The sequence below is a fragment of the Mesorhizobium sp. WSM4808 genome (genome assembly GCF_055811675.1).
On the sequence record NZ_JBVVQX010000001.1, the window covers coordinates 394,405 to 507,700 of the forward strand.

Genomic DNA, 113,296 nt, shown 5'->3' on the forward strand with positions numbered 1-113,296 from the left:
TTCCTGCCGATCGGTCTGGTCTGGCCATTCCGCCGCTTCAAGACCATTCATCTGCGCCACCACGCCGACGAGCGGCTGACGGACCCGCTGGACGATCCGGAAAGCTATTATCAGGCGCTCTGGCAGCACGACGAACTGCCGCCGACGATGAAATTCCTGCTCAAGATCAACAACACCATGGCCGGCCGCTTCGTGCTTGGCCCGTGGCTGTCCTGCGTCGGCTTCTTCATCGACGATGCCAAGCAGGTGATCGCCGGTGACAAGGCGATCCGCAAGGCCTGGCTGCTGCATGCGATCGGCCTTGCCGTCGTGATGCCGATCGTGCAGTTCGGCTTCGGCATCCCGCTGTGGCTTTACATTCTGGTGCCGGTCTGGCTCGGCCAGTCGCTGATCTCGATCCGTACTTTCGCCGAGCATCAATGGTCGGAACATCCGGAAGGCCGCACGGTCATCGTCGAGCGCTCGCCGCTGTCGTTCCTGTTCCTCAACAACAATCTGCACTTCGTCCATCACAAGACCCCGACCGTGGCCTGGTACAAGCTGCCCAAGCTGTTTCGCGACCGCCGTGAGGAATGGCTGCGGATGAACAATGGCTATGCCTATCCCAACTATTTCGCGCTGATCAAAGCCTATGCGTTCAAGGCGAAGGAGCCGATCGTGCACCCGGTGCTGCGGCGTCAAGCCGAGCCGGGCAGGGCCTTCAAGCCGCGCATCAGGGCGCGCAGCATCAGCGGACTCGGCAGTGCGCCGGTTCCCGCGGAGCCGCCGAAGGAATAATTCCGGTCTACCCGGAATCCGTGTCGGCCAATTCTGATTGGGCGCCGCGTTTTTGCGATCATTTTTCCAGACATGATGATTTGATATCGGCATGAGTGAATTGGTTGCGGCGTTGCCGATGTATGACTGGCCCGAAATGCGCGGCGAGGTCGACGCGCAATGGATGCTGTTGCGCGACGTGTTTCGGCAAAAGGGTATCGACGCACCGCAAACCATCGTGCGGCGCAATGGAGACCTGCCGCCGGTGCCGGGCGGTATTCGTGATGCTGCCGGTGCATTGATCGCACCCGACCCAGTGACATTGCCGCCGGACGAACTCGATTTTCACAGACTGTGGCTGCACCCGGCGCTGCTGTTCGCGCAGACCTGCTGGGGGCCGATGGAACTCGGCCTGTCCAGGCATGTGCAGGTGGTTGCCCAGCCAAGCTACGACGCCTACGAAGGCGGGCAGGGCGAGCTCTATTCCAGCGCCATCGTCATGCTGGCGGATGGCGCGCCGTCGGTTGCCTCGCCCAATGACGGCAGCCCGCTGATCCCACTAGATCGGATCCGCGGCAAGCGCTTCACCTTCAACAGCCTCGATTCGATGTCGGGGTTCCTCGGTTTGACGCGCGACCTGGAGGCGATGGGCGAGAGCCTTGACCTCTTTGCCTCGCGCAGCGAAAGCGGTGGGCACCGTTCCTCGATCGTCGCAATTGCAGAGGGCAAGGCCGATATAGCGGCCATCGACTGCAAGAGCTGGGCACTGGCGCAGCGTTTCGAGCCGGCGGCGAAAAGGGTGGCGGTCGTTGGCTGGACCGGACGGCGCAAAGGCCTGCCCTACATCACCGCCGCAGGGACACCGGAAAAGACGGTTGGGGCGTTGCGCGAGGCCATTGCCGGGCTAGCCGAGCAGTCTCTTATCCAACGGGTAGGTTGAGAGCTGTTCGTTGCCCGTCTCGGTGATCAGTATCTGTTCCTCGATCTTGACGCCTTCGCGCCCGCCAAGCCTGCCGATATAGCTTTCCACGCACAGCACCATGCCCGGTTCCAGCACGCCGTCCGGAGTGTCCGATGTCCAGTCGCTGGCATGCGGCAAGGTCGGGTATTCATCGGCCAGACCGACGCCGTGATAGAGCACGCCGTAGCGCGTCGGGAAGCAGTCGCCGGGCGGCACCGCCGAGCGTTCGACGAGGTCGCGAAACGAGATGCCTGGCTGCATCAGTGCCGTGTTGTGCCCGATCTGGTCGGCAGCGATGCGGAACAGGTCGCGCTGTTGGCTGGTCGGCTTTCCATCGCCGCACAGCCATGTGCGCGACAGGTCGGCGCAGAAGCCGTAGGGGCCGATCAGGTCGGTGTCGAAGGCGACGAGATCGCCAGCCTCGATCTTGCGCGACGAGCATTCCTGGAACCACGGATTGGTGCGCGGGCCTGACGTCAGCAGTCGCGTCTCGATCCATTCGCCGCCGCGCGCGATGTTGCCGCGGTGCAGTTCCGCCCACAATTCGTTTTCGGAAGTCCCCGGCTTCAGCGCTTGTTCCATCTCGCCCATCGCCGCCTCGCAGGCGACGATCGCGCGGCGCATGGCGAGGATCTCGTCGGGTGATTTGATCAGCCGCGCGTTCTCCATCAACGCTTCGCCATTGCCGATGGAAATGCCGAGGCGAGCCAGCTCCTCGACGCCTTCCGGATTGATATGGTCGACGGCGATGCGGCTGTTGCCGCCGCCATGCTCTTTCACCAGATCGGCTATTCCTGCGGCCCAGCGGCGGACCTTTTGCTCGGTCAACTCACCGCCATAGAGATACATCCACGACACTGCCGGTCGCACTTCGTCGACGACGCCGGAATGATCGGACAAATGCTCGCAGGAGAAATAGTCGAACAGCACCACCGGCCCCTCCGCGGCGACAAAGCAATGCCGCGTCGGGTTGTGCGCCACCCACAGCTGCATGTTGGTCGAGTCGGTGGCGTAGCGGATGTTGACGGGATCGTAGAGCACGGCGCCGGCATAGCCGCGGCGCCTCAGCTCGGCGCGGATGCGCTCCAGCCGGTATTGGCGCATCGCCGCCAGATCGGGCGCGGCAATGCCCGCCGCGGCCCATTCAGCCTCGGCCTGCGCACCGTAGCCCAGCACATGCTGGTTGAGCGAAGCCGCCTTCTGGCGGGAGGCGTCGCGCAAGGCTTCGATCGAGTCGGCTTCGAACGGCATGATCTTGCGATGCCGGCCAAAGCTGCCCTTCGGCCCCGCGTTGTCCATGGTCGAAACTCAGGTCCGCATCTTCTCGCCGCTCGGATCGAAGGGCGCTTCGACATTGATGCGGGCCGGGCGCCGGTGACCGAGGATCTCGATCTCGAACAGCCCGGCACTTTCGTCCTCGGCAAGCGCTGCGGGGACGTAGCCCTGCGCCATCGACTTCTGCACATAATGCGCATAGCCGCCTGACGTGACCCAGCCGACCACGCGCCAGTCACCGTCGACGATACCCCGCACGGCGGAAGCGCCTTCGGTAGCCTTGGAGCCACGTATTTCCTTGCCGCCCTCGTCGAAGCGGGGCGCGCCATAACCATGCGGCTTTTCAACCGTGCCATAGTCCTTGCTGACCTTGGCCCAGATCGGCTCATCGCCCATGACATCGGCGTCGGTGGCATCGACGATGAAGGAGACGCGGCGCAGCTTTGGCCCCTCGGCCTGTTCCTTGGCAGCGGCCTCGCGGCCGATGAAGTCGTTCTTCTCGAGCTTGATGAAGCGGTCCATCGCGCCTTCGAACGGTCCATAGATCGGCCGCAACTCGCGGAACCAGGTCGGAAAATTCTTTTCGAGGCGCATGGAGAGCAGCGCGCGCATGCCGAAATCGACAAGGCCGAATTCCTCGCCTGCGTCCTTGATCGCTTTGTAAACCAGGCGCTCGTAGGCCGGTGCCATCCAGATTTCATAGCCGAGGTCGCCGGTGTAGGTGATGCGGTTGACCATGCAAGGCGCCCCGCCAACCGCCATCTCGCGGAAATCCATGAAGCGGAAGGCTTTTGTCGAGACATCGACATCGACCAATTTCTGCAGCAAGTCACGTGACTTCGGCCCTGCGATCGACAGGCCGACCAGCGTCTGGTCGAAGCGGTGGATGCGCACCGTTCCGTCCTTCGGTAGATGCTTCTCGAACCAGCGCATGTGGTATTTCTGCGCCGCCGAGGAACCCCAGATCATGAAGCGGTCTTCTGCCGCCTTGGCGATGGTGAAGTCGCCAATCAGCTTGCCGAATTCGTTGAGCATCGGCGTCAGCACGATGCGGCGGGTCTTCGGCATGCGGTTGGTCATCAGCCGGTTGAGGAAATCCTCGGCTGCGGGTCCCGAGACTTCGTATTTGGCAAAATTGGCGATCTCGGTGACACCGACACGCTCACGCGTGGCGCGCACTTCCTCGCCGATCGGCCCAAAATCGTTGGAGCGGTGGAAGGAGACGATATCCCTGGGTTCCTTGCCTTCAGGTGCGAACCAGAGCGGCGTCTCAAGTCCCCAGCTGTCGCCCATGACGGCATTGTTGGCCAGCATCGTGTCGTAGAGCGGTGTCGTCTGCGCCGGGCGTGCTGCCGGGAGTTCCTCATTGGGGAAGCGGATGGAGAAGCGGCGCGAATAGTTTTCGCGCACCTTGGCGTTGGTGTAGCGCAGGCCGGCCCATTCGCCGAAGCGGGTGACATCCATGCCCCAGACGTCGAAGCCGGGATCGCCATGCACCATCCAGTTCGACAGTGCGAGGCCGACGCCGCCGCCCTGGCTGAAGCCGGCCATGACGGCGCAGGCGCACCAGAAATTGGTCAGGCCCTGCACCGGGCCGACCAGCGGGTTGCCGTCGAGCGCGAAGGTGAAGGGGCCGTTGATGATCTGCTTGATGCCGGCTTTCTCGATGCCGGGGAAATGCTTGAAGCCGATTTCCAGCGACGGCGCGATGCGATCGAGGTCCGGCGGCAGCAATTCATGGCCGAAATCCCACGGCGTGTTGACCGGCGACCACGGCTTGCAGGCTTTTTCATAGGTGCCGAGCAGGATGCCGTTGCGCTCCTGGCGGGTGTAGATCTCGCCCTTGAAGTCGAGCACGCCGATCATCTCGCGGCCCGTCGACTTGTTGAATTCCTCGACCTCCGGCATCGGCTCGGTCAGCAGATACATGTGCTCCATGGCCAGCACCGGCAGTTCGACGCCGACCATGCGGCCGATCTCGCGCGCCCACAGGCCGCCGCAATTGACGACATGCTCGGCCTTCACCGTGCCTTGTTCGGTGACGACGTTCCAGGTGCCGTCGACCTCCTGTGTCAGTTCCACGACGCGGTTGCGCAGCACGATCTCGGCGCCGAGTTTTTTCGCCGCCTTGGAGTAGGCGATGGTGGTGCCGGACGGGTCGAGATGGCCTTCGACCGGGTCCCACATGGCGCCGACGAAATTGGTCTCGTCCATCAGCGGGAACATCGCCTTGGCCTCGGAGGGGGTGATCAGCTCGGTGTCCATGCCGAGATAGCGGCCCTTGGCATGGGCAAGGCGCAGGAAGTCCATGCGCTCGGGCGTGTCGGCCATCATCACGCCGCCGGTCAAATGCAGCGAGCAGGACTGGCCGGATATCTCCTCGATCTCCTTGTAGAGCTGCACCGTATAGGCCTGCAGCTTGGCGACGTTGGGGTCGCCGTTCAGCGTGTGGAAGCCGCCCGCCGCGTGCCAGGACGAGCCGGAGGTGAGCTCCGAGCGCTCGATCAGCATGATGTCGGTCCAGCCGGCCTTGGCCAGGTGGTAGAGAACCGAGCAGCCGACGACGCCGCCGCCGATGACAACCGCTTTTACGTGAGATTTCATCAAGATAGGTCCGTTTTTGCGTAAACTGAATCAGATGGGGTGGTCGGCGGGGAGCCGATCAAAAATCGGTCGGCGCGCCGCCTTCGGACCGGCGCTTGGCGACGAAGGCGTTGAGTTCCTCGCGGATGGCCGGGTCCATGTAAGGCTCCTCATAGGACGCCAGCCGCTCCTTCCAGACCTTGTTGGCCTTTTCGAGCGCCGTCGGCGAGCCGGCTTCCGCCCAGGTCTCGTAATTGCGCCAGTCGGACAGGATCGGCGAGTAGAAGGCGGTCTTGTAGCGGTCCTGCGTGTGCTGGGTGCCGAAGAAATGGCCGCCGGGACCGACCGACTGGATGGCGTCGAAGCCGAGTGCCTCGTCGGAAAGATCGAGTGGGGTCAGGAATTCGGCCACCATCTGCAGCAGGTCGATGTCCAAAATGGTCTTCTCGTAGGAGCAGCGCAGGCCGCCTTCGAGCCAGCCGGCGGCATGCATCATCAGATTGCCGCCGCCCTGGATGGCGCCCCACAGCGAGAACACGCTTTCATAAGCCGCCTGCGCGTCGACCGTGTTGGCGGCGCAGGTGTTGGAGGTGCGGTAGGGAATGTTGTAGCGGCGGGCAAGCTGGCCGCCGACGAGCTGCGCCTTCATGTATTCCGGCGTGCCGAACGCCGGCGAACCGGACTTCATGTCGACATTGGAGGTGAAGCCGCCATAGCCGACGGGTGCGCCCTTGCGCACCATCTGGGCGAAGGCGATGCCGGCAAGCGCCTCGGCGTTCTGCTGCACCAGTGCGCCGGCGATGGTGACAGGCGCCATGGCGCCCGACAGGGTGAACGGCGTCACGACGACGACCTGGCCCTTGCTCGACATCTGGATGATGCCTTCCATCATCGGCACGTCGAGCTTGAGCGGCGAATTCGTGTTGATGATGGTGAAGACGGACGGCTCTTCCAGCATCTGCTCGTGGCTGATGCCGCGCGCGATCCTGGCGATCTCGATGCCGTCGACATTGCGTTCCTTGCCGAGCGAATAGATGTGGAACACCTTGTCGGTGAGCACGCTGAGATCGCGGATGCATTCGAGGTGGCGGACGGACGGATGGATATCGGTCGGCTCGACCGGGTAGCCGCCCGTGCAGTTCAGGATGTTGTGCATCTGCGCGAGCTTTAAGAAATTGCGGTAGTCCTGCTGGTTGCCGGGCCGGCGGCCGCGATCGATGTCGGAGCAATTGGGCGCCGACGCCATCATCGAGATGATCACATTGTTGCCGCCAAAGCGCACATTGTGCGCTGGATTGCGGGCATGGATGGTGAACTCCGACGGGCAGTGCGACACCAGTTCGAGGATCATGTCGCTGTCGAAACGCACCCGCTCGCTGCCGTCGCGCACATCGGCGCCATGCGCCTTCATGATGCTGCGGGCCTCGTCATGCAGCACGTCGACGCCGATTTCCCTGAGCACGCGCAGGGAGGCGAGGTGGATCGATTCCAGCTCGTCGTCGGAGACCAGCCTAGTCGGCGTCAGCGGGTTTTTCAGCTGGCGGAAAGCCGGCTGCTCGAACGCGGCCGAGCCGCCGGCGCGCTTTCCGGCGCGGCCGCCGCGACGGGCGCGGTCGGTGGCCAATGCCGGTTCTGAGGGTTGTAGGGCGGCGGTCATGAATGGTCCTCGTAGGATGCGATAGCGGGCGGCATAATGGACCGGCGGCTGTCCAGCCATTGCGGAGGCGGCGACCACTAGGGCGAGGGAAGCGACATGCCGGAACGGCAGTTGCGCGGCCACGACATCGGCCTGATCCCGCCGCCTCGTTGGCGCAAGCGGATTTCGCCGGGCGGCCCTTCCTTTGCCTGGATCGAACCGATAGCTACTCGGGCTTGCCGGCCGGATGGCCAGCAATTCACATGGATGGCAGCATGGTTGCGACCGGCTCGAACGAAGGCGAAGCAGGAACGCAGTGGGCAGCGCTTGCCGGCGTCACCGCGGCACTTGCGATGTTCGGCGCGGCGCAGGGGTTGAGTTCGCCGCTGTTCACGCTGCTGATGCAGAAACAAGGCATGTCGCCAGCGCTGATCGGCTTGTCGGCGGCGATGATGCCGCTCGGGCTGATCCTTTCGGCTTCTTTCGTGCCCGCGGCTGTGCGGCTTGTCGGTGCACGCAATCTGGCGGTCGGCTGCTCGCTGATCGGCGCGCTCTGCTTCCTGGGTATCGGCTATCTGCAGGACTGGGTGGCCTGGTTCGTCATCCGCTTCATCATCGGCGTCGTCATCAACCCGCTCTACATCCTCGGCGAGGTGTGGGCACTGTCGCTGGCGCCGCCATCGCGGCGCGGCAGGGTGATGGGCGTGTTCAACACGCTGATGGGCGCCGGCTACGCCGCCGGACCATTCGCGCTGACCCTGCTCGGTACGTCGGGCTGGGCGCCCTTCATGGTCGGCGTCGCCGGTTTCGCGCTCTGCGCGGTGATCCTGCACGCGGTCTCGTCTAAGCTGACCGGGTTCGAGGATGACGACCAGCCTGCCAGCGGCCTTGTCGGCTTTGCCAAGGTGGCGCCTGCGCTGCTGCTTGCCGTGCTTGTCTCGGCGGCGGTTCAGCAGAGCACTTATGCGCTGGTCCCGGTCTTCGGCGCCAGCTATGGCCTGGCGGAAGCCGTTCTGGCCTCGCTGGTGATGGCGCTTTCCCTCGGCAACATCCTGCTGCAGATACCACTCGGCCTTCTGGCGGAGCGTTTTGGCGGCCGCGCCATGATCATCGTCTGCGCGCTGGCAACAACCGTTTGCGCGCTTTTGCTGCCTTTGCTGATCACAACGCCGTTGATCTGGGTCGTGCTGCTGGTGATGGGCGCGGTCGGTTACGGCGTCTACACCATGGCATTGGTCGAACTCGGCAGCCGGTTCAAGGGCTCTGTGCTGGTCGCCGGCAACGCTGCCTTTGCACTGATGTGGGGCGTCGGTGGCATCGTCGGCCCACCCGGTGCCGGCGTGCTCATGCAAGGCATCGGCCCGCTCGGGCTGCCGGTCGTGATCGCCGGCCTCGACGCGGTGCTGGTGATGTTCGCGCTGTATCGGTCGTCCGTGCGCCGAGCTTCCTGACGAGCTCAACCTCCTGACCGGCCCAACTTCCTGACAGGCCCAACTTCCTGACAGGCCCAACTTCCTGACAGGCCCAACCTCCTGACAGGCATTGTCTGGAGCAAGCGGTTTTCGCCTGCCAGGGGCTTACCACCGCGTTGCTCAATCGCTAATCCTGCAGCCTCGATAGCGGTGCGCACAATGAATTTGGTTGAATCGAACGAGGACGAGACGATGCAATGGGCGGCGATCACCGGTGTGATCGCGACCGTCTCGGTGTTCGCCATCGCGCAAGGGTTGTCCTATCCGCTGCTGAGCTTCATCCTGCAGCGCCAGGGCGTTTCGCCGGCGATGATCGGCCTGTCGGCGGCCATGACGCCGATTGGTTTCATCCTGTCGTCGCCATTGATCCCGGCGCTGGCCCGCCGGTTCGGGGCAGGGCGCACAGCGCTTACCTGTGCGGCGCTTTCGGCTGTCGTGCTGGCGCTGATCGGCTGGACGCAGAATGTCTATCTGTGGTTTCCCCTGCGCTTCCTGATCGGTGTGGTGACCAACCCGCTCTATGTGCTGAGCGAGATCTGGGTCATCGCGCTGGCGCCGCCGGCGCGGCGAGGGCGCGTCATGGGTGTCTATTCGACGATCATCTCGGCCGGTTTCGCGGCCGGGCCGCTATGCCTGCTTGCAGTCGGCACTGAGGGCTGGCCGCCCTTCCTCGTCGGCATCTCCGCCTTCGTGCTGTGCGGCATCTGCCTGGGCTTGGTGCTGCCGCGCTTGCCCAAGGTCGACGAGGCCGGGCATCAAGTTTCCGTCCTGGGTTTCGTGCCGCTGGCGTGGCTGCTTTTGTTTGCCGTCATAGTCGCCGCCGGCTTCGAACAGGGCGCGCTGGCGTTGCTGCCTGTCTATGGCACCCATCACGGCATCACCGAGACCCGCATGTCGGCGCTGCTGTCGGTGATGATTGCAGGCAATATCGCCATGCAGGTGCCGCTCGGCCTTTTGGCGGAAAGGCTTTCCGCGCGCCTGGTGCGGCTTGCCTGCGTCGCGATCACGGTGCTCGGTTGCGTCCTGCTTCCGCTTCTCATCGAGTCGCCGCTGATCTGGCCAATGATCTTTATCTGGGGTGCGGTTTCCTACGGCATCTACACGATGTCGATCATCGAGCTCGGCGAACGCTTCACCGGCTCCGCACTGGTTGCCGGCAATGCGGCCTTTTCCCTGATGTGGGGCGTCGGCGGCATCGCCGTGCCGCCGCTGGCGGGGGGCGCCATGGATTTTATGGGCGCGAGAGGTCTGCCGATCACGCTTGGCTTGATGTGCCTGGCGCTGGCTATTGCTAGCCTCGCTGGTGGGCGGAAAGCCTCTATCGATACGGCCTATCGGCGTTGGCTTTTTCAAAGCAACGCGTTTATCGGAGACCTGATGACCAAGCCTGCCACCCAGACGCCGAATTCGGCCCCCACGACCAACGATCCCTTCCTCTGGCTGGAGGACAGGACAGCCAAGCAGTCGCTCGACTGGGTACATCGCCAGAACGAGATCACGGTTGGCGAATTGCAGGGCGATCCGTCCTATCAGGCGTCGTTCCAGACCGCGCTCGACCTGATGACGGCCGAGGACAACATCGCGGTCGGCGCGGCAAAAGCCGGCCATGTCTACAATTTCTGGCAGGACAAGACCAATGTGCTCGGCCTCTGGCGCCGCACGACCGTCGCTTCCTACAAGATCGAGAAGCCCGACTGGGAAACGATCATCGACTTCGACCAGCTTGCGGCGAAGGAGGGGATAAAATGGGTTTTTGGCGGCGCAAGCCGACTCTATCCGGACTTCAACCGTTGCCTGGTGAGTATGTCGCCGGATGGCGGCGACGCCAGCGAGATGCGCGAATTCGACATCGCGACCAAGTCTTTTGTCGAGGGTGGGTTTCGTGCACCCGCTTCCAAGTCGGGCTTCAGCTGGCTGGATAAGGACACCGTGATTGTTTCCGCCGCTTTCGACGAGGCCGACAAGACCGAGTCCGGCTATCCGCGAGTCATAAAGCTGTGGAAGCGCGATACCAAGCTGGAAGACGCGACGCCGATCTTCGAGGCGCAGAAAGAGGATCTCGCCGTTGGTGCCGCTGTCGAGTACGACGGTGACAGACGCTATCTGGTCCTGGCTCGAACGCTGAATTTCTTCGCTTCGCACATCTTCCTTCGGCTGCCTTCCGGCGAAAACAAACAGCTGCCGCTACCGGACGACATGACCGATTCGGCAATATTCAGGGATCAGCTCGTGTTCGGCGTGCGCAGTCCATGGACGTCGCCCGACGGCACGGTTTGCAAGCCCGACGGCCTCTATTCGCTGGATCTGGCGCACTGGGTCGAGACCGGCGCGCTCGGATCTGTCGAAACCTTGTTCGAGCCGGCATATCGCGTTTCCATCGCCGGCATGGCCCGCACGCAGGACCGGCTGTTCATCAGCCTGATGGACAATGTGCGCGGCAAGGTCGTCGTCTGCGAGCGCAAGGATGGCAACTGGTCGCTGAAACCGGTGGCGCTGCCCGAAAATGGCAATGTCGGCATCAGCCATGCCGAGCAGTTCGGCTCGAGCGTGTCCTTTTCCTTCACCGATTTCCTGACCCCGAGTTCGATCATCTGGTCTGACGACAATGGCGAGACGCTCGCTACCGTGAAGTCGCAGCCGGCGCGTTTCGATGCCTCGCCGCTCATCTCGGAACAGTTCGAGGCGCGTTCCAAGGACGGCACGATGATCCCTTATTTTGTCGTCAGGCGGCGCGATCAGAAGGGGCCGGTGCCGACGCTGCTTTACGGCTATGGCGGTTTCGAAGTGCCGCTGCTGCCCGGCTATGCCGGCGTGCGCGGGAGGCTATGGCTGGAAAAGGGCAATGCCTATGTGCAGGCTTGCATCCGCGGCGGCGGCGAGTTCGGCCCGGCCTGGCATCAAGCGGCGCTCAAGGGCAATCGCCAAAACGGATTCGACGATTTCGCAGCGGTCGCGCAGGACGTCGTCAAGCGCGGCATCGCGACAGCAAGCTCACTCGGCATCCAGGGTGGTTCGAATGGCGGCTTGCTGACCGGCGTTTCCTTGACGCAGCATCCCGAGCTATTCGGCGCCGTCATCATCGAGGTGCCGCTGCTCGACATGCTGCGTTACGCCGAATTGCCGCCTGGCGCCTCGTGGATGGCCGAATATGGCGATCCGTCGAAACCCGAAGACGCGAAGTGGCTTTCAGCCTACTCGCCCTACCAGCATGTCGACGCCGCTGCCGCCTATCCGCCTGTGCTCCTGACCACATCGACCGCTGACGATCGGGTCCATCCCGGCCATGCGCGCAAGATGGCCGCCCGCCTGCAGGAAGCCGGCCATGCCAGGACGCTGTTCTTCGAGGAGACCGAGGGTGGTCATGGCGGGCGTGGCGACCGCCGGCCGCAGGCGGCGCAGACGGCGATGAAATATGTCTTCCTGCAGAGGGCGCTGACAGCCAAGGCCTAGACTCATTCCGTTATGGTCCAAGCAAAGGGTGGTTCTCCTCGACCAGCCTTTGCTCTAAGGTGCCAGCCATGGCTCTCGTCAGGATGTTGGTTGGCGCATTTGAGGCTCGCGCATTGCGGGTCGCGGTGACGCCGTCACCGCGTACGCTGCGCGCCGAGCTTTTGCGGCTGTGCGCCCGCATCGGCTATTCGCCACCGCTCTGCCTCTGAAGCATTCGCCCCGGCTTGCCGGATAGAATCCAGAGGGAAGATCAGACATGACCTATCAGAATTATTCGCTGAAGCAGCTTCAGCAGATCGACGCCGCGCATCATCTGCATCCGTTCACCGACCACAAGGAAATGCGCGGGACCGGGTCGCGCATCATCACCCATGCCAATGGCCCTTTCATCTACGATTCCGAGGGGGCTGAAATCCTCGATGGCATGGCCGGGCTGTGGTGCGTCAACATCGGCTATGGCCGTGACGAGTTGGCCGAGGCCGCCTATGCCCAGATGAAGGAGCTGCCTTATTACAACTCCTTCTTCAAATGCTCGACGCCGACGCCGGTGCTGCTGTCCAAGAAGCTGGCGGAGATCGCGCCGAAGCACGTCAACCAGGTGTTCTATGGTTCGTCGGGCTCGGAGGCCAATGACACGGCACTGCGTCTCGTGCGCCACTATTGGGTGCTGGAAGGCCAGCCGGAGAAGAACCGCATCATCTCGCGCAAGATGGCCTATCACGGCTCGACCGTTGCCGGCACCTCGCTCGGCGGCATGGATGGTATGCACAAGCAGCTCAACGGTGCGGTGCCCAACATCGTCCATGTGATGATGCCCTACGCCTATGAACTGGCGCTGCCGGGAGAGAGCGACCATGATTTCGGCCTGCGCGCGGCCGGGGCTGTCGAGGAGGCGATCCTCGAAGCCGGCGCCGACAAGGTTGCCGCCTTTATCGGCGAGCCGGTCATGGGGGCCGGTGGCGTGAAGATACCGCCGGCGAGCTACTGGCCGGAAGTGCAGCGCATCTGCCGCAAATACGATGTCCTGCTGATGCTGGACGAGGTCATCACCGGCTATGGCCGCACCGGCGAGTGGTTCGCTGCCCAGACGCTCGGTATCGAGCCCGATACGATCACCACCGCCAAGGCGCTGACCTCGGGCTATCAACCGCTGTCGGCATTGCTGGTCGGCGACCGCATCGCCTCGACGCTGGTCGAGAAGGGCGGCGAGTTCAATCACGGCTACACCTATTCCGGCCACCCGGTGGCCTGCGCCGTGGCGCTGAAGAACCTCGAGATCATCGAACGCGAAGGGCTGGTCGATCGCGTCCGGAACGATACCGGCCCTTACTTCGCCAAGGCGTTGCAGGAGCGCATTGCCGGACATGATCTGGTCGGCGAGGTGCGTTCGATCGGACTGATGGGCGCAATCGAGATCGTCAAGGACAAGGCGACCAAGGAGCGGTTCCTGCCGGCTGGAAGTGCGGCGGTAACCGTGCGCGATCATGCCATCGCGCACGGCATGATGCTGCGCGCTACCGGCGACACGATGATCCTGTCGCCGCCGCTGATCTGGACCCGTGATACGATCGATATGGCCTGCGACCGCATCTCGAAGGCGCTGGATCTGGCGCAAGCCGACCTGCGCAAGCGGTAGAACTCGACCCCTCGGCTGGGCGCTCCTCGGCGGGAGCGCCCAGCCTTGAGGCCATGCTGACGCGGGGAGCGAACGAATTCCACCACAAGCGCGTAGTGTGTGGGGCTGCGGCTGATTCGGCCGCGACAAGGGGTTTTGTTTCCATGAGAAAGACCGGCAAGAGCCGACGGACGCAAGAAGCGGCCAGCATCGGCGGTGACCTGATGCTGGCGCCGCTGGTGGCGATGATGCGGCTGCCGTTGATGACCATGGATGGCGGGAGCAGTCAGCCATGGAGCACGGAGACCGCGCGTGCGGTAAACGAGAAGACCGCCGCTATGGCCGAAGGCGTGTTTGCGGCGCAAATGTCCTTCCTGCAATCGGCATCGCGGTTCTGGCCGGAAATCTTTTCCGGCCGCACGCCGTCGCTGTTCAACGGGGTCGCGACGGAGCGCTCGATCAGCGCCGCGCTGAAGCCGGCAAGCCGTGCCGTGAAAGCGAATTTTCGCCGGCTGTCCAACAAGACCTGACAGGAGTTGCAGAACTTTGATTTTGCGCATTGACGGGCTCATGCGCTAGAATCAGTCGGTACGTCACCGATGGGGGACACGATGGCCGGACAACCGCTCAACCAGCCGGCTGAAATTCCAGCCGAACTCGACCGCTGGAACTGGGGCGCTTTCTTCCTCAACTGGATCTGGGGCATCGGCAACAGCACTTTCGTCGCGTTACTGGCGCTGATCCCTGTCGTCAACATCATCATGATCATCGTGCTGGGCGCACGCGGCAGCCGCTGGGCCTGGCAGAACCGCGCCTGGCGCGACGCGGAACAGTTTCGCAAGACGCAACGCAACTGGGCAATCGCCGGCCTTGCCGTCTGGGTGGTCGGGATTGGCGGCTGCGCGACGGTGGTCGGCAGCATTCCCTACGTCCTGAAAGGCAGCGATGCCTATCACATGACGATGGACAGGCTTCGCGCCGACGACCGCGTCAAGGCGGCGTTGGGTGATGATTTGACCGACAGTTTCTGGGTCGGCGGCCATCTCAACGTCAATGCAAATGGGGCCGGCGATGCCCAGTTCGGCATTCCGGTCCACGGCGCCAACGGCAAGGGCACGGCCTATTCGACCGCTGTCCGGACAGCCGGCACATGGAGCCTGCGCCTGCTGGTGGTCAGGGTCGAGGGAACCGATGCGCCGATCGTGCTGATCAACGAAGATCATGTCCCGATCCCGACTGCTGCAATCGGAATATAGCGAGGCAAAACGCAAAAAAGCAGCCTAAACGCGGGCGCGAAGGCTGACAGTTCGGCCGGCTTTGTGGCCCAACAATCGGGTGACCACTGCTGCGTTCCAGACAAGGAAATATGCTGAAAAGCCGGATGCTGTCTGACAGTATGCGCATGCGTTCATGTGGACCGGTGGCAATTTCATACAAGGGCACGCGCATATGGTGAGTTCCTTTCGTGCGGTCGTGGTTGGTGGCGGCTGTGTGGGTGCCGGCATTCTCTACGGCCTGGCAAAGCGCGGCTGGACCGATGTGGCATTGCTGGAGCGAACGCAGCTTACGGCCGGGTCGACATGGCATGCCGCGGGGCTCATCCCTTCTTACGCGCGCAGCCGCAATGTCGGCCGCATGATCGCCAGGTCGATCGAAATCTATGAGGGGCTGGAGGCGGAGACGGGCCAGAACGTCGGCTGGCACAAATGCGGCCAGCTGCGCATTGCCAACACGCGCGACAGGCTGGACGAGTACAGAAGCTACATGGACGTCGCCGAGGTCCAGGGTGTGCGGGCCCGGATCGTATCGCCCACGGAAGCGCGAGAAATCTGGCCGCTGCTCGACAACAACAGCATGCTGGGTGCCCTTTATCATCCCGATGACGGCCACATCGCACCCGCCGATGTCACCCAGGCCATGGCCAAGGGTGCACGCGACCTTGGCGCGAAGATCCATCTCGATACCGAGGTTGTGGGCTTCGAACGCATGCCGAGCGGCGAGTGGAGGGTCAAGACCTCACGCGGCGAGATCGTCTGTGAACATGTCATCCTTGCAACAGGCAATTACGCCCGTCAGACCGGCGCCATGCTTGGCCTGGACATTCCCGCGATCCCGATCCTGCATCAGTACTGGATCACCGAGGCGGTTCCCGAAATTGTGGAACGCAAGCGGCTTGGTCTTCCGGAAATGCCGATCCTCAGGGACGAGGGTTACGAGGGCTATCTGCGCGAAGAAGGCGACGGGCTGATGTTCGGTCCCTATGAGCGCACCGAGCAGCTCAAGCTGTTCGCTGAAAACGGCGTCCCGGAATGGTTCGGCGCCGATCTGCTCGATGAGGATTTCGATGCCGTGTCCTGGAACTGGGAACGTGCGACCGAACTGGTCCCCGCGCTCGGACGCGCCGGCATCAAGCGGAATGTGCGAGGACCTTTCCAGATGACGGCCGATGAACTGCCGCTGATGGGACAGGCGTGGGGTCTGGAGAATGTCTGGCTCGCCGAAGGGGTGCCGGGAGGCATCCTTTGGGGCGGTGCGATTGGCTATTACCTCTCCGAACGGATCGTGGAGGGCGGCAACAGCATCGACACGACGGAGCTGGATCCCCGTCGGTTCGGCCACTATGCAAACAAAAACTGGACCCGGGCAAAGGTCCGGGAAGCCTGGGGCACCCACGCCGCACAGCACTATCCTGGCCAGGACATGCCGGCGGCGCGACCGCAGAAAACGGCCCCGTCCTATGATCGCCTAAGCCAGCTCGGCGCGGTGTGGGATGTGTTGAACGGCTGGGAGATGCCGAGCTGGTTTGCGCCTGCCGGTGTCGAAGCGCGCAATGTCTACAGCTGGCGCTGGACCCCCAAAGGGAACCACGTCGCCGCGGAGGTTCAGGCTGTCCGCCAGGCCGCTGGGCTGGTCGAGATGACTCCCATGACCAAGTTCGAGGTCGGCGGGCCGGGCGCCAAGGACTGGCTCGACGGAATCCTGGCCAACAGACTGCCGCGTTCCGGTCGTGTCGGTCTTGCCCATCACCTGACGCCAGCCGGCGGCGTGCAGGCCGAGTATGTGGTGGCGCGGCTGCACAGCGACCTGTTCTATCTCATATCGACGCCGCGCGCAGAGCGCTGGAACCTTGACGATCTCAGCCGGCTGTTGCCGAAAGACGGCAGCGTGCATCTGCGCAACGTTACCGAGGATCGCGGCAGCTTCACGGTGGTTGGGCCGAAGGCGCGCGACATATTGCAGCCGCTGACGGAGATCGACCTCTCCAATGAAGCCTTTCCATGGTTCAGCGTGCAGTCCGGCACCGTCGGCATGGCCAGCGACGTACGGCTCCTGCGCGTCAACTATTCGGGCGAACTGGGATGGGAACTCTATCATCCTCTCTGCTATCAGCGGCATTTGCTGGATGCGCTCCTGGCATCGGGAGAGGCACACGGGCTGAGGCTGGCCGGACTTCAAGCGCTGGAATCGCTTCGTCTCGATAAATCCTACCGCGCCATGTATCGCGACATGAACCCCGAATTGTCAGCCTGGGAAAGCGGCCTCGACCGATTCATTAGCCTCGACAAAGGGGACTTCATCGGCCGCGCGGCACTGGTCGCAAAACAGAAGCAGGTGACACGCCGGATCGCCACGTTGTCGATCGATACGGATGGTGCGAGCGCGTTCGCCTTCGAGGGCGTTTACCGCGAAGGCGAGCTCGTCGGCCACATCACCTCGGCGGGCTACTCCTACACTTTCGGTCACGACATCGCACTTGCGCTGTTGCCCCTGGCACTTGTGTCGCCCGGCACCGAGCTCGAGGTGTCCATCCTCGGCGAGCGCCGCGCGGCCAAGGTGATCGCCGACTCGCCCTATGATCCGGAAGGCGCCCGCGGGCGCATGTGAGGCATCCCGGAGTACAGTTCCGGGTTATCGATGTCTCAAAACGTGCTGCAGGGCAAAATGCAAAAACCGCGCTCCATCAGGAACGCGGCTTTGCCAGATACGCATGGCGCTTCGCTACGCAAACACTTTGCGAAACTTATGGCACTTTTCGAAACTTACGGGCTCCGGTACGCGAGACCTGATCCGGAGCGCCGGGCGGATGAGATATGTCCGCCTCGCAGTCCGTTTTATAGGGACATCGTTACCGCGGAGTTATCGAGAGCTTAAGCAAATCTAAATTTGCACTTTTTCCACCCAAGGAAGCCGGAAAAATCCGGCAAATCCGGGGGTTACGCTGGGTTACCCCTGAGAAAATTAATTATGCCGGAGAAATCGACCCCGCCATGTCCCTGGGCGTTGAATAAGGCATAGAGCTGGGCTGCTTCGGCACCAAGCGGCGTTACAGCACCCGCACCATACGCGGCTTCCTGGGACAATTTCAGGTCTTTCAGCATCAGTGCCGCTGCAAATCCTGGGTTGTAGTCCCTGTTTGCGGGCGAAGTCGGCACCGGCCCGGGCACCGGGCAGTAGGTGGTCAAGGACCAGCACTGGCCGGAGGAGGTCGAGGCGACGTCGAACAGCGCCTGGTGTGACAGGCCGAGCTTTTCCGCCAGCACGAAGGCTTCGGCGACACCGATCATCGAAATGCCGAGGATCATGTTGTTGCAGATCTTTGCCGCCTGGCCGGCGCCGTCGCCGCCGCAATGGACGATGCGACCGGCCATCGGCTTCAGGATCGGCTCGGCAGTTGCAAAGGCGTCATCGGAGCCTCCGGCCATGAAGGTCAGCGTGCCGGCCGCGGCACCGCCGGTGCCGCCCGAGACCGGTGCATCGATCGACGACAGCCCGTGCTTCCTGGCGACGGCATGGGCCTTGCGGGCTGACTCGACGTCGATGGTCGAGGAATCGATAAAGAGTGCGCCTTGCTTGGCCTTGAGCGCGATGTCTTCGTAGACGGAGAGCACATGCTTGCCGGCGGGAAGCATCGTAATCACCACATCGGCATCCTTCACCGCGGCAACGGCATTAGCCATCACTGTCACGCCATGCTCTCGGGCGACGGTGAGGTTTTCCGGCACAAGGTCGAAACCATTCACCGCATGCCCTGCCTTGACCAGGTTAGCGGCCATCGGATTGCCCATGTTCCCTAGGCCGATGAAGGCGATCGTCATAGTGGTGCTCCGTGATTTGGGCTAACAGTAGGCAGTAGGCAGTAGGCAGTAGGCAGTAGGCAGTAGGCAGTAGGCAGTAGGCAGTAGGCAGTAGGCAGTAGGGGTCTATTCGGGTGCAAGTTTGAAAATAAGCTGGCGAAGCATTTTGCCGATGCCCTCCGTGGATGTCAGCAACTGACTAGCTTGATCATGCGTGGCAAGGCCAATGCGTTCAGCGATCTGGAGGTGTGTCTCGAATTCCTTCAGCCAGCCTTGGGCAATCCTCAGAAATTGCTGATAGGAACCTCTGTTGTCTCGGCCATAACCTTCGGCGATGTTTGCAGGAATAGAGGTTGCTGAACGGCGGATTTGGCTGGTCAACCCATACAATTCCTCTTTTGGCCATGCCTTGGTCAAAGAATAGGTGGCGACAGCCAGATCCATCCCCTGCTGCCACACGATAAGATCCTTGTAGGAATTGATCTTGCCGGTCATCTCACTGCCTAATGCCTACTGCCTACTGCCTACTGCCTTCCAATTAATGCTCGCGCGATGATGACGCGCATGATCTCGTTGGTGCCTTCGAGGATCTGGTGCACGCGCAGGTCCCGCACCAGCTTCTCGATGCCGTAGTCGTGCAGGTAGCCATAGCCGCCGAGCAGCTGCAGTGCGTCGTTGGCGACATTGAAGCCGGTATCGGTGACGAAGCGCTTGGCCATCGCCGACCATTTGCCGGCGTCCGGCGCCTTGCGGTCGAGCTTCGCGGCGGCGGCATAGAGGAAAATACGCGCCGCCTGCAGTTCGGTCTCCATGTCGGCCAGCCTGAACTGCAGCGCCTGGAACTGGTTGATCTTCGAGCCGAAGGCCTTGCGCTCGGCGGTGTAGGAAAGCGCCTTGTCGAGCGCCGACTGCGCGCCGCCCAGCGAACAAGCGGCGATGTTCAGACGGCCGCCGTCGAGCCCGGCCATGGCGATGCCGAAACCCGCACCTTCGCCGGACAAAAGGTTCTCCGCCGGCACCTTGCAATCCTCGAAGATGACCTGGCGGGTCGACTGCATATGCCAGCCCATCTTGTGCTCGTTGGCGCCGAAGGAGAGGCCTGGCGCATCTCTGGGCACGACGATGGTGGAAATGCCTTTCGGCCCTTCAGTGCCGGTCCGCACCATGACGGCGTAGACATCGCTGTCGCCGGCGCCCGAGATGAACTGCTTGGTGCCGTTGAGCACATAGTCGCCGCCGCTCTTCACCGCGCGCGTTTTCAGGGCTGCGGCATCGGAACCGGAGCCGGGCTCGGTCAGGCAGTAGCTCGCCAGCCATTCCATAGAGGTCAGCTTCGGCAGGAAACGCTGGCGCTGCTCGTCATTGCCGAAACGGTCGATCATCGAGGCCACCATGTTGTGGATCGAGATGAACGATGAAAAAGCCGGATCGGCGTGCGACAGCGCCTCGAAGATCAGCACGGCGTCGAGCCGGCCAAGTGCCGAGCCACCGACATCGTCCCTGATATAGATGCCGCCAAGGCCGAGCGGGCCGGTCTCGCGGATCACATCGGCCGGGAAATGCTTGTTACGGTCCCAGTCGAGCGCATTTGGCGCGACACGGTCTGCGGCGAAGGCCTGCGCCATCTCCTGGATGGCGCGCTGCTCCTCGTTAAGTTCGAACTGGCTGGTGCTCGCATCGACCGCGGCGTCCATGGCGTGCTCCCTAATCTTCGACCTGTTGGCCTGTCGTTTTTGGCTTTGCGCGCGCACCAATCTAGACCAATGATGCCGCCGCGCAACCCGACGCTCTGCGGAGCGGCTGTGCACCAATGCATGCCCGGAGCAAGATGTGACGACAAAATTCGATGAACTGCTGGGCCGGTTCCGCGCATACCTTTCCTCCGTGGATCACGCCTTGGTGCGCGATGCCGTGGCGCGCATTGGCTGGGACATGCCGGCTCGCACGCTGGAGCCGCATCCGCTCAACTGCCTGCGTCATCTTGATCGCGCCGCAGAGTTGGCGCCGTCGGATGCCAAGCCGCTGGTGCAACTGCTTGCTGAACGGCGCAACGATCTCCGCTGGGGGCAGACCTACAGCGAGGCGGATTTCGGAAAAGAGTTCATCGATAAATACGGCTGGCTGGAAGTGTTCGGCACCCGAGGCCACTTCGTCAATGACGCTGTCGCCGCCGGCGTGCTGATCCTTGGGCCTGATATCGTCTATCCCGACCACCATCACATTGCCGAGGAAATCTACATTCCGCTGACCGGCGGTACCGAATGGCGCATGGGCGAGAGCGGCTTTTGCATGCGCACGGCCGGCGAGGTCGTCCACCACGCGTCCAACGTCAATCACGCCATGCGCACCGGCCAAGACCCATTGCTGGCGCTGTACATCTGGCGCGGCGGGCCGCTGGCGCAGAAATCCGATATCACCGGAACCTTGGCGCAGGGCAGGGACTGATGGCCAGAGCGATCATGCTGCAAGGCACGGGTTCCGACGTCGGCAAGACGGTGCTGGTCGCCGGCCTCTGCCGCGCGGCAAAGAAGCGTGGGTTGAAGGTGCGGCCGTTCAAGCCGCAGAACATGTCGAACAACGCCGCCGTTGCCGATATTCCCGGCGACAAAGCTGGCGGCGGCGAGATCGGCCGCGCGCAATGGCTGCAGGCGATCGCTTGCGGCGTGGCACCCTCGGTCCACATGAACCCGGTGCTGCTGAAGCCGCAGACCGATGTCGGCGCACAGGTTATCGTGCAGGGCAAAATGTTCGGAGAAGCGCGGGCGCGTGATTACCAGGCGATGAAGGGCCAGTTGATGGACGCCGTTCTGGACTCCTGGGGCAAGGTCGGCGAGGGCGCCGATCTCGTCATCGTCGAGGGCGCGGGTTCGCCGGCCGAGATCAACCTGCGCAGCCGCGACATCGCCAATATGGGCTTTGCCACGCGCGCCGACGTGCCGGTGGTGCTGGTCGGCGACATCGATCGCGGCGGCATCATCGCTTCGGTCGCCGGCACGCATCTGATCCTGCCGGAGGAGGACCGGCGCATGATCGTCGGCTATCTCATCAACAAGTTCCGCGGCGACATTTCGCTGTTCGACGATGGGCTGAAGTCGATCGAGACATTCACGGGTTGGCGCTGTTTCGGCGTGGTGCCGTGGCTGAAGGCGGCGGCGCGCCTGCCTTCGGAGGATTCGGTGGTGCTGGAGCGGTTGGTGTCCGGCGATGCACGCGCGTTGAAGGTGGCGGTGCCGATGCTTGGCCGCATCGCCAATTTCGACGATCTCGACCCGCTCAAGGCCGAACCGCAGGTCGAGGTGGTGTTCGTGCCGCCGGGAAAGCCGCTGCCGGCCGATGCCGGGCTGGTGGTCATTCCGGGCTCCAAGTCGACGATCGGCGATCTGCTGAAATTCCGCGAGAACGGCTGGGATCGCGACTTGCTGGCCCATCGCAAGCGCGGCGGCCATGTCGTTGGTATCTGCGGCGGCTTCCAGATGCTCGGCCGCACAGTGCGCGACCCTGACGGCATCGAAGGCAGCGTCATCGAAGCCGAAGGGCTCGGCCTGCTCGACGTCGAAACGGTGATGGAACCGGAAAAGACGGTGCGCAACGTCAGCGCCCGTTCGGTGCAATTCGACTTGCCGCTCGAAGGCTACGAAATCCACCTCGGCCGCACCACCGGACCGGATACGCTGCGGCCTTCCGCTGTCATCAATGGTGTCGAGGACGGGGCGGTGTCGGCCGACGGCAAGGTGATCGGCACCTATATGCACGGCCTGTTTGGCGCCGACGGCTTTCGCGGGAAATTCCTCGAAAGCCTCGGCATCAAGGGCGGTAGCATCGACTACCGGGCCGAGGTCGAGCGGGCGCTGGACGAGGTCGCAGCCGAGCTGGAGACCCATCTCGACTGCGACGCGATTTTTGCACTGGCGCGGTGATTCGGGGCACTGGTTGGCTCAGGCCTTCTCGCCAGCCTTCGGCCAGTAGGTGCCAAACGACCAGACGTTGCCTTCCGGGTCGCGGCAGATGAACTCGCGGCTGCCATAGTCGCGGTTGGTCAATTCCTGGATGATCGTGGCGCCGGCCTTCCTGGCCTTGGTATAGGCGGCATCCGCGTCGTCGACGGCAATGTAGATCGACTTGCCGCTGCCTGAGCCGGGTTCGCCGACCATCTTGCCGTAGTCGTCGTCGCGGACCGTGCCAATCATGATCATCGAAGAGCCGAAGACCAGTTCGGCATGGTGTACGACATCGCCTTCGCCATAGCGGGCACGGACGCTGAAGCCGAAAGCCTCGCCCAGCCAATCGATCATTCTTGCCGCGTTCTTGTAGCGCAAGGCGGGGTAGAGGCGGGGCGCTTCAGTGGTGGTGGGCATGGGAACCTCCTTCGTTGGGTTGGTCGTTAACCCACTCTGCTCAAAGGCCGGTTCGGCGTCTTGAAGAAATGTTACCTGACGGAGAGCGCGGTTGGCGTCTCGCCGGCGAGGTCGCGAAACTCCCGCACCAGATGGGCCTGGTCGGCATAGCCGCAATCGGCGGCTATATCCGCCCAATCGGCTGTCGGCTGTCTCGACAGGCCGAGCGCCCGGTTGAAGCGGACGATGCGCGACAGCGTCTTGGGGCCGATGCCGATGGCGTTGGAAAAACTGCCGGCGAGATGCTTGCGGCTCCAGCCCAGCCTTTCGGCGATCGATCCAATGCGGGTCCGGCCGCCGGATGCGATGATGCGGTCATAGGCCCAGGCGATTTCAAGCGGCGTCTCGGCGGCATTCTCGAGACGGGCGGTGACGAAGGCTTCGGCCATGTCGAAACGCGTCGTCCAGGCCGGCGCGTTGCCCAGCCGTTCACGCAGCGCCAAACCTTGCGCGCCAAGCACGTCGTCGAGGACGACCATGCTGTCGACCAGTTCGCTCATCGGCAGGCGGAAGAAACGGCGTGCGCCAAGCGGCGTGAAGTTGACCTGGACGCAGCAGGCGCCGCCGAAGGATTCGATCACCACCGGTCCGGCAAAGAGGCCGGCGGCGAAACTGGCGAAGCGGTCATTGTCGCCGGGTGCCTTGCCGAGGCCGATAGCGAAGGGTTCAGCGAAGTTGATGACCAGCGGCACGGTGAGGGACGCGTATTCGACGTTGCGCATATGGCCGGGCGTCATTTCGCGATAGCCGCAAATGTCCGACACAATGCCCTGAAGTCGAGGCTCCGGCAGGCGCCGGCGCATCTCGAACCGCCCGGCGACGGACCGGTCCTGCTCTTGCTGGGGTTGCATCTCGACTGGCATCGGCCATCCTTGCGCCAAGTCAAATCTAGCAGACCCGGGGCCGGAATCAAAAGCGCCCCGCGTTTTGGCGGGGGCGCCGCGTCCCCCCATCAAGGGGAATGGTCAGGCGCCGCGCATAAAGCAGCCGCCCGCAAGCACGAAGAAAGCAAAAATAACAATACCCACCGATGCGAGTGGAATGAACGCAAGAACGCCAAGCGCGGCGAGTGCGCCGATGATGGCGATAACAACGGAAATGATAAAAACGATCTGCGTAGGTGCGCTAAGATTCATGTGTGGCTCCTCCTACATGATTCGAACAGCGGCATTCTATCAGGGCGCGTGATCACACACCAATCAGGGCGCGCAGCGGGTTCGCCGGGTCGGCCAGCAGCTTCACAGCAAGCGCCAGGCACACGATCACCAGCAGCGGCTTGATCAGTTTCGCGCCGATGCGCATGGCCAGGCTGGCGCCGACGCGGGCGCCGAGGAACTGGGCAACGCCCATCATCAGGCCGATCTTCCAGTAGACGACGCCGAAGGCCGCGAAGACGATGAAGCCGCCGATGTTGGAGGCGAAGTTGAGCAGCTTGGTATGCGCCGTCGCCTTGAGCACGCCGTAGCCGGCAAGTGCCACGAAGGCCAGCATGTAGAAGGAGCCTGCGCCTGGCCCGAACAGGCCGTCGTAGAAGCCGATGGCCGGCACCAGGGTCAGCCCGAACAGGAACGGCGACAGCCGCTCGGCGCGGTCGATGTCGTTCATGTTGGGCTTGAACGCGAAGTAGAGCGCGATGGCGATCAGCACGATAGGCAGGGCAGCCCGCAGAATGTCACCCGGCACGATCGTTGCCAGCAAGGCGCCGATGGCGCTTCCGACAAGGGCCAGAAGCGCCGACGGCAATTGCCGGCGCAGGTCGACATGACCCTTCGATGCGTAGTGGATGGTCGCCGAGCCCGAGCCGAACATGCCTTGCAGTTTGTTGGTGGCGAGCGCCTGGACCGGCGTGAAGCCGGCAAGCAGCAGCGCCGGCACGGTGATGAGCCCGCCGCCGCCGGCGATCGAATCGACAAAGCCCGCGGCAAAGGCGGCGAAGGCGAGCATGGCGACGGTCTGGATGCTAAGGTCGATCATCTGATGTATGGCGGTGTCCGGCCGGCTGAAATATCGGGCGTTCGACCACGGCCGCCCTGTTTGCGCAAGGTCGATTCCGCGCTACCTCTATCCAAGCGCATCGCGCTTGGATTTGTATTTGTGTGGTTAACCCGGAAAGAGGCTCCTGATGGCATTCGCATTGCTGGACCAGATACGTCAGATATTCGACGGCGACCCGGGTGTGCGCAAGGTGGCGGACGATCCGGTCCTGTCGGCGGAACTGCTGATGTTGTTTCGCATGATCCTGGCCGACGGGTCTGTCAGCGAGAGCGAGATGGTTGTCTTCCGGCGCATCTGCAAGGACGCCTTCGGCATTGCGGAAAGCAGTATCGACAGCGTCATCGAATATCTCAACGAGTTCGGCTACGAGACCAACGGCTCGCAGGCGATTGCACTGTTCCGCGACCTCGATGTCGAGCGGCGCCGGCAATTGGCCAAACATATGGCGGAGATCGCCAAGGCGGATTCGCAACTTGCCGAGAGCGAGATGCGCCTTCTGCGCCGCACGCTCGACCTGCTCGACATCAGCCCGGTCGATGTGGTGAAGCCGCAGGAGTGATTGGACGCCTTCTCTCCTGATCAGCCTTGCTCTCGCAGCCGCGTCGCGATCGCCCGGTGCAAATCAGGGGCGGCGGTGACAAGCGCCTTGGCCGCCTCGGATTGCGGGTGGTCGAGCACCGCGTTCGTCTTGCCGCGCTCGACGATCTTGCCGTCATGCATGACCAGCACCTCGTCCGTAATGGCGCGGGCGACGGTCAGGTCATGGGTGATGAAGAGATAGGCGATGCCGAGCTTCTGGTTGAGCTCGGCGAACAAATCAAGGATTTGGGCGCGGATCGAGACGTCGAGCGCCGAGACCGGCTCGTCGGCGACGACCAGCTTGGGGCGGGTGATGATGGCGCGGGCGATCGACAGGCGCTGGCGCTGGCCGCCGGAAAATTCATGCGGGTATTTGTCCATGTCGCTGATGCCGAGGCCGACTTCGTGCAGCGCATGCGCCACCATTTCGCGGCGCTCGGTGCGCGTCGGCTTCTTCTCTAGCACATGCAGGGGTTCGGCGACCAGTTTTTCGACCTTCTGGCGCGGGTCGAAGGAGCCGTAGGGATCCTGGAAGACGACCTGCATGTCACGGCGGGCCGGCTTCAGCTCGGCTTCGCTCTTGCCTGTGACGGTCTCGCCTCGGAACCGGATCGTGCCCGAGCTTGGTCGGTCCAGCGCCAGGATCATGCGGGCGAGGGTTGACTTGCCGCAGCCGGATCTGCCGACCAGCGCCACCGATTGGCCCGGCGCCATCGACAGCGAGACATCGTCGACGGCGCGGATACCAGGCGCGCGTTTGAATAATGAGGTGCGTCGGCCGGGATAGTCGCGGGTCACGCTTTGGACCTGAAGCAAAGGTTGGCCCGTCTCGATGTCATGCAGCCTGGCGCGCGCCGGCACATGCATCGAGGCCTGCGCCAGCTGGCGGGTGTAGGGGTGGGTCTGTTCGGACAGCGTGCGCGCAGTGTCGCCGGCTTCCATAACCTCGCCGCGGCGCAGAATAGTGATGCGGTCCGCCATCTCGGTCACCACGGCGAGGTCGTGCGAGATCAAGAGCAGGCCCATGCGGCTCTCGGCGACGAGGTCGCGCAACAGGTCGAGGATCTGGGCTTGCAAGACAACGTCGAGCGCCGTCGTCGGCTCGTCGGCGATCAGCAGCTTCGGCTTCAGCGCGCAGGCGATGGCGATGACGACGCGTTGGCGCTGGCCACCGGACAGTTCATGCGGATAGCGCGACATTGGAAATTTCGCTTCGGGGAGGCCGACGCGGTCGAGCATTTTTCGCGCCCGGTCTTCGGCCTCGGCGCGGCTGGCCTTGGTGTGCCAGCGTATGCCTTCGGCAACCTGTTCGCCGATAGTCTTGACCGGATTGAGCGCCGTCATCGGCTCCTGGAACACCATGCCGATGTCGTCGCCGCGCAGCGCGCACATTTGATCCTCGCTCGCCGTGAGGATGTCGATGCCGTCGAATGTGACGCGTCCGGTGGCGCGCGCGGCATGGGGCAGAAGCTGCATCACCGTCAGCGCGGTCATCGACTTGCCCGAACCGGATTCGCCGACCAGGCCCATCACCTCGCCGGGCGCGACGGAAAGCTCCATACTTTTAAGGATCTGCGTGTCACCGATGGTCAGCGACAGGTTCTCGATGTCGAGCAGGCTCATCGCTGCCGCCGCGATTTCGGATCGAGGATGTCGGCGATGCCGTCGCCCAGGAGGTTCAGCCCCAGCACGGCGACAACGATGGCCATGCCCGGAAAGATCGCCATCCATGGCGCCACCACCATGCGGGTCTGCGCGTCGAACAGCATGCGGCCCCAGCTCGGCATTGGCGGTTGCGTGCCCAGGCCCAGATAGGAAAGCCCGGCCTCGGCCAGGATGCCCAGCGCGAACTGGATGGTGCCTTGCACCAGGAGCAGCGTGGCGATGTTGGGCAGCACATGTTCGATTGTGATTTGCGCGCTGCTCTTGCCGGCGGCGCGTGCGGCGAGAATGAACTCGCGCGGCCAGATCGCCAGCGCGCCGGCCCGGGCGACACGGGCAAAGACCGGGATGTTGAAGATGCCGATGGCGATGATGGCGTTGATCGCGCCCGGCCCGAAGATGGCGGTGATCATGATCGCCGACAGCAAAGCCGGGAAGGCGAAGACGAGGTCGTTCAGCCGCATCAGTGCCTCGTCGACGAGGCCGCCGCGTGCCGCCGCAAAGGCGCCGAGCGGCACGCCGACCCCCATGCCGATGCCGACCGCGACCAGCGCCACGGCAATCGAATTGCGGGCGCCGACCATGACCATCGACAGAATGTCGCGGCCGAAATGGTCGGTGCCGAACCAGTGCGCCAGCGAGGGTGCCTGCGTCTTGTCCGATATCACCAGTTTGGTGACGTCGTAGGGCGTCCAGGCATATGAGACTACAGCCATTGCCAGGATCATGAGGGTAATGACGAAACCGGCCACGAAGGCGGTATTCCTGAATGCCTTGCCCAGGATGCTGCCGAACGTCTCCTCTGGGATGTCGATGTGCAGTGTCATTGCCGGCTTCTCAGGCGCGGATCGACCACCGCATAGGAAAGGTCGACGAGGAGGTTGACGGCGATGACGGCCGCGACCAGCAGCATGACGACGCTTTCGACCACGATCAGATCGCGCTGCGTGATGGCCTGGAACACCAGCCGGCCGAGGCCGGGCAGATAAAACACATTCTCGATGATGATGGTGCCGGCAAGCAGGAAGGCGAATTGCAGGCCCAGAATGGTCAACACCGGGATCATGGCGTTGCGCAGTGCATGCCGCCACAAGACTGCGCGATAGGGCAGGCCCTTGGCGCGGGCGGTGCGGATATAGTCCTCGTTGAGGACCTCGATCAGCGCCGAGCGGGTAACGCGCGCCAGGATCGCGGCTTGCGGCAAGGCAAGTGCGACCGCCGGCAGCAGCAGCGATTTCAAGGCTGGCCAGATGCCGGCACTCCAGCCGGGAAAGCCACCGGCCGGGACCAGCCGCAGCCAGACGGCGAAGACATAGATCAGCATCAGTGCGAACCAGAAATTGGGCACGGCGACGCCAAGCTGTGCGGCGCCCATCGAAATCGTGTCACCGGCGCGTCCACGCCGGCTGGCGGAAAACAGGCCAACGGGAATCGCGATGATGGTGGAGAGCGCAAGCGCAATCAGCGCCAGCGGCAGCGAGACGGCAAGCCGCTCGCGCACCAGGTCGATGACCGGCACCGAATAGGTGTAGGAGCGGCCGAAATCGAGGCTGAGCAGGCCGCCGGCCCATTGCAGGTAGCGCAAGGCCAGCGGGGCGTTGAGGCCCATCTGGTTGCGCAGCAGCTCGACCTGATCGGCACTGGCGTTCAGGCCCAGCATTAGCCGCGCCGGATCGCCGGGCAGGATCTCCAGGACGGCGAACACCACCATGGAAGCCAGCACCAGCGTGGCGAGCGCGACGGCGAAGCGTTTTAGGAGGTAGGCGGTCATGGAAGGTGGGGGATCACTCGCTCCACTTCACCTTGGTCAAATCATTGGCCTGGATCGGGGCGTTTTCCCACAGGCCTTGCAGCTTGGCGTCCCAGACGCCGACCTTGGGCAGTTCGTAGAGGAAGCCGACCACGGCATCGTCCGCCAGGATCTTCTGTGCCTGCCCCAGCAATTCCTTGCGCTTGGCTTCGTCGGAGGTGACGCCGAGATCGGCAATCACCTTGTCGAAGGCCGGGTTGTCGTAGTTGAAGTAATAGTCCTTGCGCGAATAGATATCGATGTCGTTGGGCTCGGTGTGGGAGACGATGGTCAGGTCGTAATCCTTCTTGGTGAACACCTGATCCAGCCACTGCGCCCATTCGACCGGGATGATCTCCAGATCGATGCCGACGTCGCGAAGTTGTGAGGCTATGATTTCGCCACCGAGGCGGGCATAGGCGGGCGGCGGCAGTTTCAGCGTCGCCTTGAAGCCGTTTTCGAGGCCTGCCTCTTTCAGCAATTCCTTGGCCTTGGCGACATCATGCTGGTAGCGGCCGGTGAGGTCGACATAATCCTTGCTGGCCGGCGACATGTGCGAGCCGATCGGCTGGCCGAGGCCGGCCGAGGCGCCGTCGATGATCGCCTTGCGATCGAGCGCGTAGGAGATCGCCTGCCTCACCTGCAACTTGTCGAAAGGAGGCTTCTTGTTGTTGATCGACAGGATGGTCTCACCCTCGGTCGAGCCGATCACAACCTTGAAGCGCGGGTCGTCCTTGACCTGAGCGACGCTGTCGGCATCGAAGAACGGGAAAGCCTGGATGTCGCCGGAAAGCAGCGCCGGCACATAGGCCGCGGCATCGGGCACGATGCGGAATTCGGCCTTGTCGAGGGACGCCGGTGTGCCCCAGTAATTGTCCGATTTGACCAGCGTGATCGACGATCCCTTGGCCCAGCTCTGGAACTTGAACGGGCCGGTTCCGATCGGTTTCTCCTTGTTGGTGTCGGCAGATTCCGGCGCCACGATCACCGCGTCACCCCAGCCCATATTGTAGAGGAAGGATCCCTGCGGGTTCTTCAGCGTCACTTTGACGGTCGCCGGATCGACGACGTCTATCGTATCGATGGCCGCGAATAGGCCCTTTTGCGCGTTGACCGAATTTTCGGCGCGGGCTCGATCGAGCGAGAATTTCACGTCGCCGGCATCGAAGTCGGTCCCGTCATGGAATTTCACGCCGGTGTGCAGCTTGAAGGTGTAGACCTTTCCATCATCGGAAATGGTCCAGCTTTCGGCCAGATCCGGCAGCACCTCGCCATTGGGCCCGATGCGTGTCAGGCCCTCGAACACATTGGCATATAGAACCTCGTCGATTGCCGCAGCGGCACCTGCGGTCGGATCGAGATGCGGGGGTTCGAGCGGAATGCCGATGACCAGGTCGGTCCGCGCGGCAAACGCGGAAGCGCCGGCGGCCAGCGACAGCACCGCGGCCGCCAGGATGGTTTTCCACAGTTTCATCGTGCGACTCCCCATGCGTTTCAGACACGTGCTCGAACCCGGGCGATAGAAGCGTGATTTCGCCACGGAGTAAATTGCGTTTCGTTCTGCCCGTTGGCGTGGCCGGGAATGTTTTTGTCCTGGCCACCGCATCGGCAGGTCGAAGCTTGTCGCGGTGCGCCTTACCCCGCGGCTGTGCCGCGCAGCAGCACATTGAGCCCTATCGCCATCACCTTGGCCGATTCTACCATGTCCGATATCCCGACCCATTCGTCCGGCCGGTGGGCGAGGTCGAGAATGCCCGGCCCATAGGCGATGCAATCATAGATATGGCCGATGCGCGCAATGTGCTTCTGGTCGTAGGTGCCGGGCGAGATGACGTAGTCGGGTTCGCGGTCGAAGATCGCCATGATGCCTTGCGCAACCGCCTTGACCACCGGGGCGTCGCGCTCGGTCATCAGCGGCAGCACTTCCATCAGGTCGCGGATTTCGTAGTCGAATTTTGTCCGCTCGCGCTTTAGCCGGTCGAGAATACCGGTCACTTCGCCTTTGACGGTGTCGAGATCTTCCTCCAGCAGGAAACGACGGTCGATGGTCAGCCGGCAGGAGTCGGGCACGTTGGGCGACGGCAGGCCGGGCCGGAAGTCCTCGGTCTGGCCGCCATGGATCGAATTGATGTTCATGGTCGAGCGTTTTGCCCCTTCGGGCACGACCGGCATGCGCGTCATCTTACGGTCAAGCGCAGGGAACAGCTCGTCCTCGAAAGCCCTCAGCACGGCGCCCATGTGGCGCACCGCATTGTCGCCGAGAAACGGCATCGAGCCGTGCGCGATCTCGCCCTTGGTCTCGATCTCCGCCCACCAGACGCCGCGATGCCCGAGGCAGATGCGGTCCTTGTTGAGCGGCTCGGGAATGATGACGTGGTCGACCCTGGGTTTTGAGAAATAGCCTAGTCTGGCCAGATGGGCGACGCCGCCGAAGCCGCCGGACTCCTCGTCGACGGTGCCGGATATTTCGATGGCGCCGGGAAAGTCGGGGAAGACTTCCAGGAAGGCTTCGGCTGCGATGATCGAGGCGGCCAGTCCGCCCTTCATGTCGCAGGCGCCGCGACCATAGACCTTGCCGTCTTTGACGATGCCGGCAAAAGGATCGACGGTCCAGCCGTCGCCGGCTTCGACCACGTCGATGTGCGAGTTGAAGTGGACGCAGGCGCCTGACGATCTTCCGTCGAAACGGGCAACGACATTGACGCGCGGGTAGCGGTCGGTGTCGCCGGGCGTGCCTTCGGCGCGGATGAATTCGGTCTCGAAACCACTCTTCTTCAGCCGCGCGCCGAGATATTCGGCGCATGGCCGATAGGCCTCGCCGGGTGGATTGATGGTCGGAAAACGGATCAGCTCAGTGGTCAGCGCGACGACATCGTCGCGCCTGTCATCGATTGCCCGGAGGAGTCGCTCGTTCATGCCCAGAGTTGAGCAGCGATCTCGGCGGTTTTGCAAGCCCGTTGGTGATCGAGCCTGTGCGGCGTGTCGTTGCGGCAACTATTGCGGGAAATCGTTCAAATTCGCTGCTTTGGATTGGCGAATTGGTCAAGGTGTGTGTGTTAGCCCGTTCATCTGCCATTAAAAAGATGAGAGACAATTTGAGGGCAGGCAGGTTAGGGGCAATCAAAGGGGTTTGATCGCATGAAAAAGACAGTTCTCATGGCAGCCGTGTTTGTTGCGATGCTGTTCGGTGCTTCGGGGCAGGGCTGGGCAGCCAGCCTCGTTGCAAATATTGACGTGTCTTCGCAGACGATGACCGTCAGATATGGCGCGTCGGTTTACCGGTGGAGCGTCTCCACCGCGCGCAAAGGTTACATTACGCCGCGCGGCAGCTATCGGCCGCAACGGACGGCGCGGATGTGGTATTCGCGCAAATACGACATGTCGCCAATGCCTCATTCGGTGTTCTTCCGCGGCGGCTATGCCATTCACGGCACCGGCGCTGTGAGGCAGCTCGGGCGCCCGGCATCGCATGGCTGTGTGCGCTTGCACCCGACCAATGCCGCCGCCTTCTATGCGATGGTTCGGCAAGCCGGTTTCGGCAATACGCGCATTGTCGTCACCAACTGAAGAGATTCAGGTTCGCTGTTGTCGGCTGGCGCAGGGCTAACACCCTCGCCAGCAGTTCCGTTTAAGCGTTCGGGACCGCTTTTGCCTGCGAGGGCCGCTTTCGACGCCCGCCGCTGATCTCCCACCTTTTGTGGAACCACATCCACTGGCCGGGATCTTCTCGCACCCAGCGTTCGACGACATCGTTGAGACGCTGGGTGGTGGCGTGGACATCGACGCTGCCGTCAGCGGTGCGCGGCAATGTCAGCTTGTCCTCGATTTCGAGCCGGAAGCGGTTGCCTGGCAGCCTGATGCAGCGAGCCGGATAGACGTCGCAGTCATAGTGACGGGCAAGGGTGGCCAGCACCCGATTGCTCTGGCACGGACGGCCGAAGAATGTCGTCTCCAGTCCGTTGGAGAATTTCTGGTCGACAAGGATGCCGATGTTGCCGCCGTTCTCCAGGACCCCGGCCAAGGCGAATGAGGCACCGGCCATCGATGGCAGCAACGAGCCCATGGTCGAGCGGCGCGTCGAGAGGATGTAGTCGGCAAGATAAGGATTGTTGGGTGGGCGAAACAGCGCCGTGATGTTCATGCCGAAGGTCGCCGCCGCCACCGGCAGCAATTCGAAATTGCCGAGATGGCCGGTAAAGACGATGTGCGGCTTCACTTCGCTGGCGATTTCGAGGAAGTGGTCCGCTCCTTTGACCTCGATGCGGCCGGGCTTGATCGCTGTAGGGTCATAGTCGAAGAGGGCGTCGAGAAAGATGTATTCCGCGGCGAGACGGGCCATGTTGCCCCACATGTCGGAGGCGATCGCCTGGATCTCGGCTTCGCCCTTTTCCGGATAGGCCTTGCGCAGATTGTCGACGGCGACCTGATGGCGTCCCACCCGGGGGCCGACCATGCGTGCGGCGCGGTCGGCGAAATTCAACGCACTGTCGGCCGGCAGCAGGCGCAGGACCGAGATGATCATCATTGCGGCGCGCGCCACCAGCCAGTAATTGAGCTGGCGCAGTTGCCTGCCGTAGCGAAATTTTAGATCCCGGCGGAACTTCTTGAACACAGAGGTCAAGGCTCTAGCCGACGCGCAGGATGATCTTGCCGAAAACGTCGCGGCCTTCCATGCGCTTCAGCGCGGCGTCGATACCGTCGAAGCCGACTTCGGTGTCGATGACGGGTGCGACCTGTCCCGCCGCCATTTTCTGCATGGCGTTGGCCATGTTTTCCATGCGGCAGCCAAACGAGCCAAGCAGTTTCAATTGCTGCTGGAACAGCTGCATCAGATTGATCTGCGTCGACACGCCGGAAGTCGAACCGCAGGTCACCAGGCGGCCGCCGCGCTTCAGGCACAGCATCGAGGCGGCAAAAGTGTCGGCGCCGACATGTTCGAAGACGACATCGACGCCCTTCTTCTTGGTCAGCTTGCGCACGACGCCCTCGAAACGGTCGTCGCGGTAGTTGATGACATGGTCGGCGCCGAGCGCCTTGGCCTTGTCGATCTTGTCGTTGGAGCCGACCGTGGTGATGATGGTGCAGCCCATCCGCTTGGCCAGCTGGATGGCCGCAGAGCCGATGCCGGATCCGCCGGCATGGATAAGGATCGTCTCGCCGGGCTGTAGCCTGGCGTTGTCGAACAGCATGTGCTCGACCGTGCCGAAGGTGACGGGCGCGACCGCCGCGCCGATGTCGGTCACGCCGGGCGGGGCGGGGATCAGCAGGCGAGCCGGCAGGTTGATCTTCTCTTGCGCGAAACCGTCGAGATGGAAACCGTGCACACCCGAAACATGTTCACAGAGGTTGTCGCGGCCTTCGCGGCAGGCTCGGCAGAGGCCGCAGGTGCGCGCGCCGTAGATCGATACCAATTGTCCGGGCAGCAGGCTGGAAACGCCGGAGCCTACCGCCTCGACCTCGCCCGAGGCTTCGGCGCCGACGACCAGCGGCAGCTTGCGCTTGGCGAAGGCCATGCCGCGCCAGCCCCAGACGTCGATATGGTTCAGCGCCACCGCCTTGATGCGCAGCGTGACTTCGCCAAGTGCCGGCGGTGGGGGAGGCGGCAGGTCCACCGTTTCAAGACGGCGGTCCTCGATAAGTTGCAATGCGCGCATTGGGCCTGTCGGTTTCGGTCTGGCTGAAAAAGGTCGCTTAGACCGGTTCCCGCGCCATGACAAGGCAAGTGTTCTGGCCGCCGAAGCCGAAGGAGTTCGACAGCACGGTGCGGACCTCGGCATTGCGCTTCTTGTTCGGCACCACGTCGAGCACGATCGCGGGGTCGGGATTGTCATAGTTGATGGTCGGCGGGATGACGCTTTCGCGCATCGTCATCAGCGAGAACGCCGCCTCGACGGCGCCCGCCGCCGACAGCGTGTGGCCGATCATCGATTTGTTCGACGAGACCGGCATCGAGCCGATCCGCTCGCCGAACACCGTCGACAGCGACAGATGCTCCATCTTGTCGTTTTCCGGCGTCGACGTGCCGTGGGCGTTAACGTAGTCGATCTCGTCCTGGCTCAAGCCGGCATCGGCTAGCACAGCACGAACCGCCGCGATCGCCGGCGAAGCGTCCGGCTTCGAGCGGGTGCGGTGGAAATCGTCCGCCTTTTCGCCGCAGCCGCGCAGGATGCCAAGAATCGTGGCGCCGCGCGCGAGTGCGGTTTCCAGTGATTCCAGCACCAGCGCGCCCGAACCCTCGGCGAGGACAAAGCCGTCGCGGTCCTTGGAGAAAGGTTTTGACGCCTTTTCGGGAATGTCGTTGTGGGTCGACAGCGCCGACAGCAGCGAAAAGCGGATCAGCGCCTCGGCGGTCGCCGAACCGTCGGCGCCGATCGACAGCGCGCGGTCGCATTCGCCGCGGCGGATCGCCTCGACGCCGAGCTGGATGGCGGTGGCGCCGGAAGCGCAGGCGGTCGACAGCGTGATCGGCAGCCCGCGGGTGCCGAAACGGTCGGCAAGCCGGCCGGCGATCGAGCCGAACTGCGTGGTCTCGAAAAAGTCGAGTTCTTTCAATCCGCGCGCCACCCGCAGCAGCCGTTCGCCGCCGGAGTCCAAATCATTGGAATTGTAGAGCGCGAAGCGGTCGTGCCAGTCGAGTTCGACCGGCGGTGAAGCGAGGAAGAGAGGACCACCAAAATCACCGGAATCGAGGCCGGACTCGGCCACGGCTTCACGCGCGGCGGTTTCCGCCAGTTCATAGGTGAGGTGGCTGGAGCCCTTCGAGCTCGACGGCAGGAAGTCGACCATGCCGGAGATGCGGGTGTTGAGATGATCGACCGGAAAACGGGTAATCGGATGGATGCCCGACTTGCCCGAGGTCAGCGCCGCCCAATTATCGGCCTTGCCGACGCCAAGCGAGGTCACCACGCCGATGCCGGTGACGGCAACGATCGGCCTGCCCATATGATCGTTCAGATTGGCCATGCGGTAGCCCTCGATCGTCTATCGTTGCGGCATGGATCGTGGACCACCGCCTCAGGCGGCGTTGACGAGCGCCATGCCCTCGAATTGGTGATAGCCGATCGCCGTTGCAAGGACGGTTGCGGGAACCCCTTCGAACGGCTTCTCGGCTGCGGCATCAAAAACAGGGTAGGCGGCCTTGCGATCGACGGCCAGCGCCGCCAGTGCCACAGCGAAGGGAAACTGTGCTTCCTTCATGTGTCCGGTCAGCGTCGAGAAACCGCGCGCGGCAATCGCCGGATTGGCATCGAGCGCGGCTTTCTCGGCGATGGTTGCCGTATGGGCGCCCGACGCGCCCGACAGGGCCAGCAATTTGCCGTTCGGCATTGCAGCCTGCTTGAGCAGTGCGGCGATCTCGGCGTCGAGTTCTCCCCGTGGGCGCCTGGCGCGGCCGGAGACGACCGGCCCAAGCTCGGCATAGATCTTGCGGCCGCGGCTCATCGCGTGTTCGCGCTGCTCCAGCACCAGGAAGGCACCGCCGGATCCAGTCACGACGCCGCCGCCCTCAGCCCCCTGTCTTTGCCAGACCGGCTTCCATGGGCCGCGATGCAGATAGCCGGCGAGTTCATAGCCGAGCAGCATGTCGGAATGTTCGGTCTGGAAGGCGCCGCCGACCAGGATGTGCGTCGACTGGCCGGAGCGGATGCGCGCGGCTGCTGTCTCGACGGCGGCGACACCGGCACCTTCCTCGCCCATGAAGGTTCTGGATGAGCCGGTCACCTTGTGGACGATGGAGATGTTGCCGGCGAGCAGATTGGAAAGCTGCGCCAGGAACAGTGTCGGCCGCAATTCGGTGGTCAATTTCTCGTTGATCAGCACATCGCGGTCGTTGCGGCTTTCCGACGCGGCGAGAATGGCGGCATCGACCGCCTCGTCGCGTTCGCCCCCGCCCGCGGCCACGACCATGTCCATGGTCGTGCAGAGTTCGTCATTGCCCTTGATGCCGGCGTCGTCCAGCGCCAGGCCTGCGGCATAGGTGCCGAGCCTCTGCCAGGTTTCCATCTGGCGCTGATCGCCACGCTTGGCGATCTGCAGGTTCCAGTCGATCTCCGGCAATGGATGAACGGTATAGGGTGCAAAGCGCGCCGCTTCGAGCACCGGTTCCAGCCCCGGCTGCACGAGCTTTTCCCAATGGGCGTCCGGACCTTCCCCCAGCGAGGAGACAAGGCCGATACCTGATATGACGACGTCGCGGGGGCTGCTCATGTGCGGCTTTGTGGGTCAGGCGGCAGAGCGCGTCAAGATCGAACGCTCAACCGATGTCAGGCGGTCTTGGCGGCAACCAGCGCGTCGATCTTGGCGCACAGGTTCTTCATGACGAAGTAATCGTCCGTCGAAGCCTTGCCGTCATTGACCTCCTGGGTCCACTTTTCCAGTGGCACCTTGATGCCGAATTCCTTGTCGATGGCAAAGACGATGTCGAGGAAATCGAGGCTGTCGATGCCGAGATCGTCGATCGTGTGGCTCTCGGGCGTAATCGTGTCGATATCGATCTCGCTGGTGTCGGCAATGATCTTGGCGACTTTGTCGAACGTGGTGGACAAGGGCTTTTCCTTCGGTTGCGGGCGGAATCTGTCCGCATCTTGTTTGGGCGCTGTCTAATCGGTTTTTCCCGGCAGGAAAAGGCCTGATGCGCCGGGCGCAGATGGGTAGGGCATCCAGGAAACGCAAGAAGGGCTGCCGGTTTACCCGGCGGCCCTTCTGTTGACGTCACGTCAGCCTTTGTTTCGATGCAGGTCGTTTTTCCAAAACCGGAACCACTTTGGGCGACATGCATCAGCTGTCGCGGAGCTTGACCAGATCGTTCAGCAGCCCGCCGGTTCCGTTGTGGACGGTCAGCCGCTCGATCTTGCCGGCGATGGTTTCCAGAGCCTCGAGCTCCTTCAACCGCAGCATCACCGGGTTTTCCGCCATCACCTTGGCCGTGTTGAGGAGGGAACGCGTCGCGTTCGTCTCCTCGCGGCGACGGATGATGTTGGCCTCGGCCTGCTTTTCGGCCGACACCACCTGGTTGAGGATCTCGCGCATCTCGCCCGGCAGGATGACATCCTTGAGCGCGATATCGCTGACCTCCACCCCGATCTCGGCCATATCGGCGCGGACCTTGCCAGCGGCCTCCTCGTCGATCGTCACCTTCTTTTCAAGGATCTGATCGAGTGTCAGCGCGCCAAGGGTCTTGCGGAAGGCGTACTGCAGGGCGCGGTAAAGGGCTTCGGAGAAGTCCTTCACCATGCTCACCGCCTTGACAGGATCGACGACCCGGTATTCGGCCGCGATGTTGACGCGGATCGTCACGCGATCCTTGGTCAGCACTTCCTGCCCGGCAACGTCGAGCGACTGGCGCTTGAGGTCGACGACCTTGATCTGCACCATGCGTCCGACGTTCCAGAAGCCATGCACGCCCGCCGTCAGCGTCCTGACCAGGACACCGTCGATGAACAGCAGTCCGGCCTGACCGTCGACGACCGGATGGACGGACATCAATTCCGCCTTCCGGGCTTGGCCGAGCCGGCGCATGACCGCCGCATCGATGGCGAGATCGACTGATGTGTCGATCAGCGTCACCTTCCACGGGCCGGCATCCGTCCACAGCACCAGCTTGCGGTCCGGCGCCAGCACGGCGTGCAGATTGCCGTCACGCTCGATGATGGCGACATCCGTGCGCCCGGTGCGAACGACGGTGAAATGACGCGCGGCTACATCCGGGAGCTTGTCGAACAACGCCTTCTCGTATGCCGAAACGAATCCCGGGTTCTTCAGATCGTGCCGGGACACTTCGAGGCTGCCGCGCCGGTTGGCGAGCCAGTGCTCGCCCGGCAGCAGGACAGTCTTGATTTCCCCCTTGTGGAGGGTGAGGGCACGTTCGTTTTCCTTTACGAGGACGCGCTCGCGCCCAAGAACCTTGTCGAGAATTGTCATTGTCTTACTCCTGTCGGGCATGGCCCCATGCGAGGCGTCAAGTCATGCGTCGATCGTTCCTTTCGTTTCTCGTTTCACGTCGTCTCTTGCGTCATAGCCCGGGCACGAATGATCCGGGGACTGGTGGCATCAATCCGTGGCGGGCCTTCGGGAGCGGATCGCGGGGCAGTGAAGCGGGCGCCGGAGGCCTTGGCCTCCCTTGCCGGCGACGCTGCGCCTTGATCGTCACCGCGGGCCTGGCCGCGAGCCGATGGCGAAAGACGCTTGGGATGATCCGCGCCCGAGGGCTTGGGCCATCCGTCCAGTCTTTCGCATTCCAGTCCCCGGACCGTTTTTCGGATGGCTTTTCAGGCCAATGGAGAAGGAATCGAACCTTCGACAGTCAGATTAACAATCTGATGCTCTAACCAAACTGAGCTATCCGTGGTGCAGATGAAGGGAATTGAACCCCCGACCTCCGGACCCAAATCCGGCGCTCTCCCGCTGAGCTACATCCGCGATCCCAATCCCCAAAGCAGCGCCGTATACAGGGCGGCAAAGCCGCCTGCACGGGCGGAGGCGAAAGCTCCAACCGTTGTGCTCACTTCGGTTCTCGTGACCGGGAGCGCGCCTATAGCCCCTGCGACGGGTTGTCGCAAGCGGCATTGTCGTGGCGGATTTGCGGCTTCTTGCGGCGGTGGCATTTAGGCAACACCGCTTTCGACGTCAGCGATCGCGCGCAGGGCGCTCAGAAGGTGACGCGGCCGAGCACGCGCAGGCCACCGCCCTGCGGCTCCACGACCACGGCCTCGCCTTCGCGCGGTGAGATGCCGGTCAGCGCCACGATGTCTTCCAGATGGGTAACCATGACCAGATTGTCGGAGCCGGAATAGGCGCGGATTTCTTTCAGGATCGCGGCGATCTGCGCGGCTTTCTGCGCCTCGTCGCCCTTCAGGAGATCGAGCGGAGCAAACAGCTCCGGCTCGGCCTCGAAGGCGATGCGGGCAGTGTCGAGGCAGCGGCAATAGCGGCTGGACAACACGCGCTCGATCGGTGCCGCACGGGCGGCAAACAGAGCGCCGATCTTGCTCGCCTGTTGCTTGCCACGCGCCGACAGGTTCATCTGGGTGGCACAACTGTCGATGTCGAAATTGGCCGGGTCGGTGGTGCCGGTGACCATGGCATGACGCAGCAGCACGACGTGTCCGCCATCGCGCAGCAGTGCCCAGCCTGCATCCGTGGCGTGGGCTACGCCGGGAATAAGAAACAGGAACAACGCCAAGGCAAATCGAATCATCCGCTATCCTTCTCCGGTTCCCGGCAATGGGTTCCGGTGACGGGACATATAGGGACGGTAAAGCCAGCCGAAAGACAAGGCGCGGTCGGCGGGATGCGTAGACCTACTTCTTCGCCATCTGCTTCTTCACCAGATCGATCTTCTGGTCGGTGAGCGGGATTGGGATCGTGTAGCCGGCTTCGGTAAAGCCCTGCTTGGCGTTCTCGAAGAATTCGATCGCCTTTTGATATTCGGCCTTGCCCCCGTCATAGCTGGCTCGGTTCCAGCTGACGTCACCGAGATTGTTCTGCGCGAAGGCCCATTGCATGGGCAGGCCTTCCCTCGAGAATACCTTCAGCGTCGCCGTGAAGGCGGCCTCGGCGTCACCGAGATATTTGCCGGTGCGTTCGAGATTGCCGAGGTTGAGCAGGCTCATGCCGATGCCGTTCTGGGCGTTGGCCCAGTCGACCGGTGCCGCGTCGACGGTGAGTACTTCGAGGGCTGCCCGGCGGGCCGCTATGGACTCAAGCAGGGTCCTGGAGTCGGCATTGCTCATGCTCAGCCAGTGCAGCGTCGAGCCGAGGCCGGCCTGGGCCAGCGCCCATTGGCGGGGATTCGTCTCGCGCTTGTACTCGCGCAACGCATCGCGGTAGGCGGCAATGGCTTCACCATAATGTTCCGGCTTGTCGGTCACGCCGCCCAGAAGCTGCAGCGTGTTGCCGAGATTGTAGTGGCTCATTGCCCAATCGCGAGGGAATTTCCGTCTGACATAGACCTGCCGGGTCGCCCTGAAGGCGCTCGCCGACTGCTCCAGCTTGGCCGCGTCGCGGGCGCGCTGGCCAAGCGTCTGGTAGATCGAACCGAGATTGTTCTGCGCCGACGCCCAGTCCATCGGGAAACGCTGCCGGGTAAAGACCGTCAGTGCGTCATCATAGGCGGCCGCGGCCTCTTCAAGCGCGCCGGTGCCCATATCGAAGCGGGCGACACCGCTCAGCGCGTTGCCGAGGTTGAGCCTACTGGTCGCCCATGAGACGGGGAAGGTTTCACGGGTTCGCACTTCAAGCGCGGCACGGAACGCGTTGGCCGCCTCGTTTATCTTCGCCTTGTCGTTGAGCTGAATGCCGAGCGACACCAGGGTGTTGCCGAGATTGTTCTCGACCATCGCCCATTCCACCGGCGCCTTTTCGCGTGTGTATTCCTCAAGCGCCAGCCGGTAGGCCGCCTCGGCTTGCGTCAGATGTTCGCCGGCGGCCTCGCGCTCGGAAAGCGCATAGAGCGCCAGGCCGAGATTGTTCTGCGAAGCGGCCCACTCGAGCGGCACTTTTTCGCGCGGGCGTTTCTGGAGCGTCGCGCGCATCGCCACCACCGCCTCGTTCAGGCGCTTCGGGTCGCTCTCGCGCTCGCCGATCTTCAACAGCACATTGGCCAGATTGTTCTGCGCGGCGGCCCAGTTGAGGTCGTCCTTCTCGCGCTCGAACACGACAAGGGAGGCGCGAAAGATCTGTGCGGCCACTTCAAGGCGCGCGGTCTCCGTCTCGCGCTCGCCGATGGTCTGCAGCACCACCGCCATGTTGTTGCGGGTGATGGCCCAGTCGCGATTCTGTTCGCCATTGGGGATGAAGTTCAGGATGGTGCGATAGGCATCGATGGAGTGCTGCAGCGCATCGAGGTCGCCGGTGGCGTAGCCGTAGGCGTTGAGCGCCTCGGCTTCCTGGTTCTTATAGTTCCAGCGCAGCTTGTCGTCCCATTTTTCGGCCAGCGAAAACGCCTTGGCGTAGTCGCCGGCGGCGGATTTGTAGTCGAACACCAGCCCCGAGGCATCGGCACGCCTGGCATAGATCGCGGCATCGGCAAGACGCTTCTGCTTGACGAGATCCTCGGCTTGATCGACCGCATGGTTGGTCTGCTCGACCCGGCCGACCGCATCGTCGAGGAATTTGCGCGCCGTCACGATGGCGCCCTGGCCGATCGCCTTGTCGGCGGAAGCGACAAGCCGTTTGATTTCCGGATCGTCGGTGCGCAGTGCTGCACGCTCGGACATCATCTTCCTCAGGCGCTCGGCCTGGGCGTCGAGCACCTTTTGCAGGTCGGTCGGGTCTTCGGGGATCTTTTCCGTGCCGAGCGCCTTCAGCACGCCATAAAGCGCGTCGAGCGGCACGCCTTCCTGCAGCGAGGCCAGTTCCACCTGCGCCCGTTTCGGATCGGGCAGGTCGGAAATCGTCAGCAACAGCTGGCGCCGCTCGCCGGTGATCAGCCCATCGTCGCCGGTCGGCTCCGTTGGTGCGACGCCGAAATAGAGCAGCCGGCGCAGGCTTTCATTGACCCAGGGGCGCTGTTTTGCCTTTGTGTCGAGATAGACCTCCTCGGTCACCATGCGCATGACCGAGCCGAACTCGGTGCCCTTCATCGCCGCGAGGTGGCGCAGCAGGGCGGACGCGTAAGGGCTGTTTTCGCCGGCGGCGCCATCAAGCGCCGGACGACCCGGTTCTGCGGCAAAGCCGACCACCGTACCCAGGCTCGCGTCGGCCGCCGGTGCATTGCCGAGCGCCTTGGCGCCGCGCACCGGCTCCAACCCGCCGGCGCCTATGGGTGAGGCGGAAGCGGTCGGTGAGCGCCGGACCATGGCATCCGCGGGGAATGGATTGGTGCGGCAGGCGTCGAGCAGCATGATCGTCACCGGCACTGTCTTTTTCAATGCCTCCATGACGGCAGATATCGGCACAAGGCTGGTGCGGGCGTCCTTCAGAGACGAGACGTCGGCATCGACCGGAACCAGATAGTTTTCGCCGCCGGCCTCGATGCCATGACCAGAATAGTAGATGAAGGCGACATCGGCGCCGTCGGCATCTTCGGTGAACCGCTCCAGGTCGCGCTTCAGCTTGGTGGCGTCACGGTCGGTGACGCTGCGCGCGTCGAAGCCAAGGTCGGTCAGCATCTTGGCCATGTCGCGGGCGTCGTTGGCGGGGTTGGGCAGGGCGGCGATGTGCAGGTAATTCGACTGGCCGATGATCAGCGCCACGCCCTTGAGGCTTTTCGTCTCGGCAACTGCAAGCGCGGTCGCGGCAAGGCAAAGCAGTGCGGCGACGATAGCCGTCAGCCATGCCCGCCGCAAACGACTAAGTTTCGAGAGTCCGACAAAAGCCATTTGTCGTTCGTGTCCGCCCTGATGATCCAAACCCTCTATAACGCTGCCAGCCGACGATGATCAAATTCAGGCGCGATTGCGTCGCGGTCGTGGCTCGCCTATCACGGGAAATTCGCCCGTCACGGTAAAAATGTCTCCGCTCACCGAAACCGTCCTTTTCGTCTTCAGCCTTGTCGCGCTCGGCTATCTCGCCGGGTTTACCGGCTATTTGAAGCCAGCGAGCGGCGAGGGGATATCGGAATTTGCCATCAACGTGGCGATGCCGCTGCTTCTGTTCCAGACAATGGTGAAGTCCGATTTCCACGGCGTGGCGCCATGGTCGCTGTGGGGCGCCTATTTCGCCGCGGTCGCCATCACTTGGGCCGCCGGCCATCTGGTCACCACCCGTATCTTCGGCAGGGATGCCCGCGCCGGCGTCGTCGGCGGGGTTTCGTCCGCCTTTTCCAATATCGTGCTGCTCGGCGTTCCCTTCATTCTTGGCATCTTCGGCCCGAGCGGCTTCGAAGTGCTGTCGCTGCTGGTCTCCGTGCATCTGCCGATCATGCTGATGGCCTCGATCGTGTTGTTCGAAGTCTTCGGCCGCGGCAGCGGCGAACCCGTGCATCCCTTGCGCGTTATCCGGAGCTTCCTCAGGCGGCTTTTCATGAATCCGTTGATCATCGGCATTCTGGCAGGCCTTGCATGGCGCATCACGGGTGCGCCGCTGCCTGATGTCGCCATGCGCCTGGTCGATGCGCTGGCCGATACGGCCGGTCCGGTGGCGCTGTTTGCCATGGGGCTCAGCCTGCGCCGCTTCGGCGTTTCGGGCAATGTCAGGCCGGCGTTGGTGCTTTCGGTGCTGAAGCTGTTCCTGATGCCGGCGCTGGTCCTGGTCTTCGTCTGGCTGCTCGGCCTGCCGCCCTTGACGGCCAAGGTGGCAGTGATGGTGGCCGCGATGCCATCCGGCGTCAATTCCTATCTCATCGCCGTTCAGTTCAACACCGGCCAGGCGCTGGCGTCGAACCAGATGACCATCGCCACGGCCTGTGCAGCCATCACCACCGCTTTCTGGCTGACTGTTGTCTTGCACGTTTTCGGGTAAGGCATCGGGGTAAGCACGTCGCCTGCTCTCGTCTCGCTGTGGCCCAAGCCCTATATGCCATCTTGCGATTGCTTGCGTGCCTTGCCCTCGGTAAAGAGCAGTGGCTCCGGCGTGCCGGCCTCAGTCCATGGCGCACGCTCACCGAAGATTTCACAGACCCGCCCGTCAGGGCGCCGAACGGAGGATAGACCATGCTTCAGAAAACCAGCCATTTCATGCGGCAGGCCAATCTCATCAATGGCGAATGGGTGCAGGCCGACAGCGGCCAGACGGTCGACGTCAACAACCCGGCCACCGGTCTCAAGATCGGCACCGTGCCGAAGTCGGGCAAGGCCGAGACCCGCCGCGCCATCGAAGCCGCCGCCGCCGCTTTCAAGACATGGCGCAAGACCACCGCCCTCGAGCGCTCGAAGCTGCTGCGCAAGCTGCATGACGCGATGATGGACAATCAGGACGTGCTGGCCGAACTGCTGACCATCGAGCAGGGCAAGTCGCTGTTCGAATCGAAGGGCGAGATCGGCTCCGCCGCGGCCTACATATTGTGGTTCGCCGAGGAAGGCCGCCGCACCTATGGCGACGTCGTGCCCTCGCCGTGGGCGGATCGCCGTATCCTGGTGACCAAGGAGCCGGTCGGCGTCATTGCCGCCATCACGCCATGGAATTTCCCGTCCTCGATGCTGGCTCGCAAACTCGGCCCGGCGCTCGCCGCCGGCTGCACCGCGGTGGTCAAGCCGGCGTCGCAGACGCCATATTCGGGCCTCGCCTGGGGTGCGCTCGCCGAGGAAGTCGGCTTCCCCAAGGGCGTCGTCAACATCCTGACCGGTTCGGCCAGCGAGATCGGCGACGAGATTTGCGCCAATCCGCTGGTGTCGAAGATCACATTCACCGGATCGACCGAAGTCGGCAAGCTTCTCATCCAGAAGTCGTCGGTCACCGTCAAGAAGGTATCGATGGAGCTCGGCGGCAACGCGCCGTTCATCGTTTTCGACGACGCCGACCTCGAGCGTGCGGTCGCCGGTGCGATCACCGCCAAGTACCGCAATTCCGGCCAGACCTGCGTTTGCACCAACCGCTTCCTTGTCCAGGCCGGTGTCTATGACAAGTTCGTCGAGAAGCTCGCTGCCGCCAGCAACGGGCTGAAGGTCGGCTCCGGCCTCGAGGACGGCGTGCAGCAGGGGCCGCTGATCGACGAGAAGGCGGTGGAAAAGGTCGAGGAACTGATCGCCGACGCCACATCCAAGGGCGGCAAGATCGTCGCCGGCGGCAAGCGCCATGCACTCGGCGGTTCGTTCTTCCAGCCGACGGTCATTGCCAACGCGACACCCAAGATGCGTTTCATGAAGGAAGAGATCTTCGGCCCGGTCGCACCGGTGTTCAAGTTCGAGACCGAAGAGGAAGCCGTCGCCCTCGCCAACGACACCGAATTCGGCCTCGCCTGCTACTTCTACACCGGCGATCTCGGCCGGGCGTTCCGCGTCATGGAAGGGCTGAAATACGGCATGGTCGGTGTCAATGAAGGCCTCATCACCACGCCGGAGGCGCCATTCGGCGGCGTCAAGGAATCGGGTCTCGGCAAGGAAGGCGGACATCAGGGCATCGAGGACTACCTCGACACCAAATATGTCTGCATCGGCGGCCTCGGCCTCTGATAGGCTATCCCTGAGATGAGCAGGCCGATAGCCTGCCCATCTCTCGTGGGAAAACCAGCCGAAGTCTTCTGGATCAACTGGCATTTACGGGCATGGCGATGAAGGACGGCGAGGTTTTCGGCACGACGCAGGCTGGCGAGCAGGTGCGTCGCTTCACGATCAGGGGCGGCGGCATCACAGCCAACATCATCGGTCTGGGCGCGATCATCCAGGATCTGCGCCTGACCGGGCACGATGCTCCGCTGGTGCTCGGCTATGACAGTCTGGAAGGCTACGAGACGGATACGGCGTTCTTCGGTGCTGTCGTTGGCCGCTACGCCAACCGCATCCGCGACGGCCGCTTCACCATTGGCGGCAGCCGCTACCAGACCGAGCAAAACTTCCTCGACAAGCATACGCTGCATGGCGGCTCGCAAGGTTACTCCCACCGGCCGTGGACGGTTTCCTTGCATGGCAGGGATTTCGTCACGCTGACCCTGCACGATCCCGACGGCGCGATGGGTTTTCCCGGCGCGCTTGATGTCACCTGCACCTACCGGTTGAAGATCCCCGGCACGCTTAGCGTCGAGCTGACAGCCACCTGTGAGGAGCCGACGCTGTGCAATCTCACCCAGCATTCCTACTTCAACCTGGACGATGGCGGCGCCGGAGACATTCTCGACCACAGGATGATGTTGAATGCCGGCGCCTATCTGCCGGTCGATGGCGACATGATCCCGACCGGGGTGGTCAAGCCGGTTGACGGCACGCCGTTCGATTTCCGCCAGGCGCGGCCGTTGCGCATGGAGACCGAGGGCGAACAGCTGCCCTACGACCAGAATTTCTGCCTCGCTTCGACACGCGGGCCGCTCAAACAGGCGGCGTGGACGCAAGGCGCCAGTTCCGGTGTCGAGATGGAGGTCTGGACCACTGAGCCCGGCGTCCAGCTCTATACCGGTCAGTATGTGACGCCGCGCACCGGGCTGGAAGGGCGGAACTACAAGGCCTTTTGCGGTTTCTGCCTCGAGCCGCAGATTTGGCCGGATGCGCCGAACCGGCCCTATTTCCCGCAGGCGACGCTGTGGCCGGGCGCGATCTACCACCACGTCACGGAATACAGATTCCGGCTACCTTAGCCTTCGAACGCCGCCCGCAGCGTCTCGAACGGCGCCAGGGCGCCACGTACCTGCACCACGGCGGCGGCGACACGATGGGCACGGCGTGCGGCTTCCAGCGGGTCGTGACCGGCAAGTCGAGCCGCAAGATAGCCGCCGTTGAAGGAATCGCCGGCGCCCGTCGTATCAGCGGGAGCCGCGACATGGATCGCCGGCACGTCGCGCAGCGTTCCTCCTTTGGCGATCAGCGCCGGCGCTTCGCCATTCTTGACGACGACCTCGCCAACCAATTTCCCGATCCGTTTAGCGGTCGCTTGCGGCGTTGCATCCTCAAACAGCATCTGCTCGTCGGGAAAGGTTGGTAATGCGATATCAGTGACAGCAAGGGCTTCGACGATCGCTGCCTGCGCCTCCTCGCGCTCACGCCAGAGCCGCGGCCGGTAGTTGGGGTCGAAGGCGATAAGGGAACCAGCCGAACGCGCCTTGGCGACGGCGGCCAGCAACGCAGCGCGCGCGGCTTTGTCCAGAATTGCCAAAGTGATTCCGGAAAAATAGACAAGTTCCTGATTTTCCAGGTTTTTCGATAATGCGGCCGGGTCCGAGGCAAGCTGCCGCGCGGCGGCGTCGCCACGCCAATAGGTGAAGGAGCGTTCGGCTCCCGTCAGCGTGATGGCATAGAGGCCGGGCCGCGCGCCCGCTATGAGCGGGCTGGAGCCGATGCCAATGCCGTTTTCAGCGAAGAAATCGATCTGCCCTTGCGAGAACGGATCGTCGCCGAAGGCCGAGACATAGGTTGCCGGCCGCTCGGTGCTCAGCGCGTGCAGCGCCCACAGCGTGTTGAACGTGTCGCCGGCAAAGCCCATGCGCCAGTTCGGTCCCGTCTGGCCCGACAGTTCGAGCATGCATTCGCCGATCGAGGCGACGCCGTTTCCCGCCATCTACAATCCTCCAGTGATCCCGGTGCTGTAGCTTTTTGCCACCGGCAGCGCCATGCTTGGCAAGCAGGGTTTTTTCCGTCACAGCGTTTTCCCACAGGCTGGCGGGATGCGATCCGTCCGGCAGAGCGTTGTCTGCGGAAGAGGAACCGGTTTGGCATCGATATGGCGTTATCTTCTGGCGGGTCTTGGTCTGGCTGCCTTGCTGGTCGGCATTCTCGCGGTCGTCTTCCTGACGGCGCCGCGGTCGTCGCTGCCTGCCGGCCCGGATGTCTCGCGGACGAAGAACACCGCCACCGCGCTGTTCGTGGCCAGCTTCGCGCCGGAGCGGGGTGTCGTACGGCAGGGCGAACTGCAATCCTGGCTGCTGACCTTGAAGACAAAGGCAGGTGTTCCGGTGGAAGGTGCCGCGATCGCGATTTCCGGCGGCATGCCACTGCACAGTCACGGCCTGCCGACCAGCCCGCAGGCAACCGACTATCTCGGCGACGGGCGTTATCGAATCGAAGGAGTGAAATTCACCATGAGCGGCTGGTGGCAGTTGCATTTCGCCATCTCGGCCACCGCCGGCTCCGACACGGTGCTCTTCAACGTGGTGCTGTGAGCAGGACATGAGGCGGCTTTCGCGTTTTCTGGCGCTGATGATGGCCGTTGTCCTTGCCGGTTGCACGAAGCCGGATTTTTCCGACGCCGAAAAGACGACCATCGCCTCGCTGGCGCTGTCGTCGCTGCCGGCGCTCAAGCCCGACACCACCAATCGTTTTGCCGACGTGCCGGCGGCTGCCGCACTCGGCTCGACGCTGTTCTTCGACCAGGGCATGAGCGGTGACGGGTCAATATCCTGTTCGACATGCCACAAGATCGACCGCCAGTTCCAGGACGACCTGCCGCAGGCGGTCGGGGTCGGCCGTACCAGCCGGCGCACCATGCCACTGGCCGGCGTGGCGCGCGATCCCTGGTTCTTCTGGGATGGCCGCCGCGACAGCCTGTGGGCGCAAGCGCTGACGCCGCTCGAAAACCCGCTGGAGCAGGCGGGAAACCGCACCGCCTACGCGCATTACATCAAGGCGCGCTTCGGCGAACGCTATGAGCGCATCTTCGGGCCGCTGCCTGATTTTTCCGGCATGCCGTTGGATGCCAGCCCGCTTGGAAACGATGTCGAGAGGGCGGCCTGGAATGCGATGAGCGGCCCGCAGCGTGACGCTATCAACGGCGTCTTTGCCAATCTAGGCAAGGCAATTGCCGCCTTCGAACGCTCGATCGCGCCGGCGCCAACGCGCTTCGACCGCTTTGCGCTGGACCTCGCCACCGGTGCCGAGCCGAAGGGCGATGCTGTCTTTTCCAAACAAGAAATCCTTGGGCTTAAACTGTTCATCGGCAAGGCCAATTGCGTGACCTGTCACAACGGCTCGCGCTTCACCGACAACAGCTTCCACAACACCGGCGTGCCATCCGTTGCGGGCCTGCCGCCGGATCGCGGCCGTATCGATGCCGTGCACCAAGTCGAGGCGGACCCGTTCAACTGCTTCGGCGCCTATCGCGATGGCCACGCCAGCGCCTGCGGCGAGTTGCGCTTCATGGTCAAGGATGCGCCCGAACTCGTTCGCGCCTACAAGACGCCATCGCTGCGCGGAGCGGCAACGCGGCCGCCCTATATGCATGCCGGGCAGTTTTCGTCGCTCGACGAGGTGGTGGCGCACTATGCGAAGGCCGCGCCCAGCGTTGAGGGGGTGTCAGAAGTTCACCCGCTGGAGCTTTCAGATCGAGAGCGTGCGGCGCTGGTGGCGTTTTTGACGACGCTGGCGGAGTGAGGTTGCCGGCGATAGGAATAGTTGAGCGAAGCGAGGCGAGTTGGTGCTGAAGCGAGCAAAGGAGGTTCTATGAGCCGGAGTATGATTCCCGTCGAGGAAGCCGCCAAGGAATGGTTCAAAGATTCAAAATTCGCTGCCCAATATGAGCATTGGAAGAGGAATTCGCAATCGCAGAGGCTTCGATCAAGGCTCGGTGCGAGAAACAGGAAGCCAAAGTCGTGGGGCGACCGCTGAGCGCCTAATTCCTTAAGCACGGACCGCATGCTTCGGCGATTGGCGCAAACATCCATCGCTTCGTCATCCTGGGGCGTAGCAAGGAGCGAAGCGACGCGGCGCAGACCCCAGGATCCATGCCGGGACTCGGAAGCGCTGCTGCGGTGCGGAATTCTGCTCCGCTGCATTCTTCGGCCGAGGTCGCGGCATGGATCCCAGGGTCTCCGAGACGGAGCTTCGCTCCTGCTTCGCCCTAGGATGACGAAGTTGGGGAGGCTTCAGCCATCCCTACGCTCTACCGATCCTTGACCGTCTCCATGGCCACGAAGGTCGAAGTCTGGGCGACATGGGGCAGGGCCGAGATGCGCTCGCCCAGGACGCGGCGATAGGCGGCGATATCCCGGGTGCGCACCTTCAGCAAATAGTCGAAGCTCGACGCCATCATGTGGCACTGCTCGATCTCCGGCACGGCCTGTACGGATCGGTTGAAGGCATCGAGCGCGGCGGATCGGGTGTCGGACAATTTCACCTGGACGAAAGCGACATGGCCTTCACCCATGCGCTCGCGGTCGATGATCGCCTGATAACCCCTGATGTAGCCGTCCTTCTCAAGCCGCTTCACGCGCGCCTGCACTGGAGTCTTTGACAGGCCGACCTTTGCCGCCAGTTCTGACATGGAAAGCCGGCCATCGCTTGCCAGCGCCGACAGGATGTTCCTGTCAATGCGGTCCAATTGGTCTTCTATCATCGAAACTGCAGTCCATATGTCAAGTCTGAGCTGCCAGGATAAATCGAATGACCTGTAATGTCGATTTCTTCGGACCGACTGAAAATTCACACCTGTGCTAGCTTGCGCCATTCGGTCCGGTGACCGCCGCCGGCCCGATCCCCTTTGCTCGATCCACGGGACCGCCATGCCAGCGCTTGATGCCATCCGCCAGCAGATCCGCGCCAACTACCTGCCCGACGAAGACGAGGCCGTGAAGCGACTGGCCGAGACGACGGGCCTTTCAGTGAAAGACCGCAAGGCGATCTCGGCACGGGCCGCCGATCTGGTGCGGGCGGTGCGCGGTTCGTCGGATCCTCGGCTGATGGAAGTCTTCCTCTCTGCCTATGGTCTCTCCACCAAGGAAGGCGTGGCGCTGATGTGCCTGGCCGAGGCACTGTTGCGCGTGCCCGACACCGAAACGATGGACGACCTCATCGCCGACAAGATCGCGCCGCACGACTGGTCGGCGCATTCGGGCGGTTCAAGCTCCATCTTCGTCAATGCCTCGACCTGGGCGCTGATGCTGACCGGCCGCGTCCTCGATGAGGGCGAGGGCGGCATCGAGGGCACGCTGCGTTCTATGGTGCGGCGGCTGGGCGAGCCGGTCATCCGCAAGGCGGTGGCCGCCGCCATGCGTGAAATGGGCGAGCAGTTCGTGCTCGGCCGCACCATCACGGAAGCCGTCAAGCGCGGCCGGCCGATGACGCAGAAGGGCTACCTCTACTCCTTCGACATGCTGGGCGAGGCAGCCCGCACCGAGGCCGACGCCTTGCGCTATCACAAGGCCTATGCCGACGCGATTTCGTCGCTCGATTCCGGCTCCAACGGTCCTGACATCAGGCAGAACCACGGCATCTCGGTCAAGCTTTCGGCGCTGCATCCGCGCTACGAGGTGGCGCAGAAGGACGAGATGCTGCCTGTCATGGCAGACCGGCTCTTGTCGCTGGCGCTGGCCGCGCGCCATTCGCGCATGGGCCTCAACATCGATGCCGAGGAGGCCGACCGCCTCGATCTGTCGCTCGACGTCATCGAGCGGGTGCTGGCCGAGCCGGAGCTCGCCGGTTGGAACGGCTTTGGCGTGGTGGTGCAAGCGTATGGGCCACGCGCGGCCTTCGCCATCGATTGGCTCTATGCGCTGGCCAGGAAATACGACCGCAACATCATGGTGCGGCTGGTCAAGGGTGCCTATTGGGACACCGAGATCAAGCGCGCGCAGACGCTCGGACTGTCAGGCTATCCCGTCTTCACCCGCAAGACCAACACCGACGTTTCCTACATGGCTTGCGCGAAAAAGCTGCTATCGATGACCGACCGCATCTATCCGCAATTCGCCACCCACAATGCCCACACCGTCGCCGCCATCTTGGCGATGGCGGACAATCGCGATTCCTTCGAGTTCCAGCGCCTGCACGGCATGGGCGAGGCGCTGCACGAGACGGTGCGCCGGTCCGAAGGCACGCGCTGCCGCATCTATGCACCGGTCGGTGCGCATTCCGATCTGCTGGCCTATCTGGTCCGCCGGTTGCTGGAGAACGGCGCCAACTCCTCCTTCGTACACCAACTGACCGACGAGGACGTCGAGCCGGAGGACATTGCGCGCGATCCGCTCGAAACGGTCGAGAGCCAGGGTCCGGCCGCCAATCCGGCGATAGCCCGGCCTTCCCAGATCTTTGGAGCCGGGCGTCGCAATTCGAAAGGATTCGACATCGCCGACACGGTGACGCTGGCGGCGATCGACAAGGCCAGGGCGGCCTTCGCCGGGCCGGATCGCTGGCATGCCAAGCCGATCACCCGTGCCGCCGGCTACGGCAAGCTGCGTCCGATCGTCAACCCGGCAAAGCCTTCCGAAGTGGTCGGCACGGTCAGCGAAGCCGCCGCAAAGCAAGTCGCGACCGCCGTGCGCTTTGCGGTGGAAGCGCAGCCGGCCTGGGCAAAACGTCCCGTTGCCGAGCGCGCTGCCATCCTCAATCGTGCCGCCGATCTCTATGAGGCGAATGCGGTCGAGTTCTTTGCACTCGCCACCCGCGAGGCCGGCAAATCGCTGGCCGACGGCGTCGCCGAAGTGCGCGAGGCCGTCGACTTCCTGCGCTACTACGCCACCGAGGCGGCCAATGCGGAGGCGGGCACGCAAGCGCGCGGCGCCATCGTCTGCATTTCACCGTGGAATTTTCCGCTCGCCATCTTCACCGGCCAGATCGCGGCCGCGCTCGTCACCGGCAATTCGGCCATCGCCAAGCCGGCCGAGCAGACGCCGCTGATCGCCTTCCGCGCCGTCGAATTGCTGCGCGAGGCCGGCGTGCCGGAAGATGTCATCCAGCTCCTGCCCGGCGACGGCCCGTCGGTCGGCGGGCCGCTTACATCGGATCCGCGCATCGCCGGCGTTTGCTTCACCGGCTCGACCGAGGTTGCCAAGCTGATCGAGAAGCAGCTGGCCGAGACGGCCGAGCCCGACGCCATGCTGATCGCCGAGACCGGCGGCCTTAACGCGATGATCGTCGATTCCACCGCGCTGCCCGAACAGGCGGTGCGCGATATCCTGGCCTCGGCCTTCCAGAGTGCCGGCCAGCGCTGCTCGGCGCTGCGCGTGCTCTACGTGCAGAAGGACGTCGAGAAGAAGATGCTGGAGATGCTGAAGGGCGCCATGGAGGCGCTCAATGTCGGCGATCCCTGGCGGATTTCGACCGATGTCGGCCCGGTCATCGACGACGAGGCACAGAGCTCGATCCGCGAGTACTGCACGAAGATGGGCCTGCAGGGCCGGCTGATCGCCAAGCTCGAAGCGCCGAAGGAAGGTCGCTTCGTCGCGCCCCACGTCTTCCGCGTCAAGGGTATCGAGGATATGGAGCGCGAGGTGTTCGGGCCGGTGCTGCATGTCGCCAGTTTCGACGCCGACGAGATCGACGCGGTCATCGCCGCCATCAACCGCAAGGGCTACGGCCTGACCTTCGGGCTGCACACCCGGATCGAGGGCCGCGTCCAGCATTTCGTCGACGGCATCCATGCCGGCAACATCTATGTCAACCGCAACCAGATCGGCGCCGTCGTCGGTTCGCAGCCGTTTGGCGGCGAGGGGCTTTCAGGCACCGGCCCGAAGGCCGGCGGCCCGCACTATCTCCGCCGCTTCCGCAAGGGGCTGGAGGCTGGTACCGATTTGCAGGATGGCCATAAGGTGACGGCGACCGAACTTGCCGACAATCTGCCCGATCCCACACTTGGCGGCTGGTCGACCCGTCCGGACCGGATCGCCATTCTGAGGAAGCATCTGCGCGGCAAGGGTGCTGCGGCCATAGGTGCGGCCGCCGGCATCGATTTCGGCCAGATCGACCTGCCCGGGCCGACCGGCGAGGCCAACACGCTCTCGCTGTCGCCACGCGGACGGGTGCTGTGCCTCGGTCCTGACGGCGATACGCTGCTGGCGCAGACGATCCAGGCGCTCGCCGCCGGCAATGCCGTGCTGGCCGTTGCGCCAGGTGCACCGGCAGCCCTTTCTGCGTTGACCGGCAAGGGCCTGCCGCTGGCCGCCATCGACGGCCGGCCGGATCCGGTCGAGGCGCGCGCGCTACGCGTCGACGTCGTCGCTTTTTCAGGCACGTCCGAGGCCGCGCGCATCGTGCGCAAGGTCATCGCCGACCGCTCCGGCCCGATCGTGCCGCTGGTCACGGAGGTGCTCAACCCGGCGGCTTATGCGCATGAACGGGCGGTCTGCGTCGACACCACCGCCGCGGGCGGCAATGCGAGCTTGCTGGCCGGGGCCTGACCCCCGGTCAACTTTTGTTTTTATGCATGTCGTTGTCCCAAAAATCGGGACCACTTTTGGCCGACATGCATTACGCGCCTTCGACGACCGAAAAACCCTCGAACTGGGGGTGGCCGAGATAGTGGACCTTTGGCGTGCCGACATTCCTGTGGGCGGCGCGGAAATTCTCGGACTTGGTCCAGGCGATAAAATCGTCGTGGCTGGCCCACACCGTGTGCGACGCGAAAAGCGTGTAGCCTTCGGTCTCGTTGACCGGGCCACGCAGCAGATGGAATTCCCTAAACCCCTTCATCTCAGCAAGGCTGGAATCGCGGTTCTTCCAGACGGCTTCGAAGTCGTTCTCCGAGCCGGTCTGCACCTTGAAGCGGTTCATTGCGATGTACATTGCGGTTCCTTTCGTGCGGATGTTGATGATTGGCGGCTGCAGCGTTTGTTCTGCGCACATTCAAAATGGGCCGATTTCGGTCTCGAACTCCAAATTTGCGCTTGCTGCCTGTGGTGGAATCGGAGGGAAGGGGGGCTGCCTTGCGGACAATGCCAAGCGCTGCCTGATCGAAAGCCGCCGATCCTGAGGTTTCCAGAATGCGCAACTCGTTTATGTTGCCCTTCTTGCCTATGACGAATGTGACAACCGCATTGTTGCGTGCCGCCAGCTGTAGGGAAGGCGGGAGGGTGCGATTGACGCTGCCGAGCTTTCTAAAAACATCGCCGCGGTAGTTGTCTTCCGCGGCCGTGCCTGCCTCCTTTTGCCTTTTGCCCTTGCTGGCTGCTTGCGCCGACCGGTCCTCGCCATCCGCCGCGCCGCGCTTCTCATCCGCCGTCTTTGAAGGGACAGCTGCCGGAGTTGGCCTGGCTCTAGGGATCGGAGGCCGCTCCGGAACGGCGACAGGCGCTTCCGTGCTCTCGGCCTGAACGGTTGGCTCCGCTGGTGTTTCGGCCTTCCTATCCACGGTCTGATCATCGGAGCGCGGGGCGCCGGCCACCAATTGTCGGCGTCAGCGTCTGCTGTTTGACAGCTTCCGGCAAAGGCTTGAGCGGCTTTGCTGCGTCCTTCACGGGTTGCGAAGGCTCCGTTGGCGGCGACGGCTTGGGCGGCGTTGCCGGCTGTGGTTTGGCCGGTTGCGGGCTGGGCACCAGTGCAACGTTTATTGCCGCCGGGTCCTTGTCCAGCGCGCTGCCGGCCACGTTGCTGCCCGACTGTTCACTACCTTCCGGCTGCTCGGCGTCCTGGAAACTGGAAATCCCCGTAGGGGAGATCAGAAAGGCCGCCGCCACCGCGACATGGAGCAGGCAGGAGACGACGATCGCCGCCGTCCATTTGCGGCTCCAGGCCGATGGCCGCGGCAGCGCGAGCGGCTCGGTTGGCTCTATGGTCAGCTCGGCGCCGGCCTCGGGGAGGGGATTGATGTCCTGCATGTCTCGCCGCGAGACCTGCAGCGACAAGAGCAGAGTTGTCAAATCAAGATCGTTCGCCGGCAGTCTGCTATCGCCGGCCAGAGGCTGCACTACGGTGTTTCGCGGCAATGCATGATGCAGCCCCACCTCAGACTCCGAAAGCGATCCCGGTCTTGGTGTCCGTCTTCAGCTTTCGCATGCAGGCGTTCGGTTCGACGCCGGTACCGGTGCATTCGGTCGCGCTGTTGATCAGCACGCGGCTGACTTTCGAGCACTCGGTGCCGGCCAGATCGAAACGCGTCACCTTGGTCTTGCCTGCCGGCAATTCCTTGAAGTCGAGCACGGTCAGCCGGTCGACGACGCCGGCCTCGTTGAACAGGGCGATCTCGAACGCCGCCTTGGACAGGTCGGCGCCGAGATTGTTGTTGACCACGAACGTCAGGCGGCAACCCTTGTCGGAAGGTTGCGCACCGTTGAGTTCAAGGGTCAGCGCAGGGACCGGCGCGGACTCTTGTGCCCACGCCGGAACCATCGCAAGCGACATCGCCAGCATCGAGGTCAGCAGACGAAGGGATGTCATCAAGCTCGTCATGGTCATCAGCCTCCAAATCGCATCGTCGCCGCCAGCTTCAGGGTGACGCCCGGCTCGTAGGCCGCGAAAACCGGCTGCGGCGGCTGGCCGGCCGTGGTCAGGTTGAGCGGGTTGGCGTATTTTACATCGAACAGATTGTCGGCGCGGAAATCAATCTTCAAATTGTCCGTCGCCTGGTAGCTGGCGAAAGCATTGACCAGCGTGTAGTCCTCGGCGATCGGATTGCCCTTGGGCTTGCCATTGTATTGCACTTCGCCGCCCACGGTCAGCTTGTCCTCGAGGAAGCGCAAGCCGAGCTGCGCGGTGACCTGGGATGAGGGGATGGTCAGCAGGTCGGCCCGAACGTCCTTGTAGGAAATGGTATGACCATTGGTGATTGAGGCCGAGAGCCCGGCATAGCCCCATCCGGCATCATAGACGCCCTCAAGTTCGAAGCCGTCGATCTTGGCCTTGGCAAAATTCTGGTACTGGAAGCATATCGGGATACCGGGTCCGCTCGGGCAGCCGGCTGTCGGGTCAAACCGCGACAGGGTAACGCCATCGATGTAGTCTTCGACATCGTTGTTGAAATAGGCTGCCTTGATGCGCAGCGCATCGCCGACTTCGAGGATGTCATCCTGCTTGTAGTTGACGCCGAATTCGACGGTCTTTCCGGTTTCCGGCCGCAGATTGGGATTGGGCAGGAACGGGAAGGTGACACCTGCCGGATGGCGACCGCTGATCAGTGTTTCCGACAGGGAGGGTGACCGGTATCCTTCCGCATAGGTGCCGTAGAATTGCAGGCCGGCAAGGCTGGCGCTGTCAAAAGGCGAGACGCCGACGGTGATGCGTGGCGACAACCGGTCCCCCGACGTTTCGTGTGTGTCATCCTTGAGGCTGTAATTGTCGTAACGCAGCCCGGCGATGACTTCGAGCCACTCCCAGGTGAGCTTGTCCTGGACATAGGCGCCGGAGACGTTCCGCTTGCCGGAAGGCGTATAGAAGCTGTCGCCACCGGCCGTGCCGCCGGTCTCGACTTTATCGCCGGCCCAGTCGCCGCCATAGGTCAGTTCGTGCGCGATTCCCGCAGTCTCGAATCTGGACGTGTTCCAAATGTCGATGCTGGTCGTGCCGATGTCGAATGTCGATGTCGAGCCAGCCGGCAAAACAACTGGAAGGCCGGTGCTCGGGTCAAACCGGTTGAGAGGCACGAGGCTGGTCAGATCGAGATTGGTCTTGTTGTAGGAGGTGTTGATATGGAGATCGAGCCAGCTCTTGTCCTCATCCGTAATGTTGTAGCGGGCGGTGAAGGTGTTCGACTTCAGGTCGACGTCATTGACCGGCACGCCGCCGCTGATCTCGTTCCAGCCGTCGCTTGAGCCGACCCAGCCGAGCTTCAGCTCACTGTTGTCGGTCGGCCGGATGGTTGTCTTGAGCAGGCCGCTAAGCACATCGAAGCCGGTGCCCTTGACGGTGTCGCCACCGCCATCCTTGTAGTCGTCATAGTTGCGGTAGACGATGTTGCCGAGCACATCCCAGTTCTCGTTGAGGCGGTAGGCACCGGATGCGCTTGTTGTCCAGCCCTTGCCGTTGCTCTCATAGCGTCCCGTGACGGAGCCGGCCCATGTTTCTTCCGGCTTAAGGAAATCCCCGGCGTCCTTGGTGTCGAAGAAGACGACGCCGCCGATGGCGCCTGAGCCATAGGTGTTGGCGACAGGACCACGGATAACATCCACGGATTTGACGAGTTCGGGGTCGATGTAGAAGGTCGACTGCGTGCCGTGGTCGGAACGCTGGAAGTTCTGACGGGCGCCGTCGACGATGACCGCGACGCGACCAAAATCCTGCAAGCCTCGGATGTTGATACTGGTGCTGACGCGTCTGGCGTCGGCCTGCGCCGCGACGCCGGGCACGCCAAGCAGCATCTCATTCGGCGTCGTCGCCATGCGGCGGTCGAGCTGTTCCTGGCCGACATGGCTGGTCGATGCCAGCGATTCGATCGCCGTCTCGCCGGTGCGGCTGATGACGAGGATCTTGTCGAGCAGCGTTGCTCCCGCTGGTGCGGCGTTTTCTTCTTCAGCCTTCTTCGTTTGCTCTGTCGGCTGCGCCGCTTGCTGGGCGTTAGCCAATTGCGCCGACAAGGCGATAGCCGCCACGCTTGCCAACAATGCCGCCGCGCCGTTCGCCGCCGACCGGCCACGCCATTCCCAAGTCACCAACCCCATGCCCCAACTCCAAAGTCCAGGTTTCATGCTGGCTGGCCCGGGGCTGGCTGGCATTTTTGATCGTCTCCGGCGTCTTAAATGTTGACTCATTTAATCCGGTATTGCACTGACTAGTAAACATGACTATTCAAGTCAAGAAATGAATCGGATTACGCAACGCCTAGCCAGACGCCCGGCACAGGAAAGGGATCGACAGAGATGAACACCCACAATCCCAACGATTTTCGCTATCGCGTCCGCCGTTCCGACGATGCCTCGGCCCCCACCCGTTTCGACCGGGTTCCGCTGGCGGTGCGAACCCTGTCCAGCAACACCCTGTTCCAGGGCGAGCACGAGATCGGCATTGAGCATCACGGTGCGCTCTACCGGCTGAAGATCACCCGTCAGGGCAAGCTCATCCTCAACAAGTAGGGCTAGAGCGGTTCACCGTTTCACGGAAACGCCGAACCGCTCTAGCTCTTTGTTTTAACGCAATTCCGGACGGAAAACCGTTTCACACTTTTCCCGGAATTGCTCTAGGCAGCAGGGACGAAACATGGATCAGCGCGTAAAACCCGCCCCGCATGAAATCCGGCGGGCACGGACAGACAATCCGAAGACGCGCGAGCGTGATCTGGCTGCCCAGCTCGGCATTTCGGAAGCCGAACTGGTCGCCGCGCATTGCGGCGACGGCGTCGTGCGCATCGAGCCGCGCGTCAACGATCTTCTGACCGGCCTCGAGGCCGTCGGCGAGGTCATGGCGCTGACCCGCAATGAGAGCGCGGTGCACGAAAAGATCGGCGTCTATGACAAGGTCGTCACCGGCAACCACAATGCCATGGTGCTTGGCGAAAACATCGACCTGCGCATCTTCCCGAAGGTCTGGGCACACGGCTTTGCCGTCGAGAAGCGAGACGGCGACGAAATCCGCCGCAGCCTGCAGTTTTTCGATGCGGCGGGCGAGGCCGTGCACAAGGTGCATTTGCGTCCGGCCTCCAGCCTCTATGCCTATCAGAAGCTGGTTGCCGCGCTCGAATCGTCCAATCAGGAGCCGACCGTCGACATTTCGGGACCACTCCCCGATGACGAGAGCCATGGCGACGAAGCGGCCGCCAATCTCGACGATCTGCGCGACCGCTGGAGCCGGCTGACCGATGTGCACCAGTTCTTCGGCATGCTGAAGACGCTGAAGCTCAGCCGCCGGCAGGCGGTGCGCCTGGTCGGGCAAGACTATGCCTGGCAGCTCGACAATGATGCCGTCCGTGCCATGTTTCATCACGCTGCGGAGGGCGAGATGCCGATCATGTGCTTTGTGGGAAACCGCGGCTGCATCCAGATCCATTCCGGTCCGATCAAGTCGATCAAGCCGATGGGGCCATGGATCAACGTGCTGGACGAAACCTTCCACCTGCATTTGCGGACCGACCACATCCAGGAGGTCTGGGCGGTGCGCAAGCCGACCAAGGACGGTCATGTCACCTCGCTTGAGGTCTATGATTCCGACGGCAAGATGTTCATCCAGTTCTTCGGCAAGCGTCATGAAGGCGAAAGCGAGCGGGACGACTGGCGCTTCCTGGCGGAAAACCTGCCGCGCATCCCAAGCGCGACCGCAGCCTGAGGAAAATGCGATGCGTTTTTTCCCAAGATTGTCGACCGTGCGCGGATCTATTTTCCGGCCGGTGATCGGTATCTCCATGGCTGTTATCGCACTGCAATCCGCCAGCGCCATGGAAGGCACGGCCGTGTTTGCCGATCCTTCGAAAATCGTGGCCGTTGGCGGCTCGATCACCGAGATCGTCTATGCGCTCGGCGAGGAAAAGCATCTGGTGGCTCGCGATTCCACCAGCCGGTACCCAAAGGCGGCGCTTGAGCTGCCCGATGTCGGCTATATGCGTGCGCTGTCACCGGAAGGCGTGCTCTCGGTCAACCCGACCGGCATCCTGGCGTTGCATGGCAGCGGTCCCAAGGAAGCCGTCGACGTCTTGAAGAAGACGAGCGTGCCGTTCATCGAAGTGCCCGAGCACTATAGCCACGAAGGCATCCTCGAAAAGGTCCGTATCGTCGGCAAGGCGCTCGGCGTCGACGCCAAGGCCGAGGTGCTCGCCGGGGAGCTCGATGCCAAGCTCACGGCAGCCGAGAAGCCGACGACGTCGATCAAGGAACGCAAGCGCATCCTGTTCGTGCTGTCGATACAGGGCGGCAAGATCCTGGCGGCCGGCAGCGAGACCGCGGCCGACGGTATGGTCAAGCTGGCTGGCGGCGTCAACGCGGTCGAGGGCTTTTCCGGCTACAAGCAAATGTCCGACGAGGCGATCATAACCGCCAGACCGGACGTGATCCTGATGATGAGCAATGCCGGGCCTCCGGTCTCGGACGACGAACTGTTCGGCAATCCGTCGATCGCCTCGACGCCGGCCGGAAAGGCGCGCAAGCTGATCCGCATCGACGGTGCCTATCTGCTCGGCTTCGGGCCACGCACGGCCGATGCCATCCACGACCTCGCTGTCTCGCTTTATGGCGGGCAGGTCACGGACTGAACGGGCGGATCATGGTCGATCAATCGATCGCCGGCCCGGTGATGGCAAGCGTATCCGAAGGCGACAGGTCGGGCCGCGCCCGCATCGTCATCCTTCTGCTGTGCCTGGGGTTGGCGGCTGCCGTTTTTCTGTCGCTGACATCGGGGGCTTCGGACGCTTCGGCCGTCAACGTCATCGGGGGCTGGCTGTTCGGCACAGTGCCTGATGACGCCGCGGTGAGCGCCCGCGACAGCCTGATCGTCTATGACATCCGCCTGCCGCGCATCATCCTCGGCATGCTGGTCGGCGCGGCGCTCGCGGTCTCCGGCGCGGTCATGCAGGGACTGTTCCGCAATCCGCTGGCCGACCCCGGCCTGATCGGCGTCTCGGCCGGCTCCAGCCTCGGCGCGGTTGCCGTCATCGTGCTCGGCGCCACGATGTTGGCTCCGGTGACCGCCTTGCTTGGCACGCTTGCACTGCCGCTGGCGGCCTTCTGTGGTGGGCTCGCCACCACGCTGGTGCTTTACCAGGTCGCGACGCGGCGGGGGCAAACCTCGGTTGCCACAATGCTGCTTGCCGGCATCGCGCTGGCGGCGCTCGCCATGGCGCTGACCGGCATCCTCATCTTCATGGCCGACGATCGCCAGTTGCGCGACCTGACCTTCTGGCAACTCGGATCGCTCGGCGGCGCGACTTGGGCGAAGATCGCGTCGGTAGGGCCGATCATCGTGCTGGCGCTGGCGGCGATGCCGTTCCTGGCACGCGGCCTCAACGCGCTGGCGCTTGGCGAGGCGACCGCCGGTCATCTCGGCATTCCGGTGCAGCGGCTGAAATACACGGCCATCGTCGGCGTCTCTGCCGCGGTCGGCGCATCCGTCGCCGTCAGCGGCGGCATCGGCTTCGTCGGCATCGTGGTACCGCATCTGCTGCGCCTGCTGATTGGTCCGGACAATCGCTATCTGCTGCCGGCGTCGGCGCTGCTCGGTGCCTCGCTGCTGCTTCTGGCCGACGCGGTCGCACGCACCCTCGTTGCGCCGGCCGAACTGCCGATAGGCATCGTCACCGCGATAGCGGGCGCGCCGTTTTTCCTTTGGATCCTGCTGCGCAAGCGCGGCGTGGTTGATTTGTGAGGCTTGATGATCGAGGCCAAGGATGTTTCGGTTGATATCGCCGGCAAGCCTATCGTCAGCGGTATCGATTTCCACGCGCGGCCCGGCGAGATCGCCGCCATCGTCGGCCCCAATGGTTCGGGCAAGACGACCTTCCTCAAAGCGCTTTCCGGCGAACTCGCCTACACCGGGCGCGTTGCCCTCAACGGCCGAGATCTCTCGACGATGAAGCCGGTCGAGGTGGCCGTCCATCGTGCGGTACTGCCGCAGGCGACGACGCTGTCGTTCCCGTTCACCGTGCGGGAAGTGGTCAAGCTCGGCCTTGTCGGCGGCCGCTCAGGCGTCTTGCCGGGCGAGGATGCGCGGCTGCCGGAACGGGCGCTGGCGCGTGTCGATCTCGACGGCTTTGCCGGCCGTTTCTACCAGGAGCTTTCGGGCGGCGAGCAACAGCGCGTTCAGCTCGCACGCGTGCTGAGCCAGGTCTGGGCACCGGTGCTCGACGGCAAGCCGCGCTTTCTGTTCCTCGATGAGCCGGTTTCCAGCCTCGACATCAAGCACCAGCTGATCATCATGAACATTGCCCGCGACTTCGCCAGAAGGGGCGGCGGCGTGGTCGCCATCCTGCACGACCTCAATCTGACGGCCATGTATGCCGACCGGATCTTCGTCATGCATCGCGGCAGGCTAGCCGCCACCGGGTCGCCGCGGGATGTGCTGAGCGATGACCTGATCGAAAAAGTGTTCGACTGCCGGCTCAGGGTCGGCGTGCTGCCGGCCGGCAATATGCCGTTCGTGCTGCCTCAGTCAGCGGCCTGATTGCAGATCTAGCCCGCGCCCCTGCTGGGTCAGGCAGCTGGTGCGCGGCGCTCCAGCATGTCGATTCCGAGCAGGTTGCGCACATTTGGACGTGCCGCCACGAGGTCGGCGATCGTATAGCGCTCCAGCACGGCGAAGAACGCGTTCAGCGCCTCGCGCAGCGCCGAGTTCAGCGCGCAGCTATCGACGAGCGGGCATTCGGCGGCATCGTTCTCGAAGCATTCGGCCATAGCGAAGCTCTCTTCTGTCACGCGCACGACATCGAACAGGCTGATGGCTTCGGCCGCCCGGCCAAGCTTGACGCCGCCATTCCTACCGCGCACGGTCTGGACGAGGCCGTGCTCGACCAGGGGCTGCAGGATCTTGAACAGGAAAAGCTCCGACACCGAATAGGCGGCCGCGATCTCGGGGATGCGGCTCAATCGGTCATCATTGGCCGCGCAATACATCAAGATGCGCATGGCATAGTTGGTCTGGCGCGTAAGCCGCATTTTGTCCTCACAAGGCACTGGTGCGGTACGACCACGCCAGATCTGGAAATTTTGCTGATATGGCTTTGACCCGAATTTCCGGATTCGCCACATTGGCTCGGGCGGAATATGGCCTATACCTTGGAATAATTCCAGACTAGCTTCGTGCGATAGATGAATTTTCTCCTCAACTTTGTGTGCGCGGCCGGGGAAAGTTCCGGACGAAACCCGCTGTCGCGGGTATTTCGGCCATCGGAACACTAAATAGGCTGAGATCGACGAGGAGCGGCTCACCCATGTCACAATCGGCTTCGCCCCTGGCGCCGGTCCGTTTCGATGCCGAGGCGGATGCCAAGCTTTCCGCGTTGCGGCGGACAAAATTCCTTGCGGCGGCCGCACTGGCGCTTTGCGTGCTGGTGTTTGCGCTCGCCAAATCCTTCGAGCGCACCTATCCATGGCTCGGCTTCGTCGCCGCCTTTGCCGAGGCCGCGACCATCGGCGGTCTGGCCGACTGGTACGCGGTGGTGGCGCTGTTCAGGCGGCCGCTGGGGCTGCCGATCCCGCACACGGCCATCATCCCGGAGAACCAGAACCGCATCGCCGACAATCTCGGTCGCTTCATCGAGGTCAACTTCCTGGCGCCTGAACCGGTGCGCGAAAAGCTCGCCGAGGTGGATTTCTCGGCACTCGTCGCCGACTGGCTGGCCGATACGGAGCGCGCCGCCGGCCTGTCGCGCTTCGTCGTGCGGCTGGTGCCGCAGACGCTGGCCGCTGTCGAGCAATCCGGCCTGCGCGGCTTCGTCACCAGCCGCATGCTCGAACAGATCGAAAAGGTGCCGCTGGCGCCGCTGGCCGCCGAGCTGTTGTCAGCGCTTACCGACGACCGCCGCCACCAGAAACTGTTCGACGAGTTCACCAAGGTGATCGGCAGGTTCCTCAATGACGAACAGGCGCTGGCGACGATGCGCGAAAAGATCCGCGAGGAACTGCCGTCGCTGTTCAACCTGTTCCGCGCCGACGCCTATCTCCTGAAGAAGATCGTCGCCTCGGCCGGCTCGCTTCTCGACGAGGTGAGGGCCGATCCCGACCACCCGATGCGCGCCGAATTCGACCGCTTCGCCCAAGGCTTCGTCGAGAAGCTGAGAACATCGAAGCAATACGCCAAACGGGCCGAGAAGCTGAAGCGCGACTTCCTGGCCCGGCCGGAGGTCAAGGGGTTGGCCGGCGAGATGTGGGCAAGCCTCAGCCAGTTCATCGAGCAGGACGCCAAGGCGCCGAATTCGGTTGTCCGCGCGCATCTTGCCAACATGTTCGTCGAGGTCGGTCGCCATCTTGCCGGGGATGCGCAGATCCGGGCCGACATGAACCAAGGGTTCGTGGTGGCTCTGGCGTCGTTCGTGGAGAGCCAGAAGGCCGGCGTGTCGACATTCATCGCCGACCAGGTCAAGCGCTGGGATCTTGCGCAGCTGACGCGGCTGATCGAGATGAACATCGGTCGGGACCTGCAGTATATCCGCTTCAACGGCATGATCATCGGCGGGCTCGCCGGTGTCGTGCTCTATGTGGCCGAGCGGCTGTTCCTCGTGAATTGATGCGCGACCAGACTGGCGCTCACTCCTCCGTGTCCGCATGCGAGTGCTATTCTCCCGCCGAGGGTGCCCGCATCATGCGGCAAAGGGGAGCAAACGAGCATGGCGAAACAACCGGAATCCGATTCCTTCATGGACATGTTCGGCAGGTTCGGCCGCGACCTGAAGGTGCCCAATGTCGATGTCGAGGCGATCCTCGCCCATCACCGCAAGAACCTCGAAGCGCTAGAGAAATCGACACGAGCCAGTGCCGCCGGCGCGACCTCGCTGTTGTCCAGGCAGCGCGAGATGCTGGAGGACACGCTGCGCGAGGTCACGGACATGGCGCAAAGCTACAGGGCGCCGGGCAATCCGCAGGAACTGATGACCAAACAGACGGAGTTTGCCAGAAAGTCTTTCGAAGTCGCATTGAAGAATGCGGGCGAAGTGGCTGAACTGGTCAAGAAATCCGGCGCCGAATCGGTCGACATCCTGCGCACGCGCATCAAGGAGGCGATGGAGGAAATCCGCGCCGGCTACGAGAAGAAGTAGCGGAAATGGCCGAGGCTGGCTCGTTGCTGCCAGCGGCCCCTGAAGCCTGGAAATCCCGATTTAGCCTGCGACTGCGCTCGCGGCGTGGCACGATTGCGGCCGAAACCGGCGGAACGGATTCGCGCCGAGCGAATTGACAGAGGCCGTCAGTTCGTGGTCCGGAGGCTCTGGAAGCGATCGGGAAACCAGGAATGAACGAAATACGGCCTAAAGCGCCGCCGACCTACGAGCAGTTGAGGATGATGGCCGGGCAGGAGCTTGGCGTATCGGAGTGGACGACGGTCGACCAGAACCGCATCGACCAGTTCGCCGAATGCACCGGCGACCACCAATGGATCCATGTCGACCCTGAAAGGGCGCGGCGGCAAAGCCCGTTCCGCACGACGATTGCGCATGGCTATCTGACGCTGTCGATCATCGGCGCACTGGCGCTCGGCATGGGCATCGTGCCCGAGAACACCCAGGCTGCCTTCAATTATGGCTTCGACAAGGTGCGCTTCCTGGCGCCGGTCAAGGTCGGCGCGCGCATCAGGCTGCGCATCACGCTGCTGTCCATGGAGGACAGGGGGCCCGGCCAGTATCTCATGAAGGCAGCCAATACGGTCGAGATCGAAGGCGAGGAAAAGCCTGCCTTGACGGCTGAAACGCTGGTCATGCTCTATGAACGCCGCAAGCGGGCAGGCGCCTGAGCCTGTTTGGAAATTCTACTCTCTGAGCGGTATGGCGCGTCACGAACCCCTGGATTCCGTGCGGCCTGCGGCGCGGGCAGAGAGCAGCGCGAGGACCAGCGCGATCAGCGCCAGCACCGTCGCCGTCTGAAATGTGACCTGCATTCCCCGGGCGGCGGCCTCGGAACCCAAAAGACCAATGCCTTCGTGCCCCTTGGCCGATGCGACGGCGAATATGGCGCCCATCAACGATGCGCCGGTGATGAGGCCGAGATTGCGCGCAAGGTTGAGCAGGCCGGAGACGACGCCGCGCTGGCCGGCACTGATGCCGGCCATGACGGCTGCATTGTTGGATGTCTGGAACAGCGCGTAGCCGATGCAGGTGACGGTGATCGGAACGACATAGCCGGCAATGCCGAGCGTCACCATGGCGAGCGACAGCAGGAACGTGCCCGTGGCGAGGCTGAGCAGGCCGGCGACCATCATCCTGTGGGCGCCGAAATGATCGGTCAGGCGTCCGGCGACCAGCGCCGACAGGGCCGAGACAAGCGGGCCGGTCGACAGCACGAGGCCGACCATTGCGGCATCGAGCCCAAGTCCGCGTGACAGGTAGAATGGAGCCACCACGAGGGTCGCCATCATGACGGTGGCGACAACGAGGCTCATGGCGAGGCTGGCGCTCAGTTGGAAGTCGCGGAAGCTGGCAAGCTGGATCAAGGGGTTTTTCACACTCGCCTGCGCGGCGGCGAAAAGAAAAACACCGATGCCGGCAGCGACCAGCAGGCCGACGTTGAGCGGTCCGAAATTGCCTCTACCAAGCGTCATGGCCAGCGCATAGGCGGCCAATGTCAGGGCCAGCAGGGCAGTGCCCATGACATCGAACGTGCCTCGGTCGGCCTGCGCTGTCTTGCTGCGCGCCGGCAAGGCACGCCAGGCGAGAGCGAAGGTGAGCACACCCAGCGGGACATTGACGAGGAAGATCGCGCGCCAGCCAAAGCCGGCGATCAAAAGGCCGCCGAGCGAGGGGCCAAGTGTCGTACCGATCGCGGACATTGCGCCGAGCAGGCCCATGGCGCTGCCAATTCTGTCTTTGGTCACGGTTTCGGCGACAAAGGCCAGCGTCAGCGCCATCATCAGCGCCGCGCCAAGTCCCTGCACGGCGCGTGCGGCGATCAGCAGCCACAGCGTCGGCGCCAGGCCGCAGAGCACCGATGCCGATGTGAACAGCGCGATGCCGCCAAGCAGCAACGGCCGGCGTCCAAACATGTCGGCCAGCCGGCCGGCGCTGACGATCAGTGTGGTGATGGCGAGCAGATAGGCCAGAACAACCCATTGCACGGACTGGAACGTCGCGCCGAAATTCTGCATCAGCGACGGCAGCCCGACGCTGGCAATGCTGGTTCCCAGCGAGGATAGCAGCGTGGCGAGCGACAGGCTTGCCAACGCCCAGCCGGCGGATTGCATCTGTGGCGGTGCCGATGTCAGCCCGTCCCGATTTTGCTCAGCGATTGCCACGGCGATCTCCTTCCATCAGTCCCACAACCGGAACTGCTGGAGATCTAGTTCCGTGGCCAATGTGGCGGAAGGCGCAGCATTTGCATCTTATTCATGCGTTTGGCGCCATATCATGCCATGATCTGCCGATGACATCACCCGATCTCAACCTATTGTTCGCTCTCGACATCCTGCTGACCGAAGGCAGCGTGGCGCGTGCCGCCAGCCGCCTGCGCCTCAGCCCCTCGGCGATGAGCCGGACGCTGGCGCGGTTGCGCGAGGCTACGGGCGATCCGCTGCTGGTTCGCGCCGGTCGCGGCCTGGTGGCGACGCCGCGTGCGGAAGAACTGCGACAACAGGTGGGCCGTGTCGTCCAGGATGCGGAGGCGCTGCTGCGCCCTGCCACCTTGCTCGATCTCCCGAGCCTGGACGGGGTCTTCACGCTGCGCACCAATGAGAGCTTCGTCGAAGAATTCGCGCCGCGTCTCGTCGCCCGTATCCAGGCCGATGCGCCCGGCGTGCGGCTGCGCTTTGCGCCGAAGTCCGATAGAGACGTCATGTCGCTGCGCGACGCGGCGATCGACCTGGACATAGGCGTCGCTGGCGAGACCGGACCGGAGGTGCGCATCCAGGCATTGCTTCGCGACCGCTTCATCGGCGCCGTGCGAATGGGCCATCCGTTGAGCGAGGGCACGGTGACGCCAGAGCGCTATGCGGCAGGCCGGCACATCAGCGTTTCACGGCGTGGCCGCGAGAAAGGGCCGATCGACGAGGCCCTGAACCGGCTCGGGCTGCAGCGGACAGTCGTGTGCATGGTTTCCGGTTTCTCGGCAGCCCTTGCCATGGCGCGCACGTCCGACCTGATCGCAAGCGTTCCGGAGCGGCACACCGAGGGCGCACGCGCAGGCATGCACAGTTTTCCCCTGCCGGTTGCCACCGCGGAGGTCACCATCTCGATGCTGTGGCATCCGCGCCTCGATGCCGATCCGGCGCAACGCTGGTTGCGCGACCGCGTGCGGGAAGTCTGCGCGGCGTCTCGCTGACAACGATGAGAAGCCTGCGCCAACGGCCGAGGCTTCTCATCTGTCCCGTCTATTCGGTTTGGCGTTTCTGCAAATGCCTCAGTGCGCCTAGTGTGAGCGTCGCCATGACCGAACAGTAGCCCACCAGCGGCCACGCCGTGTCTCCATCAAGCAGGATGACGAACAGCGTGCCGAGGATGCCGACGACAAGGCTCTGGATGCAGAAGTAGAGCGCGACGGCGGTTCCCGCGACATCGCCGAACGCCTCGAGTGCACCGTTCGCGGTGACTGAGACAGTGAAGACGATACCCGCGGCAACGACCCACATCGGTAAGACGAATGTCGCGAAGGACGGCGCCGCGAACAGCTGCCCGGCCGCCAGCAGAGCCGCGCCGAGCAGCAACATCGCCATGCCTCTGATAGCACTGCCCGCAATGCCCCGACGTGCAATGAACTTTTTGGCGAAGCGGGTGGTCACGATCATCACCAGCGCCGCGGTGGCGAAGGCCAGGCTGAAACCGAGCTGTGAAAAGCCGGCGCGGTCCATGAGCACCCGCGGCGCCGTCGAAAAGAACACGAAGAAGGCGCCCATGGCGGCACTGAAGCCGAGCGTGTACGCCCAGAAGGCGAAGCTGGAGAGAATGGGACGAAACGCCATTCGCCTGTCGTTGCCATTGGTGGGCCGTGTTTCATGCCATCTCGGCCATGCGTTAAGGGTGGCGGCTATTCCCAGACCGCCGAGCGTCAGGAAGATCGCGCGCCAGCCAAGATTTTCGGCTATCAATGCACCGGCAATCGGCCCCAACGCCGGCACGAAGGCCAGCATCGAACTGAACAGGCCGTAGATGACGGCACTTTCAGGCCTCTGCGCATAGACGTCGCGAACCGTTGCAAATGTCGCAACGAGAACGGCGGATGCCCCGATGGCCTGCACGACCCGCAAGGCGACGAACACCATGGCCAGCGAGGTGCAGGCGAGCAGGACGGAAGCGCCTGCAAACAAAAGCGCGCCGCCGATCAGCACCGGACGCCTGCCGATCCTGTCGGAAATTGGGCCGAAGACGATTTGGCCGAGCCCAAGGCAGATCATGTAGAGGCTCAGTGTCAGCTGGATGACATCGGGCGATGTCTTGAGGATCTCCGGCATCGCCGGGACAATCGGGAGGTAGATGTCCATGGCCAGCGAGGCCAGGATGTCGAAGGGCGCCATCAGCACCATGGCTGCTGGCAGGGAAGTCCATGTCGGGTTTTTTGGACAAGGCATGATTGAACATCCGCTCAAATGGCTACATTTGGCGGCGATCTGCCGTTCTCACTGAAGATGGGAAATGACGGGCCGCCGCAACAACGAAGTGCTATTGCGGCCTACTTGTCTGCTGACTTGCTGGTTCCCATAGTCGCTATCCCGGATCGCGCGGATATTCTCTCGACGCGCAGATCCGTCCCTTAGCAGCCGGAGGTTGTCCAGGCAACAGGATCAGCTTGGTCGCGTCATCGCAGCCTCGATCACCCTGAAAATCCGCTCGTCCGCGCATTGGGCAGCGTTGAAGCGCAGGAAGCGGCCAGCCATCCCGGACAGGCTGAATGCGTTGCCCGGTGCCAGCACGATGTTGTCGGCCAGCGCGCGGCGGGCGACTTCGGCCGCATCGACGCCATCCGGCAGACTGCACCACAGGAACAGGCCGGCCGGCTGGTCGATCCAGGGTGAGATGCCGATCGCCTTCAGACGAACGCTGGTCTCGCCCATGGCGCGCGCAAGCCGTGCGCGCAGCAAATCCATGTGCTTGCGGTAGCTGCCGTCCTTCAGCAGGGTCAGCACCAGTTCGGCCGCAAGCCGGCCGCCGCCAAAGGTGGTGGCGATCTTCAGGTCGGTCAGGGGCTCGATCCAGTCGCGGGGGGCTGCGATGAAGCCGCAGCGAACCGACGCGGACAGCGTCTTGGAGAAGCTGCCGATGTGGACAACGCGGTTGAGACCATCGAACGCCGCCAGCCTGGGGGCGGGCGCATGTTCGAAATCGGCGAAGATGTCGTCTTCGACGATGGTCAGATCCGATTGGTCGGCGAGCTTGAGCAGCCGATGCGCGGTGACTGGCGACAGCACCGCGCCGGTCGGGTTGTGGATGGCGGAATTGGTGATGTAGAGGCGCGGCCGATGCTCGGCCAACGCCTGCGCGAACAGATCGATATCCGGCCCCGACGGCGTGTAGGGAACGCTGACGACCTTGGCCCGGTGGGCGCGCAACAAAGCATGGAAGTTGAAGTAGCAGGGGTCGTCGACCAGCACGGTGTCGCCGGGCTCGATCAAAAACCGGCACAACAGGTCGATAGCCTGCGTGCCTGATTCCGTCAGCATGATCTGCTCGGGAGAGGCCTCGATGCCGTGCCCGGCCATACGCCGCGCCAGCAATTGCCGTAGCGGTGGCAGCCCGAGCGGCGTGCCGTAATCGGCCAGTGCGACATCGTCGGCACGCGCCACCGTGCGCAGCGCCCGGCGCAAACCGGCCTGCGGCATCCATGAAGCCGGCAGCCAGCCGCAGCCGGGTTTCAGCATCTCGTCGCTGGCCTCCAGGGACTGGCGTGAGATCCAGAGTGGATCGACCGCGCGGTCGAGGCGGGGACCAATCTCGGCCAGCGACAGCGGCGCCAGCGAGCCGGCGGCATAGAAACCCGAGCCCGGCCGCGAGCGGATCACGCCTTCGGCGGCGAGCCGCTCATAGGCTTCGACCACGGTGGATTTGGACACTCGCATGGATTTGGCAAAGGCGCGGATCGACGGCAATTGCGCTCCCGGCGTCAGGCTGCGCGCCGCGATCCGCTGGCGGATCGTCGCCATGACACCTTCGACCAGCGTTCCGCTGCTCTCGCTTCCTGTGGTCTGTTTGTCCATCCGTACTGCTCTGCTAAGCATGACAGTTTTGCATAATTGTACCGCATTGTCTCTGGCGATACTACCGGCCCCGCGCGATACGGAGCCGACAAACGGAGCATACCATGGACAAGACCGCGAGCGGCTGGATGAATGGATTCATCGGCGTGTTGATCTTCAGCGGCTCGCTGCCGGCAACGCGCGTGGCGGTGAAGGATTTCGATCCGACATTCCTGACGTCGGCCCGGGCGGCGATTGCCGGACTGCTTGGCCTGGCGCTGCTGCTTCTGTTCCGGCAGAAACGCCCGGAGCGCGGCGATCTGCTGTCGCTGGTGATCGTCGCACTTGGCGTGGTTGTCGGCTTTCCCTTGCTGACCGCGTTGGCGCTCAAGCACGTCACCACGGCCCATTCCATCATCTTCGTCGGCCTGCTGCCGTTGGCGACCGCGATCTTCGGCGTGCTGCGCGGCGGCGACCGTCCGCGCCCGGCGTTCTGGCTGTTTTCATGCATCGGCAGCGCGCTGGTCGCGGGTTTTGCCCTGACGCAGGGCGTGACGGCCTCGCCGGTCGGCGATGGTCTGATGCTGGCTGCCATCATCGCCTGCGGCCTGGGCTATGCCGAGGGTGCCGCGCTGTCACGCAAGCTCGGCGGCTGGCAGGTGATCTGCTGGGCGCTGGTGCTGTCGCTGCCGATCATGCTGGTGCTGACGCTGATGACCATGCCGCCGTCGTTCGACGGCGTCGGCGTCAGTGCGTGGATAGGGCTTGCCTATGTCTCGCTGTTCAGCATGCTGATCGGCTTCGTGTTCTGGTATCGCGGGCTGGCGCAAGGCGGCATCGCCGCGGTCGGGCAGTTACAGCTGCTGCAGCCATTTTTCGGACTGGCACTGGCTGCGACGCTGCTGCACGAGCAGGTCAGCCCGCTGATGGTGGTCGTCACGCTTGGCGTCGTGCTTTGCGTCGTAGGCGCCAAGCGATTCGCGAGGCAGGAATTGCCACGACGCGCGATCGCCTGACGACGGTGCCGTCCTCGCCTAAAACTTCGTCACCACCCCAATACCAATGCCCTCGAAGCCGCCCATCGCCATCAGGGCCGCGGGCGCCTCGTCGAGACTGATTCTCTTGCCGACCAGCAGTTCGGGCTTCAGCTTGCCGTTGCGGATCATGTCCATCATCGCCTGGTAGCGATAGGCCTGCATGCCGTGGCTGCCGAGGATTTCGAGTTCGAAGGCGATCACCTTGTCCATCGGCACCTGCGGCCGGGCATGCTCGCCCAGCATCAGGCCGACCTGCACATGGCGGCCGCGCCGGCGCAGATTGGCGATTGAGTTGAACGAGGTGGTGGGGTGGCCGAGCGCGTCCATCGACATGTGCGCGCCGCCATTGGTGATCTGCTTGACCGCCTTGACCACGTTCGGCGTCGTGGATGCATTGATGGTGGCGACGGCGCCGATCTTTTTGGCGAAATCCAGTTTCTCGTCCGTGAGATCGATGGCGATGACATTGGCGCCCATGGAACTGGCGATCATGATCGCCGACAGGCCGACGCCGCCGCAGCCATGCACCGCGACCCATTCGCCCGGCTTCACCCGGCCCTGGTCGACAATGGCTCGAAACGAGGTGACAAAACGGCAGCCGAGGCTGGCGGCGGTGGCGAATTCCATCTCGTCGGGCAAGCGCACGAGATTGGTGTCGGCGTGCTCGATGGCGACATATTCGGCAAACGAGCCCCAGCCGGTGAAGCCAGGCTGCGTCTGGTGCTCACAGACCTGGTGATTGCCCGAATTGCATTCGAAGCAGCGGCCGCAGCCAACGGCGAACGGCACCGTGACGCGCTCGCCGGCCTTCCAGCGGGTGACCTGCTTGCCGGCGGCGACGACGATGCCGGCCAGTTCGTGGCCCGGCACATGCGGCAGCGTGATGCCGTCGTCATGACCCATCCAGCCATGCCAGTCGCTGCGGCACAGACCGGTCGCCTCGACCTTGATGACGACGCCATCGGCTGCCGGCTTCGGATCGGGAACGGTCTGGATCGTCGGCGCTTCGCCGAATTTCTCGAAGACGACGGCTTTCATTGGTCACTCCACCCTCTGTGCTGCAGGAAACGATAGCCGATTCCCTGTCTGGTCGAGCGGAAATCGATTCCGCCACGCCTGTTGGCAGGCAGCAGCTCTTAACCGGTTTCGCGGTTGCGAAAGTCGGCAAGCCGGGTTTCGCCGGGGGCAAGCTGCCGCCCGTCCTCGGCATGGACTTCCAGGCGCTTGATCGGCCGGCCGGTGAGATTGTCGACCATGAAGGTATAGGGTTCGCCCGGTCCGGCGAAGTAGGTCTCGCCCCATTGCCGCAGGGCAACCAGGACATAGAACAGGCCGCGTCCCTTTTGCGTCAGCACATATTCATGGTGCGCGCTGCCGTCGGGTGCCGGGACCGTTTCGAGGATGCCATGCGCGACGAGATTGCGCAGCCGCGACGACAGGATGTTCTTGGCGACGCCGAGGCTCTTCTGGAATTCGCCGAAGCGCCGCAAGCCGTCGAACGCGTCACGCACGATGAGCAGCGACCACCAGTCGCCAATCGCGTCCAGTGGTCGCGCTATGAGGCAATCCGCTTCGTGGTGGCTCGTTCGTTTCACCATGGCAGTCGTTGGTCCAGCATTCGATTTTCGGTTGCAACATAAAACTGTTCTGCCTATCCAGCAAGAGGTTTCAAGTTGAAACCTTTTATGGAGAGAGCAGACATGAACATGCAGGTGGTGAACAGCGGCGCAACAAGCCTCGAGCAATCCAATGGGCCGCCTCGGGTGGCGCCGCCGCCTGCGGGATTGTCACGATTGACCGCGCTGATCTTCGCCATCGCCTGCGGCCTGAGCGTTGCCAATGTCTATTTCGCCCATCCGCTGCTCGACGCCATGGCGCATGATTTTGCTATCGCGCCGGCTTCGGTTGGCATGGTGGTGACGGTCACGCAGATCGGCTATGGGCTCGGCCTGTTCTTCATCGTGCCGCTGGGCGACCTGTTCGCTCGCCGCAAGCTGATTGCCGGGCAGGCGATTCTGTCTGCCGTGGCGCTGGTGGCGGTCGGGGTCGCGCCCAACGCAGCGATGCTGCTGGCGAGCCTGGCGGTGGTCGGGCTGCTTGCGGTGGTGGTGCAGGTGCTGGTCGCCTTCGCTGCCGACCTCGCCGTAGCGTCGCAGCGGGGGCGGGCGGTCGGCACCGTCACCAGCGGTGTCATCCTGGGCATCCTGCTTGCCCGCTTCGCTTCAGGGGTCGTCGCCGATTTCGCCGGTTGGCGCTGGGTTTATCTTGTCTCGGCCGGGTTGACGCTTGTCATGGCGATGGTTCTCTACCTGATCCTGCCGCGCCACGAGGCGGAGCGGCCGCGCACATCCTATCCGCGCCTGCTCGCTTCGGTGCTGCTGCTGTTCGCGCAGGAGCCGCTGCTGCGCGTGCGGGCGGTGCTGGCCATGCTGATCTTCGCCAGCTTCAACGTGCTGTGGGCGCCGCTGGTGCTGCCGCTGAGCGCTGCGCCATTTTCACTTTCGCATACCGAGATCGGGCTTTTCGGCCTTGCGGGCGTCGCCGGCGCGCTCGGTGCGCGCTGGACCGGTGGCCTCGTCGATCGCGGCCGCGGCCAGTTGGTCACCGGCCTCAGCCTGCTGCTGATGATGGCGGCCTGGCTGCCGATCGCCTTCATGGGCATGTCTCTGTGGCTGCTCGTCGCCGGCATCGTCATGCTCGATCTGGCGATCCAGGCCATCCACGTCACCAACCAGAGCCTGATCTTCGCCCGGCGCCCGGATGCGCGCAGCCGACTGGTTGGCGGCTATATGATCTTCTATTCGGTCGGCAGTGCCCTGGGCTCCATCGCCTCGACCATGGCTTACGGTGCAATGGGTTGGAATGGCGTCTGTGTGCTTGGCGCCGGCATCGGCCTGTTGGCGCTGCTGTTCTGGGCGTTGACGCTGCGCGTCGGCAGATAGGCCTATGGCGACGGCGCGGTGTCGAGAAGCGGCTGCCAGGCTCGGAACCAGTCGCTCGCCTGGGCCTGCCACGGCCAGATGCCGTCCACAGTGGGATAGATCAGCTGGAGAACACCGAAATCCAGGCCGTCGTAGAACCAGAGGTCCCAGCCGAAATGCTCGCGGTAGTGGTCGATATGAACGGCGCCGAATTGACAGTCGAAACCTTCGATAAAACCGGACGATCGCTGCCCTGGTTGGAAAACCTCGCCGGAGCGGACGCGGCTGCAATACTCGCTGATGATGAACTGGGAGATTTCCGGCTTCAGGCCGATGACGATGAGTTCCGGCGCCTTGAAGTTGTGCTCTATTCCAACCGAATAGGTGAAAGGCGGATCGTCGCCTTCCTCCAGCACATGCAAGATGTGGCAGCCATAAGCCTCTATATCGGCCAGCGCCTTGGCTTCACCTGGGTCGGTGGCTTTTCTACTCGGCATCGATCTGATTCTGCGGCGCGGCTTTCTGGAAGGCCGGCAGCGCCATGCAGGCGGCGTTGATGCGCGCGATCGTCGGGTAGGGGGTCAAGTCGACGCCGAAGCGGGCGTTGTTGGCAATCTGCGCGGCGAGGCAGATGTCGGCCAGGCCCGGCGCATCGCCATGGCAGAATGTACCCGTCTCCGCCGCCGACGCCATGATCTTTTCAAGCGGCTGAAAGCCCTCGTTCACCCAGTGACGGAACCAGTTGGTGATGTCCTCGTCGCCGGCGCCGAACAGGGTGCGCAGTGAGGTCAGCACGCGCAGATTGTTCACCGGGTGGATGTCGCAGGCGATCATCTGCGCCAGCATTCTCACGCGGGCCCGTCCGGCCGGGTCCTTCGGCAGCAGCGGTGGTTCCGGTTTGGTCTCGTCGAGGAATTCGATGATCGCCAGCGATTGCGTCAGCAGCGTGCCGTCGCCGAGGATCAGCGCCGGCACCAGCCCTTGCGGATTGACCGCGAGATAGGCTGGTTCCAGATGCTCGCCATGGCGCAAATGATGCGGGACGTAGTCGTAGCTCAGCCCCTTCATCTCCAGCGCGATCCGCACCCGATAGGAGGTGGAGGAGCGATAGTAATTGTGCAGGACGAGTTCGCTCATGGCCTCACTTCGGCTGGCCGATGGTCACTTCGATGGTCCCGATGCCGTCGACGCCGCCGGTCATCGTGTCGCCGGGGCCAACCGCGCCGACGCCTGCCGGCGTACCGGTGAAGATCAGGTCGCCGGGCGCGAGCTCCACCGCCTCGCTGCAGATCGACACGATATCCGATATCGGCCAGATCAGTTCGGCGAGGTTGGCATCCTGCCTGACCTTGCCGTTGACGGCGAGCCAGATGCGGCCTTTCTGCGGGTGGCCGGATTCCTGCGCTTGCACCAGCGGGCCGCAAGGCGCGGAGCGGTCGAAGGCCTTCGACCAGTCCCAGGGCCGGGCGGCCTTTTTGGCTTCGTCCTGCAGGTCGCGGCGGGTGAGGTCGATGCCGACACCATAGCCCCAGACATGGTCCAGCGCCTTGTCGCGGGGAATGCGGAAGCCGGCTTTGCCGATCGCGGCGACCAGTTCGATCTCGTGGTGCAGATTGGCCGTCAGCGGCGGGTAGGGGATAGCGGTGCCGGAATCGACCACCGCGTCGGCCGGCTTGGTGAAGAAGAAGGGCGGATCACGCTCGTCATTGCCGAATTCGCGGGCATGCGCCGCGTAGTTGCGGCCGACGCAGTAGATACGGCGCACCGCGAAACGATCGGACGAACCCGCAACGGCCACCGATGCGGTTGCGGGCAGGGGAAGGACGAACTCTGTCATCAAGGGTCTCTGCTTGGTTGCCGGAACATCCGACCGATTTGGGGCCTGGACAAGGCGATTTGGTCGAGAAAGTGCCGGCGGCACTTTCCGCCGGAGATGGCGATATACTATTTGGCAATAATCTGGCCATGGTGGAGAGGTTATTCTAATCGCTCACGAACTGAAATGAACCCCATGACCGCAACCCACGATCGCGCCCGGTTCCTGATCATCGACGACCATCCGCTGTTTCGCGAGGCGCTGCACAGCGCCGTGCAGATGGCCTATCCGGAAGTCGACACGGTGGAGGCGCGCTCGATCACCGAGGCGCTCGATCTTCTGGCCGATGCCAAGCCGTTCGACCTCGCGCTTCTCGACCTCTCGATGCCCGACGTGCACGGTTTTGACGGGCTGCTGCAACTCCGGACCCGCTATCCGCGCCTGCCCGTGGTCATCGTCTCAGGCTATGAGGAGCCGAAGATCATTTCCGAGGCGCTGTCCTACGGCGCGGCCGGCTTCATCCCGAAATCGGCGCGCAAGAGCGACCTCGCCGCCGCCATACGCTCGGTGATGGAAGGCGCGATCTATGTGCCGGAAACCTATGAGGGCCGCACGCCGGACGCCGAAAGCGTCGACCGCGCCGACATGGTGCAGCGCCTGTCGACGCTGACGCCGCAGCAACTGCGCGTGCTGCAAATGCTGCGCCAGGGCCTGCTCAACAAGCAGATCGCTTACGAGTTGCAGGTGGGCGAGACGACCGTGAAGGCGCATGTCTCGGAGATACTGCGCAAGCTCAATGTGTATAGCCGCACGCAAGCGGTGATCGAGGTGTCGAAGCTGGACAATGCGGAGCTTTTCAGGGATCAGGCGGGGTTTTGAACTTAACCCTCCCATCAATGGGAGGGTATGAAGCTAAGCCAGCAAATGCGCCAGCAGGGCCCTTAGCTGCGCCGGTTTCAGCGGCTTGCGCATCAGTTCGATGCCGCCGGAGCGGGCGGCTTTGGCGACTGCTTCCGAACTGTCGGCGGTGACGATCAGCGCCGGCACGGCGCGGCCGAGATAGTCGCGGACTTCGGCGATGGTCGTGGTGCCGAGATCGCCGCCGTCGAGATGCTGGTCGGCAATGACGATGTCGGGCACCCAGTCGGTGTCGCCAAGCATGTCGAGCGCATCGTCGGTCGAGGTCGCGGCCCGCACCAGGCATTGCCAGCGTTCGAGCAGGAAGGTCATGGCCTGCAGCACTTCGATATCGTTCTCGACCAGCAGCACCTTGGTGCCGAACAGGCCATAGCCGCGCGGCCGTTCCATGTCGGCAACCCTGGCGATGGCATCGGTTGGCGCACCGATGCCGACGGGAACATCGATGTGGAAGATCGTGCCGCGTTCGACCTTCGACGAGAATGTCACGGGATGGCCGAGCGCGCTGGCCATGCGGCGCACGATGGCAAGCCCGAGCCCGAGACCGCCACCGTCCAGTTCGGCATTGGCCGGCGAGGTGCCGCGGTGGAACTCCTCGAACACCGCCTCGCGCTGGTCGTCGGGAATGCCGCAGCCAGTATCGGCGACGTCGATGCGGATGGTGTCGCCGCGATGCCTGGTGCCGACAAGCACGCCGCCCGAGCGTGTATAGCCCAGCGCGTTGGAAAGAATGTTCTGCAGGATGCGGCGCAGCAGCGTGCGGTCGGAGCGGACCACCGCATGGACCGGCCGGAATTTCAGCGACAGGCCTTTCATCTCCGCCACCGGCAGGAAATCCGAGCGGAGCGACGAGAACAGCGCCTCCAAGCTGACATCGCTCATGTCGGGCTGCACCACGCCGGCATCGAGCTTTGATATGTCGAGCAGGGTTCGCAGCAGGTCCTCCATCGTCTCCAGCGAGCGCTCGACCTGCCGCACCAGTTTCTTGCCCTCGTCACTGGTCTGAACTTCGGCGAGCGCCGAAACCGAGAGATGGGCCGCGTTCAGCGGCTGCAGCACGTCGTGGCTGGCAGCGGCGAGGAAACGGGTTTTCGACAGGTTCGCCAATTCGGCGTTTTCCTTGGCGGCGCTGAGGTCGATGTTCGACTGCTCCAGCCGCCGCAAGGTCGAGTGCAGTTCCTCGGTGCGGGTGCGCACCCGGTTTTCCAGCGAGATCGCGGTCTGAAACAGCGAAAAGGCGTTGCCTTGCTGGTCCATCGAGCGCTCGACGCGGCTGACCAGTGCCGCGTTGATCTTCTTCAGCTTTTCAAGATCGTTTATGTCCCTCAGCGGCATCTTGTTGCGCCGTCCTATTCCGCCGCCTGGCGCTCGCCAAAGGCGATGCCGGTAAAAGTCTGATTCAGATGCATCGACCGGTACTGTTCGCCATAGGTGCCGAAGCCGATGACATTGTTGACCCGGTAGAGTTCCGAGATCTCGCGAAACACCTGCCGATTGCGCGCGTCCAGCCGGCGCAGCACGCAGTCGAAGCCGAGGATCATGTCGATACCGCCAAGCCTCTCCTCGACATCGCGCAGGGCGGCGCGCGTCGATTCGACCATGTCCTTGGGTTGAGCGATCGACAGCACGACGCCATCATCTATGGCGCAGAAGAACGACAGCGAGCCGTCGGCATGCATCTTCTGGATCGACCGGCAATAATATTGGCCGCCCACCTTCACCACCACGGGATGCGAGGCGAAGCTCAGTGGCGTCAGCATCTGCGCGACGATGCCGACGGACGCGGAATATTCCTGCGCCGCATTGGTGGCATTGAACTCGCGCACGATGCGGTGATCGGGATCGGAAGCCGTCACCACCAGTTTTTCATCGGTGGGAACGAAATTGTCGGTCTTGAAGACATGGAAGGGAATTTCGGTCGATATCAGCACGATGATGGCGCTGTCGGAGGTGACCTTGCCGTTCGAGATCAGGCGCGTCGTCTCGAATTTCAGATCGTCGCCGGCGGAGCCGCCAAGCAGCGGAATGTCATCGAGGCCCCAGTGGATGGCTGAACTCACCGCTTCTTCGGCATAAGAGAGCCCGTCGATGAAGCAGAGCGCGAAAGTGCCTTTGGTCCGATCGCAACCAAGGCGCGCGCGCAGCGATCGCCGCAGGGTCTCCACCTCGCCGGTGATCCTGTCCATACCCGACGAGGACAGATTTTCGACCATCACGCTGACGGCGGTGAACGCGGTGGACGGAAGCAGCATGGCCAGCACATGGCCATCCTCGAGACCTTGCGGCGTGATCTCGCCGGCAGTCGAACAGCCGGCGTGGTGGAGCGCCGGTGCGTGGGTCATGAGCGCCTGGGAAAGGGCGCTGGCTTCGACCAGGCTCTGCGAAAAGAACAGCAGGGCAAAGCCTGCGTCGATGGCGGCTGCTTCCAGTGCGATCGCCTTGGCGAACGCCTCCATGTCGGGCTCGTCCGTGGTGAGCGCCGACAGGCCGCATGCATAGCGCGTCTGTGAATTGGCCAGCGATGTTCTCCGCATTTCCTCCGACGCTTTTTTGTGCGCGGCTGTTTTTAAATGCTTCTGGCGCGCGGGCGTCGACCGACATTGTTGCCTTCAATCGGCGGTTTGGCAATGGGGCCACCGGCACCGCATGTTTGGGCGCGGCCATGACCGAAAGTACAATGTTCCGCGTTTGCGACGTGCTGTTTTTTGTCCGATGTGCGGTGTACGAATAATGCACCACCGAAGCGCGAATACCGCGTCGGCAGCGTGGATACCAAGGTTGATACCCAGGGAGGGACCATGTCGGACGTTTCGTTGATGGTGAACGGAAAGCGGGTCAGCGGTGCTGCCGAGGACCGAACACTTCTGGTTCACTTCCTGCGGGAAAATCTCGGCCTTACCGGCACGCATGTCGGTTGCGACACCTCGCAATGCGGTGCCTGCGTCGTCCACGTCGATGGCAAGGCGGTCAAATCCTGTACGATGCTCGCGGTGCAGGCCTCCGGCTCCACCGTGCTGACGATCGAGGGCCTGGCCAATGGCGCCGACCTGCATCCGGTGCAGGCCGCCTTCAAGGAACATCACGGGCTGCAATGCGGCTTCTGCACGCCGGGCATGATCATGACGGCGACCGACATGATCAGCCGCCACCCCGAAGGGCTCGACGAGGCGACGGTGCGTGCCGAGCTCGACGGCAACATCTGCCGCTGCACCGGCTACCACAACATCGTCAAGGCGATCCTCGCCGCATCGACGACGATGAAGGGGTCCAAGGGTAAGGCGAGACAAGCTGCTTAGGCAAGGGAATAAGGGAGTAGGGCAGTAGGGGAGTAGGGCAAAAGGCCAACGCAACGAGGCCCTTTTTCCCTAGTCCCTTACTCCCTACTGCCCTACTCCCATAAATTCCGGAGGAATTTCTGATGGGCATTGAAGGTGTTGGCGCTCGGGTCGCGCGCAAGGAAGACAAACGGTTCATCACGGGCGCCGGCCGCTATGTCGACGACATGGTGGTTCCCGGCATGAAGCACGCCGCCTTTGTGCGCAGTCCGCACGCGCATGCGCAGATCAAGAAGATCGATGTGAAGAAGGCTCAAGGCATGCCCGGCGTCATCGGCGTGCTGACCGGCAAGGAACTCAAGGCCGACGGCATCGGCAATCTCATCTGCGGCTGGATGATCCACTCCAAGGACGGCTCGCCGATGAAAATGGGAGCGTGGTCGCCACTCGCCTTCGACCGGGTCCGTTATGTCGGCGACGCCGTCGTCATCGTCGTCGCCGAGACCAAGGGGCAGGCGCGTGATGCCGCCGAGGCGGTCGAGATCACCTACAAGGAGCTGAAGGCCGTCGTCGATGCCTCCAAGGCGATGGACAAGGGTGCGCCGCAGATCCACCCCGAAGCGGACAACAATCTGATCTTCGACTGGGACATCGGCAACGCCGACGACACCGCGGCGGCCTTCGGGAAGGCGGCCCATGTCGTCAAGATGGACATCATCAACAACCGGCTGGTGCCTAATGCCATGGAGCCGCGCGCCGCACTTGGCCATTACGACAAGGCCGAGGATCACTATACTTGCTGGACGACCTCGCAGAATCCGCATGTGGCGCGGCTGGTGATGAGCGCCTTCTACAATGTGGCGCCGGAAAACAAGCTGCGCGTGATCGCGCCCGATGTCGGCGGCGGCTTCGGCTCGAAGATCTACATCTATCCCGAAGAGATCGTCTGCCTGTGGGCGTCGAAGAAGACCGGCGTGCCGGTCAAATGGGTGGCCGACCGGACTGAGAGTTTTCTGACCGACGCGCATGGCCGCGACCATCACACCCATGCTGAAATGGCCTTCGACAAGGACCACAGGATCCTCGGCCTGAAGGTGGAAACCCAGGCCAATCTCGGCGCCTATATGTCGCTGTTTTCATCGGCGACGCCGACCTATCTCTATGCGACGCTGCTGTCGGGCCAGTACAACATCCCGGCCATCCACGCCAATGTGAAGGCGATCTACACCAACACCGCGCCCGTCGATGCCTATCGCGGGGCAGGGCGGCCGGAAGCGACCTTCGTCATGGAGCGCATGATGGAGACGGCGGCCCGCCAGTTCGGCGTTTCGCCGGCCGAGCTGCGGCGCAAGAACTTCGTCACAGCGTTTCCGCATCAGACGCCGGTCATCATGTGCTATGACGCCGGCGACTATGCCGCTTCGCTCGATGCGGCAATGCAGGCGTCGGACTATGCCGGCTTCGCCAAGCGCAAGGCCGCCGCCGCCAACAAGGGGTTGCTGCGCGGCATCGGCATGAGCTGCTACATCGAGGCCTGCGGCATCGCGCCGTCTGCGGCTGTCGGCTCGCTCGGCGCCGGTGTCGGCCTTTGGGAATCGGCGGAAGTGCGCGTCAACGCGGTCGGCACGATCGAGGTGCTGACCGGCTCCCACAGCCACGGCCAGGGCCATGAGACGACCTTCGCGCAACTGGTCAATGAGCGCTTCGGCGTGCCGCTCGATTCGGTCTCGATCGTCCATGGCGATACCGACAAGGTGCAGATGGGCATGGGCACCTATGGCTCGCGTTCGGGTGCGGTCGGCATGTCAGCCATCGTTAAGGCGCTCGACAAGGTCGAGGCCAAGGCCAAGAAGATCGCGGCGCACCTGCTTGAGGCCGACGAAGGCGACATCATCATCGAGAACGGCGCGCTGAAGGTGGCCGGCACCGACAAGAACGTGCCGTGGTTCCAGATGGCGCTGGCCGCCTACACCGCCCACAATCTGCCTGATGGCATGGAGCCCGGGCTGAAGGAGACGGCGTTCTACGATCCGTCCAATTTCACCTTCCCCGCGGGCTGCTACATCTGCGAGGTCGAGGTCGACCCGGAAACCGGCGTGACCGAGATCGTCCAGTTCGTCGCCGCCGATGATTTCGGCAACATCATCAATCCGATGATCGTCGAGGGCCAGGTGCATGGCGGGCTGGCGCAAGGCATTGGCCAGGCACTGCTCGAAGGCGCCCATTACGACAACAGCGGACAATTGCTGACCGCGAGCTACATGGACTACACCATGCCGCGCGCCGGCGATCTGCCGTCGTTCAAGGTATCGACCTCGAACACCCCTTGCCCGGGCAATCCGTTGGGGATCAAGGGTTGCGGCGAGGCCGGCGCCATCGGCTCGCCGCCGGCGGTGATCAACGCTATCACCGACGCCATCGGCAGCAACGATCTTGCCATGCCGGCTTCGCCGTCCACCGTGTGGGCCGCGATCCGCGCGACGAAACATTGAACGCGAATGGCGAATAGGGGTAGCGAATAGGGAAGAGAATGTTCGCTACTTCCTGCTCGCTCTTTCACCCAGGGGAGAAAGACAAATGTACGCAGTCAACTATCATCGCGCCGCCTCGGTCGCCGATGCCGCCAAGCTGATCAAGACCGGCGACGCCAAGCTGCTTTCGGGCGGTATGACGCTGATCCCGGCGATGAAGACGCGGCTTGCCGCGCCGTCCGACCTTGTCGACCTGTCGCGGATCACGGAGCTGCAGGGCGTCACGGTGTCGGGCAAGACCGTCACCATCGGCGCTGCCACCACGCATAATGCTGTTGCCAATGACGAGAAGCTGAAGAAGGCCTGTCCGGCGCTTTCCCATCTGGCATCGCTGATCGGCGATCCGGCGGTGCGCCACAAGGGAACGATCGGCGGCTCGATCGCCAACAACGATCCGGCGGCCGATTATCCGGCGGCGCTGCTGGCGCTGGGCGCGACCATCGTCACCAACAAGCGCGAGATCGCTGCCGACAAGTTCTTCAAGGGCCTGTTCGAGACCTCGTTGAAGGATGGCGAGATCGTCACCGCCGTCACCTTCACCGCGCCGGGCAAGGCGGCCTATGAAAAATTCCGCAATCCGGCATCGCGCTACGCCATCGTCGGCGTGTTCGTGGCCAAGGGCAAGGATGGCGTCAGCGTCGCAGTCACCGGTGCCGGCGATGACGGCGTCTTCCGCTCGAAGGAGATTGAGGGAGCATTAGCCGGGAACTTCGCGGCCTCGGCATTGGAAGGGGTGAAAGTGCCGGCGAAGAATTTGATGACCGACATTCATGCCTCGGCCGATTATCGCGCCAATCTGATCGCGGTGATGGCCAAGCGCGCGGTGGCTGCCGCCAACGCCTGATACGATCAGTTGCGGACAGGGAGAAGGGGTCATGCGCCCCTTTTCCGTTTGTGGCGACCTGTAGTTGTCCAAACTTTGATGGAATCGCCCCCGCACCAATCGTTTGCCTGAGCAATTTTGTCTCGCCGAGACTTCACCTGGAACTGCACCGGCGGCAATCTCGCACTTGCACAAATCCATATTGCACTGCAATATGGTTTTGGGCGGGAATGCGAGCCGGGTTCGAAATATCGTGCCCTTTCGCATGCCTATTTGCGAGAGGATCGGCATGACCGACATTTCCGCGACGCATGTCGTTCCGTCCCGATCCGCCGCCGACAAATCAACCAGAACAAGACTGGCCTATCTCGACGGCTGGCGCGGGCTTTCGATCGCACTGGTGCTGATCGGCCATTTCTTTCCGGTTCCGGGAATCAATCTGGGTGTGCTGGGCGTCGAATTCTTCTTCGTGCTCAGCGGCCGGCTGATGGGCGAGATCCTGTTCATCGAATGCTACCCGCTGAAAAAATTCTTCAAACGCCGCTTCTCCCGCATCTATCCGGCTCTTTTGGTCTTCGTAGTCGTCGCGATGATTGCGCTGTCCGGCACATTCATCGCCTTCAAATGGAAGGCGGCGCTGACGGCGCTGACATTCACCTACAACTATGCCGGCATTCTCGTGACGCGGGCAGGGGCGCTCGACCATATCTGGTCGCTCTGCATCGAGGAGCACGCCTACATCATCCTGGCGCTGATCAGCGTCATCGTCTCAAGTCGCTCTCGCGTGGTCGTGCTGCTCCTGGCGCTGGCCTTGCTGGCCATGGCCAATGGCGCGGTTTCGTACTGGGTCTTCGGGATGGACTACGAAACCACCTATTGGCGCACCGACGTGCACATCGCGTCGATCCTGCTGTCGGCTTCGATCTGCCTGCTGAAGGCCGACGGCATGCTGCCGGCGTTTTTGAGAGGCAAGCATGTGGCCCTGGTGGCGACGTTCTGTGCCGTTGTCCTGTTCCTGGATCAGGTGCCGACGCCGATCCACTATCTCTTCGCGGTGCCGCTGCTGGCTCTGGCCGTCAACGCACTCGATTTCAGCCCACGGTATATTTCCGGATTGCTGTCCTCCTGGCCGATGGCGACGCTGGGTCTGTGGTCGTACTCGCTCTATCTGTGGCAGCAGCCGTTCTACAAATTCGTCTATGAGCAAGGCGTCATGCCGATGCCGATGCTGGCCGCAGTCTTCGCTTGTGCGGCCTGCAGCTACTACCTCATCGAGCGCCCGGCGCGCGAATGGCTCAACCGCAACTGGTGAGCAACAGGGCGTTCAGGCCGTCTTGCGGCGCGCCCGCCCTCTCTATGCCTGCAGCGATCTGACGTAATAGCGCACTGCTTTCTTACCGCCATGGATCACTGCGTCGCCGGCCTCAGTGAAGCCAAGGGCGGCGTGAAAGGCATCCGAGGCAGGGTTCGGCGGGTCGGTGTTGACTTCGCAGGTGACCAGATTGTAGCCGGCGCGCTCAACATGGCCGAACAGATCCTGATAGAGCCGGCGGGCATGGCCGCGGCCGCGCGCGTGCGCCGCCACGACAACGCGGTCGACATAGACGAAGCGCTCGTAGCGTTCGCGAAACCAGAGGAAATTCGGGCTGTCGTAGCGGGCGTCCTGGTCGAAGGTCATGATGAAGGCTTCGAGATCGCCGATGCGCCTGGTGTAAAACGCTTCGCCAAGCAGGAAGGACAGCCGCTCAGCCTCCAGCCACGACAGTTCTGCGGCATGCTCGTTGTTGAGCGCCAGGATCGCCGCTTCGTCTGCGGCCGATACACGGGCTATCGGGGCAGGGGTCGAGGTCATGCCTTGGCTGCCGCGATCGTTGCCGCCACCAGCGGTGTGTCGGTGAGCGTGTTGCGGTATTCGCGATCGAGATCGGAACCACCCATGCCGACATGGGGATTGCGGTAGTCCATGGCACTCGGCACATCCTTGAGGGCGGCAAAATGCATTTCGGACAGGCCGGTTTTGCTGCGCACTTCGGCAATGTTGTGCAAATCCAGTCCGCCGCAGCCGAGGATGACGATGCGCTCGCCGGCCTGCCGCACCAGATCCGCCAACAGCGGCAAGCCTTCGATAGCAGTGTCACGCTGGCCGCTGGTCAGCACGCGGCCGACCTTGCTGCGGATCAGCGATTCGAGCGCCTCGGCCGGGTCGCGCGTCATGTCGAAGGCGCGATGACAGGTGACGTTCAAGGGGCCGGCCGCCTGCGTCAGTTCGCTCATGCGCGCCTCGTCCATGGTGCCATCGGCGTTCAGGCAGCCAAACACCACGCCGGGCACGCCGAGTTCGCGCAATGCCGAGACATCGGCCAGCATCGAGGCGTATTCGGTCTCACTGTAGAGAAAATCGCCGCCGCGCGGCCGCACCATGACGTGAAACGGCACACTTGCCTGCTCGAGGGCGGCGCGGACCGTGCCGAGGCTCGGCGTGATACCGCCTTCGATGAGGCTGGCGCATAGTTCGATCCGGTCGGCGCCGGCGGCTTGCGCCGCGAGAAGGCCGTCAATGCCTTCGACACAGATTTCGATCAGCGGCAGGCGGAGAGCTTTGGTCAAGGGCAGATCCAGTCCATGATTTTCGCCAGCCCTAGCACCGGGCCGGTCGCAGCGAAAGCGGGAACAGCCTTCCGCCTTCGCCCACAGACTTGGCGGCTATTGGCGCAATTCCGTATTCTTGGCGCCTTGCTCGACCTGATCGATCACCAGAAGCTTCACCTCGACATCCCCGATATTGGTGGCCTGATGCCACTGGCCGATCATTTCGATGATGAAATCGCCAGCCTTGTAGGTGTTGCTGATGCCGGTCTCGACATTGGTGACCTTCAGCGTGCCGGCTTGGACATACGCATAGCGCGGGAAGGGGTGCCTGTGGACCGGCAAGGTCGCGCCCGACGCGATGTCGTAGGTCGAGACCAGCACCTGCACGTTCTTCTGCGGCAACGTGATCGGTTGGCCGGACGCGGTCGTCGTGCGCGACGCAAGAGGGGTCACGACCACAGGCGTGCCGCTGCTGTCCAGCGCGTGGGCCGGGTTCGCGGAAAAGGCCACCGCGAGCAGTAGTCCGGACATCAAAATCTTTCGCATGATTCGCTCCACCCCTGGCGTCAACATCGCGCAGCGGCCAGCAGCACGCAAGGCAGCGCCTTGGGCACCTGCCTGCCGGCCAGAAAATTTTTTACGCCCCTCTTGACGGAAAAAACCACGATTACCAGATCGTTTTCCGTCGAGGCTTCGGCTCGACATACTGGCGTCGCAGCGGCGCTGCGACAGCCTCGTAACCCATGTTGCTTCACGGAGGATATGGCTATGAGAAGCTTTGATTATACCCCTCTTTACCGCACAACGGTCGGCTTCGACCGTCTCTTCGATATGCTCGAAAAAAGCGTGCGCTCTGACTGGCCTCCCTACAATATCGAGAAGATTGGCGAGCACGACTATCGCATTACGATGGCTATCGCCGGCTTCGCTCTCGATGAGGTCGAACTCATGCAGAACGGCCCCGAATTGTCTGTCATCGGCCAAAGGAAACCCGACCAGGAAAATCGGGAGGTCCTTCATCGCGGCTTGGCGACGGGCAACTTCAAGCAGGTGTTCAAGCTTGCCGACCACGTAAAGGTCAAGGCGGCCAACCTCGAGAATGGCTTGCTGTCGGTGGACCTGATCCGCGAAGTGCCCGAGGAACTCAAGCCTCGGCGCATTGAGATAGGGTCCGAAGCCAAAGCGGTTTCGCTCAAGCGACCCGACAGGACGCAGGCGATCGATTCGGATGCGGAGCCCCAACGCGAGGTCGCCTGATTCCCTGGAACCTAGATCTACGGTCCGCCTCCCGGTTCGGCCGGGAGGCACAGATCGCGGAGAATGGAGATGAGAACCGAAACCTACAGTTTTCACCAACCCGAACCGAAAAATTCTGCCGCGGAACCCGCTGGGTTGCGGACGCCGGATGATGTTCTGAACGAGGAGACGATGACGATCGGTGCAAAGCGGGCTTTGCTCGCTTTCTGGGCTTCCGACATTCATGCGGTTCCTGACAATCCCGCGTTGCGGCAATTGGACAACGGCGCCATCGTGGAAGTCAGCGACATACTTCGCGCGCTCCACCTCCTGGACGAATCCGGGCGGGAAACGCGTGTTTCAAAGGTGTCGGCAAGCGTCAGCCTGTCTTTCGACCGGCGCCGCAGGAAGAGCCGTCTCGGTTGGATGCGGCACCCCTGGCGAGATGACGACGATGATCCGCCGCCAATCCCGGCCTTTGCAACGGTGCCGCCCGGGCGTGGAGGTGGCGGCATGTTGGCCGAGCCGGAGCATGCAATCGCATGATTTCCCGAACCAGCAACAACCCACCGTGCCGAATGGAGGATTACATGAGTGACAGGACGTTCGACCAACCGGTCCTGGTCAAGAATGGTGGGTTCATTCAAGAAATAGGCTGCCTCGACGACGCGTTCGACTTCTTTGACGAGTGGCCAAGGGAACGGCGGGGTCCGATTTTCGAAACGGCCTTTCGAGCCTGCCAGCGTGCTCACGACGGCCAGGTTCCGCTGACGGTGGCGCGCGATGCCGTCGCCGGCTTCGCAAGATCCGTCAAGATCCTGCAGGAACCGCTTGCTCAATTTCCTTGGATGGACGGCACAAGGTCAGGTCGCGGTGGGGTCACCGCTTAGCCTTGATAGGGGCGGCGCTGCCAGGATGGCCCGCTGCATGGTCGTCGTTCACATCCGCTACAAGGTGAACTGCCGTACCAGCTCACCTTGTAGTGGGGCGGCTCGATCGTTTGTTCGAACTCCCTGGTGCGGTTTTTGGCGACTGGCTAGGTCAGCCTCGCAACAGTCAACGCTAATATAATGTTCGAAGCGTCGCCACAGGAGGTTCAATGGTTTCCGCTATCGCAAGTCAACATCCGCATGTCCCGGAAAAACAAACGGCAGTGGGGAAGCCGCAAGCCGGCGAAGGATTTTCGCCGGGCCGCAGCGCGGACGCCGTAGGACATCTGGCCAAAATCATGGTTGCCGCAGGCGGCGATATGGATGCTGGCGCGCAAGGCCGCGCGGCATCCAAGATCGCCAGGATGGACATCACGGTTCTGACCGCACCACCCGTAGAAACACCAACAGAGTAAGATATGCTCGTTCGGGCGCCTCCGCGCCGTCATCAGCGGCGTGGGCCGCTCTCGCAGATTACGCCACGGCTCTCAGCGGAGGCTCCGCCATCGTCCCAAGGCCGTCGCATTCCGCGCAGGCGCCCGTCTTTCCGGGGCAGCCGCCCCGATGGGTTCCATGCGGGCAGCAGTGCCCGTTTGACGCATACCACTTGGAGCAGTCGAAAACCCTGCCGCTGCCATGACAGCGCGGGCATTCCATATTCGATGAAATCATACCAATTCTTGCCCAACCCAAACGCACTCGCCCTGCGCCGCAAGTAACAGGAATCATTGCGCTTTCAAGCACATCGCCCTGACTTAAATTGGGGGGATCGACGGATGGCCGGCATCGATGGCGAGCTATTGTTGCGCCGTAATCAGGTTCCCCGTGAAGACCTTGCTCGCCACAAGCCGCGTTGGGCATTGGCCGGCAACAATAGGCTGCGCCGGCTTGTCCCGTTCGTTCTCGGCGGTCACAGCAACTGCGTCATCGGGCTGCGCGTTGGCGGCCTGTGTGGCCGTGGACGCGAAGAGCACCGTCTGGGTGATGAGAGCGGAAACTGCGGCAACCTGGACCAGCACGGCGGCGAGGGCGATCTTCTTCAGCATGCGAGAAAACGCTCTTCGATGTTCCCGGTTCCCCACGCATTCAGGTTTTCTGCTCGCTACGGAACAAGAGACCGGCAGGGCGGTTAACTCGATTATGCCAAGCAAGATCAAAGAGCCACCATCGAAGCCCGCACCGGAGAAGGTACCTGTCCAACGCCGGGACAAAGAAGGCCCGCCAGAGCTTGAGCATGTCGCCCCGCCACCGCGAGATGTGCGAGAGGCACCCAACCCGAACGGCGACAAGAGATGAGATCGCCGAGATCGCAGCAAGGCCTTATGCCTGCTCGCGCGAACCTTCCCGATGCCGCGGCGTCATCGAGAGCGCTGGACAGCGGCGCCAGGTCAAGTTGAGAATCAACCTGCTGATCGCGATTTTGCAGACATGCCATAGATCAGCCCCTATGGGCGACGTGACCGTCTCAAGGCCTTGAAAAATTTGGCTCCCCGGGCCGGATTCGAACCAGCGACCAACCGGTTAACAGCCGGTTGCTCTACCACTGAGCTACCGGGGAACGGATGCTCTTATGTGAGTGGCGCAGCCTATAGCTGCCCTTTTCGGCTTTGCAAAGAAGCTTTTCACATTTTTCCGAGGCTTTTTCGCGCAGGCCTTTCTCGCAATCGTCGACGGTTGCCCTCATATTAGCCGTCTTGGCAGTGATATGGAACCGAAAGCGCGGCGGCGGCTTTGGTTCCAGCATGCTTGCGAACAATCAAACGGGTCAATTTTTCGAGACGATGACAGCACAAGACAACCAGATGCCGGCGCGGAAAATCTCCGTTTTCGGGCGCGAGTTCAAAATGCCGCGCTCGCGCGGGCTCAGAATCACGATCGGCATCCTGCTGACCATCGGCGGCATCCTCGGTTTCCTGCCGATCCTCGGCTTCTGGATGGTTCCGCTCGGATTGCTGGTGCTGTCTTATGAGTTCGCCATGGTTCGCCGTCACCGGCGTCGCTTTGTCGTCTGGTGGGAACGGCGTCGCCGGCCCGATTGACCGCCGATGGCGCAGGGTGGGTGTTCAACGGGCGGCGTGTTCTTCCAGTGCCTCATGGATCTGCTTGAGAATCGCCGCGGCCGAGGCAAGCCTTGCCCTGTCGTGCGGCGACAGGCTGTCCGCACCTTCGATGGACAGACGGTCGATTGCGTAATGCAGAAGCTCTCCGCATTGTAGCAGGGACAGGCCGGACGAGGCACTCGTATTTGCTGCCATTATCCGGCGCATGGCTCTTCCTCCTGCCATGTCCAACGCACGGGCCGCCGATGAGTTTCTCCTCCGGGCAGGGCTATGCTTAACTGTCCGCTAATGGAGCGGTCAGGCCCGGTCCGACGATTTGCCGGATGCCGTCCGGACTGACGCTAGGAAACCGTTCGGAATGCACGGTGGCCGCTTGACGGCATTTTCGCCGCAACCTATTGGAACCGGGTGGAACGCCGGGAGCAATGAGGCCTCGTGGCGGAGTGGTTACGCAGAGGACTGCAAATCCTTGCACCCCGGTTCGATTCCGGGCGAGGCCTCCAATGCCCGGGCCCCCGCGCGGCAGCGCAGGGGCCTGAAGTTCCTGACACAATGGACCGCGGTTCTGGCGCGGCAAGCGGATTGGTTGGGACATGAGCGCTGATTTCTCCGAACTACGCGTCAAGATGGTCGACGGCCAGGTCCGCACCACCGATGTGACCAGCGCGCCGCTGCTTGATGCAATGCTTGTCGTCCCAAGAGAGGTGTTTGTCGGCGCCGCCCAGCGCGATCTGGCCTATATCGACGAGGACATCCGCATTGCCGCCGGCGCGGACGGTGCGCGCTACCTGATGGAAGCATCCCCGTTGGCCAAGCTTATCCAACTGGCCGAGATCAACCCGACCGATTCGGCGCTCGATGTCGGTTGCGGAACCGGCTACGCCTCGGCCATCCTGTCGCGGCTGGCCAGGTCCGTGGTGGCGCTTGAAAGCGATTCGGCGCTGGCGGAAACCGCCAGATCGACGCTTTCGTCGCTGGGCTGCGGCAATGTGACCGTCGTCCATGGCGCGCTGCCGCAAGGGCATGCCGCCCAGGCCCCTTATGACGTCATCCTTGTCGGCGGCAGCGTCGCGGAAGTCCCTGTGACGCTGCTGGACCAGCTCGCCGAAGGCGGCCGCCTTGTCGCCGTCGAAGGGCAGGGCAATTCCGGCGTGGCTCGTCTCTTTTTCAAGGCCGGGGGGGTTGTAACCGGAAGACGGGCATTTAATGCGGCAATTAAGCCACTACCGGGGTTTGAACGCATTCGTGCTTTCGAATTCTGAATGATTTGGCCTTGCAGCAGAGGCTTTGTCATGGTCGCTTGCATTTGAACGATCGCTGCTGATGCCAAACTGGGGGCACTTTGGGGTGAGCAGCAGGGAACATCGAACACGCGGCGCCGGCTGATCTATGAGAGAAGCAGGCGCGGCGCGGTTCCCATGGAAAACGAATGAGGGTTTAACCGTGCCGTCTTTACGCAAGTCACTTTTCACCGCCGTCCTCGTTTCGGCGACCATGCTGTCCCCACTGGCCGCTTCAGCCGAAACCATCTCCGGCGCGCTTGCAAAGGCCTACCAGTACAATTCTTCGCTGAATGCATCCCGCGCCGGCGTTCGCGTCACCGACGAGGGCGTCGCCATCGCCAAGTCGGGCTACCGTCCGGTTGTCACCGGCTCGGCGAATATCGATTATTCGAGCAGCCATCTCAACGGCACCAATTCAAGCGTGCGGCTGACCACCGGCAATTTTGGCGTCCAGATCGACCAGACGCTGTTCGACGGCTTTCAGACCAGGAACAATGTCGCTGCCGCCGAAGCGCAGGTCCGGGCTTCGGTCGAAAGCCTGCGCAACACCGAAGAGGGTATCCTGTTCAGCGCGGCCCAGGCCTATATGAACGTGATTCGCGACCGGCAGGTCGCCGTGCTGACCGAGCAGAACCTGCAGTTCCTGACCGAAACGGCGCGCGCGGCGCGTTCGCGTTTCGAGGTTGGTGAAGGCACGCGCACCGATGTCGCGCAGGCCGACGCTTCACGCGCCGCCGCGGTGGCATCGCTGAGTGCTGCCCGGGCGCAGGCGCTGGCAAGTGCGGCGCTCTATCGCCAGATCGTCGGCGACGAGCCGGGCAAGCTCAAGGGCGCTTCGCCGGTGGCAAAGCTGTTGCCGTCGAGCCTCGCCGCCGCCGTCGGGGTGGCCTCGAACGAGCATCCGGCCATCCTTGCCACGCAGCATCTGGTCGACGCCGCCGCGTTTTCGGTGAAGTCGGCCGAAGGCGCGCTGTTGCCGCAGCTCTCGGCTTCCGCCGGCGTTTCGAGCGCCTATCGCAATACCTCGCCTTTGCCAGGCGTCGGTTCGCAGGATGGCACGACCAATTCGGCCAGTGTCGGGGCAACGCTGACGATCCCGATCTATTCGGGTGGCCGCACCTCGGCGATCGTGCGCCAGAACAAGGAATCACTCAGCCAGGCCCGCATCCAGGTCGACGTCAGCCGCGACCAGGTGCGCCAGGCCGTCACCGCCGCCTGGACCGAGTATACCGCCGCGCAGCAGCAGCTGACGGCCAACAGGCAAGTGATCGAGGCCGCGAAGCTGGCACTGAACGGTGTCATCGAAGAACGCAATGTCGGCCAGCGCACCACGCTCGACGTCCTCAACGCACAGGCGACGGTCATCACCGCCCAGATCAACCAGGCCGGTTACGAACATGATGTGGTGGTGGCGAGCTACGCCATCCTGCAGGCGACCGGCCGTCTGTCCGTCGACCGCCTTGGCTTGCAGGTAGCGAAGTACAAGCCTGAAGAGCATTACAACGCGGTCAAGGACAAGTGGTACGGCCTGCGCACGCCGGACGGCCGCTGAGGCGTTCGGCCAGGACTGGCGGTGTTCCCCGTTTGAGCAGGATCTTTCGCACTCGGGTTCAGATTGCGCTAATCTGTTGAAATCCCACAAGTCCCCAGATTGGGGATTCTCGTGCGGCGATCCGTCGGTTACGCTGTCGCCATGATTCGATCCGGCTCTGCCGGAGCGGAAACCCACAGGGGTCACAAAGGCGGCGGATGTGACGATGGCAACGGCAAGCAGCGCACAGCGCGAACCTTCCATGGAAGAGATACTGGCTTCCATCAGGCGGATCATCGAGGACAGCGACGGCGGCCGCAAGCAGCCGGGCGACGCCGATGAGCTGAGCCAGGATCTGGAGCACGCGTCGAGCGCCTATGCGGCCCCTGACGTGGAAGCATTCCGTGCCGACCTGCATGCCGTCCCCGAAGGCAGGAAGCCGGTGACGCTGGCGGAAGTCCAGGCACAGTTGCCGGCGGCCGAGCCGGTGGTCGCGCGCATGGAAACGCCTGCGCGCCCCGATCCCAGCCCGGCAAAGCCATCGATGACACTTGCCGAAGTTAGCGCCCGCGTCGCCGCCGAGCCAATCACGGTTGAATCGCCGGGATCGCGTCCTGTCGCCGACGCTTCCATCGCCGATTGGCGTCGCGAGATCGCCGCGGTCGGTGAGCAGGCGAGGGCGGTGTCGGACCGGAGCGAGGCACGCAAGACGGCTGCCCAGCCGTCCGTGGAGACTCCAAGGGACGAACCGACCGCGAAAGTAGCCGTCGGGCCCGAGCCGTCTCGTCCGGATGCAAGCGTGGTGCGGCCGGTGGCGGCCAGCGACGCGCCGCGTCCGGCAATCGTTTCCGAGCATACCGGCCGCCAGGTCGCGGCTGCCTTTGGCGAGCTTTCCGATGCGTTTGCCAGCCGCAGCAAGAAGACATTCGACGAGATGGCCGAAGAGATGCTGCGGCCGATGCTGCAGGATTGGCTGGACAACAATCTGCCGACACTGGTGGAAAGGCTGGTGCGCGAGGAGATCGAGCGCGTGGCGCGCGGGGCGCAGTAGTTCCCCATGTCGATTGCCAATGGAAACGGCGCCTTCGCGGCGCCCATTGGTGGGGTCAGCTTGTTGGCAGGACGACGGATCGCGTTCCGTTGAAATGACCAGGGCCGCGCCTATCTGGTTGTGAGGGTCCGAGACAGCCCTTGCGGTTGACTTGGCCAAAACCTTCCGATTTACACCGGACCAGCAAAACTCCCGACAGCGCGGACCATTTTCCCATGCTTGAAAAGACCTACGACGCCAAAACCGTCGAGCCGAAGATCGCCAAAGTCTGGGAAGAGGCCGACGCGTTTCGTGCCGGCGCCGGGGCCGAGGAGGGGGCGGAAGCCTTCACCATTGTCATTCCGCCGCCGAACGTCACCGGTTCGTTGCATATGGGGCACGCGCTCAACAACACGCTGCAGGATATATTGGTGCGCTTCGAGCGCATGCGCGGCAAGAACGTCCTGTGGCAGCCGGGCATGGACCATGCCGGTATCGCCACGCAGATGGTGGTCGAGCGCCAGCTGATGGAAAAGCAGATCCATCGCCGCGACCTGACCCGCGAGCAGTTTATCGAGAAAGTGTGGGAGTGGAAGGCCGAATCCGGCGGCGCCATCTTCAACCAGCTGAAGCGGCTCGGCGCCTCGGCCGACTGGTCACGCGAACGCTTCACCATGGACGAAGGCCTGTCCAAAGCCGTGCTCGAAGTGTTCGTCACGCTCTACAAGGAAGGGCTGATCTACAAGGACAAGCGCCTTGTGAACTGGGACCCCAAGCTGCTCACCGCGATCTCCGATCTCGAGGTCGAGCAGCAGGAGGTCAACGGCAATCTCTGGCACTTCCGCTATCCCATAGAGGGCCAGGTCTTCGACCCGGAAAACCCAACAACCTTCATCACCGTGGCGACGACGCGCCCGGAGACGATGCTGGGCGATACGGCCGTCGCCGTGCACCCTGACGACGAGCGCTTCCGGCATCTGGTCGGCAAGAACATCGTCCTGCCGATCGTCGGTCGCAGGATTCCCGTGGTGGCGGACGAGTATTCCGATCCGGAAAAGGGTTCGGGCGCGGTCAAGATCACGCCGGCGCATGACTTCAACGACTTCGAGGTCGGCAAGCGCCACAAGCTGCCGGCGATCAATATCCTGACCACGGAGGCGGCGGTAAGCCTCAGGGACAATGAGGATTTCCTTGCCGGTCTCGAGGTGACGCCGGAGCGCCAGCTTGTCTGGGACGAACTCGACGGCCTCGATCGCTTCGTCGCGCGCAAGAAGATCGTCGATCTGATGGAAGAGGGCGGCTTCCTCGAAAAGGTCGAGCCGCATCGCCACGCGGTGCCGCATGGCGATCGCGGAGGCGTGCCGATCGAGCCATTCCTGACCGAGCAATGGTATGCCAATGCGGCGGAACTGGCCAAGCCGGCGATCGCTTCCGTGCGCGAAGGTCGCACGAACTTCGTGCCGAAGAACTGGGAGAAGACCTATTTCGACTGGATGGAGAACATCCAGCCCTGGTGCATCTCGCGCCAGCTGTGGTGGGGTCATCAGATCCCGGCCTGGTACGGGCCGGACGGGCGCGTCTTCGTCGAGAAGACCGAGGAAGAGGCGCTGAGCGCCGCGATCGAATTCTATCTGGCGCTGGAAGGACCGTGGAAGGCCTGGGTCGAGGACAAGCTGGAGAACTTCAAGCCGGGCGAGATCCTGACCCGCGACGAGGATGTGCTGGACACCTGGTTCTCATCGGCGCTGTGGCCGTTTTCGACGCTGGGTTGGCCCGACGAGACGCCCGAGCTGAAGACCTACTACCAGACCGACGTGCTGGTGACAGGCTTCGACATTATCTTCTTCTGGGTCGCCCGCATGATGATGATGGGTCTGCACTTCATGGACGAGGAGCCATTCCACACCGTCTATGTCCATGCGTTGGTGCGCGACAAGAACGGGCAGAAGATGTCGAAGTCGAAAGGCAACGTCATCGATCCGCTCGACCTTATCGACGAATACGGCGCGGACGCGCTGCGCTTCACCCTGACGGTGATGGCGGCACAAGGCCGTGACGTGAAGCTCGATCCGGCGCGCATCGCCGGCTATCGCAATTTCGGCACCAAGCTGTGGAACGCTACGCGTTTTGCCGAGATGAACGAGGTCGCGCGCAATGACGATTTCTGGCTGAACGATGCCAGGCTGGCGGTCAACCGCTGGATCCTGACCGAACTGACGCGGGCGGCGCGCGAGATCACCGACGGCATCACCTCATACCGCTTCAACGAGGCGGCGGGCGCTGCCTACCGCTTCGTCTGGAACCTGTTCTGCGACTGGTACCTGGAACTGCTGAAGCCGGTGTTCATGGGCACCGACGAGGCGGCCAAAGCAGAAAGCCGTGCCTGCGTCGCCTTCTTGCTCGACGAGATCTACAAGCTGCTGCATCCGATGATGCCGTTCATGACCGAGGAACTGTGGGCGCAGACCGCTGGCGAAGGCAAGCAACGCTCGTCGCTGCTGTGCCATGCCGCGTGGCCCTCGCCGGACTTCGAAGACGCCGAGGCTGCAGCCGACATCAATTGGCTGGTCGACCTCGTCTCCGGCATCCGCTCGGTGCGCTCGGAGATGAACGTGCCGCCGGCAGCCATTGCACCGCTCGTCGTGGTCGGCGCCAACGCTGTGACACGCGAACGGCTTGTCCGCGAAGAATCTGCGATCAAGCGGCTGGCGCGGGTCGGCGACATCTCGCTTGCCGATGTCGCGCCCAAGGGTTCGGCGCAGATCGTGCTCAACGAGGCGACGATCTGCCTGCCGCTTGGCAGCCTGATCGACCTCGCCGCCGAGGCCGCTCGGCTGCAGAAGGAACTGGCCAAGGTGACCGAGGAGATCGCGCGCCTGCACAAGAAGCTGTCGAACGAAAGGTTCGTCGCCAGCGCGCCGGCCGAGATCGTCGATGCCGAGCGTGAAAAGCTCGCTGAATACCGCGATGCGCAGGACAAGCTGTCGGTCGCGTTGGCCAGGGTTCGCGACGCCGGTTGAGGAGATTCGCGAGACTTCAGCCTTCTGTAAAGTGCTTGTTTTTCGCCTCGAAAATCAGCATGCCCTTGCGTTAATATTGACGTAAACGGAAGTTTTAGCCCCATTGTTGCCATAATGTAACAATGGGGCTCCTGGAGCCTAAAAAAGGCCTGTTTTCGAGCCTTTTTGGATAGTTCTCTCTGTTTTTTGAGACCCGCTCAGCCCTACAGGCCATTTTTCGGCCTTGCCGCACCCGGTTGCATTTCCTCGAAAATGCGCCTGGCCAATGTGTACATGTACGCCCGCGAATTCGTTGTTGCACCGTTAACCTGAATTGGTTCTAGCTTGATGCACTCGAATTCGGGGAGGACGTTTCATGACTATTCTGCGACTGAAGGCGCTGCTGGGGGCGGGCTGCTTTTCGCTGGCTTTGATCGGGACGGCGATGAATCCGGCACATGCCGGCGGCCTGGAGCGCGGCGGTTACGATATCGATTTGCTGTTCGATCCGGCTCCGTTCGCGACCGAAGCCGAATCGACCTATGTGATGCCGCAACGCAAGCTCAAGAATGCGGTGGACACCAACCCGCTCGACGGCGATTTGACGCCTCTGGGCAGCACGGCGAAGGACAGCGAGAGCTATTGGGTGCCGCGGATCGGCGTCAAGGCGCAGATCGTCCAGGGTGTCGACTGTATGTTCGACTATTCCCAGCCTTGGGGTGCGCACACAAATCCGGGTCTTTGGGCCGGTGCCCAGTCCAACATGGAAACCGACATCAAAAGCAACAACTACGCCACAACCTGCTCCTACAAGATGGACGCCGGCAAAGGCCAGGTTCGCTTCATCGGCGGCGTCTACTACCAGGAAGTCTATGGCTTCAAGCAGGACCTGATATCGCCGCTGGTGCCGGATTTCCAGGGTACCGGGCGTGTCGATCTCAAGGGGACCGGCTGGGGCTGGCGCGCCGGCCTGGCCTATGAAATCCCCGAGATCGCACTGCGCGCCAGCCTCGTCTACAATTCGCGGGTCAAGCTCGACAATATCTCGGGCACGCTGGATTTGACGCATGTTGGCAGCGTGGTGCTTCCGATCTACGGCTCAACGCAATACATGCCGGACACAGTCGAATTGAAATTGCAGTCAGGCATTGCGCCAGGCTGGCTCGCCTTCGGTTCGCTCAAGTGGGTCAATTGGAGCCTGCTGCAGAGCGTTCCAATTTGCGTCGTAGGTACCCCCGCAGGGGCATGCGTCACTGGTGATGCTCTCCATTCGGGCCAGATCACCTCGCTGGACCTGATGTATCGTGACGGCTGGACAGTTACCGGCGGCATTGGCCACAAGTTCAACGATCAGTGGAGTGCTGCCGGCCAGCTTTCCTGGGATCGCGGCACGTCGCATGGCTATGGCTCGCAGACCGATACCTGGACACTGGGCGGCGGCGTCGCCTTTACGCCCAAGCCGAACATCGAAGTGCGTCTGGCCGGCGCGGTTGGGGTGCTGACCAGCGGCCATTCTGGAGCGTTGGCTGGTGAGAGCGGATACGTCGCCGGCACGGATGTCAGCTACGACTTCGGCAACGATCTGGTCACGGCGATTTCAGGTGGCCTTAAGATCAAGTTCTAAGTCTCTGACAATTATAACAAAAGGCCGGGGATTACCCGGCCTTTTTTGTTTGGGATCGCATCGCCCCGATTTGTCTCATCCAAGCTGCGTTGCATATTATCCGTACCGCTTTCGCCCCCTGCTATTGTGATGTTTTGGCAACAGTTTCTGAGCAACCCCTGCGCTGGAAGCCGGGCTGAGGAAATTGCCTATTTCCCGCCATAAACCCGGCGCACCTCGATCTTGTCTCGGGACACGCGCCAAAAGGCTCGGCGAGGGGGCAGCCGCTCCGCCCCATTTGCAGGGAAGATGGGGCAAGGAAGAATATGGACGCCAAAGTCATCTCCAAGGCTAAGCTCCCTAGCCGCTATGTGACCGTCGGTCCGGCGCGTGCGCCGCATCGTTCCTATCTCTATGCCATGGGTTTGTCGGCGGCCGAGATTGCGCAGCCGCTGGTCGGGGTCGCCTCCTGCTGGAACGAGGCGGCGCCCTGCAACATCTCGCTGATGCGTCAGGCGCAGGTGGTCAAGAAGGGCGTCGCGTCCGCCAGCGGCACGCCGCGCGAATTCTGCACCATCACCGTCACCGACGGCATCGCCATGGGTCACCAGGGCATGAAGTCGTCGCTGGTGTCGCGCGAGGTCATCGCCGATTCGGTCGAACTCACCATGCGCGGCCATTGCTACGATGCGCTGGTCGGGCTGGCCGGCTGCGACAAGTCGCTGCCCGGCATGATGATGGCCATGGTGCGGCTCAACGTGCCGTCGATCTTCATCTATGGCGGTTCGATCCTGCCCGGCAGCTATCGCGGCCGCCAGATCACCGTGCAGGATGTGTTCGAGGCGGTCGGTCAGCACTCGGTAGGCACCATCGACGATGCCGAACTTCTCGAAATCGAGCAGGCGGCCTGCCCGTCGGCCGGCTCCTGCGGCGCCCAGTTCACCGCCAACACCATGGCCACCGTTGCCGAGGCGATCGGCTTGGCGCTGCCCTATTCCTGCGGCGCGCCGGCACCCTATGAAATGCGCGACCGGTTCAATTTCGCCTCCGGCGAAAAGATCATGGAACTGATCGCGAAAAACATCCGGCCGCGCGACATCGTCACGCTGAAGGCGCTGGAGAATGCGGCGACCGTGGTCTCGGCCACCGGCGGTTCGACCAACGCGGCACTGCATCTGCCGGCGATCGCCCACGAGGCCGGCATCAAGTTCGACCTGTTCGACGTGGCCAAGATCTTCGAGAAGACGCCTTACATCGCCGACCTCAAGCCGGGCGGCAAATATGTTGCCAAGGACATGTTCGAGGCCGGCGGCATTCCGCTGCTGATGAAGACGCTGCTCGACCACGGCTATCTGCATGGTGATTGCATGACCGTGACTGGCCGCACTTTGGCCGAAAACATGCAGCACGTTGTCTGGAATGAGCATCAGGATGTGGTCCGCCCGGCCAACACACCCATTACCCAAACCGGCGGTGTCGTGGGCTTGAAGGGAAACCTTGCCCCCGAAGGCGCGATCGTGAAGGTTGCGGGCATGGCGGAGTTGAAGTTCTCCGGCCCGGCACGCTGCTTCGATTCGGAAGAGGAATGTTTCGAGGCGGTGACGCATCGCAACTACAGGGAAGGCGAGGTTCTCGTCATTCGCTACGAAGGACCGCGCGGCGGCCCCGGCATGCGCGAGATGCTGTCGACGACGGCAGCGCTGTACGGCCAGGGCATGGGCGGCAAGGTGGCGCTGATCACCGACGGGCGCTTCTCGGGCGCGACGCGCGGTTTCTGCATCGGCCATGTCGGCCCCGAGGCAGCCGTGGGCGGCCCGATCGGGCTGCTCAGGGATGGTGACGTGATCTCGATCGACGCGGTGAACGGCACGATCGACGTGGCGTTGTCCGATAGCGAACTGGCGGCGAGGGCAAAGACATGGAAGGCGCGCACGACCGACTATCAGTCGGGCGCGATATGGAAATATGCACAGACGGTAGGGCCGGCGCGCGATGGCGCGGTGACCCATCCGGGCGGTGCGAAAGAAACACACTGTTATGCGGACATCTGAGTTGTTGAGGTCGTCTGTCTTTTCGGCACTGGTCGTGGCAGCCACATTTGGCGCGACCTTTGGCGCCGTGGGCCAGGCCATGGCCTTCGACGACAAGGTATTCGACGACAAGACCGGGGTGAAGCCGCAATCCAGCCCTTGGGCGGTCTTCCAGTTCGGCTTCTCCGCCTACAAGAACGGCCACAAGGAACAGGCTGCCGAGGCCTACAAATACGCTGCCGAAAATGGCCAGATCGGTGCCACCTGGAAGCTTGCCCGCATGTATGCCGAGGGCGACGGCGTGGCGCGCGACGACTATGAGGCGTTCAAGTTCTTCTCCGAGATCGTCGACCAGGACGTCGAGCCCGGCTCGCCTGAGGAAAGCTATGTCTCCGACGCGCTGGTGGCGCTTGGCGACTATTTGCGCACGGGCATTCCCGGCAGCCCGGTCGCCGAGAACGAGGTGGCGGCCCAGGAATATTACATGCGCGCCGCCGCCAACTACCGCAATCCGAACGCGCAGTTCGAGATGGGGCAGATGTTCTTGAAGGGCGAGGGCGGCGTGAAGGCCAGTGTCAAGCAGGCCGGGCGCTGGTTCCAACTCGCCGCCGAGAAAGGCCATGCCGGCGCCCAGGCGACACTGGGCCATTTGTTGTTCCAGAGCGGCAAGATCGTTCGCGGCCTGGCGATGATGACGGCAGCGCTCGAACGCGCTTCGCCGGCTGACCAGCCCTGGATCCGCGGCATGCAGGAAGAGGCATTCGCCACCGCCGGCGAGGCCGACCGCCGCACCGCGATCTCGCTGGCCGATGATATCCTCACCAAGGGCAACAACGCGGACCAGTAGTCTCGCGGCTGCGTCAGCTTCACCAGCAGCACTCGATTGTCGATCGCGATCAGTTCTCGATCGGCTCCGTCGGCACCATGCTGGGCGCCGGCATCGAGATCGGCGTGACATGGTGGTGTGGCGCCAGCGTGTTTTCCGGGCAGCTATCCCCGATGTTCGTCCACGATGTGTTGTTGAGCACCATGTCGCAGCGGGCCAGATGGCTCCGGTCGGCAACCGTCAGGCAGGCGACCTGGCCAAGCTGGTAGGATTTTCCATTGGCCAGGCATTCCTGGTCGGCAAATGCCGCACCGGGAGCGGCCATGGCAAATGCCAGGCCGACAAAGATGAAATCGTGTGCTCATGCAACCCCAGCCGCCAGGACCGCAATGAACGGCGCAAAATGTGGCGATATGAGGTCCAGCGCCTGCGTGCCCGGCGAGGGTTCTCTCAGGCCGGCTGAAGCGCGAGATCGATCGCCACCGGGACGTGATCGGACGGTTTTTCCCAGGCGCGCACGTGCTTTTCGATCGACGCGGAAGAAAACCGGTTGGCGGCTTCCGGCGACAAAAGCAGGTGGTCGATGCGGATGCCGTTGTTCTTCTGCCAGGCGCCGGCCTGATAGTCCCAGAACGTGTAGGTGTCGTGCGCGTCGGTGACCGCGCGCACCGCCTCGGTGAAACCAAGGTTGAGCAGCCGGCGGAAGGCTTGTCGCGTCTGCGGCTGGAACAGCGCGTCGCCCAGCCAGTTCTCCGGAAACCGCGCGTCGATCCGCTCGGGAATCACGTTGTAGTCGCCGGCGAGCACCAGGGCCTCCTCAAGTCTCAGCCGTTCTTCGGCCCAGCGCTCCAGCCGCGCCATCCAGGACAGCTTGTAAGGAAACTTCTTCTCATCATCGATTGGATTGCCGTTCGGCAGATAGAGCGAGGCGACGCGCAAGGCACCCTTGTCGGTTGAGAAAACGCCTTCGATGAAACGCGCCTGTTCATCGGCATCGTCGCCGGGCAGGCCCCGGATGACTTCGTCGAAGCGCAGCTTCGACAATAGGGCGACGCCGTTGAAACCCTTTTGGCCATGGGTTTCGACATTGTAGCCAAGCGCCTCGATCTCGGCGCGCGGGAATTGCTCGTCGACGGTCTTGATCTCCTGCAGGCAGACGATGTCGGGTGCGCTCTCGGTCAGCCAATGGGTGAGATTGCCAATGCGGGCGCGGACACCGTTGATGTTCCAGGTGACGATTTTCATGGCGGTCTCGATGCTGTTCAGTTGGATTCTTGCGGCGGATGGCGTTCGACGAGGCCAATCGTATTGCCAGCCGGGTCCTTTAGGAAGGCCATCCATTCGCTTTCCCCCGCTGGACCGAACTGGCCCTCCGTGTCGCGATGGACAAGTGTTGGCGGCGCGGTGAAGGGTACGCCTGCCGCGACCGCAGAGGCATGGAAGTCATCGAGGCCGGATATGTCGAGATAGACGGTTCCGGCCGGTATGCCGTCAGTGAACAGCAGCCTAATATCGCCGGCCATGATGAAGGCGATGCCCGGCGGATCGAAGCGCGCATGAACCGCCATGCCGAGCACGTCGCGCCAGAAAGCCAGCGTGGTGTCGAGATCACGGCCAGCCGACAGCGCGATCTGACGGACCGCACCGATAGCAGGCATTCTATATGGAGAAACTCGTGCCGCAGCCGCAGGAGGCGACGGCGTTCGGGTTGCGGATCTGGAACGACTGGCCCATCAGATCGTCGACGAAATCGATCACAGAGCCGCCCATATAGACCAGCGACAGATCGTCGATCAGCACTGTGGCGCCGTCCTTCTCGATGGCGACGTCGTCGTCATTGCGCGTATCGACCAGATCGAACTTGTAGGAGAAGCCTGAGCAGCCGCCGCCTTCGACCGACACGCGCAGCGCCGTCTTGCCGGCCTCGTTCGAGACAATCCTGGCGATCCGCTTGGCGGCGGCCTCGGTCATATCGACTTTCATGGCAGTCTTGGCATCAGCGCCCATGGGCGTCACCTTGCTTTCGGTTTCACATGATAGGTATGAAGCGCGAGGGGCCAAGTCAACCTGGCTAAGTCAACTGCGGCAGCATCAGCCATGACCAACGAGTTGGGCGACATCGGATTCGGCTATCGGCCGCGCGCCGCCTATGCCTGCGATCCGGCAAAGTCGCGCGGACGGCTGTTCGACGAGGTGGAAAGCCCGACCCGCACGCCATTCCAGCGTGACCGTGACCGCATCATCCATTCGACGGCGTTCCGGCGGCTCAAGCACAAGACGCAGGTCTTCATCGCGCATGAAGGCGACCACTATCGCACCCGGCTGACCCATTCGATCGAAGTGGCGCAGATCGCGCGCGCCCTGGCACGGGCGCTGCGCGGCGACGAGGATCTCGCCGAGGCGGTGGCGCTGGTGCATGATTTCGGCCACACGCCCTTCGGCCACACCGGCGAGGACGCGCTGAACGAGAAGATGGTTACCTGGGGCGGCTTCGACCACAACGCGCAATCGCTTCGCATCGTGACGAGGCTGGAGGCGCGCTACGCCGAATTCGACGGGCTCAACCTGACCTGGGAAACGCTGGAAGGCCTGGTCAAGCACAACGGGCCGCTGACGGACGCCAACGGCAAGGGTCTGAAAGGGCCGGTGCCGCAGGCGATCCGTGATTACTCTGAACTGCACGATCTCGAACTCGACCGGTTCGCCGGCATCGAGGCGCAATGCGCGGCGATCGCCGACGATATAGCCTACAACACGCATGACATCGATGACGGTTTGAGGGCAGGGCTCTTGACGCTGGACATGCTGGAGACGGTTTTGCTGCCGGGAACGATCCTGAAAGGCGTTCGGGCACGCTATCCCTCCCTCGATGATGTGCGCACCGGCCACGAGCTGATGCGGCGGCAGATCACCGCCATGGTCGAGGACGTGATCAAGTCGACGACCGCCAATCTCGATCGCATCAGGCCGCGGAGCGCAGATGCGGTGAGGGCAGCTGGCGAGACGATGGTGGTTTTCTCGGCCGAAATGGCTGCCTTGGAGAAAGAACTGAAGGCCTTCCTGTACAAGCACCTCTACCGGCACGCGGAGGTTATGCGGGTGCGCGCGGACGCCGAGCAGATCGCCAAAAATCTGTTCGACGCCTATTTCGCCGATCCGCGCGCCATGCCGGACGGCTGGCGCGAGGGGCTGGATCGGGCCGACGACCGCATCAAGGCGCGCAGCGTCGCCGACTTCCTGGCGGGTATGACCGACACCTACGCGCTCAAGGAACACCGGCGTTTGTTTGACCATACGCCTGAATTGGGCTAGGGCGGGCTCGATTTTGCCGGCCAACGAGCCGGATTCGCTGCAAAGCCGCCAGAGCCAGACCCCAGAGTCACACAAATGAACATCTTCGCCGATTTCACCGCGCGAATCATAAAAGCCGTCGAAGCGCTTGATCTGAAAGACAAAGACGGCGTTTCGCCTGACCTGTCGCGCATTGCCGTCGAGCCGCCGCGCGACGCCAGCCACGGCGACCTGGCTACCAATGCGGCGATGGTGCTGGCCAAGCCGACCGGCCAGAACCCGCGCGCGCTGGCCGAAAGACTGGCGCAGGCGCTGCGTGACGACAAGGATGTCGCGGCGACGGAAGTGGCCGGGCCCGGTTTCGTCAATCTCAGGCTGAAGGACGGCTTCTGGCAGGCACATCTGACCGCACTGCTCGGCGAGGGCCGCAACTATGGCCGCTCGACGGTTGGCGGCGGCAGGATGACCAATGTCGAATATGTCTCGGCCAATCCGACCGGGCCGATGCATGTCGGCCATTGCCGGGGTGCTGTCGTCGGCGACGCGCTTGCCAATCTGATGGCCTTCGCCGGCTACGACGTGACCAAGGAATATGTCATCAACGACGCCGGCTCGCAGGTCGACGTGCTCGGCCGTTCCGCATTTCTGCGTTACCGCGAAGCGCTGGGCGACGACATCGGCGAAATACCTGCCGGTCTCTATCCCGGCGATTACCTGGTGCCTGTCGGCCAGGCGCTGGTCACGGAATTCGGCCGCTCGCTTCTGCAGATGCCCGATGACGAGGCGCTCGCCATCGTCAAGGATCGCACCATCGATGCGATGATGGCGATGATCCGCGAGGACCTTGCGATGCTCAACGTGCATCACGACGTGTTCTTCTCCGAGCGCACGCTGCACGCCGACAAAGCCAGGAAGATCCGCTCTGCGATCAACGATCTGACGCTGAAGGGCCATATCTACAAGGGCAAGCTGCCGCCGCCCAAGGGCGAGAAACCCGACGATTGGGAGGACCGCGAGCAGACGCTGTTCCGCTCGACCGCGGTCGGCGACGACATGGACCGGGCGCTGGTCAAGTCCGATGGCTCGTTCACCTATTTCGCCGCCGACGTCGCTTACCTCAAGGACAAGGTCGATCGCGGTTTCGTCGACCTGATCTATGTGCTCGGCGCCGACCATGGCGGCTACGTCAAGCGGCTGGAGGCCTTGGCGCGGGCGATTGCCGGCGACGAGGTGAAGCTCACTGTCCTGCTGTGCAATCTGGTCAAGCTGTTTCGCGAGGGCGAACCGGTGCGCATGTCGAAGCGGTCGGGCGATTTCGTGACGCTGCGCGAAGTGGTGGAGGAGGTCGGCCGCGACGCGATCCGCTTCATGATGCTCTACCGCAAGAACGATGCGCCCCTGGATTTCGATTTCGCCAAGGTGACCGAGCAGTCCAAGGACAATCCGGTGTTCTATGTCCAGTACGCCTCGGCGCGCTGTCATTCGGTGTTCCGGCAGGCGAGCGAGCAACTGGGCGAAGCCAATTTCGACCGCAACAGCCTGGCGTCGGCCGCGGCATTGCTGACCGATGAGGGCGAGATCGGCCTGATCCGCAAGCTTGCCGAATACCCGCGGCTGATCGAGTCCGCCGCCCTTGCGCTCGAGCCGCATCGGCTGGCATTTTACCTCTATGATCTGGCCTCCAGCTTCCACGGACACTGGAACCGTGGCACGGATAATCCGGACTTACGTTTTGTTAAGGTTAACGACCGACAATTGACGCATGCCAGACTAGGGCTGGTGCAGGCTGTTTCGGACGTTTTGACGTCCGGCCTGACGTTGATCGGAGCCGCCGCGCCCACCGAAATGCGTTAGGTTTGACTAAATAACCTGTCACCTTTTGCCCACATTGCGCTGGTAAGGGCCAACCCTACGCGACGTCCATGGCGTCCGAATGAGTGCGAGTTCGGGAACAATAATGGCAGACAGAACCCAGCTGAGAGTAGCCGACAACAACGACATCGCTGACGATGATCCGTTCGCGGAACTGACCAGGATCATGGGATTCGACCCGCGCCAGCCGGTCAGGCCGCAATCGCCCGCCCAGCCGCAGGCCCCAGCCGCCGATCACGGGCTCGAAGAGGGCGATTTCGATATCGATCTCGAGAAAGAAATGATGGGCGAGTTCGGCGCTGACGACAGCGACGCCGCTCCGGTTGTTCAGGCTCATGAGCCGACCTTCGTGCATGAGCCGGCATTCGAAGCGGCTGACGCCAGCGCGATGGACGATGAGCTTTCGGTGTCGCTCGACAACGATTTCCAACTGGACATTGCTGAGATAGACGATCACGTCGCCGGCGCTAGCCATGCGGTCGCAGCTGAAGCGGCGCCGTCCGTCGAGCCGGCTTTCGCGTCTGATTTTGACGATGCCGTCGCCGGTTCGCTTGAGGACGTCTCTCCCTTCGAGGACGATCATTCGATGGCGGACGAGCTGGCCATTTCGCTCGACCAGGATCTCCGGATCGATGAGGAAGCCGAAGAGGCCCAGTACGCTGAAGAGGCCCAGTACGCCGTTGCCGACACGCCCGCTTCTATCGAGCCAGTTGCCTCCGATGACGAATTCGACGATGCGGTGGCAGCCTCGCTTGAAGACGAGCTGGTGCTCGACGACCATTCGGCGGCCGAACAGTCATTCATGGCCGCCGAGCCCGTCAAGTATCCCATGCCGGAGCAGGCGGCGCGTGACGGCCATGCAATCTCCGATGAGAGCTTTGCCGGCCATTTCGACGACGCGATGGCTGATGTCGACATGGATTTCGACGTTCGCGCGGATGAGCCGAATGCCTTCGACGAGCCGCACGCGCATGATGCGCTTGTCGATATCACTGACGCCAACGGCGATATTCCCATCCCTGAAGGCATGTCGGACGATGCTTTCGACCTAAGTTTGGACGACGCGTTTGCCGAAACGGCCGAAGAGCCGGTCGCCGAGGTTGCTGCCGCAACGGTCCAGCCGGCGGCGCCAGAGGCTCATGTTGCGCCGGCGGCGCATGCCCCGGCCGCGGACGAACGGAGCCTGGAAGACGAGTTGAATGCGCTGCTGGGTGCCATGACGGCGCGCACGGCGCCGGTGGCCAGTGAGCCCGTCACGGCTCAGCCGGCTGTCGCCGCCCTGCCGCCTGTTGCCGAGCCCGCCGAGGTACCGGCCGATCTTGTCGGCGACCTCGACTGGGATCTTGACGAACCCGCGCCTGAGCAGGACCGGCATGTTGGCACGGCCCAAGCGGCCGATGCGGATATTTACGACCTTATGCTTGATGAACTCCAGGATACGACTTGGCACACGGCTGGCGATGTCGATTTCGACGATGATGCGTTCGACGCGGCTTTGCCCAAGGATCTTGATCCGCGTGACGAAGCCGCTGACCGGGACAATTCGGCGGATTCTCTCGATTGGCTTGCGGAGCGTTCCCAACCGGCAGAGCCGACGCGTTCGTGGAGCCGCGTGACGCCCGTTCCGCAGCAGCCGTCATTCAGTGCTCAGCCTGCGTTTGCTCAGCCGGCCGCTTCGGTGGCATCCGTGGCCGCCGCGCCGGCAGTCGCCGACATGACGTCCTACCGTTCGTCCGAGCCGGTCGAGGCCGTGGCTCCCGCTGCCCCGGTGTCGGCGCCCCAATCGCGCCAGCCTGCGCATTACGAAGACATGCCCGACGTCGAAACGGTCGATGTACCCGAGCGTGTCGTCGCGCTAGCCGACGATCTCGATATTCCCGAACTGCACTTCGAGGAAGACCAGCCGGCGTCGCCTGGCTACGACGATCTCGATGCGGAGTTCTCCAGCCTTCTCTCCGAGATGAACGCGGTGGAGGTCGCTCCTGTTCCCACGAGCAATGTGGCCAGCGCGTCTTACGATGATGACTCCTATGCCGCGGGCTTCAAGCCGGGCTATGACAGCCTCAAGCCGGCATATGACGGGGTCAAGCCGGGCTATGACGGGGTCAAGCCGGGCTATGAGCCGGAAGCGCGGACCTATGCCGCGCGGCCGATGGACATGTCCGCCCGCGCGGCGGCGCCCACGGGTTATGCCGACGCCTCCGGCTTCGACCTCGACGGCCTGCCAGGGAGCCAGCCGGTTTCGCAAGCCGATGATTTTACTGTCGATGAACTCGACTACGATCCCGAACTCGACGAGGCTATGGCTGTTCCGGGTCTCGGCGAGCGTGAGGCCGGGAGGCCGACGCGCGGACGCGGACTGTTCATCGCCGCGATTGTCGGCGCGGTCGCGGTCGCAGGCGGTCTCGGGGCCTTTGCGCTGTCCTTTGGCGGCAAGGGCGGCAGCGAAGCGCCTGTCATTGTCAAGGCCGACAACGCGCCGATCAAGGTCAAGCCGGAGAATCCTGGCGGCGCCGTGGTGCCCAACCAAGACAACAAGGTCTACGACGCGGTCAGGGGCGCAAAGCCGGCCGAGCCGGTCCAGGAAAAGCTGGTCACCAACGTCGAAGAGCCGGTGGACGTGCAGGCGAAGGACCCGGCCCGCGCCATCGATCTTTCGCCGGACCAGAATGCAGCCGCCGCTGGAACCGATGTCGGCAATGCCGCGCCGATGGCCGGCGCCGCTTCGGCCGACAACGCTTCTGCCGACAATACGGCGCCCGCGCCCAAGTCCGAGGACCGCATTGCGCAGGTGCTGCAGGATGCCGACAAGGGCACCAATGCCGATGTCGTCGCCGTTGCGCCGCGCAAGGTGAGGACCATGGTGGTCAAGTCGGACGGTTCGCTGGTGCCGCGTGAAGATCCGGCGGCGCCCGCCGCTCCGCTAGTGGCCGCCACCGAGCCGGTCGATCCGGCGCCGCAGCATGTTGCTCCGGCGGCTCAAGCCGACGCGGACCAGACCGGCACCGTGGCGCCTGCCGCCGCCCAGGCGGACGACGAGCCGGCCCTCAAGCCGGTCGCCAAGCAGAAAGCCGAGGCCCAATCGGCGAACACGCCGGCAAAGGTTCCGCTCGCGCCGCAGCGTCCGTCCGACCAGCCGGTCGATGTTGTCGGCGAGGTCAAGCCCGATCAGGTTGCGTCCATAGATCCGGCATCGACCGCGGCCGGCGGTGGCTCGTGGTCGATGCAGATCGCCTCGCAGCCGACCGTCGAAAGCGCCCAGTCCAGCTATCAGGATCTGCAGCGCCGCTATGGCAGTGTGCTTGCCGGGCGTACCGCCAACATCGTCAAGGCCGAGATCGCCGGCAAAGGCACGTTCTACCGCGTGCGCGTTCCGGCCCAGTCACGCAATGACGCGATCAATTTGTGCACCAGCTACAAGGCCGCCGGCGGCAACTGCTTCGTCTCGCGCTAAAGCGGAGCCGACCATCAAAAGCCGGCGCGGTCCATCGCGCCGGCTTTTTTCATGGGGAAAGCAGATCCGGCGTTGTCCCGGATGAATCCCTGGCGATTCCCTTTGATCGCACAAAGCCCTAAACTGCCGACATGACCGAATCAAAATCCATGATCCTCGGCTGTGCCGGGAAATCGCTTACCCGCGAAGAAATCAATTTCTATCGCAATGAATGCCCGTGGGCCTTCATCCTGTTTGCGCGCAACATTGGCGAGACCGAACAGATCCGCGATCTGGTCGCCGAGATGCGGGACTGCATAGGGCGTCCGGACGCGCTGGTGTTCATCGATCAGGAAGGCGGCCGTGTGCAGCGCTTGCGACCGCCGCTGGCACCGAACTATCCCGCCGGTGGCGCGCTCGGCGCGCTGTGGCGCGACGATCATGATGCCGGCGCCCGCGCGGCCTGGCTGATGGCGCGGCTGCATGCCTTCGACCTGCTGCGCTACGGCATCACAGCCGATTGCCTGCCGGTGCTCGACGTGCCGATCGAAGGCGCCAGCGATGTCATCGGCGCGCGGGCCTATGGCAAGGATCCGCGACCGGTGATCGAGCTCGGCCGCGCAGCCGCGGAAGGGCTGATGTCGGGCGGCGTGCTGCCGGTCATGAAGCATATTCCGGGCCATGGACGTGCCTTTGCCGACACGCATTTCGAACTGCCGGTGGTCAATGCCTCGCTCAGCGATCTGCAGCGGCATGATTTCGCCCCGTTCAAGGAGCTTAGCCATCTGCCGATGGCGATGACAGCCCATGTCGTCTACAGCGCGATCGACCCCACCAATCCGGCGACTACCTCCGGCAAGGTCATCGACGAGATCATCCGGCGCGAAATCGGCTTCGACGGACTGCTGATGAGCGACGACACCTCGATGAAGGCACTTTCTGGGGATTTCCCGACAAAGGCGGCATCGATCCTTGCGGCGGGCTGCGATCTGGTCCTTCACTGCAACGGCGTTTTCGAGGAGATGGCCGGCATCGCATCGCGTACCACGGGGCTTGAGGGCACGTCGTTGGAGCGCGCCAAGCGGGCGCTGACCTATATAAAGAACCGTGACACGGTCAAAGAAACCGAAATACGTGCCGAAT

Annotated in this window: 101 protein-coding genes, 4 tRNA genes and 1 pseudogene (2 of these 106 running past the window's edge); 53 read left to right on the forward strand and 53 right to left on the reverse strand. The window is 63.1% G+C overall.

All coding sequences use genetic code 11. The annotated features are described in order from the left end of the window. Both AC0L2U_RS01875 and AC0L2U_RS01880 read left to right on the forward strand, forming a co-directional pair. A protein-coding gene (locus AC0L2U_RS01875; protein WP_164762703.1) for a fatty acid desaturase crosses the window boundary here: on the forward strand, positions 1–777 show its 3' portion. It extends 234 nt beyond the left edge of the window; the window shows 777 of its 1,011 coding nt (coding positions 235–1,011); its start codon lies off the left edge, out of view; its stop codon occupies positions 775–777. A 91-nt stretch (positions 778–868) separates the two neighbouring features. After that, positions 869–1,696 carry a phosphate/phosphite/phosphonate ABC transporter substrate-binding protein gene (locus AC0L2U_RS01880; RefSeq protein ID WP_128364326.1) on the forward strand — a complete coding sequence of 276 codons (828 nt, stop codon included), beginning with the start codon at positions 869–871 and terminating at the stop codon, positions 1,694–1,696. Here AC0L2U_RS01880 and AC0L2U_RS01885 read toward each other — a convergent pair. The 3 genes from AC0L2U_RS01885 to AC0L2U_RS01895 are packed head-to-tail and all read right to left on the reverse strand — an operon-like array spanning position 1,661 to position 7,232. After that, complete coding sequence (locus AC0L2U_RS01885; protein ID WP_127810208.1) at positions 1,661–3,016, reverse strand: M24 family metallopeptidase; 1,356 nt, start codon at positions 3,014–3,016, stop codon at positions 1,661–1,663. The genes AC0L2U_RS01880 and AC0L2U_RS01885 overlap by 36 nt on opposite strands. Positions 3,017–3,025: 9 nt before the next feature. Further along, entirely contained in the window at positions 3,026–5,596 is a 2,571-nt protein-coding gene (locus tag AC0L2U_RS01890) for a GcvT family protein (protein ID WP_127810209.1), read from the reverse strand. A gap of 58 nt (positions 5,597–5,654) precedes the next feature. Continuing rightward, positions 5,655–7,232 carry a trimethylamine methyltransferase family protein gene (locus AC0L2U_RS01895; RefSeq protein ID WP_127810210.1) on the reverse strand — a complete coding sequence of 526 codons (1,578 nt, stop codon included), beginning with the start codon at positions 7,230–7,232 and terminating at the stop codon, positions 5,655–5,657. Positions 7,233–7,486: 254 nt separating this feature from the next. Between AC0L2U_RS01895 and AC0L2U_RS01900 the strand changes: the two genes are divergently transcribed. The 8 genes and pseudogenes from AC0L2U_RS01900 to AC0L2U_RS01935 all read left to right on the forward strand — a co-directional run bounded on the left by AC0L2U_RS01900 (position 7,487) and on the right by AC0L2U_RS01935 (position 17,633). Next, a complete protein-coding gene (locus tag AC0L2U_RS01900; protein WP_127268230.1) occupies positions 7,487–8,662 on the forward strand; it encodes an MFS transporter in 1,176 nt (391 codons plus the stop codon). A 180-nt stretch (positions 8,663–8,842) separates the two neighbouring features. After that, positions 8,843–9,994 (forward strand): annotated as a pseudogene (locus tag AC0L2U_RS01905) (MFS transporter); the annotation flags it as partial. Positions 9,995–10,060: 66 nt separating this feature from the next. Further along, entirely contained in the window at positions 10,061–12,133 is a 2,073-nt protein-coding gene (locus AC0L2U_RS01910) for a prolyl oligopeptidase family serine peptidase (RefSeq protein ID WP_473601367.1), read from the forward strand. Positions 12,134–12,201: 68 nt separating this feature from the next. After that, the gene (locus AC0L2U_RS01915) at positions 12,202–12,342 is read left to right on the forward strand and encodes a capsid protein (protein ID WP_127268233.1); all 141 of its coding nucleotides are present in this window, start codon (positions 12,202–12,204) and stop codon (positions 12,340–12,342) included. Positions 12,343–12,389: 47 nt separating this feature from the next. Then, positions 12,390–13,769, forward strand: a complete 1,380-nt coding sequence (locus AC0L2U_RS01920) for an aspartate aminotransferase family protein (RefSeq protein WP_128287837.1) — start codon at positions 12,390–12,392, stop codon at positions 13,767–13,769. A 143-nt stretch (positions 13,770–13,912) separates the two neighbouring features. Next, positions 13,913–14,278 (forward strand): hypothetical protein, encoded by a 366-nt coding sequence (locus tag AC0L2U_RS01925; RefSeq protein ID WP_292659723.1) that lies wholly within the window; start codon positions 13,913–13,915, stop codon positions 14,276–14,278. 81 nt (positions 14,279–14,359) lie between these two features. Continuing rightward, on the forward strand, positions 14,360–15,004 hold the full coding sequence (locus AC0L2U_RS01930) for a cytochrome c oxidase assembly factor Coa1 family protein (RefSeq protein ID WP_128287836.1): 645 nt from the start codon (positions 14,360–14,362) through the stop codon (positions 15,002–15,004). Between the two features lie 193 nt (positions 15,005–15,197). Next, positions 15,198–17,633 carry a GcvT family protein gene (locus AC0L2U_RS01935; protein WP_128287835.1) on the forward strand — a complete coding sequence of 812 codons (2,436 nt, stop codon included), beginning with the start codon at positions 15,198–15,200 and terminating at the stop codon, positions 17,631–17,633. A gap of 329 nt (positions 17,634–17,962) precedes the next feature. On the opposite strand, the gene mmsB is transcribed toward AC0L2U_RS01935, so the two are convergent. The 3 genes from mmsB to AC0L2U_RS01950 all read right to left on the reverse strand — a co-directional run bounded on the left by mmsB (position 17,963) and on the right by AC0L2U_RS01950 (position 20,517). Further along, positions 17,963–18,844, reverse strand: coding sequence for a 3-hydroxyisobutyrate dehydrogenase (gene mmsB / locus AC0L2U_RS01940; RefSeq protein ID WP_128287834.1), 882 nt, complete (start codon positions 18,842–18,844; stop codon positions 17,963–17,965). 105 nt (positions 18,845–18,949) lie between these two features. Then, entirely contained in the window at positions 18,950–19,318 is a 369-nt protein-coding gene (locus AC0L2U_RS01945) for a four helix bundle protein (RefSeq protein ID WP_128289823.1), read from the reverse strand. Positions 19,319–19,347: 29 nt separating this feature from the next. Further along, positions 19,348–20,517, reverse strand: coding sequence for an isobutyryl-CoA dehydrogenase (locus tag AC0L2U_RS01950; RefSeq protein WP_128289822.1), 1,170 nt, complete (start codon positions 20,515–20,517; stop codon positions 19,348–19,350). A 136-nt stretch (positions 20,518–20,653) separates the two neighbouring features. Between AC0L2U_RS01950 and AC0L2U_RS01955 the strand changes: the two genes are divergently transcribed. Both AC0L2U_RS01955 and AC0L2U_RS01960 read left to right on the forward strand, forming a co-directional pair. Next, entirely contained in the window at positions 20,654–21,268 is a 615-nt protein-coding gene (locus tag AC0L2U_RS01955) for a dimethylsulfonioproprionate lyase family protein (protein ID WP_127810217.1), read from the forward strand. Next, the gene (locus AC0L2U_RS01960; RefSeq protein WP_128289821.1) at positions 21,268–22,740 is read left to right on the forward strand and encodes a cobyric acid synthase; all 1,473 of its coding nucleotides are present in this window, start codon (positions 21,268–21,270) and stop codon (positions 22,738–22,740) included. The genes AC0L2U_RS01955 and AC0L2U_RS01960 overlap by 1 nt, the downstream gene beginning before the upstream one ends. Positions 22,741–22,758: 18 nt before the next feature. Here AC0L2U_RS01960 and AC0L2U_RS01965 read toward each other — a convergent pair whose 3' ends face one another. From AC0L2U_RS01965 to AC0L2U_RS01980, 4 genes are all read right to left on the reverse strand, one after another. Then, positions 22,759–23,178, reverse strand: a complete 420-nt coding sequence (locus tag AC0L2U_RS01965) for a VOC family protein (RefSeq protein ID WP_128289820.1) — start codon at positions 23,176–23,178, stop codon at positions 22,759–22,761. Positions 23,179–23,249: 71 nt separating this feature from the next. Continuing rightward, a complete protein-coding gene (locus AC0L2U_RS01970) occupies positions 23,250–24,080 on the reverse strand; it encodes a helix-turn-helix domain-containing protein (protein WP_128289819.1) in 831 nt (276 codons plus the stop codon). A 102-nt stretch (positions 24,081–24,182) separates the two neighbouring features. Continuing rightward, complete coding sequence (locus tag AC0L2U_RS01975; RefSeq protein ID WP_473601326.1) at positions 24,183–24,353, reverse strand: hypothetical protein; 171 nt, start codon at positions 24,351–24,353, stop codon at positions 24,183–24,185. 52 nt (positions 24,354–24,405) lie between these two features. Next, positions 24,406–25,191 carry a TSUP family transporter gene (locus tag AC0L2U_RS01980; RefSeq protein ID WP_127331885.1) on the reverse strand — a complete coding sequence of 262 codons (786 nt, stop codon included), beginning with the start codon at positions 25,189–25,191 and terminating at the stop codon, positions 24,406–24,408. Between the two features lie 148 nt (positions 25,192–25,339). Between AC0L2U_RS01980 and AC0L2U_RS01985 the strand changes: the two genes are divergently transcribed. Beyond that, complete coding sequence (locus AC0L2U_RS01985; RefSeq protein ID WP_127268808.1) at positions 25,340–25,771, forward strand: TerB family tellurite resistance protein; 432 nt, start codon at positions 25,340–25,342, stop codon at positions 25,769–25,771. A gap of 20 nt (positions 25,772–25,791) precedes the next feature. Here AC0L2U_RS01985 and AC0L2U_RS01990 read toward each other — a convergent pair whose 3' ends face one another. From AC0L2U_RS01990 to AC0L2U_RS02010, 5 genes are all read right to left on the reverse strand, one after another. Next, positions 25,792–27,414, reverse strand: coding sequence for an ABC transporter ATP-binding protein (locus tag AC0L2U_RS01990; protein ID WP_128289818.1), 1,623 nt, complete (start codon positions 27,412–27,414; stop codon positions 25,792–25,794). Next, complete coding sequence (locus AC0L2U_RS01995) at positions 27,411–28,280, reverse strand: ABC transporter permease (protein WP_127810223.1); 870 nt, start codon at positions 28,278–28,280, stop codon at positions 27,411–27,413. The genes AC0L2U_RS01990 and AC0L2U_RS01995 overlap by 4 nt, the downstream gene beginning before the upstream one ends. Then, positions 28,277–29,224, reverse strand: a complete 948-nt coding sequence (locus AC0L2U_RS02000; protein WP_127269831.1) for an ABC transporter permease — start codon at positions 29,222–29,224, stop codon at positions 28,277–28,279. Before AC0L2U_RS02000 ends, AC0L2U_RS01995 begins: the two co-directional genes overlap by 4 nt. Positions 29,225–29,237: 13 nt before the next feature. After that, the gene (locus AC0L2U_RS02005; protein ID WP_473601327.1) at positions 29,238–30,716 is read right to left on the reverse strand and encodes an ABC transporter substrate-binding protein; all 1,479 of its coding nucleotides are present in this window, start codon (positions 30,714–30,716) and stop codon (positions 29,238–29,240) included. 161 nt (positions 30,717–30,877) lie between these two features. Next, positions 30,878–32,158 carry an acetylornithine deacetylase/succinyl-diaminopimelate desuccinylase family protein gene (locus tag AC0L2U_RS02010; RefSeq protein ID WP_292336562.1) on the reverse strand — a complete coding sequence of 427 codons (1,281 nt, stop codon included), beginning with the start codon at positions 32,156–32,158 and terminating at the stop codon, positions 30,878–30,880. Between the two features lie 222 nt (positions 32,159–32,380). Here AC0L2U_RS02010 and AC0L2U_RS02015 point away from each other — a divergent pair, with 222 nt between their 5' ends. Further along, complete coding sequence (locus AC0L2U_RS02015) at positions 32,381–32,809, forward strand: L,D-transpeptidase (protein WP_023812266.1); 429 nt, start codon at positions 32,381–32,383, stop codon at positions 32,807–32,809. Between the two features lie 61 nt (positions 32,810–32,870). Here AC0L2U_RS02015 and AC0L2U_RS02020 read toward each other — a convergent pair whose 3' ends face one another. The 10 genes from AC0L2U_RS02020 to AC0L2U_RS02065 form a co-directional block, all read right to left on the reverse strand. Next, complete coding sequence (locus AC0L2U_RS02020; RefSeq protein ID WP_164873981.1) at positions 32,871–33,854, reverse strand: lipid A biosynthesis lauroyl acyltransferase; 984 nt, start codon at positions 33,852–33,854, stop codon at positions 32,871–32,873. Between the two features lie 13 nt (positions 33,855–33,867). Continuing rightward, positions 33,868–34,896, reverse strand: a complete 1,029-nt coding sequence (locus AC0L2U_RS02025) for a zinc-binding dehydrogenase (RefSeq protein WP_473601328.1) — start codon at positions 34,894–34,896, stop codon at positions 33,868–33,870. 37 nt (positions 34,897–34,933) lie between these two features. Next, positions 34,934–36,205 carry a beta-ketoacyl-ACP synthase gene (locus AC0L2U_RS02030; protein WP_027039033.1) on the reverse strand — a complete coding sequence of 424 codons (1,272 nt, stop codon included), beginning with the start codon at positions 36,203–36,205 and terminating at the stop codon, positions 34,934–34,936. Between the two features lie 51 nt (positions 36,206–36,256). After that, positions 36,257–37,447, reverse strand: coding sequence for a beta-ketoacyl-ACP synthase (locus tag AC0L2U_RS02035; protein WP_473601329.1), 1,191 nt, complete (start codon positions 37,445–37,447; stop codon positions 36,257–36,259). A 56-nt stretch (positions 37,448–37,503) separates the two neighbouring features. Then, a complete protein-coding gene (locus AC0L2U_RS02040) occupies positions 37,504–37,785 on the reverse strand; it encodes an acyl carrier protein (protein ID WP_010909964.1) in 282 nt (93 codons plus the stop codon). A gap of 232 nt (positions 37,786–38,017) precedes the next feature. After that, the gene (locus tag AC0L2U_RS02045; protein WP_473601330.1) at positions 38,018–39,160 is read right to left on the reverse strand and encodes a slipin family protein; all 1,143 of its coding nucleotides are present in this window, start codon (positions 39,158–39,160) and stop codon (positions 38,018–38,020) included. 352 nt (positions 39,161–39,512) lie between these two features. Continuing rightward, positions 39,513–39,582 (reverse strand) — tRNA-Asn (locus AC0L2U_RS02050). A 2-nt stretch (positions 39,583–39,584) separates the two neighbouring features. Further along, positions 39,585–39,658: transfer RNA gene (locus AC0L2U_RS02055), tRNA-OTHER, on the reverse strand. 229 nt (positions 39,659–39,887) lie between these two features. Further along, positions 39,888–40,436 (reverse strand): histidine phosphatase family protein, encoded by a 549-nt coding sequence (locus tag AC0L2U_RS02060; RefSeq protein WP_473601332.1) that lies wholly within the window; start codon positions 40,434–40,436, stop codon positions 39,888–39,890. A 103-nt stretch (positions 40,437–40,539) separates the two neighbouring features. Further along, the gene (locus AC0L2U_RS02065; RefSeq protein WP_473601333.1) at positions 40,540–43,560 is read right to left on the reverse strand and encodes a caspase family protein; all 3,021 of its coding nucleotides are present in this window, start codon (positions 43,558–43,560) and stop codon (positions 40,540–40,542) included. Between the two features lie 130 nt (positions 43,561–43,690). Here AC0L2U_RS02065 and AC0L2U_RS02070 point away from each other — a divergent pair, with 130 nt between their 5' ends. The 3 genes from AC0L2U_RS02070 (at position 43,691) to AC0L2U_RS02080 (ending at position 47,405) form a co-directional block, all read left to right on the forward strand. Then, positions 43,691–44,641: an AEC family transporter gene (locus tag AC0L2U_RS02070; RefSeq protein WP_473601334.1), complete on the forward strand. Its 951-nt coding sequence runs from the start codon at positions 43,691–43,693 to the stop codon at positions 44,639–44,641. 191 nt (positions 44,642–44,832) lie between these two features. Further along, the gene (locus AC0L2U_RS02075; RefSeq protein WP_128289324.1) at positions 44,833–46,290 is read left to right on the forward strand and encodes an NAD-dependent succinate-semialdehyde dehydrogenase; all 1,458 of its coding nucleotides are present in this window, start codon (positions 44,833–44,835) and stop codon (positions 46,288–46,290) included. A gap of 92 nt (positions 46,291–46,382) precedes the next feature. Next, complete coding sequence (locus AC0L2U_RS02080) at positions 46,383–47,405, forward strand: aldose epimerase family protein (protein ID WP_127267427.1); 1,023 nt, start codon at positions 46,383–46,385, stop codon at positions 47,403–47,405. Here AC0L2U_RS02080 and AC0L2U_RS02085 read toward each other — a convergent pair. Then, positions 47,402–48,322 (reverse strand): sugar kinase, encoded by a 921-nt coding sequence (locus tag AC0L2U_RS02085; RefSeq protein WP_128289326.1) that lies wholly within the window; start codon positions 48,320–48,322, stop codon positions 47,402–47,404. The genes AC0L2U_RS02080 and AC0L2U_RS02085 overlap by 4 nt on opposite strands. A 151-nt stretch (positions 48,323–48,473) precedes the next feature. On the opposite strand from AC0L2U_RS02085, the gene AC0L2U_RS02090 reads away from it, so the two are divergent. Together AC0L2U_RS02090 and AC0L2U_RS02095 are read left to right on the forward strand one after the other, a co-directional pair. Beyond that, on the forward strand, positions 48,474–48,923 hold the full coding sequence (locus AC0L2U_RS02090) for a FixH family protein (protein ID WP_127398774.1): 450 nt from the start codon (positions 48,474–48,476) through the stop codon (positions 48,921–48,923). A 7-nt stretch (positions 48,924–48,930) separates the two neighbouring features. Beyond that, positions 48,931–50,130 (forward strand): cytochrome-c peroxidase, encoded by a 1,200-nt coding sequence (locus tag AC0L2U_RS02095; protein ID WP_473601336.1) that lies wholly within the window; start codon positions 48,931–48,933, stop codon positions 50,128–50,130. A 508-nt stretch (positions 50,131–50,638) separates the two neighbouring features. Here the strand turns inward: AC0L2U_RS02095 and AC0L2U_RS02100 are convergent. Next, positions 50,639–51,091: an Lrp/AsnC family transcriptional regulator gene (locus AC0L2U_RS02100; protein WP_127270518.1), complete on the reverse strand. Its 453-nt coding sequence runs from the start codon at positions 51,089–51,091 to the stop codon at positions 50,639–50,641. Between the two features lie 166 nt (positions 51,092–51,257). Here AC0L2U_RS02100 and putA point away from each other — a divergent pair, with 166 nt between their 5' ends. Further along, complete coding sequence (putA, locus tag AC0L2U_RS02105) at positions 51,258–54,869, forward strand: bifunctional proline dehydrogenase/L-glutamate gamma-semialdehyde dehydrogenase PutA (protein WP_473601337.1); 3,612 nt, start codon at positions 51,258–51,260, stop codon at positions 54,867–54,869. Between the two features lie 70 nt (positions 54,870–54,939). Here putA and hmuQ read toward each other — a convergent pair whose 3' ends face one another. The 5 genes from hmuQ to AC0L2U_RS02130 form a co-directional block, all read right to left on the reverse strand. Then, positions 54,940–55,254, reverse strand: coding sequence for a heme-degrading protein HmuQ (gene hmuQ / locus AC0L2U_RS02110; RefSeq protein ID WP_292680182.1), 315 nt, complete (start codon positions 55,252–55,254; stop codon positions 54,940–54,942). Continuing rightward, positions 55,163–55,852 carry an energy transducer TonB gene (locus AC0L2U_RS02115; RefSeq protein ID WP_363612794.1) on the reverse strand — a complete coding sequence of 230 codons (690 nt, stop codon included), beginning with the start codon at positions 55,850–55,852 and terminating at the stop codon, positions 55,163–55,165. The genes hmuQ and AC0L2U_RS02115 overlap by 92 nt, the downstream gene beginning before the upstream one ends. Next, positions 55,827–56,285 carry a hypothetical protein gene (locus tag AC0L2U_RS02120; RefSeq protein WP_292680186.1) on the reverse strand — a complete coding sequence of 153 codons (459 nt, stop codon included), beginning with the start codon at positions 56,283–56,285 and terminating at the stop codon, positions 55,827–55,829. Before AC0L2U_RS02120 ends, AC0L2U_RS02115 begins: the two co-directional genes overlap by 26 nt. Before the next feature lie 127 nt (positions 56,286–56,412). Further along, entirely contained in the window at positions 56,413–56,856 is a 444-nt protein-coding gene (locus tag AC0L2U_RS02125) for a hypothetical protein (RefSeq protein ID WP_023812248.1), read from the reverse strand. A 5-nt stretch (positions 56,857–56,861) separates the two neighbouring features. After that, the gene (locus AC0L2U_RS02130; protein ID WP_127396588.1) at positions 56,862–59,060 is read right to left on the reverse strand and encodes a TonB-dependent hemoglobin/transferrin/lactoferrin family receptor; all 2,199 of its coding nucleotides are present in this window, start codon (positions 59,058–59,060) and stop codon (positions 56,862–56,864) included. 198 nt (positions 59,061–59,258) lie between these two features. Here AC0L2U_RS02130 and hemP point away from each other — a divergent pair, with 198 nt between their 5' ends. The 5 genes from hemP to AC0L2U_RS02155 all read left to right on the forward strand — a co-directional run bounded on the left by hemP (position 59,259) and on the right by AC0L2U_RS02155 (position 63,480). Continuing rightward, a complete protein-coding gene (gene hemP, locus AC0L2U_RS02135) occupies positions 59,259–59,471 on the forward strand; it encodes a hemin uptake protein HemP (RefSeq protein WP_127271521.1) in 213 nt (70 codons plus the stop codon). A gap of 124 nt (positions 59,472–59,595) precedes the next feature. Then, positions 59,596–60,657, forward strand: coding sequence for a hemin-degrading factor (locus AC0L2U_RS02140; protein WP_127396589.1), 1,062 nt, complete (start codon positions 59,596–59,598; stop codon positions 60,655–60,657). Between the two features lie 10 nt (positions 60,658–60,667). Continuing rightward, positions 60,668–61,576, forward strand: a complete 909-nt coding sequence (locus tag AC0L2U_RS02145) for a heme/hemin ABC transporter substrate-binding protein (protein WP_127396590.1) — start codon at positions 60,668–60,670, stop codon at positions 61,574–61,576. Positions 61,577–61,587: 11 nt separating this feature from the next. After that, entirely contained in the window at positions 61,588–62,685 is a 1,098-nt protein-coding gene (locus tag AC0L2U_RS02150; protein ID WP_473601338.1) for a FecCD family ABC transporter permease, read from the forward strand. Between the two features lie 6 nt (positions 62,686–62,691). Continuing rightward, positions 62,692–63,480: a heme ABC transporter ATP-binding protein gene (locus tag AC0L2U_RS02155; RefSeq protein WP_127267527.1), complete on the forward strand. Its 789-nt coding sequence runs from the start codon at positions 62,692–62,694 to the stop codon at positions 63,478–63,480. A gap of 29 nt (positions 63,481–63,509) precedes the next feature. Here the strand turns inward: AC0L2U_RS02155 and rirA are convergent, their stop codons facing one another. Further along, positions 63,510–63,971, reverse strand: a complete 462-nt coding sequence (rirA, locus tag AC0L2U_RS02160; RefSeq protein ID WP_127267528.1) for an iron-responsive transcriptional regulator RirA — start codon at positions 63,969–63,971, stop codon at positions 63,510–63,512. Positions 63,972–64,246: 275 nt separating this feature from the next. Here rirA and AC0L2U_RS02165 point away from each other — a divergent pair, with 275 nt between their 5' ends. The 3 genes from AC0L2U_RS02165 (at position 64,247) to AC0L2U_RS02175 (ending at position 66,759) form a co-directional block, all read left to right on the forward strand. After that, positions 64,247–65,542: a DUF445 domain-containing protein gene (locus tag AC0L2U_RS02165; protein ID WP_127272245.1), complete on the forward strand. Its 1,296-nt coding sequence runs from the start codon at positions 64,247–64,249 to the stop codon at positions 65,540–65,542. A gap of 99 nt (positions 65,543–65,641) precedes the next feature. Then, positions 65,642–66,070 (forward strand): phasin family protein, encoded by a 429-nt coding sequence (locus tag AC0L2U_RS02170; RefSeq protein ID WP_127810238.1) that lies wholly within the window; start codon positions 65,642–65,644, stop codon positions 66,068–66,070. 191 nt (positions 66,071–66,261) lie between these two features. Next, the gene (locus AC0L2U_RS02175) at positions 66,262–66,759 is read left to right on the forward strand and encodes a MaoC family dehydratase (protein ID WP_127267530.1); all 498 of its coding nucleotides are present in this window, start codon (positions 66,262–66,264) and stop codon (positions 66,757–66,759) included. A gap of 39 nt (positions 66,760–66,798) precedes the next feature. On the opposite strand, the gene AC0L2U_RS02180 is transcribed toward AC0L2U_RS02175, so the two are convergent. Further along, entirely contained in the window at positions 66,799–68,253 is a 1,455-nt protein-coding gene (locus tag AC0L2U_RS02180) for an MFS transporter (protein WP_473601339.1), read from the reverse strand. Positions 68,254–68,381: 128 nt separating this feature from the next. Between AC0L2U_RS02180 and AC0L2U_RS02185 the strand changes: the two genes are divergently transcribed. Further along, positions 68,382–69,275, forward strand: coding sequence for a LysR family transcriptional regulator (locus AC0L2U_RS02185; RefSeq protein ID WP_127810240.1), 894 nt, complete (start codon positions 68,382–68,384; stop codon positions 69,273–69,275). 49 nt (positions 69,276–69,324) lie between these two features. Here the strand turns inward: AC0L2U_RS02185 and cml are convergent, their stop codons facing one another. Next, on the reverse strand, positions 69,325–70,518 hold the full coding sequence (gene cml / locus AC0L2U_RS02190) for a CmlA/FloR family chloramphenicol efflux MFS transporter (protein ID WP_473601340.1): 1,194 nt from the start codon (positions 70,516–70,518) through the stop codon (positions 69,325–69,327). A 213-nt stretch (positions 70,519–70,731) separates the two neighbouring features. Then, positions 70,732–72,141 carry an aminotransferase-like domain-containing protein gene (locus tag AC0L2U_RS02195; protein ID WP_473601341.1) on the reverse strand — a complete coding sequence of 470 codons (1,410 nt, stop codon included), beginning with the start codon at positions 72,139–72,141 and terminating at the stop codon, positions 70,732–70,734. Between the two features lie 104 nt (positions 72,142–72,245). On the opposite strand from AC0L2U_RS02195, the gene AC0L2U_RS02200 reads away from it, so the two are divergent. Beyond that, positions 72,246–73,136 carry a DMT family transporter gene (locus tag AC0L2U_RS02200; RefSeq protein WP_473601342.1) on the forward strand — a complete coding sequence of 297 codons (891 nt, stop codon included), beginning with the start codon at positions 72,246–72,248 and terminating at the stop codon, positions 73,134–73,136. A gap of 18 nt (positions 73,137–73,154) precedes the next feature. Here AC0L2U_RS02200 and AC0L2U_RS02205 read toward each other — a convergent pair whose 3' ends face one another. Further along, a complete protein-coding gene (locus tag AC0L2U_RS02205; RefSeq protein WP_292657976.1) occupies positions 73,155–74,195 on the reverse strand; it encodes a zinc-dependent alcohol dehydrogenase family protein in 1,041 nt (346 codons plus the stop codon). 98 nt (positions 74,196–74,293) lie between these two features. Continuing rightward, complete coding sequence (locus AC0L2U_RS02210; RefSeq protein WP_127271974.1) at positions 74,294–74,755, reverse strand: winged helix-turn-helix transcriptional regulator; 462 nt, start codon at positions 74,753–74,755, stop codon at positions 74,294–74,296. Between the two features lie 102 nt (positions 74,756–74,857). Here AC0L2U_RS02210 and AC0L2U_RS02215 point away from each other — a divergent pair, with 102 nt between their 5' ends. Continuing rightward, positions 74,858–76,099: an MFS transporter gene (locus AC0L2U_RS02215; RefSeq protein WP_473601343.1), complete on the forward strand. Its 1,242-nt coding sequence runs from the start codon at positions 74,858–74,860 to the stop codon at positions 76,097–76,099. A 2-nt stretch (positions 76,100–76,101) separates the two neighbouring features. Here the strand turns inward: AC0L2U_RS02215 and AC0L2U_RS02220 are convergent, their stop codons facing one another. The 3 genes from AC0L2U_RS02220 to AC0L2U_RS02230 are packed head-to-tail and all read right to left on the reverse strand — an operon-like array spanning position 76,102 to position 77,915. Next, positions 76,102–76,575: a DUF4262 domain-containing protein gene (locus tag AC0L2U_RS02220; protein WP_473601344.1), complete on the reverse strand. Its 474-nt coding sequence runs from the start codon at positions 76,573–76,575 to the stop codon at positions 76,102–76,104. Next, complete coding sequence (gene maiA, locus AC0L2U_RS02225) at positions 76,565–77,215, reverse strand: maleylacetoacetate isomerase (RefSeq protein WP_473601346.1); 651 nt, start codon at positions 77,213–77,215, stop codon at positions 76,565–76,567. Before maiA ends, AC0L2U_RS02220 begins: the two co-directional genes overlap by 11 nt. Positions 77,216–77,219: 4 nt before the next feature. Next, on the reverse strand, positions 77,220–77,915 hold the full coding sequence (locus AC0L2U_RS02230) for a fumarylacetoacetate hydrolase family protein (protein ID WP_473601347.1): 696 nt from the start codon (positions 77,913–77,915) through the stop codon (positions 77,220–77,222). A 174-nt stretch (positions 77,916–78,089) separates the two neighbouring features. Between AC0L2U_RS02230 and AC0L2U_RS02235 the strand changes: the two genes are divergently transcribed. Next, the gene (locus AC0L2U_RS02235; protein WP_027039066.1) at positions 78,090–78,773 is read left to right on the forward strand and encodes a response regulator; all 684 of its coding nucleotides are present in this window, start codon (positions 78,090–78,092) and stop codon (positions 78,771–78,773) included. Between the two features lie 33 nt (positions 78,774–78,806). Here the strand turns inward: AC0L2U_RS02235 and AC0L2U_RS02240 are convergent, their stop codons facing one another. Both AC0L2U_RS02240 and AC0L2U_RS02245 read right to left on the reverse strand, forming a co-directional pair. Beyond that, the gene (locus AC0L2U_RS02240; protein ID WP_127396088.1) at positions 78,807–80,147 is read right to left on the reverse strand and encodes a hybrid sensor histidine kinase/response regulator; all 1,341 of its coding nucleotides are present in this window, start codon (positions 80,145–80,147) and stop codon (positions 78,807–78,809) included. A 14-nt stretch (positions 80,148–80,161) separates the two neighbouring features. Next, on the reverse strand, positions 80,162–81,346 hold the full coding sequence (locus AC0L2U_RS02245) for an FIST signal transduction protein (RefSeq protein ID WP_127329575.1): 1,185 nt from the start codon (positions 81,344–81,346) through the stop codon (positions 80,162–80,164). A 264-nt stretch (positions 81,347–81,610) separates the two neighbouring features. Between AC0L2U_RS02245 and AC0L2U_RS02250 the strand changes: the two genes are divergently transcribed. The 4 genes from AC0L2U_RS02250 (at position 81,611) to AC0L2U_RS02265 (ending at position 86,753) form a co-directional block, all read left to right on the forward strand. Then, on the forward strand, positions 81,611–82,108 hold the full coding sequence (locus AC0L2U_RS02250; protein ID WP_127272058.1) for a (2Fe-2S)-binding protein: 498 nt from the start codon (positions 81,611–81,613) through the stop codon (positions 82,106–82,108). 122 nt (positions 82,109–82,230) lie between these two features. Beyond that, on the forward strand, positions 82,231–84,579 hold the full coding sequence (locus AC0L2U_RS02255; RefSeq protein ID WP_292336539.1) for a xanthine dehydrogenase family protein molybdopterin-binding subunit: 2,349 nt from the start codon (positions 82,231–82,233) through the stop codon (positions 84,577–84,579). An 85-nt stretch (positions 84,580–84,664) separates the two neighbouring features. Beyond that, a complete protein-coding gene (locus tag AC0L2U_RS02260; protein ID WP_128289037.1) occupies positions 84,665–85,462 on the forward strand; it encodes an FAD binding domain-containing protein in 798 nt (265 codons plus the stop codon). A gap of 268 nt (positions 85,463–85,730) precedes the next feature. After that, positions 85,731–86,753 carry an acyltransferase family protein gene (locus tag AC0L2U_RS02265; protein ID WP_473601349.1) on the forward strand — a complete coding sequence of 341 codons (1,023 nt, stop codon included), beginning with the start codon at positions 85,731–85,733 and terminating at the stop codon, positions 86,751–86,753. Between the two features lie 42 nt (positions 86,754–86,795). Here AC0L2U_RS02265 and AC0L2U_RS02270 read toward each other — a convergent pair whose 3' ends face one another. The 3 genes from AC0L2U_RS02270 to AC0L2U_RS02280 form a co-directional block, all read right to left on the reverse strand. Then, positions 86,796–87,293: a GNAT family N-acetyltransferase gene (locus tag AC0L2U_RS02270; RefSeq protein ID WP_127810251.1), complete on the reverse strand. Its 498-nt coding sequence runs from the start codon at positions 87,291–87,293 to the stop codon at positions 86,796–86,798. Beyond that, entirely contained in the window at positions 87,290–88,048 is a 759-nt protein-coding gene (locus AC0L2U_RS02275; protein ID WP_245481722.1) for a copper homeostasis protein CutC, read from the reverse strand. Before AC0L2U_RS02275 ends, AC0L2U_RS02270 begins: the two co-directional genes overlap by 4 nt. A gap of 96 nt (positions 88,049–88,144) precedes the next feature. Then, entirely contained in the window at positions 88,145–88,576 is a 432-nt protein-coding gene (locus AC0L2U_RS02280) for a cupin domain-containing protein (protein ID WP_127322303.1), read from the reverse strand. 222 nt (positions 88,577–88,798) lie between these two features. Between AC0L2U_RS02280 and AC0L2U_RS02285 the strand changes: the two genes are divergently transcribed. The 4 genes from AC0L2U_RS02285 to AC0L2U_RS02300 all read left to right on the forward strand — a co-directional run bounded on the left by AC0L2U_RS02285 (position 88,799) and on the right by AC0L2U_RS02300 (position 90,611). Next, complete coding sequence (locus AC0L2U_RS02285) at positions 88,799–89,287, forward strand: Hsp20 family protein (RefSeq protein ID WP_127397528.1); 489 nt, start codon at positions 88,799–88,801, stop codon at positions 89,285–89,287. Between the two features lie 171 nt (positions 89,288–89,458). Then, entirely contained in the window at positions 89,459–89,812 is a 354-nt protein-coding gene (locus AC0L2U_RS02290; RefSeq protein WP_245486675.1) for a hypothetical protein, read from the forward strand. Between the two features lie 44 nt (positions 89,813–89,856). After that, the gene (locus AC0L2U_RS02295; RefSeq protein WP_127397526.1) at positions 89,857–90,156 is read left to right on the forward strand and encodes a DUF982 domain-containing protein; all 300 of its coding nucleotides are present in this window, start codon (positions 89,857–89,859) and stop codon (positions 90,154–90,156) included. A 209-nt stretch (positions 90,157–90,365) separates the two neighbouring features. Continuing rightward, positions 90,366–90,611: a hypothetical protein gene (locus AC0L2U_RS02300; protein WP_127397527.1), complete on the forward strand. Its 246-nt coding sequence runs from the start codon at positions 90,366–90,368 to the stop codon at positions 90,609–90,611. Between the two features lie 381 nt (positions 90,612–90,992). On the opposite strand, the gene AC0L2U_RS02305 is transcribed toward AC0L2U_RS02300, so the two are convergent. Both AC0L2U_RS02305 and AC0L2U_RS02310 read right to left on the reverse strand, forming a co-directional pair. Next, positions 90,993–91,241, reverse strand: coding sequence for a hypothetical protein (locus AC0L2U_RS02305; protein WP_127272210.1), 249 nt, complete (start codon positions 91,239–91,241; stop codon positions 90,993–90,995). A 437-nt stretch (positions 91,242–91,678) separates the two neighbouring features. Beyond that, positions 91,679–91,753, reverse strand: a tRNA-Asn gene (locus AC0L2U_RS02310). Positions 91,754–91,976: 223 nt separating this feature from the next. On the opposite strand from AC0L2U_RS02310, the gene AC0L2U_RS02315 reads away from it, so the two are divergent. Beyond that, positions 91,977–92,234: a hypothetical protein gene (locus AC0L2U_RS02315; RefSeq protein WP_024503836.1), complete on the forward strand. Its 258-nt coding sequence runs from the start codon at positions 91,977–91,979 to the stop codon at positions 92,232–92,234. Positions 92,235–92,258: 24 nt separating this feature from the next. Here AC0L2U_RS02315 and AC0L2U_RS02320 read toward each other — a convergent pair whose 3' ends face one another. Beyond that, a complete protein-coding gene (locus AC0L2U_RS02320; RefSeq protein WP_127810254.1) occupies positions 92,259–92,462 on the reverse strand; it encodes a hypothetical protein in 204 nt (67 codons plus the stop codon). Between the two features lie 222 nt (positions 92,463–92,684). Here AC0L2U_RS02320 and AC0L2U_RS02325 point away from each other — a divergent pair. From AC0L2U_RS02325 to AC0L2U_RS02360, 8 genes are all read left to right on the forward strand, one after another. Then, positions 92,685–92,758: transfer RNA gene (locus tag AC0L2U_RS02325), tRNA-Cys, on the forward strand. A gap of 90 nt (positions 92,759–92,848) precedes the next feature. After that, the gene (locus AC0L2U_RS02330) at positions 92,849–93,517 is read left to right on the forward strand and encodes a protein-L-isoaspartate O-methyltransferase family protein (protein ID WP_127397635.1); all 669 of its coding nucleotides are present in this window, start codon (positions 92,849–92,851) and stop codon (positions 93,515–93,517) included. Between the two features lie 181 nt (positions 93,518–93,698). After that, positions 93,699–95,090, forward strand: a complete 1,392-nt coding sequence (locus AC0L2U_RS02335) for a TolC family outer membrane protein (RefSeq protein ID WP_127322716.1) — start codon at positions 93,699–93,701, stop codon at positions 95,088–95,090. A gap of 205 nt (positions 95,091–95,295) precedes the next feature. Next, positions 95,296–96,120 (forward strand): DUF2497 domain-containing protein, encoded by an 825-nt coding sequence (locus AC0L2U_RS02340; RefSeq protein WP_473601350.1) that lies wholly within the window; start codon positions 95,296–95,298, stop codon positions 96,118–96,120. Positions 96,121–96,335: 215 nt separating this feature from the next. Next, the gene (locus AC0L2U_RS02345; RefSeq protein WP_292656857.1) at positions 96,336–99,119 is read left to right on the forward strand and encodes a valine--tRNA ligase; all 2,784 of its coding nucleotides are present in this window, start codon (positions 96,336–96,338) and stop codon (positions 99,117–99,119) included. Between the two features lie 355 nt (positions 99,120–99,474). Beyond that, positions 99,475–100,722 (forward strand): OmpP1/FadL family transporter, encoded by a 1,248-nt coding sequence (locus AC0L2U_RS02350; RefSeq protein ID WP_292634642.1) that lies wholly within the window; start codon positions 99,475–99,477, stop codon positions 100,720–100,722. 305 nt (positions 100,723–101,027) lie between these two features. Next, on the forward strand, positions 101,028–102,752 hold the full coding sequence (ilvD, locus tag AC0L2U_RS02355) for a dihydroxy-acid dehydratase (RefSeq protein ID WP_127270685.1): 1,725 nt from the start codon (positions 101,028–101,030) through the stop codon (positions 102,750–102,752). Next, complete coding sequence (locus AC0L2U_RS02360; protein WP_127270686.1) at positions 102,739–103,578, forward strand: tetratricopeptide repeat protein; 840 nt, start codon at positions 102,739–102,741, stop codon at positions 103,576–103,578. Before ilvD ends, AC0L2U_RS02360 begins: the two co-directional genes overlap by 14 nt. 49 nt (positions 103,579–103,627) lie before the next feature. On the opposite strand, the gene AC0L2U_RS02365 is transcribed toward AC0L2U_RS02360, so the two are convergent. The 4 genes from AC0L2U_RS02365 to erpA all read right to left on the reverse strand — a co-directional run bounded on the left by AC0L2U_RS02365 (position 103,628) and on the right by erpA (position 105,564). Continuing rightward, positions 103,628–103,882, reverse strand: coding sequence for a hypothetical protein (locus AC0L2U_RS02365; RefSeq protein ID WP_245482753.1), 255 nt, complete (start codon positions 103,880–103,882; stop codon positions 103,628–103,630). Between the two features lie 125 nt (positions 103,883–104,007). Next, entirely contained in the window at positions 104,008–104,802 is a 795-nt protein-coding gene (xth, locus tag AC0L2U_RS02370; RefSeq protein ID WP_127270660.1) for an exodeoxyribonuclease III, read from the reverse strand. Between the two features lie 17 nt (positions 104,803–104,819). Further along, on the reverse strand, positions 104,820–105,215 hold the full coding sequence (locus tag AC0L2U_RS02375) for a VOC family protein (protein ID WP_127323280.1): 396 nt from the start codon (positions 105,213–105,215) through the stop codon (positions 104,820–104,822). A 1-nt stretch (position 105,216) separates the two neighbouring features. Beyond that, positions 105,217–105,564: an iron-sulfur cluster insertion protein ErpA gene (erpA, locus tag AC0L2U_RS02380; protein ID WP_013531288.1), complete on the reverse strand. Its 348-nt coding sequence runs from the start codon at positions 105,562–105,564 to the stop codon at positions 105,217–105,219. A gap of 90 nt (positions 105,565–105,654) precedes the next feature. On the opposite strand from erpA, the gene AC0L2U_RS02385 reads away from it, so the two are divergent. From AC0L2U_RS02385 to nagZ, 4 genes are all read left to right on the forward strand, one after another. Further along, a complete protein-coding gene (locus AC0L2U_RS02385; RefSeq protein ID WP_128289032.1) occupies positions 105,655–106,869 on the forward strand; it encodes a deoxyguanosinetriphosphate triphosphohydrolase in 1,215 nt (404 codons plus the stop codon). 75 nt (positions 106,870–106,944) lie between these two features. Beyond that, positions 106,945–108,702, forward strand: coding sequence for an arginine--tRNA ligase (argS, locus tag AC0L2U_RS02390; protein WP_292634653.1), 1,758 nt, complete (start codon positions 106,945–106,947; stop codon positions 108,700–108,702). Between the two features lie 103 nt (positions 108,703–108,805). After that, on the forward strand, positions 108,806–112,174 hold the full coding sequence (locus AC0L2U_RS02395) for an SPOR domain-containing protein (RefSeq protein WP_473601351.1): 3,369 nt from the start codon (positions 108,806–108,808) through the stop codon (positions 112,172–112,174). A gap of 131 nt (positions 112,175–112,305) precedes the next feature. Beyond that, positions 112,306–113,296, forward strand: partial view of a beta-N-acetylhexosaminidase gene (gene nagZ, locus AC0L2U_RS02400; protein ID WP_128289448.1) — the 5' portion only. It continues 29 nt past the right edge of the window; the window shows 991 of its 1,020 coding nt (coding positions 1–991); the start codon lies at positions 112,306–112,308; its stop codon lies off the right edge, out of view.

Coding starts and splice junctions, on each gene's coding strand:
- AC0L2U_RS01880 (WP_128364326.1), top strand. CDS start 869: ATGAGTGAATTGGTTGCGGCGTTGCCGATGTATGACTGGCCCGAAATG.
- AC0L2U_RS01885 (WP_127810208.1), bottom strand. CDS start 3,016: ATGGACAACGCGGGGCCGAAGGGCAGCTTTGGCCGGCATCGCAAGATC.
- AC0L2U_RS01890 (WP_127810209.1), bottom strand. CDS start 5,596: ATGAAATCTCACGTAAAAGCGGTTGTCATCGGCGGCGGCGTCGTCGGC.
- AC0L2U_RS01895 (WP_127810210.1), bottom strand. CDS start 7,232: ATGACCGCCGCCCTACAACCCTCAGAACCGGCATTGGCCACCGACCGC.
- AC0L2U_RS01900 (WP_127268230.1), top strand. CDS start 7,487: ATGGTTGCGACCGGCTCGAACGAAGGCGAAGCAGGAACGCAGTGGGCA.
- AC0L2U_RS01910 (WP_473601367.1), top strand. CDS start 10,061: ATGACCAAGCCTGCCACCCAGACGCCGAATTCGGCCCCCACGACCAAC.
- AC0L2U_RS01915 (WP_127268233.1), top strand. CDS start 12,202: ATGGCTCTCGTCAGGATGTTGGTTGGCGCATTTGAGGCTCGCGCATTG.
- AC0L2U_RS01920 (WP_128287837.1), top strand. CDS start 12,390: ATGACCTATCAGAATTATTCGCTGAAGCAGCTTCAGCAGATCGACGCC.
- AC0L2U_RS01925 (WP_292659723.1), top strand. CDS start 13,913: ATGAGAAAGACCGGCAAGAGCCGACGGACGCAAGAAGCGGCCAGCATC.
- AC0L2U_RS01930 (WP_128287836.1), top strand. CDS start 14,360: ATGGCCGGACAACCGCTCAACCAGCCGGCTGAAATTCCAGCCGAACTC.
- AC0L2U_RS01935 (WP_128287835.1), top strand. CDS start 15,198: ATGGTGAGTTCCTTTCGTGCGGTCGTGGTTGGTGGCGGCTGTGTGGGT.
- mmsB (WP_128287834.1), bottom strand. CDS start 18,844: ATGACGATCGCCTTCATCGGCCTAGGGAACATGGGCAATCCGATGGCC.
- AC0L2U_RS01945 (WP_128289823.1), bottom strand. CDS start 19,318: ATGACCGGCAAGATCAATTCCTACAAGGATCTTATCGTGTGGCAGCAG.
- AC0L2U_RS01950 (WP_128289822.1), bottom strand. CDS start 20,517: ATGGACGCCGCGGTCGATGCGAGCACCAGCCAGTTCGAACTTAACGAG.
- AC0L2U_RS01960 (WP_128289821.1), top strand. CDS start 21,268: ATGGCCAGAGCGATCATGCTGCAAGGCACGGGTTCCGACGTCGGCAAG.
- AC0L2U_RS01965 (WP_128289820.1), bottom strand. CDS start 23,178: ATGCCCACCACCACTGAAGCGCCCCGCCTCTACCCCGCCTTGCGCTAC.
- AC0L2U_RS01970 (WP_128289819.1), bottom strand. CDS start 24,080: ATGCCAGTCGAGATGCAACCCCAGCAAGAGCAGGACCGGTCCGTCGCC.
- AC0L2U_RS01975 (WP_473601326.1), bottom strand. CDS start 24,353: ATGAATCTTAGCGCACCTACGCAGATCGTTTTTATCATTTCCGTTGTT.
- AC0L2U_RS01980 (WP_127331885.1), bottom strand. CDS start 25,191: ATGATCGACCTTAGCATCCAGACCGTCGCCATGCTCGCCTTCGCCGCC.
- AC0L2U_RS01985 (WP_127268808.1), top strand. CDS start 25,340: ATGGCATTCGCATTGCTGGACCAGATACGTCAGATATTCGACGGCGAC.
- AC0L2U_RS01990 (WP_128289818.1), bottom strand. CDS start 27,414: ATGAGCCTGCTCGACATCGAGAACCTGTCGCTGACCATCGGTGACACG.
- AC0L2U_RS01995 (WP_127810223.1), bottom strand. CDS start 28,280: ATGACACTGCACATCGACATCCCAGAGGAGACGTTCGGCAGCATCCTG.
- AC0L2U_RS02000 (WP_127269831.1), bottom strand. CDS start 29,224: ATGACCGCCTACCTCCTAAAACGCTTCGCCGTCGCGCTCGCCACGCTG.
- AC0L2U_RS02005 (WP_473601327.1), bottom strand. CDS start 30,716: ATGAAACTGTGGAAAACCATCCTGGCGGCCGCGGTGCTGTCGCTGGCC.
- AC0L2U_RS02010 (WP_292336562.1), bottom strand. CDS start 32,158: ATGAACGAGCGACTCCTCCGGGCAATCGATGACAGGCGCGACGATGTC.
- AC0L2U_RS02015 (WP_023812266.1), top strand. CDS start 32,381: ATGAAAAAGACAGTTCTCATGGCAGCCGTGTTTGTTGCGATGCTGTTC.
- AC0L2U_RS02025 (WP_473601328.1), bottom strand. CDS start 34,896: ATGCGCGCATTGCAACTTATCGAGGACCGCCGTCTTGAAACGGTGGAC.
- AC0L2U_RS02030 (WP_027039033.1), bottom strand. CDS start 36,205: ATGGCCAATCTGAACGATCATATGGGCAGGCCGATCGTTGCCGTCACC.
- AC0L2U_RS02035 (WP_473601329.1), bottom strand. CDS start 37,447: ATGAGCAGCCCCCGCGACGTCGTCATATCAGGTATCGGCCTTGTCTCC.
- AC0L2U_RS02045 (WP_473601330.1), bottom strand. CDS start 39,160: ATGACAATTCTCGACAAGGTTCTTGGGCGCGAGCGCGTCCTCGTAAAG.
- AC0L2U_RS02060 (WP_473601332.1), bottom strand. CDS start 40,436: ATGATTCGATTTGCCTTGGCGTTGTTCCTGTTTCTTATTCCCGGCGTA.
- AC0L2U_RS02065 (WP_473601333.1), bottom strand. CDS start 43,560: ATGGCTTTTGTCGGACTCTCGAAACTTAGTCGTTTGCGGCGGGCATGG.
- AC0L2U_RS02070 (WP_473601334.1), top strand. CDS start 43,691: ATGTCTCCGCTCACCGAAACCGTCCTTTTCGTCTTCAGCCTTGTCGCG.
- AC0L2U_RS02075 (WP_128289324.1), top strand. CDS start 44,833: ATGCTTCAGAAAACCAGCCATTTCATGCGGCAGGCCAATCTCATCAAT.
- AC0L2U_RS02080 (WP_127267427.1), top strand. CDS start 46,383: ATGGCGATGAAGGACGGCGAGGTTTTCGGCACGACGCAGGCTGGCGAG.
- AC0L2U_RS02085 (WP_128289326.1), bottom strand. CDS start 48,322: ATGGCGGGAAACGGCGTCGCCTCGATCGGCGAATGCATGCTCGAACTG.
- AC0L2U_RS02095 (WP_473601336.1), top strand. CDS start 48,931: ATGAGGCGGCTTTCGCGTTTTCTGGCGCTGATGATGGCCGTTGTCCTT.
- AC0L2U_RS02100 (WP_127270518.1), bottom strand. CDS start 51,091: ATGATAGAAGACCAATTGGACCGCATTGACAGGAACATCCTGTCGGCG.
- putA (WP_473601337.1), top strand. CDS start 51,258: ATGCCAGCGCTTGATGCCATCCGCCAGCAGATCCGCGCCAACTACCTG.
- hmuQ (WP_292680182.1), bottom strand. CDS start 55,254: ATGTACATCGCAATGAACCGCTTCAAGGTGCAGACCGGCTCGGAGAAC.
- AC0L2U_RS02120 (WP_292680186.1), bottom strand. CDS start 56,285: ATGCAGGACATCAATCCCCTCCCCGAGGCCGGCGCCGAGCTGACCATA.
- AC0L2U_RS02125 (WP_023812248.1), bottom strand. CDS start 56,856: ATGACGAGCTTGATGACATCCCTTCGTCTGCTGACCTCGATGCTGGCG.
- AC0L2U_RS02130 (WP_127396588.1), bottom strand. CDS start 59,060: ATGGGGTTGGTGACTTGGGAATGGCGTGGCCGGTCGGCGGCGAACGGC.
- hemP (WP_127271521.1), top strand. CDS start 59,259: ATGAACACCCACAATCCCAACGATTTTCGCTATCGCGTCCGCCGTTCC.
- AC0L2U_RS02140 (WP_127396589.1), top strand. CDS start 59,596: ATGGATCAGCGCGTAAAACCCGCCCCGCATGAAATCCGGCGGGCACGG.
- AC0L2U_RS02145 (WP_127396590.1), top strand. CDS start 60,668: ATGCGTTTTTTCCCAAGATTGTCGACCGTGCGCGGATCTATTTTCCGG.
- AC0L2U_RS02150 (WP_473601338.1), top strand. CDS start 61,588: ATGGTCGATCAATCGATCGCCGGCCCGGTGATGGCAAGCGTATCCGAA.
- AC0L2U_RS02155 (WP_127267527.1), top strand. CDS start 62,692: ATGATCGAGGCCAAGGATGTTTCGGTTGATATCGCCGGCAAGCCTATC.
- rirA (WP_127267528.1), bottom strand. CDS start 63,971: ATGCGGCTTACGCGCCAGACCAACTATGCCATGCGCATCTTGATGTAT.
- AC0L2U_RS02165 (WP_127272245.1), top strand. CDS start 64,247: ATGTCACAATCGGCTTCGCCCCTGGCGCCGGTCCGTTTCGATGCCGAG.
- AC0L2U_RS02170 (WP_127810238.1), top strand. CDS start 65,642: ATGGCGAAACAACCGGAATCCGATTCCTTCATGGACATGTTCGGCAGG.
- AC0L2U_RS02175 (WP_127267530.1), top strand. CDS start 66,262: ATGAACGAAATACGGCCTAAAGCGCCGCCGACCTACGAGCAGTTGAGG.
- AC0L2U_RS02185 (WP_127810240.1), top strand. CDS start 68,382: ATGACATCACCCGATCTCAACCTATTGTTCGCTCTCGACATCCTGCTG.
- cml (WP_473601340.1), bottom strand. CDS start 70,518: ATGCCTTGTCCAAAAAACCCGACATGGACTTCCCTGCCAGCAGCCATG.
- AC0L2U_RS02195 (WP_473601341.1), bottom strand. CDS start 72,141: ATGGACAAACAGACCACAGGAAGCGAGAGCAGCGGAACGCTGGTCGAA.
- AC0L2U_RS02200 (WP_473601342.1), top strand. CDS start 72,246: ATGGACAAGACCGCGAGCGGCTGGATGAATGGATTCATCGGCGTGTTG.
- AC0L2U_RS02205 (WP_292657976.1), bottom strand. CDS start 74,195: ATGAAAGCCGTCGTCTTCGAGAAATTCGGCGAAGCGCCGACGATCCAG.
- AC0L2U_RS02210 (WP_127271974.1), bottom strand. CDS start 74,755: ATGGTGAAACGAACGAGCCACCACGAAGCGGATTGCCTCATAGCGCGA.
- AC0L2U_RS02215 (WP_473601343.1), top strand. CDS start 74,858: ATGAACATGCAGGTGGTGAACAGCGGCGCAACAAGCCTCGAGCAATCC.
- AC0L2U_RS02220 (WP_473601344.1), bottom strand. CDS start 76,575: ATGCCGAGTAGAAAAGCCACCGACCCAGGTGAAGCCAAGGCGCTGGCC.
- maiA (WP_473601346.1), bottom strand. CDS start 77,215: ATGAGCGAACTCGTCCTGCACAATTACTATCGCTCCTCCACCTCCTAT.
- AC0L2U_RS02230 (WP_473601347.1), bottom strand. CDS start 77,915: ATGACAGAGTTCGTCCTTCCCCTGCCCGCAACCGCATCGGTGGCCGTT.
- AC0L2U_RS02235 (WP_027039066.1), top strand. CDS start 78,090: ATGACCGCAACCCACGATCGCGCCCGGTTCCTGATCATCGACGACCAT.
- AC0L2U_RS02240 (WP_127396088.1), bottom strand. CDS start 80,147: ATGCCGCTGAGGGACATAAACGATCTTGAAAAGCTGAAGAAGATCAAC.
- AC0L2U_RS02245 (WP_127329575.1), bottom strand. CDS start 81,346: ATGCGGAGAACATCGCTGGCCAATTCACAGACGCGCTATGCATGCGGC.
- AC0L2U_RS02250 (WP_127272058.1), top strand. CDS start 81,611: ATGTCGGACGTTTCGTTGATGGTGAACGGAAAGCGGGTCAGCGGTGCT.
- AC0L2U_RS02255 (WP_292336539.1), top strand. CDS start 82,231: ATGGGCATTGAAGGTGTTGGCGCTCGGGTCGCGCGCAAGGAAGACAAA.
- AC0L2U_RS02260 (WP_128289037.1), top strand. CDS start 84,665: ATGTACGCAGTCAACTATCATCGCGCCGCCTCGGTCGCCGATGCCGCC.
- AC0L2U_RS02265 (WP_473601349.1), top strand. CDS start 85,731: ATGACCGACATTTCCGCGACGCATGTCGTTCCGTCCCGATCCGCCGCC.
- AC0L2U_RS02270 (WP_127810251.1), bottom strand. CDS start 87,293: ATGACCTCGACCCCTGCCCCGATAGCCCGTGTATCGGCCGCAGACGAA.
- AC0L2U_RS02280 (WP_127322303.1), bottom strand. CDS start 88,576: ATGCGAAAGATTTTGATGTCCGGACTACTGCTCGCGGTGGCCTTTTCC.
- AC0L2U_RS02285 (WP_127397528.1), top strand. CDS start 88,799: ATGAGAAGCTTTGATTATACCCCTCTTTACCGCACAACGGTCGGCTTC.
- AC0L2U_RS02290 (WP_245486675.1), top strand. CDS start 89,459: ATGACGATCGGTGCAAAGCGGGCTTTGCTCGCTTTCTGGGCTTCCGAC.
- AC0L2U_RS02295 (WP_127397526.1), top strand. CDS start 89,857: ATGAGTGACAGGACGTTCGACCAACCGGTCCTGGTCAAGAATGGTGGG.
- AC0L2U_RS02300 (WP_127397527.1), top strand. CDS start 90,366: ATGGTTTCCGCTATCGCAAGTCAACATCCGCATGTCCCGGAAAAACAA.
- AC0L2U_RS02305 (WP_127272210.1), bottom strand. CDS start 91,241: ATGCTGAAGAAGATCGCCCTCGCCGCCGTGCTGGTCCAGGTTGCCGCA.
- AC0L2U_RS02315 (WP_024503836.1), top strand. CDS start 91,977: ATGACAGCACAAGACAACCAGATGCCGGCGCGGAAAATCTCCGTTTTC.
- AC0L2U_RS02320 (WP_127810254.1), bottom strand. CDS start 92,462: ATGCGCCGGATAATGGCAGCAAATACGAGTGCCTCGTCCGGCCTGTCC.
- AC0L2U_RS02330 (WP_127397635.1), top strand. CDS start 92,849: ATGAGCGCTGATTTCTCCGAACTACGCGTCAAGATGGTCGACGGCCAG.
- AC0L2U_RS02340 (WP_473601350.1), top strand. CDS start 95,296: ATGGCAACGGCAAGCAGCGCACAGCGCGAACCTTCCATGGAAGAGATA.
- AC0L2U_RS02345 (WP_292656857.1), top strand. CDS start 96,336: ATGCTTGAAAAGACCTACGACGCCAAAACCGTCGAGCCGAAGATCGCC.
- AC0L2U_RS02350 (WP_292634642.1), top strand. CDS start 99,475: ATGACTATTCTGCGACTGAAGGCGCTGCTGGGGGCGGGCTGCTTTTCG.
- ilvD (WP_127270685.1), top strand. CDS start 101,028: ATGGACGCCAAAGTCATCTCCAAGGCTAAGCTCCCTAGCCGCTATGTG.
- AC0L2U_RS02360 (WP_127270686.1), top strand. CDS start 102,739: ATGCGGACATCTGAGTTGTTGAGGTCGTCTGTCTTTTCGGCACTGGTC.
- AC0L2U_RS02365 (WP_245482753.1), bottom strand. CDS start 103,882: ATGGCCGCTCCCGGTGCGGCATTTGCCGACCAGGAATGCCTGGCCAAT.
- xth (WP_127270660.1), bottom strand. CDS start 104,802: ATGAAAATCGTCACCTGGAACATCAACGGTGTCCGCGCCCGCATTGGC.
- AC0L2U_RS02375 (WP_127323280.1), bottom strand. CDS start 105,215: ATGCCTGCTATCGGTGCGGTCCGTCAGATCGCGCTGTCGGCTGGCCGT.
- erpA (WP_013531288.1), bottom strand. CDS start 105,564: ATGGGCGCTGATGCCAAGACTGCCATGAAAGTCGATATGACCGAGGCC.
- AC0L2U_RS02385 (WP_128289032.1), top strand. CDS start 105,655: ATGACCAACGAGTTGGGCGACATCGGATTCGGCTATCGGCCGCGCGCC.
- argS (WP_292634653.1), top strand. CDS start 106,945: ATGAACATCTTCGCCGATTTCACCGCGCGAATCATAAAAGCCGTCGAA.
- AC0L2U_RS02395 (WP_473601351.1), top strand. CDS start 108,806: ATGGCAGACAGAACCCAGCTGAGAGTAGCCGACAACAACGACATCGCT.